This window comes from Colwellia hornerae, assembly GCF_007954355.1.
GTDB classification, from domain to species: Bacteria; Pseudomonadota; Gammaproteobacteria; order Enterobacterales; family Alteromonadaceae; genus Colwellia_A; species Colwellia_A hornerae.
This window is the reverse complement of sequence record NZ_VOLR01000011.1, coordinates 1-115343: the sequence shown is the minus strand read 5'-3', so window position 1 is coordinate 115343 and position 115343 is coordinate 1. Positions and strand designations below refer to the sequence as shown.

Genomic DNA, 115343 nt, shown 5'->3' with positions numbered 1-115343 from the left:
CGTTCGGGTGAAATACCTTGCTTTAAGACTTGATTTAATTCGCCACTGCTCGCCACATCAAAATTAAACCCCGCATCATCTAAGGTTGTAATAATTTTGGATAACGGGTTCGCTTTTACCGCAAACCATAACTTGATAACGTCTTGGCGTTGTAGTTCGGCTAAATGTGCTTTTAGGGCATCAAGATGATAAACAAAGTAACCTTCTTGTTGGCTACTTTCAGGTTGTTGTTTTGTTAACTCAGCGATTAATTCAAGCGCTAAAGGAGAATCAAAACAAGTAGTAGTATTTGCTAACTCAGACATGATATTCCTGCTTTACCTACGAGGGTTTAACGTAAAATAGACTCAAGTTCTAACGAGGCATTACTTTTTTCATCGCGATATTTAACGATTAATGCACAAGCCATATTTAAACCATGTGTTTTAGCCCAGCCCCCTGAAACAGGACGTGTTCCCGGCACCACTACAGCACGTTCAGGAATATCAGCCCCTTTTTCAAGCATCACTTCGTTCACACAATCGTAAACAGGCACTGATGCTGAAAGCGAGACACCCGGTGCTAAAACAGCCCCTTTTTTAACAACAATACCTTCGACAATGACCACACCAGCACTTAGAAAGGCACCATCTTCGATAATAACTGGACTTGCACCAACAGGCTCTAAAACACCACCAATTTGAACAGCAGCAGACACATGAACATTTTTACCTATTTGCGCGCACGAGCCAATTAATGCATGGCTATCAATCATAGTACCTGTATCAACAAAAGCGCCAACATTAATGTAAGCAGGTGGCATAATAATGACACCAGCAGCAACATGCGCACCACGGCGAACTGAAGAACCACCCGGTACTAATCGTACGTTATCGTCAGCGGTAAACTCACGCGCAGGTAAATTATGTTTATCAACAAAACCCTGATAAATACCGTCAAAAGCAATGTTTTTGCCCGCTTTAAATGCTGATAATATGGCTTCCTTCACGGCTACATTTGCCTGCCAATTTCCTGCTTCATCTTGGTTTGCCGCACGAACGGTACCTGCTTCTAATTGTGTTAATGTTTCTTGCCAATTCATTTTAAATTCTCTTGTTAATACTTAAAGGGATCACTTAGCTTGATTTTCAAGCCATTGATTGATTTGCTTATCTGAGGCTAACAGCGAATTGCAATCGCTAAGTTCTAAATGGGTTAACGGCGCACGTAAAAAAGGAGTGGTGATCATTTTATTTTGGTGCATTAATATTTTTACTGGGATGGGACTTGCTACCTGAAAAAGCTCATCGACCGCATTTTGCCAAAGTGGAAATAGACCTTGAGTCTCGCCAGCTAGCGATAGCTCAACGTATTGATGGGTCGCCGCCGGCCAAGCATTACTACAAACCGAAACTAGCCCTTTTACACCCGCTTGTGCTAAGTAAGGCATCATCGCGTCTTCTCCGCTATATAGGGCGATGTCAGGACAGTACTGGCGATAGGCGAGTACCTGGTTTAAATCGCCACTGGCTTCTTTTAACGCCCAGCAATGTTGATGATTTTGTACCGCCTGTAACGTTTCAATAGCAATGGAAACACCACTACGAGAAGGGACGTTATATAACATGCAAGGAAAGTTAGCGGCATCAAGTAAGGCACTAAACCATTGCGTTTGACCTACCGCACCGGGCTTTGCATAAATGGGACTGCCAAGTAAATAAGCTGAAATAGGCAATTTATTACAAGCGGTTATCCAATTAACTTGCTCAGTTAACTGACAACCGCCAACAGCAACCATTAAAGGTGCACTGAGTGATAGCTGGCAAACGAAATCAACAATCTTAACCTGCTCTTGCGATGTTAAGGCGAGCCCCTCTCCTGTGCTACCTAGCAGTACAATGCCGTTACCGGCATCAGACTGGCTAATGGCTAACTGTTTAAGGCTTGGGAAATCGATTGCACCATCATCAAGTAATGGCGTGATTAATGCTGTCCATAAGATAGTGTTATGAAGCGTTGCGGTAGCTGTAGAGCTAATTTTTTTTGATGGTTTTATTTGATTCATTTCTCTCGAACTCTGTTCGTTCGGAGAACTTTTAGGCGCTTGTAATAACCTAGATAATAATCACTTCTGTGAAGAGCATTAGGCTTTACAAAGGCCAGAAGCTCCCCACCAAGTTGGTGACAATTGCTAGGATTCAACCCAAACAACCGATAAGTAAATTATCAAAAAATTACTTATCTCGGCATTAATCCCCCTCGTTATCAATCATTAGAGTTTGATCTCTTTATGATAACTACCTGGTTAATGCTCCTCTTCTGGCCCTTTATCATAGAGTTTCGTTTATTTTAAAAACAAAACTTTATTGAATTCAGGACAACAACATTAGAACATTTATTCTAATGTTGAGTCAATAGACCTATAAATAGATATAATACGGATATATTATATCTTATGAAACAATGATCGCTTGTTCAATTTGTGCCAAACGGTCTTGTCCCCAACAAATAACATCTTGAAAACGAAAACAAGGTGCACCCCATAATCCCATGCCATCTAAAGTACTTTGGTTAGTGTCAGACCACTGTTGCCAATCATGTTCATTATTATATTCTAACGCTTGCAGATAATTTATTTCATGCTGCTGACATAAAGATTCGATCACCGATTTATGCGACAAATTTAGGCCATCAACGTAGATGGCCTTGAACGCAGACTTAATAAAAGCCAGTTCTTTATTTTGTTGCTCTGCATACGAAAAAATCTGAAAAGCATTAAAAATACCTTGCCCTAAAGGATCTGCAATGCCGGTAAAAGGAATATTAAGTTTTTTAGCTTCTCGACTGGCATCAAAAACAGCATAACGTTGTTTGTTTTCTGTAATCGTTAACCCTCGCATAACCAAAGGCAATAACGGCTTTATCTTTAATGGAATATGATAATGCTGACTCAATTTTTCTGCTTGCAATAAGCCAATATAAGAATAAGGGCTTCGTAATGAAATAAAGGCTTCTAGTATCGGTCTATCTGCGATGTCTGCGATGTCTGCGATGTCTGCGGCACTATCTTTCGCTGGTCGCTCGGCAAATACTAATTTATTTTTTTGATAAACAGCAATACTGTCATCTTTAGCTAAGCCAAAATCTGCCAAACGTTTTTCTAGATGTTCAAGTCTATCAATACCGACAAACCATTGCCCTGCAATAAAAATAGACGAAGGTAAGTAATGTCCTTGTTTAACCAAACGCATTAAATTTTTAATTTGATAATTTATTACCGGTGTAGATGCATGATAGTAATAATCAAACTCATTCAACCAAGTTTGCTGAAAGAGTTGCCAAGCATTATCTAATGTTTTTGGTCGCAACTGCCACATTTGCTGACCGGTAAAAAGTGATTCTTGAGTCGGTTGTTGTGTTATTTTTTTTAATTGGTATTGTTCAGCAATAAAGTTGGCATCTTTTATGGCCCAAGTGCGCATTAATTTTGGGTCAATAGTCACCCCTGGTACACTTTCATAAACTAAAAATAATTTAAATTGAATATTAAAACGTTGCTCTAGCTCTGGTAGCACCTGAATAAGCATAAAACTATAAGGGTCGTTAAGTGCTAAATAAACTTCTGCGACAGGCGTTTTTCTAAACCAATTAGGGACAGTAAAATAGCGAAGTTTTAGTAACCATGCACGCTTATCACTGCGTATTAGTTTCACTTTAAACCAAGTAAAAATTTTAGTAAAAATAACCCACTCCCTGAATTTTATATGGTGATTTATAGATTTATTATTCGCGTTTCTGACATGGTAAGAATATTCACGTAGAATACTCGCCATTATAAACATATCTTATCGTTAAGCGTATAACATACCGTTAATTAATTTATGACATAAGCTTTATTTTTATTCACGCCATAACCCCATTATTTGAGAGTGACTTTGTTAGATAACATTAATCAATTATTGCTGCGTAATCCCGATTTACTAAAAGCAAAATCTCCATTATTTATCAACTTACCTGTTGACGATTTTTTTAAAGAGTACCATGAAATTCAGCCTCAAGCAGTGATGACATGCTACAACACTAATTACCAATTTCACTTACAAGCTGAGCGATTAGAACTCACTCAAATGACATCGGTATTTAATGCTCATTATCAAAGTAATGCTGTCCACGATTTAGTTATTATTCAGTTTCCTAAAAGTAAGGCCGAATTAACTTTTATGCTAGCGATGATTAAAGAGTCTGTCGCAAAAGAGTGTTTAGTTTTAGTCGTTGGTGAGAATAAAAGTGGTATTAAATCATTAGCAAAGTTAACCGAACAGCAACTCGGGGATTGTGCAAAAATTGATGCTGCTCGTCATTGCTTATTATTTGCAAGCAACATGCTTGCCACGCAAGAGTCATTTATTTTAGCAAACTGGTTAAAACCATATTCTTTTGTGCTTAAAGACACGACTATAGATGTGGTTGCCTTGCCCGGAGTATTCAGTCAAAACGGCCTCGATATTGGCACACAGGTATTGTTAGAAAATTTACCTAAGAAAATTAACGGCGAACTGCTTGATTTTGGTTGTGGTGCCGGCGTTATAGCCAGTTATATTGGTAAGGTTTTTCCAGAGGTTAATTTACATTTACTGGATGTCAACGCGTTAGCCTTATATTCTGCGCAAGCAACATTAACGTTAAACAACTTAACCGGTAATGTTTTTCCATCAAATAGCCTGTCTGATGTAAAAGGAAAGTTCAATCACGTTATTTCAAACCCGCCATTTCATCAAGGTTTAAAAACCAATTATCAAGCAACAGAAACATTCCTTTCAAAAATAAAACCTCATTTAAAACCTAAAGGTCAAGTCACGGTTGTTGCTAATAGTTTTTTACGTTATCAACCCATAATGGAAGAAGAGATTGGTCGAACACAGATTTTAGCTAAGCAAAAGGGCTTTTCCCTTTATCATTGTTCAATTTAATTGCTCAATATAAAATTTAAGTTACTATAAATATATGGAAAAAATGAAAAGCATTCACTCATTAAAATTAAAACTGATGATTATGATCATCGGTTTCCTTGTATTGACTGTTATTCTCTCTTCTTTTGTCATCACTAATTTAATCATTGAAGATACTAAGGAGGACGCGGCAATTAATACCAAATATTGGGCTGAGCTTATCGCAAATACTCATAGTACCAACTTGGTGAATGATGAAACAACATTGATTAATGATTATTTATCAATGTTAAAACATGTCCCCTATATTAGGCATGTTCATATTTATAAAACATACCCTCAACCCAAAGGTATTACTTTCTTTACTAGCTACAACAAAAATTCAATTGGCAGTGCTATTCCTGAAAAAAGTGACAAGATAGCAGAGTTATCTACAGCAAAATTTAGCGCTCATATAATAGAACTTATAGTACCGATTATCGATAATGATAAAAAAATTGGCTACGTTTACTTACAAGTCAATAGTGACCATATTCAGCAAATAACAAATGATCTATTCTTGCGTTATAGCCTGGTAATTTTTATCTTTATTTTAATTGCCGCTTTAGTTTCAATAACACTGAATCGCTTTATTACGACTCCTATGTCCGAGATGGCGAGTAAAATACAAGAGATATCTAAACATAAAAAATTCAATTTACGCATTGAACAAATGCCTTTTAAAGAGCTCGATATTCTAGCGCGCAACATAAACATTGTACTCAATAGAGCTGAAACACAAATTGCTAAACTGTCAGATGCCAAGCAACTCACTTATCAACAAAACCAAGATCTTGAAGGTAAAGTAAATAAGCGTACTCAAGCCCTAAAGGATTCAAATAATGAGTTACTTTCGACATTAGAAAAGTTGCATCAGTTTCAAGGGCAACTTGTTGAAAGTGAAAAAATGGCTTCATTAGGGGATATGGTTGCCGGTGTCGCTCATGAAGTAAATACCCCGATAGGTTTGGGCGTTACCGCTTCAACATTATTATCAGATCGCTTAATAGAAATAAAAAAAGCTTTTGATGATAAAACTTTAAAATCAAGTCAGTTGAAAAAGTTTCTTGTTGAAGGGGAAGAAAATACCGCTATTATTTACCGTAATTTGAAGCGTGCTGCAGAATTAATTGCCAGCTTCAAAAAAGTGGCTGTTGACCAATCAAGTGAAGAAGCACGGACATTCAATATCAAAAACTTGTTCGACGACATATTATTAACCTTAGCGCCACAAGTTAAAAAATTACCTTTTATTATCAATGTAAACTGCCCAAGCGAACTTGTTATAAAGAGCAAACCAGGCCCGATTAATCAAATTATTATCAATTTAATACAAAATTCTATTAATCATGGCTTTGATGATAGAGATCATGGCGAAATTACCATAAAGATAAGCATTACCAGCGATATGCTTACGATTGACTATCAAGACGATGGTCGGGGTATTGAGCCTTCTATTATAAATAAAGTTTTTGAGCCCTTCACCACAACTAAGAGGGGTTCTGGTGGCAGTGGTTTGGGTTTACACCTTGTTTATAATTTAGTAACACAAGCACTAGGTGGCAAAATATCTTTTAGTAGTGAAATCGAAAAAGGGGTTAATTTCAAGATTATTATCCCCACACAAGTCATTAAAGAAGATTAAAGCTGTACTGATAAATATTTGTCAAATAAGAAGAAACTAATAAACATGATTGTTTTTTAGTTAGTGGTTCTATACCATACCAATAATTGTATAAATAATTAACAGAATAAGCTCTAGTAACATAGCGTTAATATAATTTTCAGCTATAACTAACATACCGTAAACATTATTGCTAAATACATAAAGAATGGAAAAAAAAACATGCAAAAACCTCACATACTTATCGTAGAAGACGAAGATGTTACACGCTTTAACCTACGTAACTTGTTTGAAGCAGAAGGCTATCAAGTATCAGAGGCTACAGACGGTGAGAGCATGGATACTCAATTACAAAATAACACCATTAATTTAGTCATTATGGATATCAACCTTCCAGGTAAAAATGGCTTGTTATTAGCAAGAGAATTAACCAGCAACAATGAGTTAGGGTTAATATTTCTTACCGGTCGTGATAGCGATATAGATAAGATACTTGGTTTAGAAATTGGTGCTGATGACTATTTAACAAAGCCGTTTAATCCACGTGAATTAACAATTAGAGCGCGAAACATTCTTAACCGAATTGGTCAGACAAAGAATGAAATTGAAAAAGCAGTGATCACTTTCAATAAATGGTCACTCGATGGTAATTCAAGAAAGATGACTGCACCTGACGGACAGGTTTTATCTATACCACGTGGTGAATATCGCGCTTTACGCTTGTTAATTGAAAACACTGGCCAAATTGTTACTCGCCAGCAATTGATTAAAGAGATGACCGGCCGCGACCTTCGCTCAAATGATCGTACCGTCGATGTAACGATCAGGCGTTTACGCAAACATTTTGAGTCAGTACCCGATGCTGCTGAATTAATTAATACTATTCACGGTGAAGGATATCGTTTTATCGGCTCCGTTGATTAAGCACTTTAACAATAAATAATTAAAAAAGGGGAAGCAATAATTGCTTCCCCTTTTTAATTATCTTAATTCAATGGCTATTTTGATGCTAACCATGTTTCAAAAGCAGTAACGGCATGGTTATTTATCTCATTCAATTCAGAGATATATACTGATTTTTCTGGCCATTGCCCTGGTAGCTTTTCTATTGCCACCAACTTCGCATGAGCGGCTAACAAGCCAACACTGCCAGTAGCACCTTTCATTTTATGACAGCGTTCTTGCCATAATGCTTGTGACTCTTGTGCAATTGAATCGATAATTTCTTCGATATAGGTCTTTGATTGATCAACATATAAATCCAACATCTGTTGGACAATATCTTGCCCTAAACTGTCCAAATATCCATCTAATAAATTAACATCTAACTGTTCGGTATTATTCACAAAACCTACCTTTAATTATATTTATTGCGGCGTAATTTTCTTCATTGTAACAATATCAACGCCGATGTCATTAAACAAATGCCTTTCATTTACATTGCTTCAAAGTCATTTAAAAAGCATAAAACTTGATGAATATAGAGCCTTTCAATAACTTATCTTGTTAAGCGACTTAAAAAAGAACTGCTGCTATATCTGCAAAGAAATATGCGTTAGAATACGCGCCCTTAATAAGTTTGTTATGTACTGAAGTTTCAAAAAGCCCTTTGCATAACGTGTTAGAAATACTGGAGTAGAAATGTCCACATTAATGCCTGATATCGCCAATCACACCACAGCTCAAACCGAAGGTACCCTAGATTGGGTTGGAATGAGTAATATAGAAATGCCGATGATGGTTGCTTCGCAAGGTGAAAATGAGCGAATGGTTTCTGCTTTTATTGACGCGTTTGTAAACTTAAAAGAACCACAAGCAAAAGGCATTCATATGTCTCGCTTGTATTTATTGCTTGATGAACTTTCAACCAGTAATACTTTAGACTTTCAAAGCTTGGTCACTTTACTCGATGGTTTTATCAGTAGCCACCACGACCTTAGCGATAATGCTAAAGTTCAGTTCCGCTTTGATTATCACCTAAGAAGAAAATCATTAATCAGTGGTAAACAAGGCTGGAAAGCCTACCCAGTAACATTAACAGGTCGCTTAAATAAGGGAAAAGTCGATATTGAGCTAGCTGTTGATGTGAGATATTCATCGACTTGTCCTTGTTCTGCAGCCCTTGCTCGACAGTTAATTCAAAAAGCTTTTAAAGCAAAATTTCACGATCAAGATGCCGATTTAGATTCGATTCACGAATGGCTTGGCACAACGGAAGGTATTGTTGCTACGCCTCATAGCCAACGTTCTGTTGCTGAATTAAAAGTAAAATTAAATGCTAACACTAGTGAATTCCCTATTACTGCATTGGTCGATATTATTGAAGGTTGTTTAAAGACACCCGTTCAAGCTGCTGTGAAGAGAGAAGACGAACAAGAGTTTGCGTTACTTAATGGCCAAAACTTAATGTTTTGCGAAGACGCCGCTCGTCGTTTACAACACGCAATGAATAACACCGCTGAATATGATGACTTTTGGCTGCGCATCAACCACCTTGAATCTTTACATGCCCACGATGCAGTAAGTATTACCACTAAAGGTATTGAAGGTGGTTACCAACCATAAACTATTGATATTAATCTAGATAAAAATCAATAGCGAGCAAAGCCAGTAATATTTACTGGCTTTTTTATTGATGAATTTTCAGTACCTAGCGGCCATCTTGTATATACACCAATGAATAAAAGATGAATAATTGTGAAAATCAACATGACTCAACATCTCTCATCAGAAAAAATAAAAATGTAATTAAATTACAACAAAGTAAACAAAAATCATTCTCAACTCGCCAAAAGCAATTGATAACACCTCAAAAAATCTTCAATTAAATCAGAAAAACCAACAGTCGCAACAAATAACGAATAAAAACAACAAGTTGGATTAATGTATAAAAACTACGAGCAAATACTCTATTTTGATTGACCTTTTATCTATAAGTGTTTAATGTGAAGGGTTCCACCTGAGTGAAAACAGAGTATTTATGCATTATTTGTATAACTTTATTCCTTTAACATATTCTCTGTGCTCAAGTGGTTATTTCTTGAGGAGAAAATAACATCATGCTTTACGATCACAGCGTTCAAAAAGACAACTGCGGATTTGGCTTAATTGCTCACCAACAAGGTGAAGCAAGTCATAAACTGGTAAAAACGGCAATTCATGCCCTTGACCGCATGCAACATCGTGGCGGCATTGCTGCTGATGGTAAAACGGGCGACGGTTGTGGCTTGTTGATGCAAAAACCTGATACTTTCTTTCGAGCTATTGCCGAAGAAAACAACTGGAAGCTGGGCCGAAAATACGCTGTAGGCATGATTTTCCTCAATCCTGATCCTATTCAAGCCGAGTTAAGTAAAAAAATTCTTGAAGAAGAGTTAGCGCGTGAAACCCTAACCCTTATTGGCTGGCGCATAGTGCCTACTGATACTTCTATGTTAGGTGAGACGGCAGTCAATAACATGCCGCAATTAGAGCAAATTTTTGTTAATGCTCCTCCTGGCTGGAGAAACCGAGATTTAGAACGCCGCTTATTTATGGCACGTCGTCGTGCAGAAAAACGCATTGATGATAGCGTTTTTTATGTGGCGAGTTTATCGTGTTTGGTCACTATCTATAAAGGCTTAATGATGCCGGTAGATTTACCAAACTTTTATTTAGATCTTGCTGATATTCGCATGCAAACGGCCATTTGTGTTTTTCATCAACGCTTTTCAACCAATACTTCTCCGCAATGGCACTTAGCACAGCCTTTTCGTTACTTAGCTCATAATGGTGAAATTAATACAATTAAAGGCAATCGACAGTGGAGTCGTGCACGTACCCACATATTCAAATCACCTTTATTACCCGATCTTCAAGATGCAGCGCCCTTTGTTAATGAAAGTGGTTCTGACTCATCTTCACTCGATAACATGCTTGAATTATTCCTTGCTGGCGGTATGGATTTATACCGAGGTATGCGTTTGTTAATGCCTCCTGCTTGGCAAAATAGCCCGTTAATGGATGAAGACCTAAAAGCGTTTTACGAATTTAACTCTATGCACATGGAACCATGGGACGGTCCAGCCGGTGTTGTGGTTACCAATGGTCGTCATGTTGCCTGTAATTTAGATAGAAACGGCTTGCGTCCTGCTCGTTATGTTATTACTCGTGATGGTTTTATCACCCTTGCCTCTGAAGTAGGTATTTGGGATTATGGTGAAGATGAAGTGGTTGAAAAGGGTCGCGTTGGTCCAGGTGAAATGCTTGCCATTGATACTTACACCGGCAAAATATTCACTTCTACCGATATTGATGAAGAACTAAAAGTTCGCCACCCTTACCGTGAATGGTTGGACAAAAACATCCGCCGTTTAGTGCCCTTTCATCAACTCGATGCCGAACTAATTGGTAAGCGTATATTTGATGATAAAGGCATATCGCAATACCATAAAATGTTTAATTACAGTTACGAAGAAATTCATCAAATTGTGAAAACGTTGGCTGAAAATGGCATGGAAGCGACTGGATCTATGGGTGACGACACCCCAATGGCAGTACTTTCAAGTCAACCTCGTACAATTTATGATTATTTCCGCCAGCAATTTGCCCAGGTAACAAATCCGCCGATTGATCCATTACGTGAACGCTATGTTATGTCACTGGGTACCTGTATTGGTCGTGAACATAATGTCTTTAACGAAACAACGGGGCATGCTGACAGAATTTTATTCGCCACACCTATCTTAATGTACACCGGATTAAAGCAGCTACGTGAACTTGACCCTGAGCATTACCGCAGCGACACACTCAACTTAAACTACCCCACAGAAGAAGGTTTAGAAGCGGCTATTATCCGTTTATGTGATGAAGCCGAGACCTTAGTTCGTGATAAAAACACCGTTATCTTAGTACTTTCAGATCGCAAAATTGATAAAGGCTTGTTACCTATACCCGCAGCGATGGCCGTTGGTGCAGTACAACAACGCTTAGTTGAAACACAATTACGTTGTGACTCAAATATTATTGTTGAAACGGCATCAGCAAGAGATTCACATCACTTTGCTGTGTTATTGGGTTTAGGCGCCACCGCTGTTTATCCTTACCTTGCTTTTGAAACCATTGAACAATTAGTTGAGCAAGGGCAAATTGAATTAACCGCTCGCCAAGCCGTAATGAACTATCGTGATGGCATCAATAAAGGCTTGTTGAAAATATTATCTAAAATGGGTATTTCAACAATCGCCAGCTATCGTTGTGCAGGTTTGTTTGAAATTATTGGTTTGCATCAAAATATCATGCAAATATGTTTCCCTGATTTACCGAGTCGTATTCAAGGCGCTGATTTTTCAGATATAGAACAAGACAACATTAACCTTGCTCGCAAAGCCTTTTTAGCACATCAAAAAGTTAATCACGGTGGCTTACTTAAGTATGTACATGGCGGTGAATACCACGCTTATAACCCTGATGTTGTGACTTACCTACAAAAAGCAGTTCAATCTGGCGATTATGCCGATTATCGCCTGTTTGCTGATCAAGTAAATAATCGACCAGTAGCAACGTTACGTGACTTATTGGGCTTTAAAGAAGATACCCAAGCGATTGATATCAGCAAAGTAGAACCTGATACTGAAATGTTTAAACGCTTTGATAGTGCCGCTATGTCTATTGGTGCATTAAGTCCTGAAGCGCATGAAGCATTGGCAATTGCCATGAACCGTTTGGGCGGTTATTCAAATTCAGGTGAAGGGGGTGAAGACGAACGCCGCTTTGGTACTGTAAAAAATTCACGTATCAAACAAATTGCTTCGGGCCGATTTGGAGTGACACCGCATTACTTAGTTAATGCCGATGTACTACAAATAAAAGTCGCTCAAGGCGCAAAGCCCGGTGAAGGTGGTCAATTACCCGGTGATAAAGTTTCACCGTTAATTGCTAAGTTGCGCTTTTCAGTACCCGGTGTGACCTTGATTTCTCCACCACCACATCATGATATTTATTCAATTGAAGATTTAGCTCAGCTTATTTTCGATTTAAAACAAGTTAACCCTAAAGCGGTGATTTCAGTAAAACTGGTTTCAGGACCTGGTGTTGGCACTATCGCTTCTGGCGTTGCTAAAGCTTACGCCGATTTTATTACCATTTCAGGTTACGACGGTGGTACTGCAGCTAGTCCATTGAGTTCGGTTAAGTATGCCGGTTGTCCATGGGAGTTAGGTTTAGCCGAAGCACACCAGTCATTAGTGACTAACGGTTTACGTCATAAGGTACGTTTACAAGTTGATGGCGGATTAAAAACCGGTATCGATATTGTTAAAGCAGCAATTTTAGGTGCAGAAAGCTTTGGTTTTGGTACCGCGCCTATGGTCACTCTGGGCTGTAAATTCTTACGTATCTGTCATTTAAATAATTGTGCTACAGGTGTTGCAACACAAGACGATGTTTTACGTGAAAAATTCTTTAAAGGTTTACCTGAGCAAGTAATGAACTACTTTAAGTTTATTGCCCAAGAGGTGCGTGAAATTTTAGCCCGTTTAGGCGTTGAAAGCTTAACCGCGATAATTGGTCGAACCGACCTACTAGTTCAACTAACAGGTTTAACAGCTAAACAGCAAAAATTAGATTTATCGCCAATTATTGCACCCGTTGTAGCGGGTGCTGATACGGCTCTTTATCAAACAGAAGGAAATAATCCTTTTGACAAAGGCGTGTTGAATAAAGAAATATTGGCGGCTTGTACTGATGCTGTTTCGCATAGCGCAGGCGGTGAGTTCCGTTTTTCTATACAAAACACTGATCGCTCTGTCGGTGCATCATTATCGGGTGAAATTGCTCGTCATCATGGTGACCAAGGTATGGCGTCATCTCCTATTAAAATTTATCTTAATGGCACCGCTGGCCAAAGTTTTGGTGTTTGGAATGCTGGTGGCTTAGAAATGACCCTGACCGGTGATGCCAATGATTACGTTGGTAAAGGAATGACTGGCGGTAAGCTAACTATCAAACCACCTAAAGGTGTTGAGTATTTAAGTCATAAAACCATGATCATGGGTAATACTTGTTTATACGGCGCAACCGGTGGCAGACTTTATGGCTGTGGCCGTGCGGGTGAGCGCTTTGCTGTGCGTAACTCGGGTGCTCATGCCGTTATTGAAGGCACAGGTGATCACGCTTGTGAATACATGACGGGTGGCATAGTGACCATTTTGGGCCAAGTCGGTGTAAACTTTGGTGCAGGTATGACCGGTGGTTTTGCTTATGTGTTTGATGAGTCTGATGATTTAGATATTCGCTTAAATAGCGAATCAATCGAGTTATTACCAATAAGTGACCTGACTATTCATCAAGAACATTTACGCGGAATTATTAATCAACATTTTGATGAAACAGGCAGTGCGCGCGCTCAAGAAATATTAGCTGACTTTGATGCCTACGCACCGCGATTTAAATTAGTTAAACCTACGGCAACCGATGTTAAAACCTTATTAGGTCATCGTAGTCGTTCATCTGCTGAACTTCGCGTTCAAGCACAGTAGTCGTGTCGAGAATGCGAGTTAAGGAAACACAGTATGAGTAAAAATGTTTATCAATTTATCGATGTTAAGCGCATCGATCCGCCTAAAAAAGCGATTGAACAACGTAAAATAAATTTTGTTGAGATCTATCAGCCATTGGGTACCGACCAAAGTGCTGGCCAAGCAGACCGTTGTTTAGATTGTGGTAATCCCTATTGTGAGTGGCAGTGTCCCGTGCACAATTATATTCCACAATGGCTAGAGTTAGTTACCGAAGGTAAGATTTTTGAAGCTGCTGACTTATGTCATCAAACCAATAGCTTACCAGAAATGTGTGGCCGTGTTTGCCCACAAGACAGACTCTGTGAGTCTGCCTGTACGTTAAACGAAGATTTTGGTGCTGTTACTATTGGTAATATTGAGAAATACATTACCGATACTGCGTTTGCACAAGGGTGGAAACCTGACTTATCGGACGTAGTAAAAGTGAACAAACGTGTTGCTGTGATTGGTGCTGGCCCTGCCGGTTTATCTTGTGCTGACGTTCTAACACGTAATGGTATCGACGCTGTTGTTTACGACAAACATGCTCAAATAGGGGGTTTGCTAACTTTTGGTATTCCATCGTTCAAACTTGAAAAAGATGTTATTCAAACGCGTCGTGAAATCTTTGAAGGCATGGGCATTGAATTTCGATTAAATGTTAATGTCGGTGTTGATATAACCATTGATTCATTAAGTGAAGAATACGACGCAGTATTTTTAGCACTCGGTACCTACACGGATATGACCGGTGGCTTTGAACACGAAGGCGCTGCTGGTGTTTATACCGCACTTGATTTCTTAATTGGTAATACGCAGAACCTAATGAAAATTACTGAAAATGCTAAACCCTTTGTCAGTTTTGAAAATAAGAAAGTCATTGTACTCGGTGGTGGTGATACGGCAATGGATTGTGTACGTACCTCAATTCGTCAAAGTGCTACCGAAGTGACCTGTGCTTATCGTCGTGACGAAGCCAACATGCCAGGTTCACCACGTGAAGTTCAAAATGCTAAGGAAGAAGGTGTTAACTTTCAATTTAACATACAACCTCTTGATATTGCTATTGATAAAGATGGTAAAGCCTGTGGTGTTAAATTTGTAAAAACTCAACTAGGTGTTGCGGATGCGAAAGGCAGAAGAAGTCCAGAACCGATAGCAGGTAGTGAGTTTATTATGGAAGCTGACGCGGTCGTCATTGCTTTTGGTTTCTTACCTAGCCCACCACAATGGATGAAAGATGCCGGCGTTGAAATAGATAAACGTGGACTAGTTTTAGCCGCTGATAATAGCGAGTTTGCCTTACAAACCACTAAGCAAAATATTTTTGCTGGCGGTGATATGGTACTAGGTTCAGACCTTGTTGTTACGGCCGTTGATCAGGGTCGAAAAGCGGCGATTGGCATTTTAGACTTCGTACTGAGTTAACTATATTTGATGTTTATTTTAAAAAGCAGCCTAGGCTGCTTTTTTTATGCCTAAATTTAATAATATAACCACCCGTTCAAATAAAGTGAGCTATATTGATAAAGATAAAATAAAAATCTTAGTTAAGGTTTATAAATAGTATTATGACCAAGTACGGTGCGGATACTAAAAATGTATATATGATTAAATTTTATAAAAACTATATCGCTATTTTAACAATAAATTTTTTCTTTTCATTGATACCCTTTGAAGGTAAGACTGATGAAATAGAGGTTGTTACCGAGTATTTAGAGCCTTATCAAATTAAAAATTCCGATGGTAGCTTGGGTGGTTTTTCTCCCGATGTAGTCGCAGCATTATTTAAAATAACTAAAGACCATCCTAAGATTCAAATAATGCCTTGGGCAAGGGCATACGAGGTTGCACTTAATAACCCTAATATTTTAATTTACTCTATTGCTCGAACAAAACTTAGAAATAAAAAATTTCATTGGATTGGTGCACTTAAAGAAGAACGCTTATACTTTTGGGGATTAAAAAAACATTACACGAAAGCTAACTATAAAGTAGCGGCATTAAAAAACCTTAAGATTGCTGTTTCTAGAAACTCTAACTCAGCACAGTATTTAATCGCTCAAGGCTTCTCCAATATTTATCAACTCGCTAACGAGCGACAAAATATGGATATGTTATTTATCGATAGAGTTGATCTAATACTAGCGACACAAATCACCATAGAAACAAGGGCTAAAAACCTCGGCTATGACTTTAATAAACTACAAAGATTACACGAAGTAGCCGCTTTAAATAATAAACTCAGTATTGCCTTTAGTCTTGAGACTGCACCAACATTAATAAAAAAATATCAAGCGGCATTTCAACAGTTAGTAACCAATGGTCAACTTGCAAAAATTAAAGAAAAATGGAAATTATATTAATAATTGTTAGCTTAGTATAAATAAAAGTTCATTCTTTAAGCGCTTAAAAATATACTAGCTACCTGATTGCACGTTTGGCATAATTACCTTAATTTTACATTCAGTTAACGGACAACAATATGATCCACAGTATGACGGCTTTCTCTCGCTTTGAAGTAAAAGGAGATTGGGGCAATGCAGTTTGGGAAATTCGCTCTGTAAATCAACGATTTTTGGAAACTCATTTCCGCTTACCAGAACAGTTTCGTAGCATTGAACCCGCCTTACGAGAACGTTTTCGCAAACAGTTAAACCGTGGCAAAGTCGAGTGTAGCCTTCGTTTCAATGCTAACCCATCAGCAAAAAACAATTTGTCACTTAATAAAGGTTTAGCTGAACAACTGCTGCAGCATGCAAGTTGGATCAACGAGCAAACACTTAATAGCCAATTAAATCCTTTAGAAATAATGCGCTGGCCTGGTGTCATGGAAGCTGAAGAAGCAGATATGACCAGTATTCAAAAAGAAATATTGGAAGGCTTTGAACAAGCGTTAAAAGACTTTATCGATGCTCGGACAAGTGAAGGAGAAAACTTAAAAGTATTACTTGAACAACGTCTTGAAGGTATTGTTGAACAGTCAGACAAAGTAAAAGCATTTATGCCAGAAATTATCGCCTGGCAACGTAAGCGGATCACCGATAAATTCACCGACGCGAAAATTGAGCTTGATTCAAGCCGTGTTGAACAAGAGCTAGTCTTACTTGCGCAAAAAATGGATGTTGATGAAGAAATTGATCGCCTCTTTAGCCATGTTAAAGAGACAAGAAGCATTCTTAAAAAAGGTGGTGCACAAGGTCGTCGTTTAGATTTTATGATGCAAGAATTTAATCGTGAAGCGAATACCTTAGGTTCTAAATCAATTAATGTTGATATCACCAATGCTGCCGTTGAACTAAAAGTACTTATCGAGCAAATGCGTGAGCAGATCGCGAATATAGAATAATAGTTAAGTAGATTTATTCTTTCAAAAGCCATAGCAAACTATGGCTTTTTTTATAGCTGATAAAGCAACTTAACATAGTAAATATAGACATAGCTTGCTATAACATCAGCAAAGATTTTTGTCAGGGAACTTTAAATATGATCACACTATCCGCTGAGCAATGCCGCATTATTGGCGTAATGCTTGAAAAAGAAACCACAACACCTGAACAATATCCACTGTCATTAAATGGTATTACCCTAGGCTGTAATCAAAAAAGTAACCGTGAGCCGGTAACGAGTTTTTCTGAAAGTGATGTGCAAAACTTAGTTGATGAATTGGTAGAAATGAATCAATTAATGGTAGATCGAAAAGCGTCCGTAAGAGTTAATAAATATTTTCATCGTTTCTGTGATACTGAGTTTGGTCATTTAAAATTTACCCGCCAGCAAAAAGCCATTATTTGTGTGTTATTGCTAAGAGGCCCGCAAACTCCGGGAGAGTTGAGAACTCGGACCAATCGTTTGGCTGACTTTACCGATGTCAGTGAAGTTGAAACGACTTTGCATCAGTTGCAAAATTTAAACGGTAAGATATTGGTCAAAAAACTAGCGCGAGAGCCTGGCAAGCGAGATTCTCGCTACGTGCATTTACTTTCAGGTACCGATGAAGCTCAATTAGCTGAGATTAGCACCGTCAAACTGGACGATATATCATCTGAAAATCAGCCTATTCTAGAGCAAAGAGTAGCAGATCTAGAAAAGCAAGTTACCGTATTAAGCGAACAAGTATCATGCCTTACAAGATTACTTGAAAATAAGTAATTAACAATTTAATGCGCATGCAGACCTATGGTAAAGCATATACACTGCAGATGACTCCATTATCCATGTTCAACAAGAGAGACTTGCTTAATTGTCTCGCTTAATTCATTGAGGTCATGAACGACAACATCTGCCAACTTTTCATAGCTTGCTGTTATACCATAATTGATAAGGCAAGACATGGTGTTGGCATTTTGCGCCGCTTGCAAATCATATAAATAGTCACCAACATATAATAAGTTTTCCGGGGCTATCTGCCACAGCTCGGCTAAATGTAATAACGCATCAGGAGCCGGTTTAGCTTTGTGGTCTTCTCTGGTTAATAATATCGCTATATCGATATCATTATTTTTGATTTTTATCGTCGCTGCTTGTCGACAATTTCTGGTAACAATCGCGCAAGGTAAAGATAACTCAGCTAACAAAGTTAAAATTTGGTCGGTGCCCGCCAACTTCTTTGCCGTCAGAGCATCATTAATTTCATACTCTATTACTAGCTCATTAGCTTCGACTTGATGATTTGCGGGTAAAGCATCAATAAAGTCTAATAAATCTATGCCTTTCGGACAACCTAAAGAAGCTCTTATACTGTCAAAATCTAAAGATGAAGAGACCAAGGTGTTGTCGAGATCAAATATAATGCCCAACGGTTTATGTGCTAACAATACTGTATTACTCCTCAATTTCGAACAAAATCATTGAGTGTAATAATGATATTGGCTGTGATTAGCAATTTATTACACTGGGTTGTTCTTACAACCATTAATAATACGTGGCAATAGCGAATTCAGATCAGACTTATCAATTAGCCATTGAAAAGTTTATCTCCTCGTTAGCATCTAATCATCACACAGCTAAAAGGGAATACCTTTATCCCCTTTCAGCGCTCTCCTAATAAAAAAATGACTAAATAATAGACTCCTGCCAACGGTGTTTAATATGCTCTGCAACTCGAAAGGCATTGGCATAAATGGTAAATGTGTAAGGCACACTGCCCCCTGTGGGCATAAATGAGCCATCGGTAACATATAAATTATTGACTTCATGGGCTTGGCAGTATTTATTCAATACTGAGGTTTTGGGGTCATTACCGAACCGGCAACCTCCAGCCATTAAGTTTGTTGGTGGGTAGCTACTTACAGAGCTAGTAATATTTTTTGCGCCCATACTTTCAAGCAACTTCTCGCCTTTCTTAGCGAGATACTCTCCAACCACCATATCGTGCTGGTGTGCGCCAATTCTTACCTTGGCAACGGCTTGCCCCCATTTGTCGGTGACTTCCGTGTCTAAACTAACAAAACAATCGTCGGTGGGTAACCAGTCATTAAAGACTTCAAAACGTAAGGTTTTATAGGAGGTAAATTCTTCTTTTAAGTTTTTCTGTAATTGCTCGCCCCACACCAATTCATTTTCATCATTGAATTGTTGCCCTTGTGCACGAGCAATAGGATTTTGATAAAAGAGAAAGTCTATGGTGCCGCCTTTCGCTTGACCTTGTTGATTAGCACCAGAGAAACTTTTATCGTCAATTTGATACCAGTCTTGCAAAGCACGATTTATAAAAGGGCCAACTTGCTTTAATTGGGCTTGCTTTTCAGTGGTTAAATCAGCAAACAAAAAGTCACCCTTGCCGGTACCACCGCCGCTAAACACTAAGTTTTTACCGACCTGCCCGCTATTGTTCGCCAGCCCTTGTGGAAACTTTTTCCCTTTTGAAGCGAGTAATAAACGTGATGTCTCCACCGCTTGGCAAGCCACCACATAAATTTTTGCTGTTGCTGTTTGCTCTCGACCTTGTGAGTCGTAATAATGAATGGCAGATATTTTACCTTCATCATCACTCGCTATATGATAAACCTTAGCATTTGCTTTTATGGTTAAATTTCCCGTTGCCACGGCATGGTTTAACAAAGCAGCTCGACCACTACCTTTTGCGCCCGTTGAACAACCATAACTACTACAATACCCTGAGTATTCGCAGCTTTTTCGTCCCATGGCTGGAGTCGATAAGATGGCACGAGGAACGGGCATTGAATGATAGCCAATATTTTTTGCTGCTTTGTCAATCCAGTCTGAGACTTGATGATCAACTAATGGCGGGTAAGGAAAATCCGTTGAACGTGGCTCTTGGTGTGGATGTGAAACAACTTTCCCCGAGACACCAACATCTCGTTCTACTTGGGCATAAAAAGGTTCAAGCTCGTCGTAGCTGATTGGCCAATCGACAATATTAGCGCCTTCAATATCACCAAAGGTTGACTTTAATTTAAAATCTACGGGTTTTAAACGATGAAAATAACCGCTCATAAAGTTAGATGAGCCACCGACAACATTACCGTTCCAAAAGCTCCAACCCGATTCACTTGTTGGCTCGCCTTGCCAATAGTTTTCTCCGTCAGCGGTTTGATATTCCTCTTCAATAACATGCTGTTCATCAGCCAGTTTTGGGTTATAGGAATCACGTAAACTAATGGCTAATTCATCTTTGAAAAATTCTTTCTCGGTTAACCACGGACCTTTTTCCAGTATTAATACTTTAGCACCCGCTTTCGCTAACGTATAAGCGACAGGTGAGGCCCCAGCACCACTGCCGACTATGCAAATATCAAAACTCATGCTTTGTTACTTCCCTTAACTGTCGACAACTTTTTATTTGCTAACAGGTCTTTTGATTGAATGATGTTATTGGCGCTTTTATCACCGGCCACTGACCGTTTAGGTAACTCGAAATAACGTTGGCCCACTTCAGGTAATGGGAAGCCCGCTTGGTGTTCTAACCATTGCCACCCCATACCTTTTGGATTGCCCCCATAAGCAGGTGGCGATAGCATGGCTTCAAAAATATAACCCAATAGATTATTCAGCCAGTTTTCTCCCGCTCTCGAGCCGCTAATACCTCGTAACATGGTTTCTTTTTCGACTGTACTTAATTCAGTGAAAGTTTTTTGTAATTGGTTTTGTGTGTAGCCATTTAACCAACCAACACCTTTAAAGATAAAGTCAATTTCACTTTTTTCTGTCGGTTGTTGATAGACAACATTATATAAATAAATAACAACGTTTAATTGTTTCGCACTTGGGCCACTGCTCGATTCTGGTAGCAAATGGTCAAGCACTGCATTCAGCGTTAACCAAGGATCAGCCTGCAAAGTTTCCAGTAATTTATCTTTCTCATTTTGACTGAATGCCAAAGCAGGAAGTGTAGCGATTGCCGTTGCTCCCGCTGCTGATTTCAATAATCTACGACGAGAAAATTTATGTGATAACCACGTAGGTGTTTGATAGTTTTTATCAAAAAAGCTGTTGATTTTATTTAATGCTGACACTGACATTTATTTACCCTTTTGTCGCACTGCTTTGCCATTTATTAAGAAAGGCTAACCACTGTTTTTTAGAATATTGTTCACCAACGAGCAATTCGGCGGTATCTTTTGATAAAATCATTTTACCGCTGCTTGTTGAGACATACATATGAGGATAGCCTAAAACGGGTGGTAACGATTTCATAAATGCTTCGTTTTCATTACTGTCACTAACGCTTACTTTTAACAAAACAAACTCGTTATGAAGCTTTTGATAAACCTCTGGATTTTCAACCAAAAACGCATCCATTTTTTTACACCAAGTGCACCAGTTGCCGCCAATTTCAATTAGCACATTGCGCTGAGTTTGTTGGGCGAGCTTAATTGCCGCATTCGCATCTTTAAAGGGATCACTTTTGTCATCATAGACTTTACTGTATTTCGGTAAATCATCAGCGTTAATCGCTGCGGCGGGTGTTGTTAGCAAAAAAGAGGTGAAGATAACAAGCATTAAAACAGCAAAGCTTTTCATAAATAGACTCAATAAAAAATAGGATATTGTAAAGTACGGCTAAATAGACCTTAGTTAGATTAACTATATTTCAAATTGTTTTCACGTCATTATGTCAAATTTGTTGCTGAACGATTATAATGCGCAACAATTATTTCACCATAGGTATAGCAACATGCGTCCAAGCGGCAGAACTCCAGGTCAAATACGTCCTGTAACCATTACTCGTCAATTTACTACTCATGCTGAAGGTTCAGTATTAATTGAATTTGGCGACACCAAAGTTATTTGTACTGCCTCGGTAGAAGTCGGTGTACCGCGCTTTTTAAAAGGGCAAGGTAAAGGTTGGATCACTGCAGAATATGGCATGTTACCTCGCTCTACCCACACTCGTATGCGCAGAGAGGCCGCTAATGGTAAACAAAGTGGTCGTACCTTAGAAATATCTCGTTTAATCGCTCGTGCATTGCGTGCGGCTGTCGATTTAAAAGCCCTAGGTGAAAATACCATTAGTGTTGATTGTGATGTTATACAAGCTGATGGTGGAACACGTACTGCTTCAATTACCGGTGCTTGTGTCGCATTAGTCGATGCTTTAAATTATATGCGCGCTAAAGATATTATTAAAACTAACCCGTTAAAACACATGATAGCAGCAGTTTCTGTTGGTATTTATAAAGGTGAAGCTGTTTCAGATCTTGATTACCCAGAAGATTCTGCTGCCGATACCGATATGAATGTCGTTATGACAGACACAGGTAAATTGATTGAAATTCAAGGAACAGCCGAAGAAGCGCCGTTTAGTTTTGATGAAATGCACAACATGCTAGCTTTAGCAAAAGACAGTATTAATGAGCTATTTGACATACAAAAGTTAGCGCTTAACTAAACACTCTTATTAAAATGGGAATAATGATGAAAGATTATCAACGTGAATTTATTGAATTTGCTCTAGCGAAAGAAGTATTACGCTTTGGTGAATTCACTTTGAAGTCAGGCCGTACCAGTCCATATTTTTTTAATGCCGGCTTATTCAATACTGGTGGCGATTTAGCACGTTTGGGTCGTTTTTACGCACAGGCACTCGTTGATTCTACTATCGAGTTTGATTTACTTTTCGGTCCAGCTTATAAGGGCATTCCGATTGCAACTACCACAGCAGTAGCATTAGCTGATCATCACGGTATGGATATGCCTTATTGCTTTAACCGTAAAGAAGCAAAAACTCACGGTGAAGGTGGCAGCTTAGTTGGCTCACCTTTACAAGGTAAAATAATGTTGGTTGACGACGTTATTACTGCGGGTACCGCTATTCGTGAATCAATGGAAATTATTAAAGCCCATGGCGCTGAATTATCAGGTGTATTAATCGCTCTTGACCGCCAAGAAAAAGGTCAAGGTGAGTTATCTGCTATTCAAGAAGTTGAACGTGACTTTGGTACGCAAGTTATCGCGATTGTAACCTTAGCAGATGTTGTCACTTACCTTGAAGAGAACCTTGCTTTGCAACCTGCATTAGCGAAAAGTTTAGCCGGCATTAATACATACCGTGAAAATTACGGTATCTAGCTAATAACCATTAAAATTTCTTTAGCTTAACTAAACAAGCACAGTAAAACGCCTCATTATTTATTAATAATGAGGCGTTTTTATTTATAGGGTAATAATTAAGAGGCTTTAGGCGGTTAATTGGAAATGAAAACTAGGTTCTTTTTCATAAGCTGTCGTTATGCCAGAATAAAGGCTTTCAATTCTTAATGCTCGCTCATCAACAGCGCTATCACGGTTAGGTACAATTTCGTCCTGAGACGCTAACGTGCGATTAACTAGTGTATCAAAATCTTCTGTTTCTTGATTTTCTTCTGCTGAAAAAACATCGCTAGACTTACCTTGAATCGTGGTATTTTTTGCTTCACTGCTGTCTGCTAAGCTAATCGCGACCAGTTCTGTTTGCGCTTGTAAAATAGCTTTTGATGCTGAAGCCGCAACACGGGTGTCTTGGATTGAAGGATCAGCAGGTGCTAATGCAGCGGCATAGACCTTTTGCATTTTGCTAATGGTCGCTCTTGGATCACCATTAACCGTAGAAAGGTCTACTGAAACCTCACCACCAACAGCATACTTTTTTCCGTCAGGACCCGTTTCAAAAGTATAAGAAGGCGAACCTGTCGATGCGCCCCCGACAGAAGCATGCGCTAGTTCATGAGCACGTACTTCTTGATCTCTTAGTTGCAGCTCATTAATAATTCTTTGTTCGGTAAAAGCTTCTCGACTGCTAGCAGCAGTGCCATCAGGAGACCCTGTTGAACTTTGACCGTTCTCACTGTCATCTTCAATAGCATCTTCGTTTGCATAAAAACCGTCAGTTGTCGACTGTTGGTCCGATGAACCACTTTCGCGGTTGCTATCACCGTTAATGGTCTTGGTTGCTGATTCAGCTTGTTTACGAATGCTTTCAAAATCAACATTTTCGTTATTCTGTGCGGGTGTTCTGCCTCTTTCTTTATCAGACGCTACCCCTTTTTCTGCTGGGGACTGGCTTGAGGCCGTTGGTTTTGTAATAACTTCACGGATATTATTTTCACGACGCAAGCTATCCGTTTGCGGATTAACCGCGGTAGGGATAGACAGGGTAGGCGTTTGCGGCGTGATATTCATTAATTATGCTCGAACGTCTAATAACGTACCTAAGGTTTCATCAGCCGTTTGAATAACATCGGCTGAAGCTTTAGCTTGAAACTCTGCGACTTTTAAATCAACGACGGCTTTGCTAAGGTCAGTGGACTCTGCTGAACTGGCATTCTTATTTGCTGTATCTGGGGTGGCTGCATTATCAGTGTTATTTTCTTGGCCAATACCAAAATCTTCAGGGCTAACCGCTAAGTTAGCTGTAATATCTGCTGCCGCTTCTGTTACATCGCCTTGCGCTTTTTGAAAGCCTTGTAGACCACTTGCTAATGCTGATTGTATTTCCATAACAAACTCCTCTGTACCCATTAACAGCATATTAATGAACAAATAATGTAAATACTTAACTTAAATACCCAGCTTAAGTACTCAATTTTTGCTATTAAATCCTGAAACACCTTTGTTCAATTATCATACAATATGATCAAAAAGTAAAGCAGCGATTTATCCATCGATACGCCTATCTAAAGGTGCTAGCCAAGTAGTGACTGTTTCTATAAACGCCTCAGGGTGAGAAATAAAAGGCGCATGTGATGCTTGTTCAAAAATAACAACATTACTGTTAGGTGATAATGCCGTAATAGCTGCAATGGCCTTACGCGGCACTAGGCCATCAAGTTTTCCGTATAAACGTAAAAATGGTATCGATATTTGAGCAAGACTTTCGCGCTGATCGACTGTTGTCAGTAATTTTAGCGACTCATCTAAAGTTGTTTTTGTTGGCTGCGGAAACCCCATAACGAGTTCTCGTAACAACTTAATATCATGACGCAAATGAGGACTGCCCATCGCTTGAATTTTTAAAAAGTTGTTAATCGTCTTGGTGGTGTCTTCTGCTAGTTGTCGATGAAATAAAGTTAAAACATTAGGCTTAATACCTAACCAATTTTCTTGCTCAACGAAACAAGGCGAACTAGCGACAGTGATTAATGCTTTTACTTGCTTTGGAAAATTCAATGCTATTTCACTAGCAACTAAGCCCCCTAACGACCAACCTATATATACCGCGGGTTTGGCTACAGATCCCTGTATCAAGGTTGCAATTTCAGCTAAGGTATAAGGAAATAATGAGTGTTCTAAATTGGCACCAAAACCAGGCAAATCAACGGTGATCACTTCAAAGTACTCTTTTAATACCTCAACACTAGGTTGCCAAACGCCTGAGTTTAACCCCCAGCCATGAATAAATACGAGCGGAAGTCCACGCCCTTGACTCGATATTTTTAAAGTTTCTGCCATGCTCATAATAGAGAGTGTTACCGTTAATTTTGATTAAACGAAAGTTAGCGACAGTTTACTTAAAGAAGGTATTAAATGGAATTTAACCAGCTAAAATTTACCCGATATTTAAAACAAAAGTCATTTTGCTTTATCGATCGTTTACAATCTTTTAAAGCACAACTGAGTTGTTGTGACTTATGTGGTGGTCGCTGTCAAAGCCAAGCCATAATTTGTGATTTTTGCTTGGCTGATTTACCACTTTTTGATTTAAGGCAGTTACATGGAAATTTATTGACCTGGCCGGCAATAAACACCTTGTTACCCAAAAGAATCTTTGATCAGTTAATTTCAGTATCTCCTTATCAATGGCCCATTGACTTATGGGTTAGACAACTGAAGTATCATGGCCGTTTTGAATTAGTGGCTTTACTGAGTACTTTGTTATTTAAACAATGGAAAAGTTCGTTGTCCGATGAAAATAAATCCTATAAAAACCGACTTCATCAACCTTTACTATTATCAGTACCAATACACTTAAAAAAGTGGCAAACACGGGGCTTTAACCAAGCTCACTTATTGGCAAAAAGTTTTGCCCACCTTGCACAAATGGCGTATTACCCAGATGCATTACAGCGTATAAGTAACAATAAAAGCCAAGCGGGTCAAACAGGTGTTACCCGCCGTAAAAATTTACGTCATGCTTTTAAACTTTCAAGCGAGTTTCTAGACAATAAAAGTAATCAACAATCTCGATTACCTGAACACATATTGCTCCTCGATGATGTGGTAACAACAGGTTCTACATGTAATGAAATTTGCCGTTTACTGAAAGCTAATGGTGTTAAAAAAGTTACCGTATTAAGTCTTTGTTTATCGTTACCTAATCATTAATGAGTCGCTGAAGCGCTAAAGGCTTTGGCAAAAAATAAGCTGTTTGCTATTAACTTTGCACTGCCTAACCAATAGCCTCGAAAAGCTAAATTGTCAGTACTGGCAATCACTCGCCCATTGCCATAATCATGCGCGACTATAGCTGCAGAATTTGCTACTCGGTTGACCATGTTTTTATCAGCATAGCCGCTCAATAACGGCCGGGCATTATAGTTTGCCACTGAGATAAAAGGCTTTGAACTATGCTGCAAGATTAATGTACTGTTGCGAAATAGCGGTAAACGATTATCCGTATAACCATAAGCTAATGGATGCGAGGTATCGAGTGTTGACTCAAAGATGGCGCCAGCAATACGTTTACGTCCAGCCAGTTTATCTTTGTCTTGATAGCGTAAATCATCAGTATCAAATAACTGGTTAATTTCATTAGTAGTCACAAAATTCATCGCCAGTAATTGATATTCCGACAAAAATTTAGCGCCACGCTTTTGCCCAAAAATAACACCACCACTCTTTATCCATGCCGCTATTTTATCAGCATCATCTTGACCAAGAGAGTCGTATTTTCCATCGACCATAATGATATGACTATAAACACTTAACTCAATTTTTGCTAAACGCTGCTGCTCTACAACTGTTACAGGGATTGACAGAGTATCATCGAGATAAAATAACATCTCGGCACTTTCGTATTGAGAAACGCCTTTACCACCCAGCATTAAAACCTTCACCGGTGCTAATAACTGCAAAGAGCCACTGCCTATATCTATACCTTTAACGGTTAATCCGGTAGACAAACTGTTAATAGGAATATCAATTTCTTGACTACTTTGCGTGACAATATCTCGCCAATTTAATTGCGTTTGTATGCCGGCAGGAATAATAATACTGCCGCGAGCAAAGTACTTATTAGACATCTTGCCATCAATTTTTAATCGTGACGAAAAAGGTTTTGTGGCAACTTTTGCCTTAATGCCTTTATTAAGCAGGTCATTGAGTAATTTTGGCGCTAAAAAATGATGCCACTCAAATGCATAGGCATACGCTTGTGGCTCAATACTGCTGTTATCGGCAATTTTTGTTGGCTTTTCCCAGGCATTGTCTGCCAATTTTAGTCCCCAGGTACGACCCACCCGATAAAAGTCTATATCCATTGCCAGTGGCATTGTCCAACCCGAAACATCATAGAAGGTATTGTCTTCGAACTGAGTTTGCTGAGAAAACAACGCTTGAACAACTCGATACTGACGCTGGTCTAATGGCACATAAACGCTGTGCTCTTTCGCATAAACAACGCCGGCTAAACGAAAATCTTCAGTGAGTGGATAGGCCTTAATCTGATGTTGTTTTAATTTATCGAGTAAGACATTTAAGCGATAAAGATCATGGGTTTCATGTAATAAGTAGCCGCTAAAACTTTCTTTATTAGCCAACTTTTCTGACTCTTTATAAAAGTTTTTCTGATAACTGAGTAGCTTGGCCTTATGTTGCCATGCCCCCTCAATGGTAGAGAGTGAAGTTAACACGTGATTTTGAATACCAAATTCAAAAGTTAATAAACCATTATCACTATTTTGTTGCATACCTCGACTACTTGCTTGTTCAAATAAAATACCGACTCCACCGTTAATATCTGGATAAGTAGAGCCTTTGCCATAATAAAAATCATCGAAATTTTCTTCGCTAAAGTAAAGGCGATTAGATTTATCTAATGCCGCGGCATGAAAAGTCGCCAAAAGCTTTGTCAATGCACTATTAGCACTGGGGGTTAATGGATGGGTACGTGTTGGAATGCCCGGCTGAAAAAAGTAACTATTATTTGCCCCCATCTCATGAAAGTCACCTAATACGTGGGGCTGGTATTGGTGAAAATACGCTAATCTATTTTGGCTTTCTTTTTGTGCGAGTAATAGCCAATCACGATTAAGATCAAAACCAAAATGATTAGTACGACCGGTGAGCCAACCTTGGTGATGTTCGATATGATTGGGATCCGCATTAGGTGTACTGCCACGATGCATATTTGCCCATTGCACAAATCTATCCATGCCATCAGGATTTATACTTGGCTCAATAACAATCAAGGTGTTTTCTAGCATTTTTTTTATATCAGCATTTTCACTTGCTGCTAAGTGATATGCCACGACCATCGCTGCATTAGCGCCACTAATTTCATCACCATGCACGCTGTAGCCAAGCCAAATGACTAGCGGTAATGTTGAGTCTCCAGCTGCAGCCGTTGTCGATTTTTTCGCTAATATCTCATTCAAATTAGCTAGATTAGCTTTAGAAGAAACAGTTAATAACACTTGCTGGCGTAGCTCTTGCGTTTGTCCAATATCGGTCAATGTTATCCGTTCTGAACTACTTGCTAATACTTTTATGTAGTTAAGGAGTTGATCATGACGGATATGTCGTTCGCCAATACCAAAGCCTAATGAGCTTTCGGGGGTAGGAATAGCTTGATTGTAAGTGTGATCGGTTGGCAAATAGTTGGTAACTTTTGCCGCATGGCTCATGGGTAACAAAGTAAAAAAACCGACCAGCACGGCTAAAAACAATCGTGGTAACATAAAAAATATCCTTGAATTCAATAGCAATAAAATACCAAAATCTATCGAAACACACCAGAATAACTGTCTCTTTTTATCATATGGTTAGTTCAATTAACTATAATTTCACTAGCGTATAGGTAGATAACAGCGTAAAATATTAATACCTGACTAAATTAGTCAGGTATTAATATTTTCAATCTTTAAGGTCCGTGAGAAACTTTAGAGAAATTTTGGCTACAAGTGTAAGAGAGTAATAACCGTGATGATCAATATTTCCGAAACAGCACAATCGCATTTCGCTAAATTATTAGAACAACAAGCTGAAGGCACAAGTATCCGTGTATTTGTTGTTAACCCAGGTACTGCTAGTGCAGAGTGTGGCGTGTCTTACTGCCCAGCTGACGCGATAGAACCTGAAGATATTGAAATGAAATTCGAACACTTCTCTGCTTATATCGACGGAGACAGTAAGCTGTACTTAGAAGATGCTGAAATTGATTTCACTACAGATCAAATGGGTTCACAGTTAACCTTAAAAGCGCCAAATGCTAAATTAAGAAAAGTAAATGACGATGCGCCATTATTTGAACGTGTTGATTATTTTTTGAAAGCAGAAGTTAATCCGCAGTTAGCTGGCCACGGTGGTGAGTGTACGTTAATGGAAATTACTGACGACGGTTTCGCTATTCTACAATTTGGTGGTGGCTGTAATGGTTGTAGTCAAATTGATGTCACCGTAAAAGATGGTATCGAAAAACAACTGCTTGAAACAATGGCTGGCGAAATAAAAGGTGTTCGTGACATGACCGAACACGAACGTGGTGATCATTCTTACTATTAAGTTATTTATTTGCTTAAAGTGAAGAGAATACTTGAAAAATTAGGCCAAGACCCGCAAAGAAGCTTAGTGCTTTTTACTCGCGGACTTGGTCTTTTTGCTATTGGTGCTTGCTTAATTTTTATCGGTTACTACTTTCACTATTTTTGGCAAATTGCCGGTATCGCTTTTTTAGCCGTAGGCCTGTTAATTTCAGCTTGGGGTTATAGTGGGATTTTTGCTAATCGCTTACTCAATATTTTTGATCGTCAGGAAAATAAAGACAATTAAACGCTAATGGGCTGTTTTTCTATAACGCGATAATAATGCCAAGCCAAGCTCACCCCACGTACCAGCAAAAACACACTGAACGCAGCCCATAAACCATGATTACCAAAATCTTGTAATAGCCACCACATCGGAAAAAAACAACCAAAGGTCGCAATTATCATACTATTGCGCATCACTTTAGCTTTCATTAAACCAACAAATACACCATCAAACAAATAACACCAGCAGCCTAATATAGGTAAAATAATCATCCAATGAACATATTGTTCGGTAGACAAAACAACCTCTGGAATATTCGTCAATAAACCAATCAAAAAATCGCCTGCTACGGCAAAGAGTGCACTATAAATTAACGCAAAGAGCCCGGTCCAAAATAAAGCGATTTTCACCACAAAATTCCGCTTTTTAAGATTTCTTTGCCCTTGTGCTTTACCCACTAACACTTCTGCCGCATTGGCAATGCCGTCTAAACCAAATGAAATTAACAAAACAAAATTCATTAAAATGGCATTGGTTGCTATAACATCATCCCCTAACCTAGCACCTTGAAAAGTAATAAAAACAAAACAAATCTCCAAGCATAGGGTTCGAATAAGAATATCTCGGTTAAGTTGAAAGTAATTGATCAGCGCCGACTGCTCAAATAACTGTGCTTTGATATCAATAAGTTTTCCAGCCATTGTTATTAATATACTTTTTAGTGATTTCTGGCTATCAGTCTGTTGCGCGAAGATGATATAAAATAACCCTATAATAACACCCGAATATTCAGCGATTAACGTTGCTGACGCTACCCCTTGAACTTGCCAATCAAACACTAAAACAAACAACAGATCTAGCGACAAGTTAATTAAGTTAGTCGCGATCAATATCCACATTACTGCCTTAGCTTTATGATTACCCAACAACCATCCTAAAATAACGAGGTTTGATAATGCGGCAGGTAAACCCCAAATGCGTATGTCACAATATTGTTTAGCATAAAATTGTATTTGTTCAGAGCCTCCTGCTAACCCCAAACTCAGATCAAGATAAAAAGACTGTAATAGAATCAGTGTGCCACCAATAAGGCAAGCGACTAACAAACCACGCAGCAGAACCAATAAACTTTTTTGCCCGTTTTGTTCGCCTAATGCTTGAGCGGTAAGACCTGTGGTCGACATACGTAAGAAACCACACAACCAAGTAACAAAGGTAATAATCATTGCACCGACTGTACTACCACCTAAATAATAGGCTTGGTCTAAATGCCCTAAAACTGCGGTATCAACTAAGCCCAGTAAAGGAATAGTGATATTTGAAAAGATCATCGGCAAGGCGATGAGAAATAGTTGTTTATGTTGACTGAGGGTATTAACGTTCAAAAAAGTATTCCATATAAAAAATTACCAGAAAATTTACTATAAAAAGAAAGTAAAACGCGCTATTTTTAGGAATCACTAAACAAGGGCTTCACTCATGAAATTTTTATTACCCGCATTACTGCTATCTTGCTTTCACTTCTCTAGCTTTGCCGCTGTAATTTTACAATATCATCATGTTAGTGACAAAACACCGGCAAGTACCAGTATTTCACCCGAACAGTTTCAAATTCATATGCAGTATTTGGCCGATAATAATTTCAATGTTATCGCGCTTTCGGATTTAATGAATTCTATCAAAAAACAGCAACCCATTGCTGACAAAACGGTCGCAATAACCTTTGATGATGCTTACCTTGATATTTTACTCAATGGTAAGCCAATTCTCGATAAATTTAATTATCCTTTTACTATTTTTATCAATCCCGCCATTGTTGAGCGTGGTTCAAGTAACTACCTGACTTGGCAACAACTTAAAACGATGGCTGATCAGGGCGTTATTATTGCCAACCACGGTATGGAACATGACTCTATGGCGCGTATTAGTGATGGTTTAACTGAGCAACAGTGGCTAGTAAAACATACTGAACTGTTATTAAATGCCGAAAGTATTATTAAGGAAAAAACCGGACAAAGTTGGCGCTATTTTGCTTACCCTTACGGTGAATACACACCAGCAGTGCAAGAATGGATAACACAGCACGATTTTATTGCTTTTTCACAACAATCTGGGGCAGTTGGCTTAGCGACAGACTTAACCAGTGTGCCACGTTTTCCTGCTTCAAAGCCCTATGATCAAATATCTAGTCTGCGTGATAAATTAAAATCTTTGCCTTTCACTATGACTTTAAGGAATGAAAATGCGAGTACTATTGTCGAGTACAACCAATCAAAATCAGTAACTTTTGATGTGGTTGTTGACGATTTTCACCCCGCACAATTGAACTGTTATATTTCAGGTTTAGGTCGACAAAAGATAGAATGGCAAGAAGAAAATAGCTTTACCATTAATTATAGCGCCCCCTTGCCCATTGGCCGTGTTCGCTGTAACTGCACCGCGCCAAGTATTAGTGAGCCAGGACGTTATTACTGGTATTCAAAGCCTTGGTTTGTCTTAAAAGAAGGTATGCAGTGGTATCCACTTTAACAAATATAGCGATTTGATAAACTTGTCAGCCAGTAAAGTTAAGGATGACAAGTTTCCTTTATTCAGCTAATTTTACAATTTTTGCAAAATCACTGACCAGCTTCTCGCCATCAATGGTAGGTAATACACCCAAGGCTTGTCTCGGCTTAAAAATAGCCGCGATATCTCCCTGTGGATTAATTAACACTAAAGAAGCACTGTGATCGACCAAGTAACCATTATTGTCGGCTTCATCACCTTCAGGCTCGTTAATCGCGTACATCATGCCAAGGTTACGAGCAAACGGAAATAACACACCATGGTCAGCCGTAAGCGCAATAAACTCTTCATTAAAGTAAGCTATATACTGAGCTAATTTTTCTGGCGTATCTCGACTAGGATCAACAGAGACCAGTAAAATTTGCGTATCTTTACTGATCGCTTTTAAGTCGTCATAAACAAAGTTTAGTTCTTGTAATGTCGTCGGGCAAACATCAGGGCAAGAAGTATACCCCAGAAATACCCACGACCATTTATTGGCTAACTGTTCTTTGGTAAACACCTGGTTATGATGATCAGTTAATTGAAACGGTTTAACTTCCCGAACCTGCTGATAATATAAAGCATGTTCGGGCTGTGGTAATACTGTCGATTTTTGAAAAACAAAAAAACCTATTGCACCGGCAACGAGGGCGACAATGACATACAACAACTTGTTCATATTTAATTATTTCCGTTTCTCTTATGCAAGACCAATTCGACTCATGTAGTGAGCTACTTTTTCATCGTAAAAATGTGCCGGTCATTGATCAACCTGGCACCATAGGTAATAAATAATGGTCAAGCAATAGGATAATAAACAAGCCCATTAAATGTACGATTGAAAATTTAAAGGTATCCATTGCCGTATTCTCATTGGCATTAAACTTAAGTTTCCATGCGTAAGCAAAAAACATCAGATTCAATGTTACCGCGCCAATTAAATATAACCAGTTACTCATACCCACTAAATAAGGTAACAAGCCAACAACAAAAAGTAACACGGTATAAAGTAAAATTTGCGTTTTTGTAAAATTTACCCCATGGGTAACGGGTAACATGGGAATATTTACTTTTGCATATTCATCTTTGCGGTGTATTGCTAATGCCCAAAAATGAGGAGGTGTCCAAGTAAAAATCAATAACACTAATAACAGAGCATTAGGATGTATTTCATTGGTCATTGCTGTCCAACCTAAAAGTGGAGGAATTGCTCCAGCTAGGCCGCCTATCGTGATATTTTGAGGCGTAGCACGTTTTAAATACATAGTATAAACGAAGCTGTAACCCACCAAACCGGCAAAAGTAAGCCATGCTGTTAAGGGATTAACTAAGCTATATAAAATGGCAAAACCACTGACTGCTAGGAACATAGCAAACAAGGTCGCATTTCTTGGCGTTAACCGTCCGGTAGCAACCGGACGGTTATAAGTGCGCCCCATAATACTGTCAATTCGTTCATCAACAATGTGATTAATCGCGGCGGCGGCTGATGATAAAAATCCAATACCCACCATTGAAGGAATAAGCACTTGCCATGGAATGGTACCCGGCACAGAAAGACACATCCCCACCAAAGCGGTTAACACTAATAGTGCCACTACACGAGGCTTAGTGATTTCATAATAATCTCGCCAAATAGCGGTTTTAGCCTCTATCACTTCAGGTGTAGTTCCTAGCCCGTCAGGGCTTTGTGTTGATACTGTTTCACTCATAAGTATTCCTTATAATTTCCGTCGTAAACTGTAGGTTAAGGTGATCAAAGACAACATGAGACATGCTGCTACCACGTTATGACTCACCGCAACTGCTAACGGTAATGAGAACCAAATATTGCTAATGCCCAATAATATTTGGCAACTAAGAATAAACGCTAAGCTAATAGCTGCATTCTTAAAAAATGCAGATTGAGATTTTCGAAATACCATTAGCGCTAACCAAAAAAGGTAAAGCCCAGTTACAATAGCTCCTAATCGGTGAACAACATGAATCGTTACACGCGAAGCATGAGATAAGTGGCCAAATTCGTAACTGTCTTTTTCTGGTGGGATCAAATCAAATGAATCTTCAAAAGTCAGTTGTTCTTGCCAGCCTGATTGACAAATCGGTAATTCAGTACAAACCAAGGCGGCATAGTTTGATGACGTCCAGCCACCTAAACCTATTTGCGCGGTTAACAGTACAATGCCAATCAAGCCATATCTGCCATATTTTTTAATGGCAAAATCACCACCTGGCACCCTAAAATCAGCCAAGCGTAGGTATAGTAAAAACAATAAACTCAAGGTAGTGAAGCCACCGAGTAAATGCCCCATCACAACGATCGGCATCAATTTCATGGTCACGGTCCACATACCTAATGCCGCTTGGAAAATAACCACCGCGAGTATTAACATCGGCAGCCTTAAAGGAGTACCTTGATCGCGACGCCGGTAAGACATGACAGCGATGGCTAGAATTAATAAACCTAACGCACCAGCAAAGTAGCGATGGATCATTTCATTCCATGCTTTATGCGTTTCAACTTTTCTTTCTGGAAATGCTTGCTCTGCTTTAACAATTTGTTCTGCGGTTGCAGGCACATCAATTAAGCCGTAACAGCCGGGCCAATCAGGACAACCTAAACCCGCATGCGTTAAGCGTGTGTAGGCACCTAAGCTGACCACGATTAACGCTAATAAAATACTAATTAAAACTAAGGTACGAACGCGATGATTGACACGACTTTTCATATTAACCAACCCTTGAATACTTAAGTAATTTCTTCATGTCTGCCAAAATCTCTTTCCCAAACATCGCTTGAGCATCATCATTAGATGGTGGTTTGTGTGATAAGACGACATTACCTAAAGGGTCGACAACAAAGACTTGTGGCTGCGATAAAAAGTCGTTAACTAGGCTTGGAGTAGAAATAATCACCCAGCTATTTTCTGATAATTTTTCAGTTTGTTGTGGTGAAAGCGGATTAGGAGAAAGTGCGACACGCTTTACTCTCGGCATTTCTCTGCCCAAGGCTATGTAAGAGTTATTAACACTGAGTAAGGTTTGTTCACAGTGAGCGTCACAATGCTGTGGCAGACTATAAATAATTGACCAGGTTTTTTGTAACGCGGGTTGACTAAGGCCTAACTTTTCTAAGGTCAGCTCATTTTCAATTAACGTGCCTTTATTGGTGACACCATAATCAAGCCAATTTTGAGTTAATGCTAGTTTTGCTAACACGATAGGGAGGATAAAAGCGCCCAAGACCATGATCATACTACGACGAGATTTCTTCTGTGATACATCACTCATACACTTACACCTTATTATTTTTTTTATTTGTGGTTTAACGCTTGTTCACTATTTTTACCCAACTTGATCGACGCCCATATCATTAACATCAACCATGCAATCGCTAAACTAAACCACTGAAAGGCGTAAGCACGATGTTTCTCGGGTGGCATAACAATTGGCTGCCAATTTTTTTCATAACCGACACTCTCTGTTTTATCTAAGTAAACGACAAAGGGCAAGAGTTGACGTGAAATTAATGTAGAAAATTTATCTAATTCTATTTGCTGCACACGTAATGGCCACTCACCTTTGACTAAGACTTGTTCCATTAACATTATGCCTTGCTCAATTTTACGTACGTGACCCGAAAGTTGATACTGGCCAGTGATCGCTTGCACATCGGGGATTTCTTGGCGGTTAATTGAGCCTAACACCCAGCCTAAATTTACTAAAACCGCGTGCTCGCCGCTATTAAACACTTGATAGACACGATAACCTAATTGGCCTTTATTGGTTTGGTTATCTAATAAAAAAATGATGTCATTATCAAACTCACCCAACATAGTGATCGGTAAATCATTAATTTCATTTTTTTCTAAGAGTACTTGTGAAAGTGACAAGGCTTGCGTTTGACTTAGTTGGGCTATGGTTGCAATGCGTTGCTCTTTTTGTAAGGCGCGATCATTTTGCCATAATCCGAGTTTTACTAATCCGCAAAAAACGAGTAGGGTAAATATCAACCAAGGTAGGCGAATGTTTGATATAAAATTTTTCAAACAATTAATTCCTTAAATACATTCATCATGAATATTACAACATAGGAAATTTTTAAGTGGCATTTGCGATAAAAATAATTATTATTGGCTGCTTACTCTTTATGGTATTCAGTCTGTTTCAAGCGCTATTTATTTTAAACAGAAACGACCCAAGTAAACCGTCAATGTCAAAATTTATTGGCCGACGCGTGATGATTTCGGCTTTCATTATTATACTTATGTTAGTCGCCATTTTAACTGGCATTATTACTCCACACCCACGACCGTTCTAATCTACTCACTTAAAAATAAAAATTGTAGGTGAAGCAAGCCTCACCTACAATTATTTTTAATTTTTTAAATAAATTTTTATTTATACAATATAAACAAAAACAAACAGTATTACCCAAACCACATCGACAAAATGCCAATACCAACTTGCAGCTTCAAAAGCAAAAGCATTTGTTGGAGTAAAGTGGCCTTTTAACACTCTTAAAAACACCACAATAAGCATGATGGTACCTAAGGTAACGTGCATACCATGAAAGCCAGTGAGTAAGTAAAAAGTTGAACCATAGATACCGCTGGTTAAGTACAATTTCATTTCTTCAGAATAGCCGTGCATATACTCGACCACTTGCAAGAACAAAAAGACTACACCGAGTAATATGGTAAAACCTAACCATATTTTCAGCATTTTACGATTATCTTTTTCTAAAGCTGAATGCGCTAAATGTGCAGTGATCGAAGACGTTAATAACAAAATAGTATTAATTAACGGTAAGCCATACCAGCCCATTTGAGTCGTTTCTGTCCCATCTGGTGTTACTAATAACGGCCAACTTGCCACAAACTCAGGCCATAAAACAGCGCCGGTCATAGCATTATTATCTGCACCACCTAACCAAGGTACAGATAAAGTGCGGGCATAAAATAATGCACCAAAGAATGCCGCAAAGAACATCACTTCAGAAAAGATAAACCAACTCATACCTTGACGAAATGAGTTATCCATTTGATGGCTATACTTACCCGCCATCGACTCATTAATCACATTACTAAACCAACCGTAAAGCATGTAGATAACTAAACATACCCCAGCAAGCAATATATAACCGCCAATGCCACCTTCACCACTATTTAGCGTAGAAACATAGTTCCCTGCGCCAACAGCAATTAAAAATAGCGCCACTGCACCGACAATCGGCCAATGACTTTGCGATGGTACGTAATAACTTTCATATTCTTTTGTTGTCATTATTATTCCCCTAAACAAATACCGTTACACATTAAGTGCTCGGTATAAATTGTTACGATTCCACTTTTCCGGTCACGTCATACAAAGTGTATGACAAAGTTAGCGTTGAAATATCTTCAGGTAATTCTGGGTCAACATAAAACTGTAACGCCATTTCTACCTCTTCATTCGCTTTTAACGGTTGCTGCGTAAAACAAAAACATTCAATTTTTTGAAAATACGCGGCCGCTAAACCGGGCGATACTGACGGAACTGCTTGGCCAATAATATCGCGGGTCGATTCATTTTTTGCATAAAATTTAACAAGTTTCATTTCACCGGGGTGAACTTTTATTTCACGGACCATAGGTTCAAACTGCCAAGGTATACCTTGGGCGGTTCGACTAATAAACTGCACCGTAACAATTCTTTTTGTGTCAATCTGCTCAACATTATAGACAGCGGCGGCAGTGGTTGACGTTTTTCCATTCAAACCAGTAATATCACAAAACACATCATATAAAGGGACAAGTGCAAAACCAAAACCAAACATACCAAAAACAATCAACACCAGCTTTTTTATAACTTGATTGTTTTTCGTTATAGCAGCGCTATCTTTGTTATTTAAATTTTGCACTTCGTCACCTTTATTCATATTTTATTAACTTAATCAATTTTTGGTGGTGTTGAAAATGTATGGTACGGAGCAGGACTTGCAACAGTCCACTCTAAACCTTCAGCACCATCCCAAGGTTTAGCCGGTGCTTTTTCTCCGCCTCTAATACACTTAATAACTACTGCTAAGAATATTAATTGCGAAAGACCAAAGGCAAAACCACCAATACTCACCCATTTGTTGAAGTCAGCAAACTGCAACGCATAATCCGGGATACGACGAGGCATGCCCGCTAATCCTAAAAAGTGCATCGGGAAGAAAAGTAAATTAACCGAAACCAGTGAACACCAAAAATGCCATTTAGCTAACGACTCGTTATACATATGGCCTGTCCATTTTGGTAACCAAAAGTATGCGCCAGCATAAATCGAGAATAATGAACCGGTGACTAACACATAATGAAAGTGAGCAACAACAAAGTAGGTATCATGGTATTGGAAATCAACAGGCGTTAATGCCAACATCAAGCCAGAGAATCCACCTATAGTAAATAAGATGACAAACGCGATAGAAAAAAGCATCGGCGTTTCAAAACTCATTGAACCACGCCACATAGTTGCGACCCAGTTGAATACTTTAACACCGGTAGGCACAGCAATTAACATCGTACAATACATGAAAAACAATTCACCAAATAACGGCATACCTGTTGTGAACATGTGATGCGCCCAAACAATAAATGACAACAAAGCAATAGATGCCGTTGCATAAACCATTGAGCTGTAGCCAAATAATTTTTTACGAGCAAACGCTGGGATAATCGTCGATACAATACCAAAAGCAGGTAAGATCATGATGTAAACTTCAGGATGCCCAAAGAACCAGAAAAGATGCTGGAACAATACCGGGTCACCGCCGCCAGCGGCATCAAAGAAACTCGTGCCAAAATAAGTGTCGGTTAACAACATAGTCACCACACCTGCGAGCACGGGCATCACCGCAATCAATAAATAGGCGGTAATAAAAAATGTCCAAACAAATAATGGCATTTTCATGTAAGTCATACCCGGCGCACGCATATTCATAATAGTAACAACAATATTAATTGCGCCCATTATTGATGAGATACCCATAATATGAACCGCAAAAACAAAAAATGCCGTACTACCATTTGAATAGGTTGTAGAAAGTGGTGCGTAGAATGTCCAACCAAAGTTAGGCGCACCTGACTCCATAAAGAATGTAGACAAAAGAATCGCAAAAGCAAAAGGTAGAATCCAAAAGCTCCAGTTATTCATGCGTGGTAGGGCCATATCTGGAGCACCAACCATCATAGGTATCATCCAGTTTGCAAAGCCAGTAAAGGCCGGCATTATGGCACCAAACACCATGATCAAACCATGTACGGTAGTTAATTGGTTAAAAAAGTCAGGTTCTACTATTTGCAAACCGGGTTGAAATAACTCGGCTCGAATAACCATGGCTAAAGCGCCACCAGTTAACAGCATAATAAAAGCAAACCATAAATATAACGTACCTATATCTTTATGGTTTGTTGTGTACAACCAACGTTTGATGCCTTTCATTTTATGGTCATCATGATGATCGTCGTGCGATTCTTGTTCTATAACGTCTGTAGTCATTTTATATCCCCCTACTTCGCACTAGCAGCATCAACAGCTGCAGGTTGTACTAAATCACCGGTGTTATTACCCCAAGCATTACGCTCATAAGTAACAACAGCCGCTATTTCGGTTTTAGTTAACTGGCTACCAAAAGCAGCCATGGCAGGATTTTTCTTGCTGCCATTAACAACCATATCTATATGCACAGCAATGTCACCCAGTGCAATTGCACTACCTTTCAGTGCAGGAAATGCCGGAGGTAAACCAGCACCAGAAACTTGATGACATGCAGCACAAGCTTTCATATAAACTTGCTCACCCATTACCATCAACTCATCTTCGCTATACACTTTAGTTAAATCTTCTACTGGAGCTTCTTCGGCAACTATGGCGACGACTTCTGCCACTTTTGCAGGTGCCGCCGTATCACTTTCTGAACCCTTAGCAACATCTTTAACATCGGCAGCTTGTACTGCATCGCCGGTATTGTTACCCCAAGCATTACGCTCGTATGTCACAACAGCAGCAATTTGTTTCATACTTAACTGCTTGCCATAAGCTTGCATACCTGTGCCTGCTTTACCATTGAGTACAATATCAATATGCGCGGCGATGTCGCCCGTTGCGACTGTACTACCTTTGAGTGCAGGAAATGCAGGAGGTAAGCCAGCACCAGAAACTTGATGACATGCAGCACAATAGGCAACATAGGTGGTTTCACCCAAGGTCATTAATTCTTCCATCGACACTGAAGCGTTAAGAGATGCTTTTTCAGCGGCAGCGGCTTGCGCATTAATTTGATGTTGCTCTTCTAGCCATATTGCATAGTCAGCTTCAGATTTTACTTCGACAACAATCGGCATAAAACCATGATCTTTACCACAAAGTTCAGCACACTGGCCTCGGTAAATACCCGGTTTATCGACCTTAGTCCAAGCTTCATTAATGAACCCTGGATTAGCATCTTGCTTAACAGCAAAAGCAGGTACCCACCAAGCATGAATAACATCATCCGAGGTGATTAAAAAACGCACTTTTTTATTAGTTGGAATGACAAGATGTTTATCAACTTCAAGTAAATAATTCTCACCTTTAGTCGCGGTCGTACCATCTTGATTTTCATATTGTTCACGAGGCGTTGACAGTACTGAATAAAACTCAATATCTTGATCAAAATATTTATAATGCCATTTCCACTGAGAGCCAGTAACTTGAATGGTAACGTCAGAGTCGTCGTTATTTTCCATTTCGATCAGTGTTTTTGTTGCTGGTACAGCCATAGCGATAAGAATGACAATAGGAATTGCTGTCCAGAGAATTTCTACTTTTGTACTTTCATGAAAATCTGCTGATTTAGCCCCTTTGGATTTTCGATGGAAAACCATTGACCAAAACATAGCGCCAAATACGACCACACCTATTGCTACACATATATACATTGCGAGCATATGTAAATCGTAAACATCTCTACTTACTTCTGTTACACCCTTGGTCAGATTTAATTGCATATCTGCCCAAGCTGAACTGGAAAGAACACTCCCCAACGACAGCCAACCTAGGTTACGTCTTTTCACACGACATCTCCTTCACCCTATAAAAGTTTAAAACTTGATACCAAGGACAAAATGCATCCTTTAGTACGGATTTTTATTATTTTCTTAGCAATTTGGTTATCGACCAGTAAGCATCGACAACATCGCCTTATATTTATATTTGTACATTTTCCAAACTAGAATTACTTAAAAGTTGATCTGGGTCAATTTAAAAATAGAGCTATTTCAAAATAAAAACCAACAAAAACAATAGAGTATCAACTCTAATACAGACAAAGGTCTAATAACAAAGGGCTGTAGCCCTAGTGTTAAAAATAAACAACTGTGTATAAATGCGACGATAACAACAAAAGGCACTGGTTGTTTTTTAAACAAAAAAAGATAAAGTCGTCTTAATGGGGTTTAGAATGAGAATTATTCTTAGTAAAGAGAAAGGTTTGCACGAAAAGTATACGAAAGCAGAGAAAAGCAAACTTTAGTCAGCTTTGTGCACTAAAGTTTGCGGAGTAGGTCAACTTAATTATTAACAAGTTTTCGGGGTAGGAGAGCTTAGTTCACAGTAATTTTGTCGAGAAGATTCACTTAATTACATCCAGTCTGCCGAGCGAATAACGCCAACAGCTAGCCCTTCAATATTAAATTCTTGAGCGGATAAATCGACTTTAATAGGAGAGAAATCATCATTTTCAGCATGTAAATAAACGATATTACCTTCACGTTTATAACGTTTAACCGTAACATTTTCTTCGACACGAGCCACAATTACCTGGCCATTTTGTACATCTGTAGTTTGATGAACGGCTAACAAGTCACCATCAAGTATACCGATGTTTTTCATGCTTTCGCCATTAACCCTCAGTAAGTAATCAGCAGCTGGGTGAAACAAATTACCATCAACTTTATAATGGTCTTCAACATGCTCTGCAGCTAAAATAGGCTCACCGGCAGCAACTCTACCGATTAGAGGTAAACCGGCTTCTTCCATTAACTTTTCAGTTAAACGAATGCCACGAGAAGTGCCCGGTAACATTTCTATATAGCCTTTTTTAGCCAAAGCTTTTAAATGTTCCTCTGCGGCATTTGCTGATTTAAAGCCAAAAAACTTTGCTATTTCAGCACGCGTTGGTGGCATACCCGTATCGCTTATTTTGTCTTTGATCAGATCAAAAACTTGTTGTTGTCGGTTCGTTAGTGGGCGTAATTCGCTGATTTCATTTAGCATAGGGTAGCCTGTAAATTTACACAGTGGTTACTGTCAGTATATACAGGTCGTTAGTAAAGGCAAGCTTTCTAGCAGAATTATTTTTGAAAACTACCTGATTTTAAGTAATGAATAACTTGTTCAATAACTTTGTCATTTCTCATCATAAAAGGATGAGTTGTTTCCATTTCAATGTGATCATTCATACCGTCAAGTTTGGTACTGGCGACAGAAACTTTACCATCATCTTTATCTGGAATAAGTGTTGATAATATCCAATTAATACTTTGATTACCGGCAATAACACCCAAATCAAAATTCGCATTACCGAGATTACTTGGCACGCTTAATTCACCGGTACCTAGCTGCATACCTGCATCGCCATTGATAAAACTAAAGCCAGGCGCATTGCGCAGCTTGTCGACCACTTCACTACCCTTATTGGGTGGGCCAAGCATAACCACTTTATTTAAATGAGGTATTTTATGCACACTTAAATACTGACGCACTAAAATGCCACCCATTGAATGGGTAACAAAATTAACAGGACGGTCTTCACAGGTTAACAAGGCGCTCGAAATAACTTTTTCGGCTAACTCTTCTATCGAATACTCCCTCGATGGATAGTTAATGTTAATAACAAAGTAGCCTTCTTCGCTAAGACGCTTTTCAATAACCTTCATTGAGCTAGCAGAGCGCGCTAGTCCATGAAGTAAAATAACACACTCGCCATTAGACAAAGTTTGTGTATGTTCGGGTGAAGCCGCTTGTTTTTTATTTTTAACTGAATTCTCTAAAATTTCTTGTTCAATCATATTTTTTAAACGAATTTCGACATCGGTAATTTTTTTAGTAAATTGCGCTTTAAGGAGCGCTAAGTCTGATTTAAGTGCTGCAATTTTTTCATTCATAACTTCGCTCCATCATTTTATTTTACAGGTTAATTATTGACGTTTTACTCACTTTTTAAAAGAGACGTCACCATATTTTTTAAAGCACGGCTTTGGTTCTATAGTCATGTTACTTCTACCGAGCAGTATAAGCCGATGCGCTCTTGATAAGGGGGAAATATTTTTGACCCCAATAGCCGATGTTAGTCAGCAGACGGCACATCAATATTACGTTGTTTTCCTGATGCTAATTCTCGACTAATTTTTTGAATATGGCTTTCAGAACTTTTTACTGATTTCTCAGTCGTCAGGTTCAATGTTTTTAAGGTATCAATCATCGCCAAATCGACGTTCTTATTACTTTGTAACGTGTTAACCAGTGGAGTTAAAAAAGACGCCATATTTTCGCTGAATAGCGCTAAAGTTTCTGCTAACGCCGAATCATCTGGCTTTTCAATATTCACTTGTAGTTTAAGACTTGCAAGCGTTTCATTTAAGGTAGCTAACGCTGCAGATTTAGGCTGTAACAAGGCCTCTCCTATTTGATTGAGGCCTTTTTGCAATAACGATATTTGGCTCGCAACCGCGGCAATGGGGTTATCACTGTCGCCCAAGTTTTGATGACGAACAAAATCCGCCTTAATTTGTTGCCAACGCACTTTTTCTTCACTGGTTTGATTGTTGCGCAGTTCCGCTAATTTAAGTAAGTTTTCTTCAGCGCCTATGGTCAGTGTTTGCGCTTCGCCGCGATAATGATCGGCAATAAGCTGTTCAACTTCCTCTTCGGTCATAACCGGCACTACTTTTTCCGCCATCTTATTCATATTGCGATAGCTTCCTTGTAACTTGAACGAAGGTTCAGTGCGATATTTATCGTCTTGTGCGGCAGAGGCGATGTACTGTTGATTAGCCTTTAATACCGTCGCTTGAATTTTACGAATACGTTGAATAACCGCAACTATTTCATTGATTTCGGCTTGCGAATAATTATGTTTTAGCTCAGTTGTGGCAACTTGTTGACCATCGGCAATTTTAACCAGATTATAGAGATCGTCCATATTTCGGGTCGCTAGTGGCGCGATGTAGCGGTTACTGGTTAAGCTATTTTCAATAAAGCTTAACGAGAACTCTTCTTCTCGACCACTTAAGGTATCACCTAAATTATAAATATCGGCTCGGTTAGCCAACATATCTGGAATACTGAATGCTTCTCCTGATTCGGTATAAGGGTTACCAGCCATGACAACTGCAAATTTTTTGCCGCGCATATCATAGGTTTTACTTTCGCCATTCCAGACACCATCCACTTTTCTTGAGCCATCACATAAGGAAATAAACTTTTGTAAGAACTCAGGATTGGTATGCTGAATATCATCAAGGTACAACATGACATTGTTACCCATTTCAAAGGCTAAGTTAATCTTTTCAACTTCATTTTTTGCTGTTGAGTTATTTGCCTGAGCGGGATCTAGCGACAACTGATCGTGTCCTATTGAAGGACAGTTTATTTTAACAAAGGTCATACCTAGCTTGCTGGCAACATATTCAATAAGCGTTGTTTTACCATAACCTGGTGGAGAAATAAGCAGTAATAATCCCATTAAATCAGAACGTTTATTATTACCAGCTGCACCAATTTGTTTAGCTAAATTAATACCGATAATCGGGAAGTAAACATCATTAATTAATTTATTACGCACAAACGAAGACAGCGCTCTTGGTTTAAACTCTTCTAAGCGTAAGCGTTTGCGTTGTGCCGCTAATACCTTTTGCTTTTGAATATGAAAGCCTTTGAATGCCGGTTCATGCTCATTTTTAAATTGGCGTAGTCGAGTGATAAATTCTTGATAATTTATCGCAATTTTTCTCTCCGATATTTGTCCGTGCTGCCCCAATAAACCATCAACAACACCTTCGGTGTCAGCCAATGAAGTATAGAATTCACATTGCTCTTGCATCAGCATAAAGATTGCGGCTTCAGCAATAATATCTTGATGGATGTTCATGCTCTGATGCGAAGAAAAAGCCTGCAACCACGCCCAGTAAAGTTGATATTTTTGCTCTAGTGTCAAACAACCCGATAATGCGCCACTGAGTTGTTTTTCTAAGCTCTTATGCTTTAGCTGACTCTTCAGTTGGTTGGCTAACTCAACGCTACTTTCTTTAATAACAAATTTCTGCTCGGCTAAAGCTAACTCTTGCAATAGGTAGGTTGCTGACAGTAACGTGTCACATTTCAGCCAAGGCTGACTTTCAAGATAACTATCTAATAATGTAGCCAGTTCTTTAATAAGCTGATGACGTAATTGATTATCGCCAAAGGTTTCTTCCATGATATGGAGATTATGACTGCGTTGTAATAAATCTTTTCGGCCGTTATCTGCTAATTCTGTGGTGAAAAAAAGTACTGCTAGTCTTCTTTCGGCGACGGGATAAGCTAACAAGCCAATAGATTCTCTTAAAGCAAGTAATTGCGTTAGAATTAATGCCGCATCGGCATCATGTACGCCCTTATCATAACCTTCTTGATAACGTGGCTCAGCAGCTTTTCTGACCACCTTGCCTAATTCATTGTTTTTTACCGCCGCTTTTAAATGTTCAAGTTGCGCTTGGCCAGCAAATTCAGCCTCAAATAATAATGTCGCCGCTAAATACTCACCTCGGTAGACCTTGTCAGATTCTGAGACCAGCGCTTGTTGCCAAAGGTATTCAGTACCAACAAATAATTCAGTGGGTAGCGTTTCAAAGTATTCACTACCACTGATATGCAAGACCATGGCACCATCACGAGGTAATAAGGTCAGTTCTAATTTTTGACGATTCACCGAAAATTGGTGGTCGCCTATTTTAACTAAACTACCGTCAGCAGAGTAAATATCGGTTTTATCTCTCAGTGCTCTTATGCCTTGCTCTTTAGCATTTTTTAATTGCGCATCAATGTCATCGGCTCTAACATTGTCATCAAGCTCTCTAAGCTGTTCAATTAGTTGCCTAAGCTTGGCAACCATAGGATCGCCAGCAAAATAGCTGTTTAATTTGTCTTGCAGACTAAACGATTGACTCCGTCTGATCACACCTTCGATAATACGCTCGGCTGCCGTCATCAAATTCAAACAACGACGCTGCTGTGCATCCATCAGCTGCTGCTTATGTTGTTCGAAGTTATCGTATATTTCATCCCTTTTAGTGATAATTTCATTATAAAATTCATCATAATCACTAAACTGGCTTTCTAAATCTTCTAACTGAATTAAAATTTGAGAAAGTTGCTCATCACATGCTGGCGGTGAATCACTGGCATTTAAAGCACTGGTGACACTTTGGCTTAACAGTTTAAATCGAGCACCAAATTCTGCTCGCGCCTCTTCACTACCGACACTTTTAGCCGCCAAATCAGCATTAGCTTTAACGCGGTTTATTTGACTAAAGACAGTGGAAATATCTTCTAGAATACGTGTTCTTTGTCGGCTATCTTCAATTTTTAGTGACAACATAGTGCGATTAAGCAATTCTAATCCTTGCACAAGTTCTTCAATTTCCGTACGAATCGGCTTTAATGAGCTAACCGATTCACTTTTTTCTATCGCTTTTTCTAATGCAACTATGGTCTTTTGATAAGGCGTTAAAGCATCGTCTTGTTGGAGAAAATCAGCGGTTGCTTGGCTAAGTGCTTTCGTTAACGTATCTAACTGAGTTTCCATGGCATTAATTGCGTCAACATCGATATAACGTAAATCTTTATGGGAGATCAATTCACCTTTAAATTGGGCTAAAACCGATAAGCAGTCAACGAATTGTGAGGCATGCTCGAAACCCGAAATTTGAACTTGTGTTACTAGCTTGGCTAGCTTTTCTTTTGCTTGAATTAAGGCCCGATCAGAGTTTTCTTTAATGCTGGTGACTTTTTCAAATTCATCTATAACCAATTCAGAGGTGATCGCGATTTGCTTGATAAGATCATGCAGCAAACTCAGCTCTTTATCATTAAGCCAATGATATTTGTCAAAAATTTGCTTAGACTCTTTCACTAAATCATTAAAATGCTGCGCGCTTGGTGTTTGCACCGAGATCAATTTAGCGACACTGAATAAGTCAGAAATACCACGAACCAGTTCAGGGTTACCTATTTTACCAAAGAAGCTATTATCAACTGGTTGATTACTGGCAAATTCTTCACTACAAAAAGGCGTTTGCCATATTTGCATAGCATGAACACGTGATGGCTCAGACTCGGCATTAAAAACCACCGCTCTACCATTGTTGTATAAACTTTGACCATGACCATAAATGGGATTTTGTAATGTTCTCGTGATCAAATTATAACCGAACAAAGCGTACTGCCCTTCGTTTGGTTCATAAAATATATAGAGAAAGTCTTCACCGTTTGGTGATTTCATCACGCGGTGTAACTGTAAATCTTCGGCATTATCTTCAAAACTTTTGTGTTCGCCATTTTGTAAATAGTAACCACCGGGGAAAATAATACCGTGGTCTTCAGGTAATTGAATACAGGCATGGGCAATGGCATCTTGCCTGATCACTTGCTGAGTTTTAGCATTAAAAATTAAATGGCGGGTCTCAGTTTCACGATACGGCTTTATTTTCAATAAAATAAGCTCGCCAACTCTGGCGTAATGAATTTCGGCGTCATCTATAGACTGATGTTCATCTTCGACTGGCTCGGAATATATGCCTTGACCTGCGGTGGTATTATTCTCAACTTTTAAGGTAATTGAGCCACCAATAGCTTCAACAAACAAGATGTCATATAAATTATAATGTGGGTGTTTACCTTGCTCTTGTTGCTCTCGAGATACTTTATGCCATTCAAAGTCAAAATTTTCTGGCTGCTTTATATCTCTTTCACCACGATTATCGATATAGCTAACTTGCTGATCAGCGTCGATACCCCAACGAAATACTCTAATATCGTCAAGACGTTCACCAATACGAAAGATGGCAAATACTTTACTGCCTTGTCGATAAACATGAGCTAGAAATGTTTTTTTGTAATAGGTGTATAACTCATCAAAATCACGGACAAATTCAGCATCGTCAAGAAAACTATCCTTTACCGGAAGATCAATAATCTCAATATCATCTTTATCACCTTTAATTTGGTGTAAACTGAAAACGTCTGAGACGGTAATATTGCGCTTTAAACCGAGAAAGACGTTATAGCCAAAAAGTAAGGTATCTCCGATGGCGGCAATATCTCTAGCAACACAGTTATGCTCAGTTCTAACCCGCACACGAGCATCAACTTTCATATCGGTGGAGCCAAACGTGGCAATACGCTCGTCGTTTAGCTGCTTAATTTGGCTATTAAGATCACTGCCTAAGGCTGACAACCTGCGCTGAATAAGTTCATATGAACCTCCTTCTGCAACAGCCTGATTAGTGACGCTATCCTTATCTGACATATGAGACTCCATGAGCTAATGCACAGATACCCTTGAACGGATCACTGTGCATGGCCTGATTGATACTTGATGACTATTTTTCGTCTGACGAGTTTTTGTTCGCTAAGTTTAACAAACTAGCCAATGCGCCTTTTTGGGTGTCATCGGCATTATTTAATGTTGACAATAACTTAGACATGTTGAAATTTTTCATGGTTTCACTCGTTTGAGCAGCACCTGCTAGCACTCCACCCAAATCGTCCATAATATTGCGGTCGCCATTTAAGTGATCTTTAAACAAGGTTTTTACTGTTTCACTTTCATTGACTAAGCCGTCGATAGACTTACCAACCGTGATAGAGCTCATAAACTGACGCAAGAATTCGCCATCACCGCCCATAATATTAATATTGGCTTCACTTAATGCCGTTGCTAATACACCCGCTTGCTTCTCAGCTAACGCAACACTATTTTCTAGTTTCGCTAGGGTTAATTCACGCTCTTGATTTAAACGTAAACCAAAGGTTTCAAACTCTCTGGCTTGTTCAGACATTGCGTTAAGTACCTCTTGTTTTTCACGTAAACCAGTCGCTTCTGCTAAGGCTTTTTCTTGTATACCTTTAGCCTCAGCGGTCAACTTAAGTTCGAGTGTTTTAGCTTCAGCCTCACCTTGTCTTTCGTGTGCATCAGCTTGCGCTAAGGTAATTTGAGCTTCAGCAAGCCCTTGTGATGCCGCTTCTGCTTGGTTACCCTCAGCCAATATTTTCTTCGACTCTGCCTGTTTACTCGCGGCTTTTAATTCAGCGTCGGCAATGGTTTGCATTTTTCTTGCGATATGCTCAGCCGCTTGTTCTTGCGCTTTAGCTGATTCAATATCTTTAACCAATGCTTGCTCAGCTTCACCTTTAGCTTTAATAACCAATTCATCTTTTTGGCGGTTAGCTTCTGAAACCACACGTAAATCTTTGATAAGCTCTTCTTCTTCAGCGACGCCTTTTTCAACCATGATGCGTTCACGCTGCACTTCAGCAATATTTTTACGTTCTATTTCTAGGGCTTTTTCTTTGTCGATTCGTAGTGTTTCAACTTCTTTTTCACGATCTATTTCTTCAACTTGACGGGCACGTTTCACTTTTTCTTCTTCGATAGCCACAGCTCTAAAACGATTTTGTTGTGCGATATCAGCTTCACGTTGTTTATTTTCTTCGGCTACAGCGACGGTCTGTTCAGTCGCTATTCTTGCCTGTTCAGACTTACAGAATTCTTCTTGCACTATTTTAGCCGTTTCGGCTTCTTCTCGAGCTTCTACGGTAGAAATTTCTCGCGTCTGTTTAGCTTGGGCATCGGCTAATTGGCGATCAAGTTCTAAGCCTTTTTCTTTAGCATCAATATCTTGTCGTTTAATGCGTATTTCTTCTTGGCGTTTTAAGTCATTGGTTTCAACACTTTGTTGAGCGGTTAACTCGGTGATGCGCCTAATACCTTCAGCATCCATAATGTTATTAGGATCTAAATCGTTTATCGACGTTTGTTCAAGAAAATCAATGGCGACATCTTCGAGTACATAACCTGATAAATCTTGGCCAATTACCGCTTTAATTTTGTCACGAAAAATATCACGCTGGGTAAAAAGATCAGTGAAATTTAATTGTTTGCCTACGGTTTTAAGGGCTTCAGAGAATTTAGCTTCAAAAAGTTCTTGCAAGGTTTCAGGAAAAGAAGAGCGCTCACAGCCAACTTGTTTTGCCACACGTAGAATGTCTTCTTTGGTTTCATTAACCCGAATATAAAAGGTAATAGTAATGTCAGCACGAATGTTATCCTGACAAATAAGCCCAGATCGCCCTTTTCGTTCTAGCATCATGCGCTTGGTAGAAATATCCATAATTTCTTTTTTATGGATAACCGGAATAACCATGCCGCCATTGGTACTTATTTCTGGTTCAGCGCCTAATTTGTTGATGATTAATGCTTGGCCCTGCTCTACTTTGTGATAAAACTTAGCCATCATGATTAACAGTGAAAAGACTAAAAGTACGCCAATGCCAATCGCGAGATAAAGTGGTTCCATTACCATGTTTTTTTTCCTTTTATGTAAATTCGATGGTCACTACTGTGTGACCAAGTATATTATAATTTATTTGTTATTCAGTCAGCATACGGCGCAACAATGTAAGCATGCTTTTCTTTTAAATATTCTATCAGTAGCACATTATCACCCTTTTTTAAGCAGTGTTCTGGGTCACAGCGCACATCAAGCAAGATTTCTGCGCCGTTGTTATATATGCGAGCTTGACCAAAAATTTCACTAACCGTTCCTGTAGCAATCGTGGCACTTTTTCCTACCAACTCGCTACTTTTAGAGGTTTCGACACTTTTAAACATCCCTTTTAAGGGGCGAATAACAATAGCGGTTAACGGTAGAGAAATTAAAAATACGATAAAGCTACTAACCGCGCCAAGCAGATAATATAACCAACCATCGGGTAACCAAGCTAAAATATAGAATTGCAGGTAAAAACTGATTAACCAGCAAATAAGGATAATAATGCTAAAAACTAAGGTAAACGGCACACCAGTTATTCCAAAGGTCAGCATAAAACCGGTCAAGCCACCGACAGAAATATCAACATCACTATCGACTTCTACATCAAGGTCTACATCTCCAGCTAAACCTAAATCGACCAGCCCTAACATGCCAATAAGCCAATAAACAACCACGACACCTAGCAGTGTCGAATATAGAACGGTGGGAAATTTTGAAGCGACTTCTAGCAGCTGTTCCATTGTTTATCCTTAAAGCGCATAGCGAACACCCGCTATTATTATGGTGTTTATTCTTTATATTTACCATACACCTGTGACATAATATGTCAATACAATACAGTTTTTATAAAATTTCAAAAAACCAAATTAGCATATTGTTTACATTAAATCATAAAAATAAAAGCCTACAGTATTCTGATTTAATTGATTTTACTCGTGACTTATATCAAGCAATGATTATATGATGGTTTACGTAAAATTTACAAAGATAACATTTAATAGGGAGATAATAATGAAATGTACTAGTTGTAAGCAGGGTGAGTTAACACCCAGTTTTATCGAAGGGTTGTTTAGAGCACATACTTGCTCAAATTGTAGTGGTCATTGGATCTTAATTGAAGATTATGTCGCTTGGAAGGAACGTAATCCGCAGTTTTCTTTTGATAACGACCTTCAATGTCAAGTTGTTGAAACTAAACAAGCAATGTTATGCCCGGTAACAGGTACAATCATGCGTAAATTTCGACTATCTGCCTCAACAGATCATCGTATCGACTACAGCGCAAATGTCGGTGGTGTTTGGTTAGACAAAGGTGAATGGGAATTACTCAAAAAAGAAAATTTAGCTGGCTCCTTAAATACGGTACTAACCGCACATTGGCAACGTAACATTCGTATTAATAGTACGAAAGAAAACTTTGCAGAAATATACCAAGATAAATTTGGTGAAGAAAATTATGCGAAAGTTAAAGCCCTTAGAGAGTGGCTATATCAGCAGCCAAACAAAGCCGATTTAAGAGCTTATCTTCTTGCTGAAGATCCCTACTCAGCCGAAAAATAACAAAGATCATAAGGAATACCCATGAAAGGAGCAGGTGGAACTTCAGGTGGCTTAAGTCACTTTTTTATTGGCATCATTATGATGTGTGGTGGTTTTTATATGCTACTAAATTCAATCACAGTGACTTCTAGTTTTGGCATGGGCATACGCCTGTATGGTTTTTCCGCCATGGGCGGCAACTATAATGTAACCAGTGGCATGATAATGATCCCTTTCATGTTTGGTGTCGGCCTTATTTTTTATAACAGTAAAAATATTTTAGGCTGGGTGTTAGCTATTGGCTCAATATCAGGATTAATCTTTGGGGTAATATCTTCAATAAGGTTTACTTTTAAGACCATGAGTTCTTTTGATTTAATTGTAATACTTGTTTTAGCCATCGGTGGCTTAGGTTTATTTTTACGTTCTTTAAAAACCTTAGATAATGCCTTACCTAATGAATAGACAGTTGTTCAGTAATATCACGTGAAAAATATTGGTGTAGGTTGCTCAAAATTTACCATTGCCGTTTATATTGGTAATAAACCAAGTATGCTTGAATATCAGCAATTATCTTCTCTATCGCCGCTAACCTTGGGCGAAATAGAGATGGTTAATCAAGCTTGCGGCAATGGTTGGCGAAAAGTTTTCAATGTTTATGCAAAGTTGCTTTACGCACTCGATAAAGCACAATTCGCCTATTCAACCCTTGCACCAACTTGGCAAAAATATCGAGAGCGCTTTTTACTGCAACAAGATTCTCAAACGGCTTTATTGTTTTCTCCTCCTCTGTTATCAACCGCTAAGCAAACTCTGCATATTATTTGTGGAAAAACCTACGCCAAGCATTTGCTAGCAACAGGCCAGCTAACGGCTAATTTTATCTGGTTAGATGACGAGTTTGCTATTGATAAGGCTCAAAATTTAGTGGTCTGTCCCTATTTTGATTATCGCCAATTGTCGAATATAAAAATTGAAAAGTTAGCTTCTTTACTTAGCCTTATAGATAGCCAGTGAATATTTTTCATTCATTTATATGGTGTTAAATTAATGTATACTATAGTAATTAAAGGAGAAAATAATAAGCCTCATGATTAGGCAACATAATAAACGTCACTTTAATATTGGAAGACATCATTGCTATATTTTAATAAATTAACCCTTTTATTTATCTCCATAATATTATCCCTATTACCCTATACCACGATAGCTAGCGCTTTGAATATTACATCTTCTTTTTTGTTATCGCTGCCCGCTATTTTGTTGCAGGCTATTGCAGTATTCTTTGTTATTTTTAGCTATCTACAGACCAAGTCACGTTCATTAAAGTTATTCTGGCAGTTTTTCTCTCTCGCTATAATTGTTGATCTTATTTCGGGTATTATTTTTGCCGGTGACTACATTAATACCACGCCGGTACTGCAAGATTTTTTCTCATTATTTAGTTACTTCTTTATCTTATTAGCCATAGAAACCAACCCACACCTCAGCGAAACCCCTCTCAATAAATATATTGCTGGTCGGATGCCGGCACTATTTTTTACCGTAACCTGTTTTTGTTATTTCGTTTTATTGCCAGAAGAATTTTCAAAAGCATTAGACCACAGATTATTACCGTCATTATTATTTCACATCACCATTTCTGGTCTTATTTTTATCAGACTAATGAGCTGTGTTATTTTTTGTCGAGAAAAGTTTTGGCGCGCTATTTATTGGCCACTATTTATTGGCTCACTTGCCTTATTAATGGCTAACGTTAATTATTATTTTCTCATTCAAGGTCAAGCACTATACAGCGATGATTATATAAAAAGTTTAGTGGCGCTAATTCCTTATTGCGCGCTTATCTTTGCAGCTAGTGCCTCTTTAAATACACAAAACCCAGCTAAACCTATCGCCAAAGACACCTATCCCGAACTTTACATTTTATTACTGGTGAGTATTATTTTTAGTATTCATGTTGCTGGTTTAGAACTTGGTACGTTCTACATAACCAATTCTTTCTGGCAGTCTTTTGTTATTGGTATTTGGGGTGTTATTGCTTTTATTTTGGTTGTGCTAATTGCTTACAATAAAAGAAAGCACACCTTGGACTTTAAGCAACAAGTTTTTACTCAGCAAAAAGAAAATAAAGCGTTAACACAAAAGAATCATAAATTAATCAGTTCTATCCTCAATAGTGAAGATAAGGCCATTGTTCGCGCATCAAGTAATGCCATTTTAACCACTTCAATTGACGGTGAAATATTATCGTCAAATCCTGCAGCCGTGCAAATGTTCCAGAGCTTAGAACATGAGTTAACCGACAAAAATGTTAGTACCTTATTTTCATCTGAAGATACCATGCATTACTTTTTTGGTTTTAAAAGTAATGTTTATGCACTACAACGCAAAGATATTGGTATTTCAGTAGAGTGTATGGCGCGCAGAACAGATGGCACCGAATTTCCAGTACAGGCGGAATTACAGTGGGCAGACCGCGAAGAAAAGCCGCTTATTGTTATTACCTTTATTAATTTGACCGCACGAAAATTAGCTGAAAAACAAACTTTAGATTTAAAAGATAAATTTATCGCTAATATTTCTCATGAATTTAGAACGCCGTTAACGATTATTAATGGCATTTTAGATCAGTACTTACTAAAAGCTCAAAGTAAAGAAGAAGGATTAGAGCTCACCACCGCTAAGCGCAATGGTTTAAGGTTAGTGCGAATGGTTGAACAGCTTTTAGAGCTTTCGCGCCTGACCGATAACCCTAAGCTTTCGCTGTCTACTTATCGGTTAAGCCAACTAATGGCTATGCCAATTGATTCATTTTCACGCTTAGCTAAGCAAAATGATTTAAGCTTTGACGCTGATATTTCTGATGATCTTTGGCTAGAGTGTGACGCTCAAGGTTTTGAAAAAATAATTTTCAACTTACTGGCTAACGCGATTAAATATACACCTGCAGGTGGCAGTATCAAGGTTTGCGCTTATGCCGAGCAAGATAATATTATTCTAGATATTACCGATACTGGCATTGGTATTAATCAAGCATCACAAGTTAAGATTTTCGAACGATTTCAAAGAGCCGATGATGAAAAAAATCATGCTGTCTTTGGTGTTGGTATTGGTTTATCACTAGTTAATGAATTGGTAAAAGCGCATAACTGGCGTATCAATTTAGTCAGTGAGTATAATAAAGGCAGTAAATTTTCTTTATCTATTCCTGCAAAAGAATCGGTTGCGATTGAAGCCCAAGTACCGATGAGTGTCTCAGAAAGCGAAGTTTCTTCACTCTTGCTAGAACAAAATAATAATAAAACTAAAGCTAAAAATCACCTACAAAATGTCGTTTTGGTTATTGAAGATAACCTTGATATGCAAAACCATATTAAACGTGTAGTTGAACAACAACATCATTGTTTATTGGCGACTAGTGGTGAACAGGGGCTAATTCTAGCTGAAGAATATATTCCTGACCTTATCGTCTGCGATATTATGCTGACCGGTATTGACGGTTTTGAAGTGCTCAAACAATTAAAAGGAAATGAACTCACCTCACATATTCCTGTTATTTTACTGACCGCGCGCTCAGACCTAGACAGCCGCCTGCATGGCCTGAATTTGCAAGCGGATGAGTATTTAAGTAAGCCATTCAATCAACAAGAATTACTGATCCGTATTGAAAATTTAATTGAAAATCGTAAGCAGTTGCAGCAAAACTATTTACATAAATTTAGGGATCATCAAAAAGAACAACAAAAAGAAAGTAGCGTAAAGAAAGTGTCGCAGTTAACCCCAAGCGAAAGTGCAATATTATCCGTTGATGAAAAGTTTATAGAAAAGTTAGAAACTATTGTCGCCAAAATGTACTTGGAAACTGATTTAGGTATTCAAGAGCTAGCCAGTAATATGGCAATGAGTGAGCGTCAACTGCAACGAAAAATGAAAGTAACCTTGGGAACAACACCTAATAATTTCATTAAAGAGTTCCGCCTAGCGAAAGCACAAATACTGCTGCAAAACGGTTCTAAAATTGGCAGAATCGCCCTAGATGTTGGTTTTTCATCACAAACGTACTTTGGTCGATGTTTTAAAGAGTCATTTAATTGCACCCCAAAACAATATCAACAACAGTTCATTAAAAGCTAACCAGAAAGCTACTCCGGCTAACCTTGTTTAATTTGGATGTTGTGCTTAAGTGTAGCTAAATGCTTATGCCTTAGGTTCACATAAAACCAGCTACGCAATAGTAGCCTGGTCTTCGTTTGTTAAGCTAAAACTCCAGCTAGCCTTGTTTAATTTGGATGTTGTGCTTAAGTGTAGCCAGATCAGCGCCTTGAACCACTGCTAAGTAGCTAAATGGCTGTATCTTAGGCTCACATAAGCCAAGCCAAGCAATCGCCGGCTCTTCGCTGGTTAACGTCAAACCAAGCTCAATCATCACACTGACTTGATCCCACGATATTTCCATAGGTTGCTCTCGATTAAACGGATAAAAAGAATAAGCAATATTCATCGATATTTTATTGTCGAATTGTTTTTCAAATTTACTGGCAAGCCGTGCCGCTAATTCGCTGGCATTGTTATCTTTTTCATAACCGATGACAGCAAAGGTATCATCTGACCAGCGTACCACTAGATCATCGCTATTACGGCTAAACAGTAATAAGTCAGTAATGTTAATCAACTGGCTATTACTGACATTGCTTAACTCATTAACCTGAACCATTAATACGTAAAGACGAGGTAAGGTGCCTCGCTGTACCGGTAAAATATTTTGATGAATTTGATTCATTAACTGACTAGTTTGCTCAATATAAATATCAAGATAACGGCGACTTCGCACCCCAGTTACTTTGTCTACCGTTGCCGATTTTTCTAGTAATACATTGGCATGTTCAAGCTCGCTATTTTGCGATTGTAGCTTTTGCGTTTTCTCTTTTACTTGTTTTTCAAGGTAAGACTTTTGTTGTTGTTCAAATAACAATTTCCGATTTAAAAAGCGAGAATAGACGAGTAAAATTGTCGCAACGGCCATCGCATACAACAAATAGGCCCACCAAGTATTCCACGGCGCAGGATGAACAGTAATATTAAGGGACAGGCTAGGTTCACTCCAGATATTGTCGCTATTACCGGCAATAACCTGTAACTGATAACTACCCGCCGGTAAATTGGTATAAGTGGCTCTTCGAGACTTACCGGCAGCTATCCACTCTTCATCAAAGCCTAATAAACGATATTTATAACGTGTTGATTCTGGATTTGCATAGTTTAAACCGACATATTCAAAGGAGATCAGTTGATCACTGTAATCAAATTCCAACTGACTTAAATTAGATAATTTACTGCCAAGTGGCATGGGCTCATTTAACTTTAAAATACTGGTTAAACGTACTTCTGGAGCCAAAAGGCTGGTATTAATTTTTTCTGGATTAATACTATTCATTCCTTTACCCGCACCAAAATATAAAGTGCTACCCTTTGAACTAAATACCGCAGAATGGGTGTATTCTAAGTCAACTAAGCCATGAGTCAGGTTAAAGTGCTTAAAACTTTTATCACTGGTTGAATAACGAGAAATGCCTTTATTGGTACTAAACCAAATATCATCATAAACATCTTGAGTAATACCGTAAACGGTTAAACTTTTCATACCATCTTTGGTATTAAGGTGAGTAAATGAAAAATTATTATTGTAACGATTTTCTTGACTTAACATACTCAAACCAGAAGACTGGGTTCCGAACCAAAGGTTTTGCTCATGGTCAAGCAACATTATCCAAGTGAAGTCATCAGAAAGGCTATTAGGGTTATTTGCCTCATGACTAAAATGTCGAAACGTTTCAAGGCTAGGATCAAAACGACTAAGACCACCACCAAAGGTAGCCAACCAAATAAAACCTTGATCATCCTCTAGTAATTGTACAACATGGTTACTTCCCGGTCCTTTCTCTAGGTTTGACTTATTACTTATAAAGCGTTTAAAAGTACCATTTTTGTTAAGTAAATTGAGTCCTTGATGAAAAGTAGAGACCCAAATATTACCATGTCTATCTTTAATAATATCGGTAATACTATTGGCTGAAATAGAAGATTCATCTTCGTCATGCCTATATTCAGTCACTTTATTAGTCGTTAAATTGACTGAATACAATCCAGAGCCTCGCGTCCCAATCCATAATATATTGCCATCGGCAAACAAATCCATGATTCTATATTCTAAAAATTCATTATTAAAAGCGACAGGTGATATTGAATTATCCACTTCTGACAACTGATAAATTCCACCACTGTAGGTACTAAAATATACATTTCCTTGATTAAACTGCGTAAAACTAGTGACATTGTGATTTTTTAAAATAGGATTTGTTTGCGTACTATATTGTCGAAAGGTCGCCATATTAGGATCCCATCGATTAACGCCTGAAAAAGTTCCTACCCACATCATCTTATGGTTGTCTTCATAAAAAGTAAGCACAAAATCATTACTTATACTGTAAGGGTTATTAGGAGAGTTATTATAGCGACTAAAATGGTTAGTTTTATAATCATAAATAGATAGACCATTGTCAGTAGCAATCCAAATATTTTGTGCTGAGTCTTGATAAATACTGCTTATTGCATTGCTACTAATCGTTAACTGATTATCTATATTATTTTGATAGTGAATAAACTGCTCTGTACTCGGGGTATATTTTAATAAGCCACTATCAACTGTGCCTATCCAAATATCTCCATTAATATCTAAATACAAACTACTGACAAATTTATTAATATAAGTCGCACTGTTTTGATCGCCATATTTAATCGATTTAATAAAATTTCCCTGTAGATCAAATACCGAAATCCCACCACCATTAGTACCTACCCAAATTTCTTGCTCACGGGTTTCAATAATTGACAGCGCAACATTATGGGTCAGGCTATTCGGGTTGCCTAATTCTTGAAAAATGTGTTGAGTTGACCATTTCCCTTCATCAGTACTGAGAATATTTACCCCATTTTCGGTAGCGATCCAAATTTTACCTTCACTGTCTTCAAATAAGGCATTTACGGTATCATTAGTCAGCGTAGTATTTGTTGTCTTACTGGTGAAATGGAGGAAATCTTGGCTTTTCTCCCGATATAAATTTAAGCCGCCACCGAAGGTACCAACCCAAAGTCTTTGTTGCTTATCAATAAGGATACGGCTAATAACATTAGAGCTTAATGAGTGTGGTTGAGCACTATCATGATGGAAACTTAACGTTTGGTGACCATCAAAACGGTCTAAGCCTTCCGAAGAGCCAAACCACATAAAGCCATCTTCATCTTGAGCGATGGTTCTCACAAAGTTGTATGACATCGGGTTATCAATACCAAAGTTTTTAAACAGTTTTACTTCTTGTGCCGAAATATTACAGCTAAAGATAATTAATAATAAAAGGAGTGTTTTTTTCACAAGAGGGCTCTTATAGAGTAATGAGATATTGAAATTTAATGTAAGAAATATAGGTAATAAAAAAGCCACTGTGGACACAGTGGCTAGTGTTAATAAGTTATTGCTGTTCAACCCAATTATTAACATCGATACCTGTAGAGCTATCCGCTACACTCATTCTCCAAATTATGGTATCCGTTTCGAAATTCATCCGCCAAATTATGGTATCTGTTTCTACATTCATTCGCCAAATTATCGTATCGGTAGAGGCTGTGTTTTTCCAATCTAAAGCATTTACAGCATAATTCATCCGCCAGATAATCGTATCACCATCAAGGTTGCTTTCATTTAATTTCCAGACATATTCATCGCCTAAACCTTCAACATAAAAATTACCATCGCTATTAATGTTAGCTGGTCCAAAGAAATGATCACTGCCTGCTAAATCTTGGGCAATATCTAAAGCTTGATTCGCACAGCCTGAAGCGGTACTGAGTAAAGCATCCGCAACATTAACCATGCCGGAACCTTGCTGAAAAACACTATAGGCTAACTCACCACTATTATTGAATGCCGCATGAGCACTGTCCATTAAGCGACATTTAACTTCATCCGGTGTTAGCGTTGGATCTTGCGTTAACATCAGTGCGACAACACCTGATATTACGCCAGCCGCTTGTGAGGTGCCTGACATTTCAAAATAACGACCACCATCGTGAAATTCAGGATGGTCTTGAACTATTTGCGTATCAAAAGCCATCAAACCTGATAGATGACCACCGGGCGCAACAATTTCTGGCTTAACAAAGCCTTCCACTGTCGGGCCTGCGGCACTAAAAGTTGCTACTTTGTCGTCGTTTACATAAGAGGCAGTGTAATTATCTGTCATCGCACCTACCGTAATTATATAAGGAACATTACCAGGTACGCCAATCGTCATCGGATCAGGACCGCTGTTGCCTGCAGAAGCAACTACAACGATACCTGCTTGCCATGCTTTCATTACCGCTTGGTTTAGTGGATCTTCCCAGTAGTAAGAACGAGCAGGCCCGCTAAACGACATATTCAATACTTTTAAATTGATTTGATCTTTAACTTGTAACGCCCAATCAATACCACGAATTACATCTGCATAGGTTGCCTTGCCTTCGGCATCAAAAGCTTTAATGCCGACTAACGAAGCATTGGGAGCAACACCATAAACTTTACCGTAAACATCATAATCGGCGTTACCGGCAATACTGGCGACATGAGTACCGTGGCCACTTTCTTCATTACTATAGTTACTAATACTATTATTTATCGCGTCATAAGTTCCCCAGAACTTATCTTTTCCGTATAAATCAGTCGATAAACCAAGACCTGAAGAGGTTCCTTCTAGTTGATCTAGCCCAGTATCCAAAAAGCCAATGGTTACCCCATCGCCAAAATTGTAGGCCGAATGCGCCGCAGAGGCTTCAATCAAGTCATTCACGACAGACTTTGGCTGCCATTTACGTTTACCCCAGGCATTACCACCTGACATTTCTACTTTATAATTTTCAGTAACCTGAATGTCTAACTGTGCATGTAACTGAGCTAACTGTTCAATATTAAGGGAAACGGCAACAGCATTGATGATAGCTAATTGATGCGTTGGTTGAACGTTAAGTGAGGCTAACTCTGTTTGTAATAATTGATAGCTGCTTGCCGAAATAATATACGACTTTTCTTGTCCGCCAGCATTTTTATCTATACTGGTATTGATAAACCAAGCGGTAAGACTAATAAGCCCTAGCAGTGAGAGTGGTTTTATAATGTTTTTTACAGAAATATTCAAAATATTTATCCCCTTTTCCCGTTACATCTTTTAAAAACGTCAGGGTGGTTTAACTTAATGTTTGTCATTCAAATTTTAAAAATTGTACATTAAAACAGTTTTTAATCATTAGTGACAAAATACACATTGATTGTGAACATAAACCAAACGACACCTAACATGCAATACTTATGGATATATATATATAGCTATAAGTTATTACATGTTGCAAAAATAAAAATATCCAGCTCAAATAATGAACTGGATATCAACTAGTTAATTGAGACTACTTCCTTGTACTAAAACGTTTAAATCTAGAAATTAACGGTAATGTCCGCAGAACAATTACTTGTTCCTTGATCACATACTTTATAAGTAAATGAACCTGACGTTCTAAAACTGTCGGTATAAGCGCCATCGTTTGCCGTTGTTGTTCTTAAAGAACCGTTACGAATAATGTCAACACTTGAAGTAGCTGCACCTGACCAAGTTACGTCAACTTTATTTTTACCTTTAGCCTTGTATCCTGATGCGTCAGCAGTAATATCACCACCTTCTACTGGAGGAGGTGTAACACCACCACCACAACCATTAGCAGTTAAGTAATCATTAGCCGCTTTTGCTTTAACAATACCGTGACCAAAGTAGTCATCGTGGCCTGCAGCGCCATTATCTTCAGCCGTTGCTTTTAATGCATCACGAATTTCTGTACCTGTACAGCCATTATGGTTAGACCATACTAATGCAGCCATACCTGATACTGCAGGTGTCGCCATTGAAGTACCACTCATGAAACCATAATCGCTAGCGCCAATCGCTATATCTACTGTATTTGACGCTAATAATGCTGCACGGTCTTCTAGTGCTACGCCTACTGCAGGAATAGTTGTCGCGTTCGTATCACCTAATGTCGCTGATAACATACCTGCTTCATTATTAATGATAACCGCACCAACACCACCAGAGTTTTGACAATTTTGTACTTTGTCATGGAAAGAAATTACGCCACGGTCAATCAGACAAACGTTACCATTTGCGCCTGAATTAGTTGACTCAGCAGTGCCCATGTAGAAAGTGTTCGCTGTAACCGAACCTGAATTTTCCATAGCAGATGAAGCATAAGCTACGCCATCGGCACTCATTGAAGCACTTGTTGCCATTCCTGCAGGGTAAGTTGACAACGTGTCAACACCGCCAGCTGTTACTTCAACACAAACAGTTTCGTCTGTCGTTGTCGTTGTCGTGCGATTTTTACCTTTGCCTGTTGTCGTTGTTGACGTACAGCTTGGAAATTGTGAGAAGTCTGCAATAGCATTGTTATTGTCGTTCGCACCAACCATCATTACCGATGAATAGCCTGCTGGGAATGAACGGACATTATTACCATCGTTACCTGCTGCCGCTACCACTAAACCACCTGAATCGGTAAAAGCTTTAAAGGCGTTTTCTTCAGTGCTGTTAGCACCGCCGCCGCCCAAACTCATGCTAATGATGTTAGCGCCTGCGCCTGAACAGATGTTTGCTGCGTAAGCTAAGTCAGAAGAATATCCCCAACCTGCCTCGTTAAATACTTTTACAATGTGCATATCAACGCCTGGTGCCATACCAACCACACCAAAACCGTTATCTGCCGCACCAATAGTACCAGCTACGTGAGTTCCGTGTGGACCACCGTTTTCGTCCCAGTTCCCTGTGCCTGAATCGTTAGTACCTGTAATGTTGTTCCAGATAAAATCTTGGTTAGAGCGATCTAAACCTGAATCGATGATACATACTTTCATGCCTGCGCCAGCGTTAAAGTTAACTTGGTCCGCTTGAGATTGAACAACAGCATAAGGAGTAAGTTGTGTTGTTGCAGGGTTGCCTGCGGTATCACTATAAACAGAAAGTGGTAGACGGCGTTGATCTTCTTCAATCATTTGAATATGTGGGTTGTTTAATAAACCTTTAACTTGGCTTAAATCTTTTCCAGCGAATGAAGCCGCGATAAAACCTTTGCCATCGACTTTTAATTCGCCGCCTAATTTTTTAGCAAGTGCTTTAACAAGGCCTTTCTTACTTTCGTCTACTTTAATAATGTATCGATCATCGGCAGCGTGTGCTGAAAATGCTGCGGTAACGGCTAAGGCAATAATTGATGTCGTAAATTTAGAAGCTTTCATATGTTCCACTCTCTCTTATATAGGGGCGTTGTTTATATTGTTTTAATTATCAACGTTATGTTGTATTGAGTAGTCCTTACTATCTTGATGATGACTTATTTATCTTTGCTTAAATCAGTATCGTGCATCTTGCATAATTCGATAATATCAACTCAGCAAATAATCCCTAGTAATATAGCGACAGCTTTTCGCACAAAGGCGACAAAAAACAGACAAAACTATATTTATCAGTAAGATAAAATATTAAAAAAAATAAAAACGTCGTTTAATTAGCAAAAACAGTCTGTCAATTGCTAGTTAAAACATCGTAAACAAGCCATTATTTTTGGCATGGGTTTTCACTCATTAAAGCAATACATAATAAAATACGTTGAAGGTAGCCTCGGCAAACGTTCAAATTAAACGTAAAAATAAACGATGGAGTTTATATCAGATGAGAAATAACAAACGCCTTGCACTTAGTGCAATAGCCTTATCTATTCTAACCGTAACTAGCGCGGCAAGTTATGCGAGCCAAGCTAAAATTAATAAAGTAAATCAAAGCGGAATGGAATCTGCCCAATCAACAACATTAAGTTTTGCTGATTGGCGTGCACAACAAATGCTCGAAAAGCAGGATTTTACTGATCGTTTAATTGTTAAATATAAAAACAAGAAGAACGGCAAAGCAATCCCTCCAGGATTAGCGAAGAAAGCAGGCTTGTCGTTAAAACACGAAAAGATTTTGAAAAATGGTCATCACATTATTTCTTTTGGTAAAGAAAAGAACATTAAAGATGTGAAAAACATGATCAAACGCATGAAAAAAGACTCGTCAATTGAGTTCATCGAGCCAGATTACAAACGCTTTTTAATGGCGCAAAATCAACCTTGGGGTATCGCACAAACACAATCAGACCAATTAACTGATAACGACGGCGCAAACATGACCGTGTGTATTATCGACTCTGGTTATGAACAAGCAAACCCTGATTTAAATGCTAACAATGCATCAGGTACTAATAATTCAGGTACAGGCAATTGGTATCAAAACGGGGGTTCTCACGGTACTCACGTAGCCGGAACTATTGCGGGTGTTAATAACAGTGAAGGTGTTGTTGGTATTATGCCAAACACCAATGTAAATCTTCATATTGTTAAAGTATTTAATGAAGCTGGCTGGGGTTATGTTGGCGAGTTAAGTGATGCCGTTGATACTTGTGTTAATAATGGCGCAAAAGTTATTAACATGAGTTTAGGTGGTGCTGGTTCAAGTGTTACTGAGAAAAACGCATTACAAGCCGCTGCAGATTCTGGCGTATTATTAGTTGCCGCTTCAGGTAACGATGGCAACACCACATTATCTTACCCAGCATCTTATGACGCTGTTATGGCTGTTGGCGCACTTGATAGCAACAATCAACATGCTGAGTTCTCTCAATACACTCCACAAGTTGAAATTTCTGCGCCCGGTGAAGCTGTTTTATCAACTGTTGCTGGTGATGGTCGCTTAGGTTTTATTAACTTAGGTTCAACAACTTATGCTAACGATATCGTGCCTCAAACGCATTACATTGAAAGCGGTGGTAGCTTCGTAGTAAGTAATGTAGATAGTAGCGCCAACGGAGTCCTAGCAAGTTGTACACTTTCAGGAAGTAGCTACAGCTGTAGTAATGTTGCTGGTAACATTTGTTTGGCAGAGCGTAATGGCAATCAAAAAGGCAGTGATTATCCAGAAATAAACCCAGCTAAAGCTTGTGCTGACGCTGGTGCCTCTGGTGTTATTGTTTATAGTGACAGTACTCGTCCTGGCTTACAAAACCCATTCTTAGTTGATTCTACTAACGCTGTTTCAGTGCCAAGTGTTTCGGTGAGTCGTGCTTTAGGCCAACAATTATTAACGCAGTTAGGCAGTTCAGCAACGTTAACGGTTAACGGTTCGCAAAACTATGCATATTACAATGGCACTTCAATGGCAACGCCTCATGTAACCGGTGTCGCAGCAATTGTCTGGAGTAATAACATTGATTGTAGCGCTGACCAAGTGAGAAGTGCTTTAAAATCAACAGCTATCGATCTTGATGTTGCTGGTCGCGACGACAAAACTGGTTTTGGTTTAGTACAAGCCAAAGCAGCGTCTGATGCATTAGCTGCAACTTGTGGTGGCAGCGTAACACCGCCACCGCCAACAGGAAATACACTGGATAATGGCGTGGCAAAAACAGGCCTAACATCTAGTACTGAACTTAGCTTCACCATGGAAGTACCTGCAGGAGCAACAGATTTAAACTTCGCTATGGCTGGTGGAACGGGTGATGCTGATTTATACGTTAAATTTGGCTCAGCGCCAACAAGTTCTAGCTATGACTGTCGTCCTTATGCTGGCGGTAATAGTGAAAGCTGTCCAATTAGTACTGCACAAGCAGGTACTTACTATGTGAAAATTGTTGCCTATTCTGCATTCTCCGGTGTTAACTTAACCGGTAGTTTTACTGAACCTGCAACGGGTGGCGGAGCAACCGGTGGCAGTGCATCTGTAACGGATATTAGTGTTGCTCGTCAAGCATGGACTTATTACACCATTGACGTACCAGCCGGCATGGCAACATTAGACTTCACTATGAGTGGTGGCACTGGTGATGCTGACTTGTATATTCGACGTGGCGCACAGCCAACATCATCTACTTATGATTGTCGTCCGTACAAAGGTGGCAATAATGAAGCATGTGCATTTACTAACCCTGCAGCAGACACTTGGCATATCGGTATTTACGGTTATTCAGCTGCTAGTGGCGTAAGCTTGGATGTTGTTTATAATCCTTAGAACATCATAAATTATGCGATTATATTTATCGTAAAGACCAAGGGGAGCATTAATAATGCTCCCCTTTTTTATTGATAGCAACGACACAGTATCAAGCGGATAGTTAACCTATTAAAGTAACCAATAATACTTAAGATATAATGAAGCGTTGGACTTGATTGGTTTAACCGGACAACAATATATTCGTTAAATTAGCCTTTATTATACTTACAGATAATGTTGTTGTATAAATTCAATGTACTCTTGTTCATCGGTGATTTTAAAGCCACTTCTTTCAAAGTCTAGACATTCATTTTCGCTTGGAAAGGTAAAATAGCTATCACTCTTTTCTTGTGGCTGAGAACAAAGTAACTCATCATTTTCAAGCGTTTCAATAGCCGCTAATATATCGATTGCACCTTGCTTATAAAGCTCAAGCACATGCCATAAATAAGATTTCTCTCTATTAACCAGTACGGTAGAAGTCTTGATTATTTGTCCTGTATCTATCGAACCATCGTCAATGGTGTGCAGTGTAGTACCTATTTTATCGTCGTTATTTTTCATTGCCCAAAACGTCGCCATCACGCCTTTATACTTAGGTAATATGCCAGAGTGCAGATTAATAATGCCTTTGGTAGGAATATTAATGACCGCTTCCTTTAGAATGCCACCAAAGCGTATCGAAACAATAAGTTCAGGCGCCAATGCTTTTAAATCATTAATCATCTCAGGCGAATTGATTTGATTGACGTCTAGAATCGCTGACTTTAAAAAGACACTAAAGCCATCAAAGTTTCTATAAGTATTGTTATTACTTTTATTCCTAGGAATTAGCGGACTTAGCAGTTGGTTAAACAAGTCTTGCTCGAAAAACTTTAGCGTCTTTAATGGCGTAGGTAACACACTGATCTTACCTACTTTAGCGGATAACCACAGATGAACCTCATGGTTTTTACAGACCTTTGGTAGTAATTTATTCAGCGCGAAATTACTCGCTAAATCTTTATTAGCCAAGAATAAAATTTTCATCATTCAGCTCTTTTGCCTATTTTTATGTTAACAATATATCATCACTTTGGGCTGACTAAATGTTGTTTCAAAAATTCGTCAATGGCTGTAAAAGCTTTGTGTCGATTTCGCTGAATAGACAAATAGTGGTCGCCGTCTGCCAATTCAATATATTCAACTGGCTTACTTAAGTCTATTAGCTGCTGGTAAAATCTTTGACTTTGACGAACATTAACCACGGTATCGTTAGCACCATGGAGTAATAACATAGGTATATTAATTTTCTTTGCCTGATAAAAGGGTGATCGGGCGATTAAGTTGTCAACATCTTTGCCCATTTGGTACTCTACAAATTTCTTGTTAGTGTAGTAACGACTTTTAAAAACAATATTTCGAAGGTCACTCACTCCGGCAAAACTGACTGCGCACCGAAATAAGTCAGGTGTTTTGACCGCCGCCATGGCCGCCGCATAGCCACCATAACTTGCGCCAACAATACAGATACGCTTTCGATCAGCAATTTTCTCTGTAACTAACCAGTTTGCGGCATCGGTTAAATCATCTTGCATAATCAAGCCCCAGTTTCTCATTTGGCTTTGAGAAAATTCATAGCCGTAACCAGATGACCCACGAAAGTTAGGTCGAAATACTGCATATCCCCGATTAACAAAAAATGAGCTCCAATAATCAAAGCCGTTACTATCACGAGCACCTGGACCGCCGTGTGGAAACAATATAGTTGCGGTTGGCCCTTCATTACCTATTGGTAAGCTAAGAAAACCCTCTATCTTTGTCCCATCCGATGCTGTGTATTTTACAAGTTTATGCGCGGTTAAATTAGCATCTTTAAGTGCTGGGTATTGAGTCATCAAACGATTTACTTTACCTGTTTTTCTATTAGCTAAATAATAAATACCTGGTGTGTAATCATTCTCAACATAAAAAATATAAACATATTCATCCTCACTAAAGTCAACAAGATAATTCGTTGTTTTAGGTCGCGCTGTATTTAACCTTTGTTGAAGGCTCTTACGACTTTCATCCCAATAAATATTCCCGCTGATATGGCGAATACCAATAACACTACGTGTTTTTTTTGAATAAATAAGTGTGCCATCAACATCATAATCTTTATCGGCAAAGACTAATTGATGGGTATCAGTACTTAGGTCAACCTTATAAAGCGCTTTCTTATCATTATTGTATTGAGTGTAATAAAGAATATTAGGGTTGTTATCAAAACCAAGCGCCGTTATGGGGGCATCTTCCAAACTGTTATATTGAAATAAAACTTGCCAATTTTGGTTACCACCTTTACGGACAAATATTTTGGCTGCCCCTGTTTTATAGTTTAAAGCACGACCTAACCTTACGAAGCTCTGCTGATCGGTCATCCATTGTCTAATTTTTAATTTATGGTTTTCTACTTTATTAGCCTTAGCAGTATTTATGTTGAGTTTAAATACGCTAGGTAAATTTGCATTTTCAGCATCGAGAGCAATAAGGATATGCGCGGGGTCATCGGGTAATAAATCAATCAAATTATCTTCATGTTGAGAATAGTGTCGCCGGCTATAAATCGTTGAAGCATTGATTAATCTTCGTTGTTTTGTTTTTTCAGCGCCGACATCAATAGCTAACAACTGAGTGTGATCAACTTTTTCTGTATTCATATGTCTAGAAAATTTTGCCGCCAGTAATACGGTTTCATTATTGGCCCACTTGAACCACCTTATTTGATTAGTCAGATTATCTGTCTGCAGTAACGTCTTAAACTCACCGCTCTTTAAATCAATATAAATAAGTAACGTTAAATCTGGATCTTCTACATTTTTCAGATAAGCGATTTTACTTCCATCGGGAGATAATATTGGCGATTTAATACTTGGCAATCGACTAAATGCTTCAACAGGTAACTCTACTGCAACAACATTATTGATAAATAATATAAAAACACAAAAGAAGAAAGTACTAGAACGACAAATGGCTTTATTATTCATTTATTATTGCCTAATAAACTGTTGTCAAAAGAAATGATTGGCAACATTAAAGAAGGTGTGACAATTTTATTTTTTGGGCAAAAGGTGAATGCCTGAAATTTTATATTTACCATTTTTTACCTACAATCCTTTGATTAAATTCCTGTCGATTACTGCACTAGAGCTCAAAAATACGAGACTTTATCTTACGAGCATGACTCAAATTAGCAGTGACACAAAAAATCACTCACTGTGATCAACTATTTTTCAATAAACTTGGCCATACCTTTATCAAAATCATTGCAAATTAAGCTTGTTATTAAAGACTCTGTGTACTCTATATTTAACGACTATCGATATCGTTTAATATAAATATTAAACCGTTATTAGTACTATTGATTATTGACCTGCCAATAACTACATTAGCACTTGCTAATTTAACAAAACCTAATATAATACTAATTTAACCATACCAATATAACGGAGTTACTATGAATAAGAACGATGCATTAAGACTAATAGCAGGCACAATGATACTTATTTCACTTATTTTAACCGTAACATTATCAATAAACTGGCTATGGTTTACTGCTTTTATTGCGGCCAATTTAATACAGTCTTCATTCACCAAATGGTGCCCAATGATGGTCTTATTAAAAAAAGTAGGTCTGAAAGATTAATCATTAGGGCTTATTTTAGCAGTAAGCTCACCGAATATTCTGAGCTGTCAGCACGTAAAAGAGTTAAATTTAATAGCAGCCCCTTTGGGTTTGCTCATTAGTGCTTTGCCTTCATGTGCCGGACCGCCAGGAATTTTACATCCTTCTATGGCTATTAACTAATCGCCTATTTTTATTGGCTGGTCAGCCTTTCTTAACTTCTACAACATCAATATTTTATACTATTAATGTATTAAACAAAATTAATAGGATTAGTGCTTATAATCGAGTTATTTTTTCGTTCAAGTCGTATTGTTTATCGGTAACGATGGCTTCCAATACCTCTATTCGACTGAGTTGATCACCGAGTATCTTATTAACCGCTGTGGCGACTTCTGTCTCTAAATTAGCTTTTTCTAATTTCAACGCTTCTACTTCTAATTCTTTTATTTTCTTTTTATTGGTACTTAATACCAAAATAATTAAAAAACTCACTAAAAAAATCACAGCGATACTTAAAAATACCCAAAGGTTTATATTCATGGTTAGGTTGACTCATTATTTATTAAATAAAAATGTTGTACTGCAAAATCTATTCCTTATATATTTTAACATTATTTCAATCACTTATAAAACAACAACTTAAGGGTCTGGTTATATTAGCTAAGCTTTAGCGAAGATTGCTATTATTTCGCAGTATCACCTTGGCGATATATTTAAGTCAGTTAGCCTTATAGATATTAGCTTGTCTACCATAACACCACTTACTTAGCAGGGTTAAACACCCACTCAACATTTATAATTGCACAATGATCTTTATAAGCTTCACTACGTATATTCTGCTATATTTACGATAAGATCAGTGATTGTAAAAAGGAGAATGACTATCAATAGGAAAATAAATTTATGCTTTTTCAATATCCTCCTAATCACTTCATGGTCAGTCATTGCTAATACCTACAAGGTTGTTTCTTACGACCCTGCAAATCCCCCACACAATATCTCTACAATAGATCAACAAGGCAATACTAAAATATCAGGCATATTTGCAGACATGTTTCTTCAAATTGGAGAGATTACCGGCGATACCTTTATAATGGTTAAAATGCCTGCCGCTAGAGCTATGCTTGAATTTGATCTTGGCCGAGTGGACATTGAACCCGGAATTAACCCTGTTTGGCGCAGTAATTCAAAAGAAATAGGCTTGTATTCAATTGCCTATGAAAGGGTTGAGGAAGTCATTGTTTTTCGCGCTGGTGATCAATTTGATGTAAAAACACCAAAAGATTTATTTGGACACAAAGTAGGCATAGTTAGAGGCTTCATTTATCCTAGATTTGAGTCATCCTTTGCCAAGGATGAAATTAACAGGATATTAAATAAATCAGAAAGTTTGCTGATTAAGCAATTGTTGGCTGAGCGCATTGACCAAATTTTTATCAGTAAATCCTCGATAGAATATATGAAAAGACATCTTCCGGCTTTGAATGATATTGTCGTTGGAGATGTGGTTAGCTCTGTAGAAGTTATGATGCGTGTACACCCAACAAAACTCGAACTTATACCGAGATTAAATAAAGCATTACAACAAATGATTAACGATAAAAGCATTGAAAAAATCATTGCTAAATACCAATAAATCAATCAATTAATGTATAGCGGTATTTTGAATAACAGCCAATATTCCTTATCTTGTACTAGTTATAAATCCATAGGGTAATATCTGAATAACAAGGATTATTGACATGATTTGGCTAACCTGTTGTAGTTAACATTCTACTTAAAATGAATCACCTTAATCAGAATTAAAAAGGAATAGATATGCTTAGCTATGCCACCATCGGTGTAACCGATTTAGAAAAATCAGAAGCCTTTTATAATGAACTCTTGGCACCTATAGGCGCAAAAACGTTAATAAAAATGGAACGCATTATATTTATTGGTAAAAGTATGAAAGAACCCATGCTCGCTATTTGTGTGCCATATAACGAAGAACCTCAAAACTGTGGTAACGGCAATATGCTTGCTATTTCTCCTGGCTCAAAAGAGCAGTGCGATGAAATGTATCATAAAGCCATTGCCTTAGGTGCGACCTGCGATGGCGAACCAGGGCAGCGGATACCCGACGTATTTTATGGTGCTTACTTCCGTGATTTAGATGGTAACAAAATCGTTTTTAATCATTTCGGTTAATCACAACTATTCAAGCATAGCCTAACGCTGTGCTTGAATATGACTTTATCAGTGCCCCACTTTTATCTAGACATTATTTGAAATAAGCCTCAATAATAAATGATTATATTGCCCACAAATATAGGAAACCGTAACAATTGAATCAATTGACTAAAAAGCGCATAGGATGTCCTTACTGTGGCGAAACAATTAAAGTACTCATCGATTCAGCCGACGTAGACCAGCAATATATCGAAGATTGCCAAGTGTGCTGTAAACCAATAATTTTTTTAGTTTCTGAAAGTATCGACGGTGACCTTGATGTTAATGTTTACAGCGAAGATGATGCGTTTTAACCTATGATTAGAAAATAAAAATCGACTGTTAACCTTTAACTAAACTCAGTCTCAATCAACATTATAAACAAGTGTACTCATGTTATTTACTGGATTTGGCAACTACAGCTATTAATAGCCCACTGTTTTTGTGAGCTGTCTTCGTATAGAATCCGCCTTATAATTTCTACATCTTGACGTTATCCCAAATGGGCCAGTCAAAATAGTGAAGTAAACTAGCAACACCTTCTTATTCCCTTCTAAAATGATATAAAAAATGAATGATATAACTATAGCAACTCACAACGGTAATTTTCATGCAGATGACGTATTTAGTATCGCTGCTCTTAAAAACATTTTTCCTAACTTTAACCTCATACGCACGCGTAATTTAGAGCTTATCAGTAAAGCAGATCTTGTTATTGATGTTGGTGGTGAATATAACGCAGATGCCGGTCGATTCGATCATCATCAACGTGGTGGTGCCGGTGAGCGCGAAAATGGTATTCCTTATTCTTCATTTGGCTTGGTTTGGCAGAAATATGGCGTAGAAATATGTCAGGGTAACCAAGACGTAGCAAACGCTGTTGATGCAGGTTTAGTTTCAACCATTGACGCTATTGACTGTGGCTATACCGAAGGCGCTTCTAAAGGCATAAACCAAGGCATTAGCCTTAGCCAAACCATTTCAATGTTCAACCCAACGTGGCAAGAAGATAGTCACTTTGATAGCTGTTTTGATGAAGCGGTTGAGTTTGCAACACGTATTTTGACACGATTTATTGCCTCTGCAAATGGCGGAATTAGTGCCAAAGAAATTGTTGCTAAAGCGATTGAGAATGCAGAAGATCCAAGAGTGATTGTATTAGAGAAATACACGCCATGGAAAAGAACCGTTCATGCTTTGTCGACACAGGCTTTATATATGGTTTATCCTTCTGGTTCTGGTCCATGGAGGATCCAAACAGTGCCTGTTGAGCCAGGTTCATTCGAAGATAGAAAATCGCTGCCTAAAGCATGGGCTGGCTTATCTGATGATGCGCTTAAAGCCGTAACCGGCATTGATGATGCAATGTTCTGTCATAACGGACTATTTATAGCCGGTGCAGAATCCTTTGAAAGTACCATGAAAATGGCTGCTATTGCTTTGCAAGAAGAATAAAAACCCTATAAAACCGAAAGTTTTGTCGCTTAAATAGATTTATTTATAGCCGGTGCAGAATCCTTTGAAAGTACCATGAAAATGGCTACTATTGCTTTGCAAGAAGAATAAAAACATGATAAAACCGAAAGTTTTGTCGCTTAAATAGTTTTATTTATAACCGGTGCAGAGTCTTTTGAAAGTACCATGAAAATGGCTGCTATTGCTTTGCAAGAAGAATAAAAACACCATAAAAACTGCATCATTCGCACTATCAAAATCACAGTGCGATTAGATGCCGTTGTCACCTCGATAATATCAGTAATAAACCGAACGTTCTGCCGCTTTAACTATTGCTTAAGTAGCGCTATTTGTTTTAGCATTTCGGTTTCTAGTCTGCCAATTAATGCCATAAAATCTGGCCGTTGCGCTAGATCGATAAAATAGGGTGATTGTAATAAGTGAGCACGCCAATTATATAAATAACCATTATCGATGGCAGCTTCGAGATATTTAATAGTCTGCTCATCATTATTTTCTAGTGAGCTGCTTATAGCAAGATTCATGTATTCAATACCTAATAAGCGTGATTGACCTGTTAGATAAAAAGATTCGTCTCGTTGCTTTACTCTCTTGACAAGCTTTTCAGCCTTAGCTAATTGACCTTGTGCCTGATAAACACAGGCAAGTAACAAAAGACCATTTATATTTTCTATATCATTCAATGTTGCAGGGTATGGTTGATTAATCCGTTCAATTATTTTGGGGATATGTTGATTAATTAGTGTTTCTGCCTCAGCAAGTTTATTCTGCTTAATTAATACGTATATTGCGCCAGTAATAAAGCGCTCTTTCAGTTGTTTACTGGGATATACCGTATTAGCATCGGCTACGGTATCGTTAATAAGTTTCAACGCCTTAGCTGTTTGGCCAAGATAAATAAGGCTATTCACTTTTTGATTGATAATTTCCGCGTTATTGGCATTAATCGACATTGCCTTGTCTGCATACTCAAGAGATTTAAGGCCAGAACCCAAAGACAAGTAGTAGACCGACAGTGCTTGAGGAAAATAAGGGTCGTTAGGGTCTAATCTTGCACCATTTTCAGCCAGCTTAATAGCATCAACAATTTTACCCATGTGCTGCGCATAGATTTGCCCTAAATAAAAAGGGTAAAAGGTATTCTTCGGGTTAACCTTAATAGCTTGCTTAAGGGTTTGTTCCGCTTCTGAATATTTTTGTAATGTTTGTACTAAATATACCGCAAAAAAATACGGTAGATCAGCATTAAGAGGGTCAACTTTTTGTGCCCTTTTAAATAAGGCTCTGGCATTATCTTCCCCCATGCCAGCACCATTAGATTGTGCATGCCTGATGATGATGTCGACATTATTAGGATTTAGTCGATAAGCTTCTTTGGCATACTGGTTACGTAGCTTACGATCTGTTTTTATAATTAATGATCGAACAAAATAAGCTTCTGCGGAGTTTGGATTAATACTAAGAACATCCTTAATTAGCGCTTCAGCCTTATCAAGTATCTGCCAATCAAAGCGACTGCCAGTAATAATTTGACGTGCATATGTTTCAGCCAACTTAATGCGCGCCATCAAAAAACCAGGTGCTATATCTGTTGCTGACTCAAGGGCAGCCGCGGCATTATCTAAACTTTCAAAGGTATAGGTATGCAGTCCCCTCAGCCCTTGCAGATATAAATCATAAGCTTTAGGGTTGATGGTTTGCACAGACGATACGGTCTTAACTAAGACTATGCCTAACGTTTCCTTTAGTGCATCGACAATTTCTGCTGATATTTCATCTTGTACTTGAAAAATGTCGTCGAGCTCGCGATCATATGACTCAGACCACAAGTGTTTATCTGTTTCCGCATTAATAAGCTGTGCGGTTATGCGCACTCTCGCACCTGATTTTCTCACACTGCCTTCGAGTACATTTTTTACACCTAAGACTTTGGCAACCTCCGAAATATTAATCTTGGTATCTTTGTAGGCAAACGCAGAAGAACGAGAGGTCACTTGTAACTTAGGTATCTTTGCTAAAACATTTAATATTTCTTCTGAAATACCGTCTGAAAAGTATTCTTGTTCTTTGTCAGAAGACATATTTACAAAAGGAAGGACTGCAATAGAAGTGCCCTTTGACTCTGATATTGATGGATTATTTGTATTAACCTTGATGGAAACTTGGGCAATAACTTCAGCTTGATCCGTTGGTAAGACTAGAGCAGTGGCTGATTGAAAACGGCTCTCATAAATAAAGTAGAGCAAGGCAATTGACATAAGACCTATAATGATAAAATCTAACCTACGCCCCGTAAGAGCAGCGGTGGAATCTCCAGATGATATGCCTGATTCAAGTTTAATACCGTCGGGTGTTATTTCAAACGCCCAAGCAAAAAAAAGAGCAAAGGGAAAACCAATAAGACCAAAGAAAAATACTGCGGTATTAATCCAATTAGGCAAATGTAATGCCGGAACAGCAATAGACGTAATTTGAACAACGACCCAAGCAAGTACAAGGTAGGCAACCCCAACCTTGAAAACATTTCGCCTTTTCAGTTCTGATATCAAAGATTCAGCCACATTTAATCCGTAAATATGTTTATTATTTAACCATGTCTAATAAATGTAATGCTAATACAGCTTTAAATCAAACTTGAGCGCTTCAGTAAGCCAATTTATTAATATAAATCCCCCAACAATAAAAACAACCATAAAAAATCAGTAAATTACGCAAGAAGAAATGATTGTAAATACAGCAATTTATTGATCTGTAATAAATTTTTTTTTAGATGCTTAAGTTATCTTACTTAGTCTTGTTCATATATTTACCAATACGCTCTTATAGGAATCTTGATTCTATGCAAGAATCTGAAAAATCAAAGTTAGAACATCTTGAATTAGTTATACAAGCTACAGAAGTAGGTCTTTGGGACTGGCAAATTCAAACGGGTGAGATTTTTTTTAATGGCGACTGCGCTGATATTATTGGCTATAGTTTAACAGAATTACAACCCATTCAATTTGAAAAATGGACTGAGTATATTCATCCTGAAGATTTTATCATAGCAAATAAGCTTTTAGAAAAGCACTTTCAAGGACAAAATAAGCGCTTTGAAGTAGAAGTACGAATGAAGCACAAACAAGGGCAATATGTTTGGGTATTAGCGACCGGTAAAACGATTGAATGGCATGAAAATGGTTTACCTAAACGCATGATAGGTATTCATCAAAATATTGCTCAACGAAAGCTAAATGATCAAAAAATAATAACAACGAGCCATCTTTTAGATGAATCTCAAAAAATCGCAAAAGTAGGTGGCTGGCAGTTAGATTTACTATCAGGTGATTTATTTTGGACAGCAGAAACTTATCGTATATATGAAACATCTCCGGAAGAATTTAATCCTACGGTAGATGCCGGTGTAAATTACTTTTCGCCGAAATCAAAACACATGATTACAAAAGCTTTAGATGCCGCGATTAACCAAGGGATAGGCTATGATTTAGAATTAGAAACATACACCACAAAGGGAAAATTAATTGATGTAAGAACGACCTGCATAGTAAAAAAAGAGGCAGGAAAAATAGCTAAACTAGTCGGTATTTTTCAGGATATAAGCGCAGAAAAATCGATACAGCGAATACTAAAAAACTCTTATAGAGAATTAGAATCAAGCCAAGCACTGATAAATAAATTGATCAATACTGTGCCAGATATGATTTGGCTAAAAGATAAAAAAGGTGTTTATCTTTTCTGCAACTCTAAATTTGCAAGAATGTTTGGTGAGCAAGAAGGTAACATTATAGGTAAGACTGATAATGATTTTGTAGATAAAAAACTTGCCAATTTTTTTCAGGAAGATGATAAGAATGCCATGCTTGCAGATGGATCGATTATCAATGAAGAGTCACTTACTTTTGCAGATGATGGCCGCAGTGAAATTGTCGAAACAATAAAAACACCGATAAAAGATAGTGATGGTAACTTAATCGGCATATTAGGTGTCGCCAGAGATATTACTAACTATAAAAATTCTTTGGTACAACTTAAAAAAAGTGAGTCTAAGTTAAAAGAGGCCCAAGCTTATGCAAAAATAGGTTCTTGGGAGTTATATTCTGATCAGGAAAATGCCTCTTGGTCTGATCAAATGTATACTTTATTTGGACTCGTTCGAGAGTCTAACGCTGGCGTAGAAACATTAAGAGATGTTATTAATGAAAGTGATTTCCCAACCTTTATTGCATCCGTTAAGGCATGTTTCTCTAGTGGTCATGAGCATCATGTCGAATATCGAATTACTAGACCCAATGATGGAGAAGAGCGCTGGATAGAGTCTCGAGGTAAAGTTGTCACTAACAGTGATGGAATACCCCAAATAATGACTGGTTTTATCCAGGATATTACTGAGCGTAAAAATGCAGAAGATACTTTACGCCAAAGCGAAGCCACTATTCGAAAAAAGCTAAAAGCAATATTAGAGCCCGATGCTAACATTGATGCATTAGAATTATCCGACATCATTGATGCTGAGGTACTTCAATCTTTGATGGATGATTTTTATCACCTCACTGGCATGTTAGGCGCGATACTTGATATTAAAGGGAATGTTTTAGTTGCTGTTGGTTGGCAGGATATCTGTAATCAATTTCATCGTTGTAACCATGAAACGAGAAAAAATTGCATTGAAAGTGATACGATTCTCACACTAGGAATACAACACGGTAAATTTAAGGCATACCATTGTAAGAATAATATGTGGGACATGGCCACTCCCATTATTATAGGAGGCAAGCACCTCGGTAATGTTTTTATTGGCCAATTCTTTTATAAGGATGAAGTTCCCGATGTTGCGTTATTTAAAACGCAAGCAAAGCGTTATGGTTTTGACGAAAAAACTTACCTTGCCGCATTAGATAAAGTCCCTCGTTTTACCCATGAAGAAGTGTCTAAAGGAATGCATTTTTATGCCAAACTTGCCGACATTATTTCAACGTCGAGTTTTAGTGCCATTAAACAATCAAGGCTACTTGCTGAACGTAAACTATCAGAAGAAAAACTTAAACTTGCCGCCAGCGTATTTACGCACGCACGTGAAAGCATCGCTATCACCGATGCTTCAGGCGTAATACTTGATGTTAATCATACCTTCTCAAAGACCACAGGATATAGCCTTGAAGAATCTATGGGCAACAACCCACGTATTTTCCAATCTGGACTACAATCATCTGAGTTTTACGTGGAGATGTGGCAAGCCTTACTCAAAGAAGGCTATTGGTCTGGCGAAATATGGAATAGGCGAAAAAATGATGAAATATATGCCGAATTTAAAACGATCAGTGCAGTAAGTGATGAAAATGGTGTTACTACTCATTATGTTGCTCTAGGTTACGACATCACTCCAATGAAAGCGCATCAAGACCAATTGGAGCATATTGCCCATTACGACATACTCACCAATTTACCCAATCGCGTATTACTGTCAGACCGATTATCTCAAGCCAAGTTGCACTGCAAACGACACGGGAAGTCACTCGCTGTTGTGTTTTTAGATTTAGATGGGTTTAAACATGTCAACGATACTCATGGACATGATGTGGGTGATGAGTTGTTGATTACACTGTCTGCTCGCATGAAAGCGGCGTTACGTGAAGGCGATAGCTTAGCTCGTATTGGTGGTGACGAATTTGTTGCTGTGTTGACTGATTTAACGACCGTTGATGATTGTGAGCCGATATTAGAACGCTTTTTATTGGCCGCATCAGAGCCTGCCACAATAGGTGATGTGGTTTTAAATGTATCAGCTAGTATTGGTGTAACCCTTTATCCTCAAGATAATGTCGATGCTGATTTACTCATGCGCCATGCAGACCAAGCCATGTATGTGGCTAAAGAGTCAGGGAAGAATCGTTATCACTTATTTGATACGGTTCAAGATGACGCGATTAAAATAAGAAGGGAAAGCTTAGAAGCTATTCGCAGCGCATTAGATAATCAGCAATTTGTACTCCATTATCAGCCCAAGGTGAATATGCGCACAGGCAAGGTGATCGGTACTGAGGCACTTATTCGCTGGCAGCATCCAGAACGAGGACTATTAAATCCAATAGAATTTTTACCTATCATTGAAAGTAATCCTATGATGATTGAAGTAGGTGAGTGGGTTATTGACGCCACCCTGACACAAATCAGCCAATGGTTAGCAATGGGTGTTGATATCCCTGTCAACACTAGCGTAAATATTGCAGCCGTACAGCTACAGCAACCTGAATTTACTCAGCGATTAACCGCGCTTTTAGCAGCACACCCTCATGTAGAGCCCCGCTATTTAGAGTTAGAGGTCTTGGAAACAAGTGCCTTGGATGATGTAGCACATATTTCAGATATAATGACTGATTGTCTGGCGCTAGGTGTAAATTTTGCCTTAGATGATTTTGGTACTGGCTATTCTTCCCTGACATACCTGAGACGATTACCTGCCAACCTGATTAAGATAGACCAGAGTTTTGTCCGTGATATGTTGGATAACGCTGATGATCTGGCCATTGTTGAGAGTGTGATAGCCTTAGCTAAATCATTCAAACGTGAGGTAATTGCTGAAGGTGTAGAAACGGTAGAACATGGCACAGCTCTAATAAAAATGGGTTGTGATTTAGCCCAAGGTTACGGCATTGCCAAACCTATGCCTGCCAGCGACTTTCCTGCTTGGCTTAGTCACTGGAGGCCTGATGTGAGTTGGCAGACTTAAATAAATACAGAACGACTTTACGTCCACAAATTAAGTCTCAAGATTTAACTCCGGTTGGTCAGATTGCGCACATTATCACTATGCAATAGCGTGCAAAATCAACCTAGGATGCAGGTTTACTTAAACCGCATTCATTAAAATGAGCTTTACGGCTATTATCATCAATATCAGTCCTGCCACTTTATCTATCTTCTTTTTTTGACGATTGAAGCTAGGCATTATACTAGGATGTGATAACAATAAAGCCACACCACTGTACCAAATAAAATGAGCCAACATAATAATCATCCCATAACTGACTTGCATTATCACTGGGGTATCTACTGAAACCACTTGCGTAAAAATACTTAAGAAGAAGATAGATGTTTTAGGATTTAATATGTTGCAAGTAAAGCCTCGACGCATCGCGTTTAAGGGCGACATTGCTAAGGTTTGATTGTTTTGATCATTATTTAACAGATCGCGTGTTGTTAATAACTGCCAAGCAATATAGATAAGGTAAGCCGCGCCTAAATATTTGATTGTCGAAAATAACCACGCTGAATTTGCAATCACAACAGCTAATCCTGCAATCGAATAGCTAGCATGTATACAAACCGATAAACACATACCTAAGCTCATATATAAACCTGATAAACGGCCATTATAGATACTCGTGCGAGTCACCATGACAAAATCAGCACCAGGTAGCATAGCCATAAAAATAGCGATGGTGCTTACTGCAATAATTTCTGTCATATAAGTACTTATTAACAACTCCATATTTCTCTCTCATCATTTAAAATAGTTTCGTAGCAACTCACTTGTTACTGTGCGGCTATGTTAATCTATGAGAAATTTAAAACAATACACCTATTTGTAAAAGGACTTGTGCTTAATGGACACAAATAAACTAATCCCCTTATTGTCTGACATGGCTATTTTGGTAACTGTCGTTGAGCAGGGCAACTTTAGTAAAGCGGCAATAAAACTGGGGGTAACCCCCTCAGCGGTTAGTCGTCAAATTAGCCGATTAGAAGATGCTCTAGGCATAAAACTATTACAACGCACTACACGGCAACTAGCGTTAACAGAGTCAGGAACATTAACCTTTAATTATTGTAAACAGATGATAGAGTCTGCAGAGCAAGCCGTTAATGCCAGTAGCTCGACAACATCGACGGTTAGTGGCTTGTTGAGAGTGGCGGCACCGAAATCGCTCGCCAATCGGGTATTGCGACCACTCTTTGTTGAGTTTTTAAAGTGCTACCCTGATATTCAATTGCATTTAAAAGTAACCGACCGGATTTTAGACCCTATTCATGACGGTGTTGATTTCTTAATTCATATCAATGACAATCCGATTGAAGCTTTGGTCAACGTTAAAATTGGTCGCAGTGAACAAGTGCTATGTGCCAGTCCTGATTTTCTAGCTAACCATGTGCTGCCAACACATCCCGACGACTTAAAAGATTTACCCTGTCTTTGCTTAGGTGAAAACATGTCAGATAGCCGTTGGCGGTTTAGTCAAAAAAATCAAAAAACAACCGTACAAGTCACTGGTTCCTATTTACTTAACCACAGTGAAATGCGTCGAGATGCTATTGAACAGGGCTTTGGTATTGGTTCTCTACCTGATTATATCGCGCAACAGGGTATTAGCAGTGGCAAGCTCATTCCGCTTTTGAAAGATTGGCGGTTACAAGGTAATTACCAAGGTGATATTTGTTTACAATATGTACAAAGTAAATATTTACCAAATAAAAACCGCATCTTTATCGATTTTATGAAGCAAAAGTTACGGGGAATTCAGCCCAACTCGTAAGGTCTTAAGCGGCTATATTGGTTTTACCTATAGGTAAATAGATTAATAATTTTGGTTAATGTCTGCCTGTTAAATAAAAAGATAAGTGTAAAGAGCTCGTATTGGGCACATTGCAATAATAAGCCAGGGCAGATTATGATATGCCCGAGTTTGTAACTATCGTTTAATATAAGTCCTTCAAGTGGCAACTACTACTTCTTTTATTGATTGTGCACTATTATAAGTCATCATAAATAGTGACACTCATCTGAATTTATCGAAAAATAGAGTAAAAATGAAACATAGTAAAAAGCTAATAATGAGAGTAATAGCAGCGATTGTCACGGTTAGCAGCATTTACATATTCGCCCCTTGGCAGGCTGCAATTTATTACTTTGCTCCTCTGCCATTGACCGTTGAACAGCAGGTTAATGATACGGTTAATCATGGCTTAGATGGCATTATTGTTTATGTTCAAAAGGGAGAACAAAAAGCCAATTTTTATGCCAGTGGTTGGCATAATCGAGATAAAAAAATCCCTGCAGACCCAAAGGCGCTCTTCAAAATAGGCAGCATCGGAAAATTATATAATGCAGCCGCAGTAGCAAAACTTGTCGCTAAGGGCAGTCTGTCTCTGGATAATACGCTAGCAGATTATCTACCATCACTCTTAGGACGCATAGAATATGCTGATCAAATAACATTACTTATGATGCTACAGCATCGAAGCGGCATACCTAATTACACGGATCATAATGATTTTTCTTGGTCAGAGCGCTCGATTGGCGGGGATAACAACTTGAATCTAGTTTTAGATAGCTCTGCCGATTTTAAACCAGACAGTGATTATAGCTACTCCAATACTAATTATCTGCTGCTTGGCAAGATAATGACTAAAGTACTTGGTTATGATAACAGACAATTTATTAGCAATGAGATATTAGCACCACTTAGCCTTAAGCGAACTTTCTTTTCCATCAAAGATATTGATTTACAAGACCTGATGAGTGGTTATTACGTTGGCTACAACAACGATTTTAAAGAGCTTAATCAGGGTTATATTGCAACAGCTGAAGATGTAGGCATCTTTCTTAGAGCCTTAAATGATGGCAGATTATTCACTGACGCCGAGCAAGAGATATATGCATCAATTTATAAATATGAGCATACAGGCTGGGTATTAGGCTATTACAGCATAGCGCGCTATCACAAAAACATTGATACGGTGGTGATTCAATTTGTCAATACGGTTGGCGATAACACATTAACACTTACAGACGTCGTTTATGACCGAATCATACAAATATTAAACAAGCTTGATGAAACAAAATGAGAATATTAGTGCTTTGCGCAAATTAGATTTACCGTTGAGCTGTAATCAAATATCTCTCATTTACACTGATAAATCGAGAGCCTGTACATACTCTTTCTTTAGAGCTAGGTAAAACCATATAAGCCTTATCCAGCGCCAAAATCCTACCATCTTCAATATTTGTATACGATACTTGTGCCATACATTTGAAACGTTTATACGAAAGCACTTCTACGGTAAATGGCGAACCAGTAATGTTTTCAATTTATTAATCAAACTCTCCAAATCATTCAGAAATGTAAAGCTTTTCAAGTTTATATGTGAAAATTTCACTCCCTGCCTCATATGCTTCAGAATCAAAGAAATTTATACCAAAAAGTTTAAAAATTAATTTTAAAACCTAAAAATTCAACCCAAGTATCTTCTTTATATGCAAAACTATTATGTTCAGTTTTAAATATCTCAACAAACTCATCTCGCAATTCATGACAGATTACTAACACATAGCTGACGTTATAGGTCTAAAAAACCAAGTCAGTTAAATGACATTAGTGAATATTAAGATAATGTTTAAATCTCATTCGATTTCAATGATATCACTAGTGATATCTATCCAAATAGGATCAACAATTTGAGCTGTAATATGTTTTCAAATATTGCATTTTAGCCAATGTTATATAAAATCAGTTATTATTTTATTAACCAAAAAAATATTAATGGAGCTATTTATGTATAAAACTATTATTTGCGCAATAGAAGCTAGTGATGAAGGACTGGAAGTACTCTCAAAAGCCCATGAGTTGTCTCAAATTTACAATGCTAAATTGTTTGTTACTCATATCATCCCATACACATTACTTCCTAAAGATTATCAAAAAGAATTAAAAGAAAGTGCATTACCTTCAATTGAAGCAAAAGCTTCATCCTTAGGTATATCAAAGAAAGATGTCACGGTTACGTTTGGAAAACCATACGAGCAAATTTGCATACTCGCAGAGAGAAAAAATGCAGATTTAATTATTCTTGGTACCCATTCTAAAAAAGGTCTTCATGCTTTGATTGGTTCAACAGCAAATGGTGTTGCAAATTATGCTAAATGTGATGTTTCACTGATTAAAATTTAAACTGATATTTTAGATAAAATTTCTGCTAAATGTTTCATTTCGAATAAATCGCTAATGTCTTCAGTGTGGCATTAGTGAATATTGTGTCAGGCACATCAATCTCATTTCATGACCAAGGATCTCACTAGTGATACCTATTCAAATTGTAAACTAGTTATTATATTTTCTCATCTCGTGACGCATTTCTCATCATTTGTGAAGACCCATACATAGTCTGAAATGGCCAAAACTCTAAAAAACAAAAAAACTGAGTAATTACTTCACTTTTTACTTTACACTTATAGAGTTGTTACTCTATAATGTTTTTGTTCTCTTTTAGTGAACACCTGTTGTAATAATTTTATATTTTAGCTTCCCCAAAGCTATCCAGCCGATGAACTTGTTTTCATCGGTTTTTTTTATGTCTAAAATTCAGTAAAATCTAAAAAATCACATGCCACAATTATAATGGTAATCACTTAACGTCGTATTTAATTGACTCTATCTACCTTATATATAAAAGTTTTCTACATAATCTCATTTTATTCGCTGACTCATTTTTGGCTATAACAAGATGCTTAACAACTGTATCTCCACTACTTTGGGTCTACTGGCCTTATTAAACTTGCTTATCATGCCAATCGTTTTAATCACACTTGTTAGTGATAAATTAAAAATAAGATAATTAATTTGTAACCTTTCGCAAAGTGGTGCGTAATTATAACTATGAAAGGAAATAAATTTAATAAAATACTCGAACAACATCAGCAACGGATCTATTCGTTAGCCTTGTATATTTTACGTGATAAACATGAAGCGGAAGATATTACACAAGATGTTTTTACGCGTTTATGGCATAACATTGAACAAGTAGATATTGAAAAAGTATCGGCTTGGCTCTCTGCGGTAACCCGCAATGCTTGTATTGATAAATTACGTAAGCGTAAGGAATTCAGTCAAGTAGAAGAAGAGCATCAAGTGACAAAAAAACATGAAGAACCAGCAGGGAATTTACAGCACCAACAATTAAGTAGTTGGTTAAGCGAGGCGATTTCTTGTTTAAAAGAACCTTATAGCTCGTTGATTATGCTATGTGATGTGCAACAAAACAGCCAAAGTATTGTGGCTCAATCACTTAACCTAACCACCAGCCAAGTAAAAGTCTATTTACATCGTGCACGACGTGAATTGCGAAATCATTTAAAGGAGTATACCCATGAATAATAAAGAATCATGGCAGAAACCATTAGATAATTTTTTAGCGAACAATGATATTTCAGCTGACACCCGCGTGCTAGCAAGAGCATTGTCCGAGAACAGTGAATTAAATAATGACCAACTCAGTAATCAACAAATGGCTGAGTTGGAACAAGCGTTACATATTGAACAACACCTAAATGATATAGGTTTGCAGCCTTTATCAATAGATCTTAAAAACAAGTTACTGGGCATTGGTAAAACTAAAACAAACAGTCATGTGGTTTTTGGTTACTTTACACCTCACTGGAAAAAACTCAGTGCGCTAGCAGCAACCGTTACCGCTGTCGCTTTACTTAACACCAATATACTAAGTGATCCTAAAAATGAACAACCATCACTCGCAGAAATACAAGATGCTCAACAAGAGTTAGCCGTCGCTTTGCAATATATATCATTCGCTAAAAAGATATCTACAGAGCACATAAAACAAACATTTGACGAAAATATACAACAACCATTGAACCAAGGTTTATTTAAACCGCTTAATCATTTTAAGGAAACATCATGAAAAAATTATTATTAGCACTTATTTTCTTTAGTTCATCATTATTAATGAGCAGCTCAGCTTTTGCCGACGACATTACTAAAGAACGAGGTTATGTAGACTTTGCCAGCCTTAATTCTGTTTATGGCGAGCCTAAAGTGATGGTTAATTTAAATAAAACCATGTTAGGTTTTATTAGCAAAATTAATCTGTCTGACCCAGAAGCGTCAGAATTAATCAGCAAATTAAAAGCCGTTCGTGTACAAATTTATAATATGAAAGGTAGCGACCAACCGGCAATAGATTTAATTGCAAAAGTCAGCAAAGATATTCAATCTAAAAACTGGTTACCTATTGTATCGGTCAATGAAGAAGATGAGAAGGTACGGGTTTTCACCAAAATCACCGATGATCTTATGGACGGTTTAGTGGTTATGGTTATTAACAATAAAAGTGATGAGGACGGTCGAGAAGCGGTATTCATTAACATTGTTGGCGAAATAGACCCTGCACAAATTAATAAAGTAACCAAATCACTTAATATCGATATTGACTTAAAGTAACGAGTAAACCATGAAACTATCACATCATTTTTTAAAGAAAGCGACCTTGCTATTTGCAATTGCAGCGAGCTTTTTCTTAACCGGGTGCGGCATTACCGCAGGGGGACTTCACCGTCATGCTGGCTATGCTGACATTGAATCACCTTATTGGTGGCAAGCTGACAGCGAAATAAACTTGTCTTTAGGCCCATTAGCTATTGGCACAGCACGTTGGGTTATTGATGCCGATGAAGACCCTGAAATTGATGCTTTATTGGATGATGTAGACGGGGTTCGTATAAGTGTTTATAACGTTGAAAAAAACAGTGAGTTATTCAAAGACAATTTCGCTGAAACTCAAGCTAATTTACGTGCTGATGGTTGGCAACATGTAGTAAGAGTGAATGATGATGAATCAACTGATTACTCACTGATGTTTATCAAGTCAAACGGTGAAATAATTGATGGTTTAGTTGTACTGTCACTTTCAGACAATGAGGCGGTATTTGTCAATATTATTGGTAATATCCACCCTAACTCTTTTGAACCTATTATGGAGCAGGTTTATAAGAAAAATGATGCAGGAAAAGGGGCTAAGGAAGTAGAGGAAGAGGAATAACATATCAGCCAATTAAGTTATAAATAATAACTTAATTGGCTTACTTTCACATACTAAGGCAACTTATTGTGACGAAGCGGCTTGATATTTAGCAGCTTGTTTATTATCAGGTAAAGACGCTTTAATAAACTGACGAATATCATCATTTGCCGCTTTTAAGTCTTCATAGCGAAGGTACATCATATGACCACTACGGTAACCTTTAAAAGACAAACGGTCTTGCATTTTACCACTTTGATCTAACTGCCACATAGTGTACTTGGCATCAAAATAGTTAGTCGCACCATCGTAGTAACCGGATTGGAACATGACATTTAAATAAGGGTTTTGTGCCATCGCTAAACGCAAATTTTTACCGGTATTATTGTTACTGCGATCCCACGGATGTACATCACCGAACATATTATATTTAATGTCTGTTTTATAGTTTAGCTCTTCGCGTAAATAATAATTAATAGCGGGCGTGAAACTGTGCAACCATGACGTTAATTCCGCATTGTAATCAGGACGTGAACCGGTTGTTTTCTCGTCAATACCTAAGTAACGTGAATCTAAACGACCGATTGTTTGCTCACGGTCACGTAATAGTTCTTTCCAAAAATAGGAAGCGCTAATATCTAAATTACTGCGTAATACTTCAGTGACCGAAAGTCCTGAATAATAAGAGACCTTTTCAGCTATCGCCTGTTTTTCTGCTGTGCTAATAAAGCCACCTTTAGCGAGTGCGGGTATGTATTGCTCAATAGTAAACTTTTCAACTTCAGGTAAAATATCCAATAAGTCTTTTTGCTGTAAATCGCTCTTTAGTGCTTGGTGATACCAGGCAGCAGCTGCAAAATAAGGTAGGCGATTTGCGGCCTTTACCGGCCCGTCACGTTTAATACCAATATCGGTTGGCGACACAAGAATCACGCCATTTAGATACATCCACTGACGTGATTGTAGTTCTAACGCTAAGCCTGAAACACGGGTAGTACCATAACTTTCACCAATTAAATATTTTGGTGAACGCCAGCGCTCATTCCGGGTCACAAAAGTATTTACCCAGTCTGCTAGATATTTGATGTCGGCATTGACACCAAAAAACATCGATTTTTGTTGTTCTTTCGAAGGCATCTTGCCCTCTTTGTCGGGTAAAACTCGTGAATAACCAGTATTAACTGGGTTAACAAAAACAATATCAGCAACATCTAGAATTGAGTAATCGTTACTCTTAACACCATAAGGTTGTAATGGATAACCTTCGTTATCAACATTTAAAACCCGCGGTCCCGTATAAGCAACATGCATCCAAACAGATGCAGAACCCGGTCCTCCGTTAAAAGAAATCAATAATGGCCGAGAACTTTTATGCTTAACATTACTGCGCTGATAATAAGTGTAAAATAAACTGGCGGTTGGGTTACCCTCACTGTCCCATACGGGTTGGGTACCTGTAGTGGCAGTGTAATCAAATTTTTTCCCATTGACCTTAGTACTATGCTTAGTGGTTGAGCTTTCATCGATAGGTAGCTTTCGGCTATTGTCAGCAGTATTCTCAGCATGAACAAACGGTGAGAATATCAGCAGCAAGGCGAATACTTTGACTAAATGGTGTGCTTTCATTTTAACATCCTGGGCATTGGATTTTTATTAATATCTCCATACTCTAAAACAGAAAAAATGTTATCGCTGAAATAAAAGTTTAAATGACTCTTTTCAGCGATAAACACCTGCTGTCACTAAATTTTGCCTAAGTGTTTAACGTTAAATAAACCACAATCAGCTTTTGACCGGTAATAGTGACATCACCCGCTTTTGCCGCGCTCAATTTTAATAAATGTTTGGCTTTTATTATTTGTTGATTTTGATAAGACGTCAGCTGAAACGCGCCCGATAAACTATAAATGAAACATAAATCTGCGGGGTTAACCTCAAGTGTTTGCTGTTCTTTAAAGGTTTCAACAACCACTGAGCACTTTTCTTTATCGGTAATGACATTAAAATCTGTGATTTCACCGTCGAGTAAGTTTCCAATGGTGCGACAGCCACCGTCAAAATTAGCCACATCAAGTAGATGATGCAACGTGTCTATTTTATTGTCATCGTGTTGTAAATTAATACCTTTACCGGCAATAAGAACAAGATTACGTTGATAACCTGAAAAATCAGAAAAAAAACCATCCTCAACAACATTCGCCATACTCAAGCGCCAAATAAAGTCAGCTAAAGTACCACCGTCATTAATCGCCAATTCAATGGTTTCACCTTGGCCATTTTTCCATGGGATAGTTTTAAAGTGCTCAGGTGAAATAACCGTGAACATTAAGATTGTCCCAAGTGTTTCGCATGAAAACATAAGTGACTTTCAATAAAACTGGCGATAAAAAAGTAACTGTGGTCATATCCCTGATGTTGGTTAAGTATCAGTGGGTAGTTATTACTCAGCGCCGCTGAAATCAATGATTCTGGCTGAAGTTGCTCTTGCAAAAAATCATCGGCTAAACCTTGGTCAACTAATGCTGGTACATGCTGTGTACTTGCTTTCATCAACACGCTAGCATCATGTTGCTGCCATAGTGTTTTATCACTGCCTAAATAAGCACTAAACGCTTTTTGCCCCCAAGGGCTATTAATTGGATTAGCGATCGGACTAAAGGCCGACACCGAACAATATTTATCAGGATTTTTAAGCGCTATTGTTAATGCGCCATGCCCACCCATTGAGTGGCCGCTGATCGATTTTTTGTTTGATACCGGAAAGTTTGCTGCAATTAACACTGGTAATTCGTTAACAATATAATCATACATTTTATAATGAGTTGACCAAGGTTTCTCGGTGGCATTTATATAAAAACCTGCACCTAATCCTAGATCGTAAGACTGGTTTTCATCGTCGGCGATACCCACTCCGCGCGGGCTAGTATCTGGACAAACGATAGCTATACCGAGTGCCGATGCCATACGCTGTCCCCCTGATTTTTGTACAAAATTTTCATCGGTACAGGTCAGTCCTGAAAGCCAATATAAAACAGGTACCGGTGCATGCTTACTGGCACCTTCAGGTAAATAAATAGCGAAACGCATCTGACATTTTAGACTTTCAGCATGATGTTGAAAATGTTCTTGTACGCCACCAAACATTTTATTACTGCTAATTTTCTCTAACATTATTGTTCAACTTTTAGATATTTATACATGTTTAAAAATGAATAACGCTACGAATACTCTTACCTTCGTGCATCAATTCAAACGCTTCATTAATTTTTTCTAACGACATGGTATGCGTAATAAAATCGTTTAAAGCAAATTCACCGGCAAGATAGCGTTCTACGTATTCAGGTAATTCGCTGCGACCTTTTACGCCACCAAAGGCAGTGCCACGCCATACTCGGCCGGTAACTAACTGAAATGGACGGGTTGAAATCTCTTGCCCTGCGCCAGCAACACCAATAATAATAGACTCACCCCAGCCTTTATGACAACACTCTAAGGCTGAACGCATTACATTGACATTACCGATACATTCAAAAGAATAGTCGACACCGCCATCGGTTAATTCAACAATAACGTCTTGAATAGGTTTGTCGTAATCTTTGGGGTTAATACAGTCAGTTGCGCCAAGTTTTTTGGCTAACTCAAATTTGCTTTCGTTGATATCAATCGCAATAATCCGGCTTGCTTTCGCCATAGCAGCGCCAATAACAGCCGATAAACCAATGCCACCTAAACCAAAAATAGCCACGGTATCGCCTACTTCAACTTTTGCCGTATTCATGACTGCACCCATGCCCGTCGTTACCCCACAACCCAATAAACACACTTCTTCAAGCGGTGCTTTGGGGTTAACTTTTGCTAAAGATATTTCAGGTAAAACCGTATATTCAGAGAAAGTTGAACAACCCATATAATGGAATATAGCTTTACCGTTTAATGAAAATCTCGAGGTACCATCAGGCATTAAGCCTTTACCTTGAGTTTCGCGAATTTTTTGACACAGGTTTGTTTTACCTGATTGACAGAATTTACACTCACCACATTCAGGCGTGTACAAAGGAATAACATGATCGCCCACCGCAACACTGGTTACCCCTTCTCCTATTTGTTCAACAATTCCGCCACCTTCATGCCCTAAAATCACTGGAAATATCCCTTCGGGGTCTTCACCTGAAAGTGTGAAAGCATCGGTATGACAAACGCCTGAGGCGATTATTTTAACCAGTACTTCGCCTTTTTTGGGAAGCTCTACATCAATTTCTTCAATCGTTAAGGGTTGATTTGGCCCCCAAGCAATGGCGGCTTTAGATTTGATGGTATTTAGTTTTTGCGTAGCTGCTGACATATGAATTGACCTGATTACATGCTTTAGAGACAATGATAGTGGATAAAGTTCAGGAATAACAGCCTATTGAAATGGATATAATTATTTTTTAAAGGATTAAGAACTAACGCTATCACTATGATGGCGAGATATTAGCCATAAGGATTTATCAAATCTTTTTACAGCATGCTTTTATCTAGTGCGCCTTAAAAAAATTTATAGTTCACTTTTAAGATCATGGAGTTTTAAGAGCAGATTTGGCGCTAAGCGCTCTTCATCAATGGCCAGTAATAACGCCTCGGCTTGCTCTTTATCACCGCCCAGCAACTTTATTTCAGCTAAGTACAATTTTGCATGAGAGGCTTTAACAACATCTAAAGCAATTTCTGCATGTTCAATCGCGGCTAAGTAACTTTTTTCGGCTAATAAATATTGTTCAGCGTGTTGTTGTGCTTGCCCTAAATTAAAATGTACTGTCGCTATTTGTTGTTCGTTACCATATTTATAGCTCCAAGGAACCGTTGCCTGCCAATGAACAAGTGCTTCATCATAATACTCAAGTTTGTTAGCTACATGGCCTAAATGACCATACAGCTCCATCATAAACTGTGGGTTATGGCTATTTCTATACTTTTCCTTTAAGGCATTTAGTGATGCATACGCTTCTGAATATTCACCGATATAAAGTTGTAAATTAGCGATTTCTATTAATTTAATTGGTGAGGGATAGGCATCATTCATTATCGATAATTGTGTTTTTGCTTTATAGATATAACGCTTACCTTCAGCTAACTCGCCATCACCAAGCAGGGACTTAGCATAGTACATGTAAAGAGTGACTTGAAAAGGGATCGGTAGGTCTTCATCGTCTATCCAACGCTTGGTTTCCTGATAAAGCTCATCACTGTGTTGCAAAATAAATAGCGATGATAACTTGAATTGCATTAAGCTAAACCAGATGCGGCTTTTTGGTTGTACTCGAGTTAATTCAATATTAACTTTTTCTAGGCATGCTGATGGCGAGCGCTGACATAACTTCGTTGTGCTCTCGCTTTTCATTGCATAACTTTTTGCAAACGGTAAGCAAAACACCCACAACAATAATGCTGTAAGTCCAAGTAAATAAGGTTTTGAAGACATAAAAAAATGTTTATTCATCGTTAAATATTGCCACTAATATTATTAATTGCCAAGTGCCCGACTAATTTATTAAAGATTATTGAACAAAAAATATCTTGGTGTTAAGCTCTGCCGCGAAATTTTCACCTTAATTTAACCTAAAGTTAACCCAAATAAAATAAAGGATTTATTATGTTTAAGAAAACCGCTATCGCACTCACTCTTTTCAGTCTTTCTCTAACAGCCGTAGCTTCTGATTGGCAAGCGGGTGGTGGATTCGGTCAGTTATCTGATAGCTCAGATGGCGACGATATCTCATTAAATTTTATCTATGGCTCAGTGGCCTATAAAATTGAAAATTCAGTGAAAAATTTTTACTTGATGCCTGAACTTCGTATCGGTACCGGTGCTGGTGATGACTCACTTTACGGTGCAAAACTTGAAATAGAAAGCTTGCTTGCTTTATCTTTGCGTGGTCAATACGACTTCAACAATGGCGCATATCTTTATGTAATGCCGTCTTATGCAAACTTAGACATCAAAGCAAGTTACCGCGGTGAATCAATGTCTGATGATTCATGGGAACTTGGTATTGGCGCTGGTGTTGGTTATAGCCTCAATAAAAAAGTCAGCGTTGAAGCTTCTTATGAAACGTATGACGGTACTAAGCTACTTTCTGTTGGTTTTAAATATGCTTTTTAAGCGCAATAGTTAACTGACCGTTGACGTGTAAGGAGAGCAATAAGCTCTCCTTTTTAATATTACATCGTTAACTTTAAAAGCTAATTTCCCAGCACACTGAGTGTCGAAATATAAAAGTTAGCATCAACCGAAATACGTGGATTTTCTTGCTCAAGCTCAACTACTGTCCAAGCAGTTGTTGGTGCCAGCCACTGTGTTTTACCGGCAATAGTGACACGTAACGGCATATCAAAACCCTCAACCACATTACCCCAACGAATTTTCATCACGTTATTTTTGATAAAATATTCAAAAGTGGGAATACGTATATCACGTAAATATTGATCAAAGACCTTACTCAAGTCGATGCCTGACTGTGAACTGATGTAGTTTTCAATATCTTGGCTAGTCACCGTTTGATGATAAAAAACCTTACCTAGTCCGCGCAGTATTTCTCGCCATTTTTTATCATCATTAATCACTTGGCGAATGGTATGCAACATGTTGCCACCTTTATCGTACATATCACCAGAGCCACCGCGATTAGCATTATATTCACCAATAATAGGCGATTGATTACCAATATTCATCCGTTGACCACGAACGTATTCAAAAGCTTGCTCTTGAGTAAAATGATATTCTAAAAATAGGCTTTCTGAATAGTTGGTAAAGCTCTCATGGATCCACATATCGGCAACATCTTTATTGGTGATGTTATTAGCAAACCACTCGTGACCTGATTCATGAACAATAATAAAATCAAATAATAATCCTGGACCGGTACTACTTCTATCACGCCCTAAATAACCATTTTGATAACCATTACCATAAGTCACTGAACTTTGATGTTCCATGCCCAAATAAGGCGCTTCTACTAGTTTATAACTGTCTTCATAAAACGGATAAGGACCAAACCAATGCTCGAACGCTTCAATGGTGCGTTTCGCGTCTTTAAACTGTTTTTTTGCTTTCGCTAAGTTTTCTCGTAACACATAGTAGTCCATATCAAGCTGACCTTTTTCACCTTGATACTTTTCGCCAAAATGAACGTAGTCACCAATATTAATATTGACCCCATAATTATTAATCGGATTAACAACTTGCCAATGATAGGTCTTAGTTTTAGCTAATTTATTGTGTTCGATTTTAATTAATCGGCCATTAGAAATATCCATTAAATGCTCAGGCACTTCAACACTGATTAACACGCCGTTGTTAGGCTCGTCGGCAGGATGATCTTTATTAGGCCACCAAATACTAGAACCAATGCCTTGATTTGAAGTAGCAATAAAGTCGAAACCATTACTGTCTTTCTTCCAAGTAATACCGCCATCCCAAGGGGCGTTTTTTGCCGTCATTGGCTGCCCCGAAAAATACATCACAACCTGTTGCTCCGAGCCTATTTTTTGCTCACTTATTGGCGTAATAAAATAAGAATAACCGTCTTGTTCAACCTTTAGCACCTGACCATTTTGTAATACTTTTTCAAGCTTCATCGGTGCTTGTAATTCTATTTGTAAACGTTGGCCTTTGGCTACTACCTGATAGGTCATAGTATTAGACCCTGAGAATATTTTTGTCTGTGGGTCAACTTTAACATCAAGATGATAATGGCTTAAATCCCACCACTTTCTTTCTGGCGTAATAGTGCCTCGTAATTTTTCTTGATGCGTTATTTTACCACTTTCTTGCTGCCAATTACTTGCCGCCGCTTGTCCAACAAATACCAGAGTGCAAGCTAAGCCAAGCAAAGTGGCCTGTATGGTTTTTTTTATCATTATTATTATCCTAATATTCCTTGTGTATACAATATATTAGCATTGTACAATACCCATTGTGAAGCCTAAAAAGGCTGGCTTTTATTGGTGACAAAACAACTTAACTAATAAGTTATTATAAAGAAATAGTAATTATCATTTGCCTATTTTGAAACTTATACGCTAGAATCGCCTCACTTACTTGTCGGAGTGCTGAGATTATTTCTAAACGAAATACTCAAAGCTGAGATCGCGAAAGCGGGATCCGTAGAACCTGATCAGATTAATATCTGCGTATGGGAACAAGGTAAAATAATGCCGTTTAAGGATTCTGTCCGTCGCTGCTTTATTTTTTCCTCACTCTACACTTCGTCTTTTTTATTAGTGCATTCATAACAAAATGCATATTATTAAAAGGCAAAAAAATGACCAAAGCAATACATCAATTCACGCGCAGAGAACGTCGCGAGCAAGCAGAAGCATTCTTAAAAAACGTTTCTGATCAATCCTTCCCCAATTCTAAAAAAGTCTATGTGCAAGGTAAAATTCATGATATCAAGGTAGGTATGCGCGAAATCACCTTGTCTGATACTTTATTATCAGGTAATAAAGATAACCCTACTTACGAAAAAAATGAACCACTTTGTGTCTATGATACCTCAGGTTTTTATACCGATGAAAACGTCGATATAGACGTACACAAAGGCATTCCTCGCCTGCGTGAAAGTTGGATTGATCGTCGTGGCGATGTTGAGCTTTTAACATCAAATAGCTCTACTTATGCTCAACAACGTTTAGCTGACGATGGTGTTGACGCGATACGGTTCGAACACTTGCCTAAAATGCGTGTTGCTAAAAAAGGCAAAAACGTTACCCAAATGCACTATGCTCGCCAAGGGATCATTACCCCTGAGATGGAATATATTGCCATTCGTGAAAATTTAAAACGTGAGGAAGTTAAAGATAAAACCTTACTACTACAACATAAAGGCCAGTCATTTGGCGCCAGTATTCCAGCGCAAATTACCGCAGAGTTTGTCCGTGATGAAGTTGCACGCGGCCGGGCAATTATTCCAGTAAACATTAACCACCCAGAATGTGAGCCGATGATTATTGGTCGTAACTTTTTAATTAAAGTGAATGCCAATATTGGTAATTCGGCGGTGACCTCTTCCATTGAAGAAGAAGTAGAAAAACTGGTTTGGTCAACCAAGTGGGGTGCAGACACGGTAATGGATTTATCAACCGGCCGTAATATTCATGAAACCCGTGAATGGATCATGCGTAACTCGCCAGTGCCCATTGGTACAGTACCTATCTATCAAGCGCTAGAAAAAGTAAATGGCGTCGCTGAAGATTTAACCTGGGAAATTTTCCGCGATACCCTTATCGAACAAGCCGAGCAAGGTGTTGATTATTTTACTATTCATGCCGGCGTATTATTACGCTATGTTCCGATGACCGCTAAGCGTGTCACCGGTATTGTCTCGCGTGGTGGTTCAATTATGGCGAAGTGGTGCTTAGCGCATCATAAAGAAAATTTTTTATACAGCCACTTTGAAGATATTTGTGAAATTTTAAAGCAATACGATGTCTCGTTTTCACTCGGCGACGGTTTACGCCCGGGCTCGGTCGCTGATGCCAACGATGAAGCACAATTTGCAGAATTACATACCTTAGGCGAATTAACTAAAATTGCTTGGCAGCATGATGTTCAAACGATTATTGAAGGTCCCGGTCATGTGCCATTGCATATGATCAAAGCAAATATGGACGAGCAACTTAAACATTGTGGCGAAGCACCTTTCTACACTTTAGGTCCATTAACCACTGATATTGCACCGGGTTATGACCATATTACTTCGGGTATTGGCGCCGCTAATATTGGTTGGTACGGTTGTGCGATGCTCTGTTATGTCACGCCTAAAGAGCATTTAGGCTTACCCAATAAAGAAGATGTTAAAGAAGGTTTAATGACCTATAAAATTGCAGCCCATGCCGGCGACTTAGCAAAAGGTCATCCGGGGGCGCAAATTCGTGATAATGCCATGAGTAAAGCACGCTTTGAATTTCGTTGGTACGATCAATTTAATATTGGTTTAGACCCTGAAAGAGCCAAGGCTTATCACGACGAAACTTTGCCACAAGAGTCGGGTAAAGTTGCCCACTTTTGCTCTATGTGTGGGCCAAAATTCTGTTCGATGAAAATATCTCAGGAAGTACGTGATTATGCCGCGGGTCTTGAAGCCAGTAATAAAATAGAGATACAGTTACTTGACGAAGTGATTATTTTAGACGCAACGCCAACCGATATAGCACAAGGCATGGCTGAAAAGTCGGCGGAATTTAAAGCAACCGGTAGTGAAATTTACCATCAGGTGAAGTAGCCAGCCGATGACTATTTATCAGCAGTCCACTAAGCCACCTCAAATTTGTGCCAACATCGTTGTTATTGGCGCAGGGTTAGTGGGTCGTTTAATAGCATTATCTTTGGTCAACCAAGGTTATCAAGTGACCTTGATCGATAAAGATAATAAACAGGGCCACCAAAGTGCCGCTTATGCTGCTGCGGGTTTATTAACGCCGCTAGGTGAAGCTATGCACAGCGATGGTAATATTGTTGAAATGGGCTTTGAATCATTAAAGCTTTGGCCTGAAATGCTTGCTAAATTAGACGGTTATACCTATTTTCAACAAGCAGGTACCTTAATGGTTAGCCATGAGCAAGACCAAGGTGATTATCAGCGTTTTGTCGGTTATATCAAAAATCATTATCCGCACCATCAGCTGCAACAACTTAATCGCCAACAAATACTTACCCTTGAACCCGAATTAGCACATCGCTTTAATCATGGATTGTTTTTACCTGAAGAAGGGCAAATAGGTAATCGTAAATTACTAAAAGCCCTGCAAAAGCAGCTAGAAAAAAGTAGCGTTACTTGGTTAGAAAATGCACCTGTTGTTAACATTGAACAACAAAAATCTACCTGTTTGGTGACTTATCATGAGGATAGCCAAGTAGATAACAAAGGCACAAAACAAGCTGACAGTAAAAAGCATATTGTCGCTGCTGATTTAGCGATTGACTGTCGCGGCGCAGGCGCACGCAGCAGTGCAAGCAAAGCCGCCGCGGCTCCTTTAACAGATTTGCGGGGTGTACGAGGTGAATTGTTTCAGTTATTTGCGCCAGAGGTCAATATCACCCGGCCAATTCGTTTAATGCATCCACGTTATCAATTATATATTGCCCCTAAAACTAACGGTTTTTATGTAGTGGGAGCAACTGAAATCGAAAGTGAAGATTGCGCGCCAATGACGGTACGTTCTTCAATGGAATTACTCAGCGCGGCTTATAGTGTCCATGCTGGATTTGCTGAAGCCAATATTCGCCAACATATTAGCCAGTTAAGACCTGCTTTTAGTGATAACCAAGCTAAAATATCACTGCAAAATCGGCTTATCCAGGTCAATGGACTGTTTCGCCACGGCTACCTTATTGCGCCGGTTGTGTTAAAGCAGTTAGAGTTTAGCGTTGCGCATTTTTTCGAGCGGCGCTCATTAACAGAATCTCCTTATCATAAGTGGTTAGCCATCAATGAATACTAAAGCAACTAACGTAACCTATTTTATCAATGGGCAAGGCATCACCAGTATAAACCCCGATATATCAATGGCATTACAGTATTATTTAACGTCAGAGCAGCAACAGCAAAGTTTTGCCGTGGCCCTTAATGGTGACTTTGTTGGTAAAGCGTATTACCAAAAAACTATAATTAATCCAGGAGATAGTATTGATGTGCTGTTTCCTATTCAGGGAGGTTAATAATGACACTTTCTACCAAGCTAATGATATACGGACAAGCTGTTGATAGCAGACTACTCATAGGTAGCGCACTTTACCCTTCACCTGAGATCATGAAACAAGCTATCTTAGCCAGTGGTGCAAAAGTGGTTACCCTCTCGTTAAAACGGCAGAATCCTGCGCAACAGTCAGGTGCAAAAATTTGGCAATATATTCAAGACCTTGTTAAAGAGACTCAGGGGTTTCTATTACCAAATACTGCGGGCTGTAAAACAGCTAAAGAAGCGGTAACCCTAGCAAAAATGAGCCGCGAGATTTTTCAAACGGATTGGATAAAATTGGAAGTTATCGGTGATGACTATAATTTACAACCAGACCCTATTGAGCTATTAAAAGCCAGCGAACAGTTGTTAAACGAGGGTTTTAAAGTGCTGCCTTATTGCACCGACGATCTAGTGGTGTGTCAGCGTCTATATGACTTAGGTTGTCAGGTGATCATGCCTTGGGCATCGCCAATAGGCACAGGTAAGGGTTTAATGAACCCTTATAATTTAGCAACGATTCGTTCGCGGCTTCCCGATGTAACTCTCATTTTAGATGCCGGTATTGGTAAACCCTCAGATGCTTGTCTAGCCATGGAAATGGGTTACGACGCCGTATTATTAAATTCAGCAATTGCCTTGGCAGATAATCCGATGCTAATGGCAAAAGCCTTCGCACAAGCCATTGTCGCTGGCGAGCAAGGATACATGGCGGGTGTAATGCAGCAACGACAAACCGCTCATCCGTCAACGCCAACCTTAGAGACACCATTTTGGCATCAATAAGGATAAGGATAAGGCTATGACAGAAAGTGTTAAAGAAAAACCGATTGTCTCGACGATCAACGCCAACCTTAGAGACACCTTTTGGGCATCAATAAGGATAAAGCTATGACAAAAAGTGTTAAAGAAAAACCGATTGTCTGGACGATCAACGCCAACCTTAGAGACACCTTTTTGGCATCAATAAGGATTAAACTATGACAAAAAGTGTTAAAGAAAAACCGATTGTCTGGACGATTTCTGGTAGCGATTGCTCTGGTGGTGCCGGCATTGCCGCCGATATAAAAACAGGTCATGCCTTGGGTGTTGAAGTTTGTCATTTGATCACCGCAAATACCGTACAAAACGCTAACCGCCTTGTCTCGATAAATCCGGTAGCTAGCGAGATATTACAACAACAAGCCAAGGTATTAATTGATGATAAACCACCGAGTGTCATTAAGATTGGCTTAATAGCCAATCTTGAACAAGTAAAATGGTTAAGCGAATTATTAGCGGGTTTTAAAGCTAAATATTCAAAAATAATAGTTGTTTTTGACCCCGTTGGCCAAGCCAGTGTTGGTGGTAGTTTTTCAGCACTACAGCGAGAAGATTTAACCCTATTGTTCCACTACGTTGATGTTATCACCCCCAACCTGATGGAAGCGCAACAATTATCAAACTTATCGACCCTTAACCCCGTAGAGCTGGCAACAAAAATTGCTGAATTAGGCATCGCCAGCGTCATCGTAAAAGGTGGACACAGTAACGTATTAGACCATGATGGCTTACCCGTCAGCGGTGACTATTGTTTACATCGCGTTGAACAATCATCGATAAGTTATCAACTCTCTTCACCGAGAATAAATACGTCTTACAGTCATGGTGGTGGATGCTCCTTTGCTAGCGCATTAGCGGCTTTTTTAGCACAAGGCTATTTATTACGTGACGCCTTTACCTTAACAAAAGCATTTATTAATCAAGGTCTTGCTAAATCAGTAACCACTAGCATGAACAAACCCGATTATTATGGTGCATTTGAGCAAACCTATTGGCCTGATAAAGCTGATTTTTTCCCCAGAATATCATCCAATCTAGCGGAAAAACATCAGGGGTTACCACCTTTTCCGTCGTTAGCATTAACGGATAAAAAGCTTGGGCTTTACCCTGTGGTTGACTCACTTTATTGGTTAAAACGTATACTGCCATTAGGCTTAGACATTATTCAACTGCGACTAAAAAATAAGACTGACAGCGAACTTGAACAACTCATCATTGCAGCCATAGCCATAAGTCAGCCGTATAAAACGCGCTTGTTTATTAATGATTATTGGCAATTAGCAATAAAGCATCGCGCTTACGGTGTGCATATTGGTCAAGAAGATTTACAAGACGCTGATTTAACTAAGATTCAACAGTCAGGTTTACGTTTAGGCATCAGCACTCACGGTTGTTATGAGTTTTTATTAGCACAACAATTACAACCCTCTTACTTAGCGATTGGCGCTATATTTTCAACTAAAACTAAAAATATGAGCGGACAAATTCAAGGGGTAGAAAACTTACAACACCTATTGAAATTAGCGAGCAATATTCCGGTTGTAGCCATTGGCGGCATTAATCATCAACGAGCTGAACGTGTTTGGCAGACGGGTGTTGACAGCATAGCGGTTGTTACTGCGGTCACTGAAAGTGAAAATGCTGAAATTGCAGTTAAACAATTCCAGCATTTAATGCAGTAACTTTTCCCATTTAAACCTAAGAAGCGATACTTGTATCACGTTTTTTTTCTAAGAGTAATGGTTGCCATTTCAGGTACGTAATTGAGCGCCATAACCATTCTAACGGGCCAAACCTAAAGAACTTCAACCATAGTGTACAAAAAACAACTTGGGCAACAATTACCGCGACAACAATAAGCATTTGTTGTCCGCGGGCTATTTGGCCAAACATACCACCGGCATAGCCATAGAATATTGTCGTTAAGATAATAGAATGACCAATGTAATTAGTAAGCGCCATTTTTCCTAACGGTGCCAACCATGAAAAGCCTTTGATAAACCAAGCTTTGCTAGCTAATTTTACAAACAACCCGATATAACCGGCACAGAGCACAAACTGCCCGTAGTAAAAAATAGTTTGTCCGCCCGCTCTCACTTCGAGAGCGCTTTTTGTAACCGGGTGTAGACTAATAAAAGTCCCAGCAATACTTAACAGTAAGCCAATGCTCAATCCGCCCCAGCACATAACACTGAAGAAACTTTGGTGTTGTTGTGGGTTTTTCATTCTGCCACTAGCGACTAACCAATAGCCCACCATAAAAAGAGGTAAGCAAACAAAGAAAGCAAAAGTAGGCGTACTGCCTAAAGCTTCAATAGCGCTTTTTGCTCGATACTTAGTCGCTTCAATATAACTAGTTTGCGTAAAAGCTGCTGTTTCTTTTGCTTCGTCTTGCGCACGCTTTTGTTTTCGTTCAAAACGTTGTTGAGCTTTATAAGTGATAAGCTCTTCGTTAGTCATACTGTCTTCATCGACTTCTTCTACCACTTCTTCTAGTTCATCTAATGCTTTAATATCACTATCTGTTGCTATTAAGGTACTTTCTGCTTCAACCTCTATATTTTTATTAAGCAATATTTCTTTGGGATTATCTTTTTCTTGTTTGAGTAAAACATCAAGCTGCTGATTAATGCTGATCTCTTGCTGCCAATCGTTGGTTATTACTGTGTTATCACGAGTAACACCAAAATAAAGGGCGGCAAACATTGAAACCAATAGCGGCATCAGTAATAGCGAGAAACCCACCTTTGCAAATGTGGCGGGGGTGTTAAATCGTGCTAATTTTTTAGTACGTAAAAGTAAAACAAACCCCAGTAAAAGCAAACCTCCTACCGCATAGTCGTGAATAATATCTCCACCCCAAATAAAAATTAAATGCGCCATACCAAAGACAAATAATGCCAACATACGTCGGGTAAACCATGCACCGAATTTACGATCTGCCTCTTGTGCTCTCACTAGCATGATGGCAAAGCCCATACCAAAAAGTATTGAAAATAACTTATAAAATTTGCCTTCAACAAACACTTTAACTAACCAACTTGACGCCCAATCAAAGCCAGTAAGACTATAATCGAAGCTCATTAATGCGCTAACAGGGCGATTAAACCATTCGATATTCATCATAATAATGCCAATTAAGGCAAAACCACGAAGTAAGTCCATCACTTGAATACGATTAGAGTTTGTTAAAGGGGTTAGCGCTTTATTCGTGGGGATCAGGTCATTTTCCATAAATGTTTCACTTTATTATAATTATAATCAGTTAATATATTAAATTATTAATAGCATGAGTCATGCCAATTCGTTACCTGTTGGTTTGTAACGAATTGTGTGATCTTGATTATTATAGTTATTCATAAATATCGAAAAATTGTCTTTTTAGACCAAATTTATCGTTTTTTCTTAACTTTATCGCCTACGGTATATTGAAGAAAGGTCAGGGTGATGTCTCTTTTATTATTGCGACAATTCAATTTTAGGTTGCCATTTATGCCAATCATCATCAACATCCCGCGCTAACATAAATAGTTGTCCTTGCTCTGCTGGCTGAAAAGTTGCAGTAACATCAACCTCAGGTGTCGCAAATGCAATGCCACCAGCAAGCAGTGTTTCTATAGATTCGGAGTCTATGTTTATCCCTGAAAAAAGCCCCGCATCAATACGAATACCACTGGTATTCCAAAACTGACTGCTTTGGCTGACTAAAGGCGCATAACGCGGATAAATATTAATATAGATATTAACGGTGTCGGCGGTAGGTGATAAGTCGACGCCAATTACCCTACCCACTTTTACTTGTCGATAGAGCACAGGATTACCGGTTCTCACTGAACCTAATTTTTTTGCACTTAATGAAAGATTTAAGCCCGAAGGGAGAGTAGTCGTCACCGGCATAATAGCTTTGGCTTCAAAGCGATGACGTGTTTCCCCTTTACCTGGCATTAAACCAATAAAGCCGCCCTCTAGCATAGCACCAACATTAACCGATCCCACCAGAGCAAGCTCAGGTTTAGCAAACCAAAATTTTGAGTCTGCCACGGCAAATTTTCGACCATTGTCATTTAGGAAAGCATAAACAGTTGCGCCAAGACCTTGCTGGTCAAACTTAATCCGAGAAACCAAGCCTACTTGTTGGTCTTGATATTTTATTTTTAAATTATTTTTCAAGCCCTCAACATCATTAAAATGAATTTCTATGGCGACTCCAGCTAACTTTGCATGCTCAATATTGTCAAATAAGGTAAATTTCTCTCCCTCTTCAACCCTGTCTTGCTCAGGCTTTATTTCTGGATTGATAAAACTGATCCCGCCCTTTAATATCGCATCAGCTGATTCTGTTTTAACGATAAAATTCCCTACACCACCACTTATTGTCATACCACTGGCATTATAAAAACGAGTAAAGTTTGAAATTAAATGTCGATACTCTTCCTCTACGGTAATGTTTATTTCAACATTATTGCCGGTGGTATCGAGAGAAACATTATCCACTTGTCCAACAGCTATACCTCTAAAACTAATCGGGCTACCTGGATTAACAACGTTGCCTTGCTCTGATTTGAGCGACAGTTGTAGCCCTTTCGATGATAAATGTTTTGCTGGTGGTAAGTCGGTGACAATAAAGTCATGGGCTTTTTCACCCTCTCCAACGTTAACACTGATATACGCACCACCAAATAAAGCATCGGTATTAGTCATTCCTGACAAGGATAAGTCGGCATTAACCAGCCAAAACTGACTGTTTTCTCGAAGAATATATTCGTAATCAGCTAAGACCCCAACCTGTAAAGTAACTTGGTCTTGCTGGCGAATAACTTGATGTACAGAGCCAATTTCTTCGCCCCTTAGCATGATACGTGTTTTGGTACTTAAACCATGGGCACTGTTTGTATACAGGTTAAATGTTGAGCGCTGCTTAGCGACGTTTTTATCAATAAATAGCTGAAAGTTATCGCCGTTTTTAGGTGCTGCTTTTTCATTATTATCACCTAAGTCAAAAGCAATGCCGCCCGCTAACATCGATTGAATAGATTGCGCTTGTATATCAAAGTTTTGTAAGCCACCTGAAATATGCAAACCACTGGCATTCCAGAAGTGACTATCACTAGAAACAAAGCTTTTGTATTTAGGTTCGATGAAGATGTGTACTAAAAATTCATTAGGGCCAATATTTTCAATCGCCTGAATAGTGCCTACTTTCTGTTGCTTATAATAAATATTAGAGCTTGTGGTTAACGAGCCAACATCTTGCGCTTTTAACACTAAATGTAACCCGGGTTCACTGTATTGATAAGCGGGTTCTTGATTATAAACATTAAATTTATTTAGCGGTTTACCATCAACTGAGGGACGAATACCAATGTGAGCCCCTAACATTAAAGTATGTAAATTTGTAACACCGCCGAGATCGAGATTAGGCGCAATAACAAAGAATTGCGAGTCGCTGGTCAGGTAAGGAATGATGCGCGGATTAATAATAGCGCTGGCTTCGATAACTCTTTCTTGGGGATCAATACGAGTAAAGTCGGTGATTTTCCCTAAGGTTAATCCTTGATACATAATTGAGGCACCACGGTCTAGACCCGAATTCCAATTTAACATTAACTGAATTTCATGGCCCATATTAGCGGTTTCATAATCAGAATATAAAGTAAAGTTTTGGCCATTTTTAGCCTCTGCCATCACAGCTTCATAATCTGAATTACCAAAAGCAACCCCTCCAGCAATAACGGAAGCAAGCGAATCAGTATGAACGGTTACCCCACTGGTTAATGAACCGGAGACAGTGACACCGCTGGTATTCCAAAAGCGGGAATTTTCTTTTACTAAGTTAGCGTACTCAGGTTCAATAAAAAGGTTAATATTAATCAAATCTGAAGTTGCTTCATAGTTAAATCCAGCAACATAACCAACGGTAATTTGTTTAAATAAAACTGGCGATTTCTTCCCCAATGAACCTAAGGTTTTCGTTTTTAACGAAACATGTAAACCTGGCGTTGCTTGGTCTAAGACCGGCTCTTCACTTAAGGCAATAAAATGACTCTTTACTTTACCTTCTTCTTCAATATCAGGCATTACATTTATATAACTCCCAGATAATAAAGTATCTAGTCCAGTGATCCCTTGAAATGAAACATCTGCAGTAACGTACCAAAAGCGCGTTTTATCGGTCAACATTTTTTTCGAGCTTGAAATCATTTCAATTTCAACAATAACACTCTGCAAATCTTCAGACACTTCAACGTGACGAACAATACCTGTGGTAAGTCCTTTATAGCGAACTTGAGTTTTACCGACCACAATACCACTAGCACTTTCAAACTGAACGGTAATAAAAGTGCCTCTATCAGAAACAGCTTTTACAATTAACCAAGCACCAAACAACAACGCAATAATAGGCACTAACCAGACCGCAGAAATACCTTCTCTACTTTTAATAATGGCTTTTGACTCGGCAAGAATAGTTTTATTTGTCATGATGAAGAACGTCCGTATTTTTATATGTTTTTTCAGAAAGTGACTGATGATTATGCTTCTGATGGTTATCCCATAATAGTCGCGGATCAAAGCTTTCCGCAGCAAAAATGGTAAATACCACCATTAAGGTAAAATAGGTAATGCCGACGGCTGGTTCAATACTAGATAAAAAGCCTAAGTTAACGACCGCAGCCATAACCGTGACCACAAATACATCAAGCATTGACCATGGTCCTAAAAATTCAACAATATGATATAACTGACCTTGTTGTTTTAACGTCAATTGTGTTTTTCTTTTGGTGTTATACATTAAGGTAAATAGCCCAATAATTTTTCCTAAGGGTACGACAAAGCTAGCAATAAAAATAATGACCGCGACTGGCAACATACCCATTTGAATAAAAATGGCGATCCCTTCCAAAATGGTTGATGCTTCGGGTTTGCCAAAAGTATAAAACACCATCATAGGATAGATATTCGCCGGAATAAACATCACTAACGCGGCAATGGTCCACGCAAGTGTGTATTCAATACTTTTAGGCTTTCGTGCAGAGAATAGCGTTAAACAACGTGAACAGACTTGTCGGCTGGCATGCATCACATTGAGTTTATGACACTTGGGGCAACTGCCCAAACCTGCAGCAAGCGCTTTATTGCTCAAGAGATTTCTCCAGCTCATGCCATATACTATGCTGATCGATAGTGACCGACATCAATGTTGAGCATAACAACAGGAGTATCAAGCTGAATAACCCGCCATCAATCGTCATATCAGCCAGTGAAGAGAGTTTATACATAGAGACAATAACACCAAGAAAAAACACGTGGAGCATCGTCCATGTATCCAAAACATGGTAAGAGCGAAAAAACACTAACAGCGAAGGTTTAATTTGCTGGAACTTTATGCACCATGTGATATATAAAGCAGTGATCAACCTCACCACAGGAATAGCGATGGTAAACATAAAAACAGCAAAGGCGAGTACGTAATTTCGACTATCGATTAAAAGCGTAATACAGTCAACTAAAGAGGCATCATTATAAAGACCTGCAGCGCCAATGCCAATAATGGGTAATAAAGTCGCAGGGAAAAAAAGCAATAATCCGGCGATGGCGACAGCAATAGTCCGATTAATCGCATCTTTCTTTTTTGAAAATAACATCGCGCCACAACAGCCACATAACGCATTTTGGCCTTCTAATAAGTATGGCATGGGTAATAATGAATCGCATTGATGACAAGCAATCATATTATTAACGACTGAATGGTTTTTCACAAAAGTCCCCGTTCCATCAAGATAGTTATCCTTACCTTTAAAATCAATAAATTACCAATTAATAACATCTATTTTAGTGTACGACATCAACGTATCTTAGCCAATAAAAAAGCAGCTTATTAAGCTGCTTTATGTTCAGGATGAACGGTATGTCTTGGTGCCATGGATGGCAAAAAAAGAAAATGTTCAGGATGGCCTTTCTCAGACATCCTGTCTTTCAAGGCATTAGTGCATCCCTGTACGTCAAGGTATGTCTTGGTAAAATTGATGGCAAAAAAAGACAATGTTCAGATGCGCTATAAGTGACTATTTAATCGTCGCCATGTACTTCACTAAAGCAGCAATATCATCATCTTCTAGTTTCATAGCAATGTTTCGCATCATGCTATTTTTATCGTTGTAGCGAGCTCCAGAACGAAAACTTTCCAATTGAGCAGTCAAGTACATTGCATTTTGTCCCGCCAAAGCAGGAAAACCAGCTTGTGACATGCCTTTTCCATCAGCGCCATGACAAGCGATACAAGCAGTAATTCCGCGCTCTACATCGCCGCCAAAGTATAATTTTTTGCCAACTGCACTGGTTTCTCCACCCGCATATTTTGCGGGCTGTGCACTATAATAAGCGCCTAAATCAAGCATGTCTTGTTCGTTTAATGCCATGGCCATACCGCCCATAATTGCATTAACACGACCTTCTTTTCCACCCGACGTTAGCCCCGTTTTAAAGTTAGCTAATTGTTTTGCGATATAACTACTACCTTGTCCGGCGAGGCTAGGATACATAGGTACTAAGCTATTACCATCAACACCGTGACATGCGCCACACATTGCCGATTTTGTTTTACCGGCATCAACATTGCCTTGAGCAGCATGGCTGATATTTAGTGCACTTGTTCCTAATAAAACCAAGCTTAGTAGTATTCTTTTCATCGTTGAGCTCTCTATATATGTAGATAATTAAATGTGGCTAGCAATGGTTGGTAAGGTTATTACCTTAGGCATTGCAGTCTTCAATATCAAACAGTTTACACAAGTTATACCCATCGGACTAATTTATTGATCACTTAGCGGGCATAAAAAAGCAGCTTATTAAGCTGCTTTTTTGAAAAAATTATTTTAACCGTTCTTTATTTCATTGAAGACATGTACTGCGCTAATGCGTCAATATCTTTTTTCTTCAGGCGTTTAGCTATATTGCGCATCATGCTATTACGATCATTATAGCGTTCACCGGCTTTAAAGCTCATTAACTGTGCGGTTAAATATTCAACACTTTGATTAGCAACAACAGGGAAACCCGCTTTTGCAACACCTTTACCGGATGCGCCATGACAAGCGATACAAGCGGTAATACCACGAGTTGTGTCTCCACCAAAGTATAGTTTCCGCCCTAGTTCAGAGCCCTTGCCATTACCTGGTGTCGGTTTTTGACTAGCAAAGTATGCACCCAATTCTGCCATGTCTTGTTCAGACAAGGCTGCAGCCATACCTGCCATTACCGCATTTTCACGTGCGCCAGATTTAAATTCTAGTAATTGCTTAGCCGTATACTCGGCATGTTGGCCAGCCAACTTAGGATACATAGGGACTAAACTGTTACCGTCTACACCGTGACAAGCGGAACAAACTGCTGATTTAGCTTTACCGGCAATCGCTGCTTCCGTAATAACCGCAACGGTAGCAACACGCTTGGCTTTTACATGAGCAACGGCCTTAGTGTCAGAAAAATAGGCACCCATATCAGCAATGTCTTCATCGGTCATCGCTCCAGCAAATTGATTCATTGCATAGTTAACGCGCGTTTTATCTTTAAAGGCATGTAATTGCTTTTCGATATACTGGGCATGTTGGTTGGCTAAATTCGGGTTGATTAATACCTTACTATTACCTTCTTTACCATGACAGCCGATACAGCTAGCAATATTACGTGACGGATCACCTAATTCGTAAAGACTCTTACCTGCACTAGCATTGGCAACATAAGCAACACTTGCTACTACAGCCGTGGGGGCTGAATGCATGCTGGCAAGTTCAGCTGAAACGGTTGCGCCACTTCTATCTAAACTTGAGAAGTAAGCACCGATATCTGCCATATCTTGATCAGATAAGCCCGCCGCCATTGGCGCCATCATAGCGTTGACACGTGTACCACTTTTAAAGGCTTGTAATTGTTTAACAATATAAGCAGCATGCTGACCCGCTAAATTAGGAAATGCATCACTTGCACCAATGCCATTAGCACCATGACAAGCACTACACATAGCTGCTTTACTTTTACCTGCATCAGCATTTCCGGCTGCTGCGAACGCGACATTAATACTCGTTACGGCAAGAATTAACGAAAAAATAATTTTATTCATTGAATGGCTCTCTGCTCTGCTACTATTGATTAAGTATTCACTAAAAAATAAAAAGGTGAATATAAAAACTGGTAACATTTTACACTAATATCAGCGCGGTGTAATAAGCATAGTAAAAATTAAGCTTAAAAAATGACACTTTTTACTGTTTAACGAGAAAAAAAAGATATAATGCTTTTTTTATTTGTTATTGGACACCATTTTGTCATCACCTGTTATTCATTTAAGTAAAGCCACTTTCACATTAAGTGCGCCGGATATTCGTCGCTTGCCTGAAGACAGCGGTATAGAAGTGGCCTTTGCGGGACGTTCAAATGCGGGTAAATCAAGCGCACTAAATACCCTAACCAACCAACGTGGTTTAGCTCGAGTCAGTAAAACACCAGGTCGAACACAGCTTATTAACATTTTTGAAGTCGCACCTAACAGACGTTTAGTTGACTTACCCGGCTACGGCTTTGCCAAAGTTCCGATTGAAATGAAGAAGAAATGGCAAAAAGCGCTTGGCGAATACTTAGAAAAACGTGATTGTTTAAAAGGCTTAGTTATTTTAATGGATATTCGTCATCCGTTAAAAGATCTTGATATGGACTTGATCCAATGGGCCGCGGACAGTGATTTACCGATATTGGCGTTATTAACAAAATGCGACAAGCTTTCACAAGGTAAAAGAAGTGCTGAAGTGCTTCAAGTTAAAAAAGCCTTAGCATCGTTAAATGCTGATATTACCGTACAAGCTTTTTCATCATTAAAATATACTGGTTTAGAAACAGCAAACGATCTGATTTGCCAGTGGTTATCTGCTGATTTACCAACAGATCTACCCGAAAGTGAAGAATTTTAGTATCGCCATTTAATGCCAAGTTATCTCACTGAAAACTAACTTGGCTGGTATTTTTCATACCAACAACGCGATAAAAAAACATTCGTTTTTCAGTCGTTAATCTTCACTAATAAAACCAAACAAGCAAATTGATGCTGCTATCAAACCATGGCAACATAGTGCTTTAAAACTTATTCTTTCAAAAAGGCTCGTCAATTAATGGCTACTATTGCTGAACTCATCGCAACAGAACTTAACGTTAAAACCACTCAGATAACTTCAGCAATAAACTTGCTTGATGATGGCGCTACCGTACCTTTTATTGCGCGTTACCGTAAAGAAGTCACCCAAGGGTTAGACGATAACCATCTGCGCCACATTGACCAACGTTTAAGTTATTTACGTGAGCTTGAAGACCGTCGAAAAGTCATTATCACCAGCATCACCCAACAAGATAAATTAACGCCGTCATTAGAAAAAGAATTACAAGCCGCTGACAACAAGACCCGTTTAGAAGATTTATATTTACCGTTTAAACCTAAACGCCGCACTAAAGGTCAAATAGCCATAGAGTCGGGTTTAGAGCCTCTTGCCAATAACCTTTACAATAATTGGACGTTAACGCCAGAAATTGAAGCAACAGCCTTTATTAATAATGATGCTGGTTTTAGCGATGAAAAAGCAGTACTTGAGGGCGCTATTTATATCCTCATTGAACGTTTTGCTCAAGACGCTAACTTATTACAGAAATTGCGTAAGCATTTATTAAAACAGGCGCATTTATCCAGTGTTGTTGCTAAAGGTAAACAACAAGAAGGTGCTAAGTATCGTGACTATTTCGAGCATTCAGAATTATTAAAAAATGTCCCTTCACATCGTGCTTTAGCGATGCTGCGTGGTCGTAATGAAAAAATATTACAACTGAGTATTAATGTAGATCCAAGCCAAGAAGATAATCATTACTCAAGTGCCGAACAGATTATTTGTGAGCACTACAACCTTCGTTTAACCGGACAGGCTGGCGCAGAATTTATTACTAAAGTAGTACGCTGGGCATGGAAAATAAAATTAAGCTTGAGTTTAGAAACTGAATTATTGGGTAATTTACGTGAACAAGCAGAAAATGGGGCGATAAAAGTTTTTGCTACCAATTTAAGTGATTTGTTAATGGCCGCGCCTGCTGGTGCAAAAACGACGCTAGGTTTAGACCCAGGTATGCGCACCGGTTGTAAATTAGCGATTGTTGATGCTACCGGTAAATTATTACAAACCGCGACGATTTTCCCACACGCACCACAGAATCATTGGGAAAAATCAGTACGAACCTTAGTGAGTTTATGTCAACAACACAAGGTTGAATTACTGGCCATTGGCAATGGTACTGGTTCACGTGAAAGTGACAAACTCGCGGCTGAAGTGATTCAGGCGTTAGAAGCAAACAAACCACAAAAAGTGATGGTCAGTGAAGCAGGTGCTTCGGTGTATTCTGCGTCAGAATTTGCAGCAAAAGAATTTCCAGATTTAGATGTTTCAATACGTGGCGCTGTTTCTATCGCACGACGCTTACAAGACCCATTAGCTGAACTGGTAAAAATTGACCCTAAAGCGATTGGTGTTGGTCAATATCAACATGACGTAAGTCAGAGCCAGCTAAGTAAAACCCTCGACAATGTTATCGAAGATTGTGTAAACAATGTCGGTGTTGATTTAAACAGTGCTTCAGCTGCGCTGTTAACACGGGTTTCAGGTTTGAATAAAACGATGGCCGATAACGTTGTTGCTTACCGTGACGCACATGGCCGTTTTGATGACAGAAAAGCACTGAAAAAAGTAGCACGCTTAGGGCCTAAAGCCTTTGAACAAGCAGCGGGATTTTTACGTATTTCCGGTGGTAAAAACCCTCTAGATAATTCTGGGGTTCACCCGGAAAGCTACCCAGTGATTGAAAAAATAATTGCCCACCTCAATAGCAATATTAGTGATTTAATCGGCAATAGTGAGCAACTAAGCAAAATTAATATCGCTGATCTCAAGGATATTAATATTGGTGAGTTAACCCTTAAAGATATCGTTAGTGAATTAGAAAAGCCGGGGCGCGATCCTCGCCCTGTCTTTAAAGCGGCACAGTTTAAAGAAGGCGTAAATACCATTAATGACTTAACTGTCGGCATGGTACTCGAAGGTGTTATTTCAAACGTTGCCAACTTTGGTGCTTTTGTTGATTTAGGTGTTCATCAAGATGGTTTAGTGCATATTTCATCACTCACTGACAAGTTTGTTAGCGACCCACGTGAAATTGTTAAAGCGGGTGATATCGTTAAAGTAAAAGTGATGGAAGTCGATGCGGCTAGAAAACGTATTAGCTTATCCATGCGATTAGATGAAACAGTGACCACCAAGCCAGAACAAAAAACTTCGACCAATAAGCCTCATGACCGTTCACAGAATACCGTAGCGAAAAATACCAAATCCAATCAGCAACGCAGTGCAAAACCACAACCAAAAACGAATGACAATGCGGCAATGGGTAATGCCTTTGCCGATGCTTTTGCTAAGTTAAAAAAATAGTAGAGGGTTATGATGGTACTGAAGTTATCAGTACCAACGACAAAGCAGATCCTAAAGAACAGATACTGAACTTGTTTCAGTATCTGGATGACGGTTATTTATGCTGAATTTATTCTAGTATCAGGTCTTTCTTACTGAGTCCTCAACAAACAGATCCTAAAGAACTTCCGTCATGCTGAACTTGTTTCAGTATCTGTTCTTCTTCCCACATTCACAAAACCAGATGCTAAAGAACTTCGTCATGCTGAACTTGTTTCAGTATCAGGATGACGGTTATTTACGCTGAACTTGTTTCAGTATCTGTTCTTCTTCCCACATTCACAAAACCAGATGCTAAAGAACTTCGTCATGCTGAACTTGTTTCAGTATCAGGATGACGGTTATTTACGCTGAACTTGTTTCAGTATCTGTTCTTCTTCCCACATTCACAAAACCAGATGCTAAAGAACTTCGTCATGCTGAACTTGTTTCAGTATCAGGATGACGGTTATTTACGCTGAACTTGTTTCAGTATCTGTTCTTCTTCCCACATTCACAAAACCAGATGCTAAAGAACTTCGTCATGCTGAACTTGTTTCAGTATCAGGATGACGGTTATTTACGCTGAACTTGTTTCAGTATCTGTTCTTCTTGCCGCATTCAAAACCAGATGCTAAAGAACTTCGTCATGCTGAACTTGTTTCAGTATCAGGATGACGGTTATTTACGCTGAACTTGTTTCAGTATCTGTTCTTCTTGCCGCATTCAAAACCAGATCCTAAAGAACT

90 protein-coding genes and 2 riboswitches (1 of these 92 running past the window's edge) are annotated in these 115343 nt (G+C 38.6%); of the genes, 42 read left to right on the top strand and 48 right to left on the bottom strand.

Going from position 1 to position 115343, the window contains the following annotated elements; translation table 11 throughout:
- From ESZ26_RS09555 to ESZ26_RS09540, 4 genes are all read right to left on the bottom strand, one after another.
- Window positions 1-305: the 5' portion of a PLP-dependent decarboxylase gene (locus ESZ26_RS09555; RefSeq protein ID WP_146796906.1), read on the bottom strand. Its footprint begins 940 nt before the window's first position; the window shows 305 of its 1245 coding nt (coding positions 1-305); its start codon is at window positions 303-305; its stop codon lies beyond the left edge, outside the window.
- A 26-nt stretch (window positions 306-331) separates the two neighbouring features.
- The gene (locus ESZ26_RS09550; protein ID WP_146796904.1) at window positions 332-1081 is read right to left on the bottom strand and encodes a 2,3,4,5-tetrahydropyridine-2,6-dicarboxylate N-succinyltransferase; all 750 of its coding nucleotides are present in this window, start codon (window positions 1079-1081) and stop codon (window positions 332-334) included.
- Window positions 1082-1111: 30 nt separating this feature from the next.
- Complete coding sequence (gene dapA / locus ESZ26_RS09545; RefSeq protein WP_146796901.1) at window positions 1112-2044, bottom strand: 4-hydroxy-tetrahydrodipicolinate synthase; 933 nt, start codon at window positions 2042-2044, stop codon at window positions 1112-1114.
- Window positions 2045-2134: 90 nt separating this feature from the next.
- Window positions 2135-2306: riboswitch (Lysine riboswitch) on the bottom strand.
- A 126-nt stretch (window positions 2307-2432) separates the two neighbouring features.
- The gene (locus ESZ26_RS09540; protein WP_170246346.1) at window positions 2433-3692 is read right to left on the bottom strand and encodes a DsbA family protein; all 1260 of its coding nucleotides are present in this window, start codon (window positions 3690-3692) and stop codon (window positions 2433-2435) included.
- Window positions 3693-3914: 222 nt separating this feature from the next.
- Here ESZ26_RS09540 and ESZ26_RS09535 point away from each other — a divergent pair, with 222 nt between their 5' ends.
- From ESZ26_RS09535 to arcA, 3 genes are all read left to right on the top strand, one after another.
- Window positions 3915-4949 carry a methyltransferase gene (locus tag ESZ26_RS09535; RefSeq protein WP_395880451.1) on the top strand — a complete coding sequence of 345 codons (1035 nt, stop codon included), beginning with the start codon at window positions 3915-3917 and terminating at the stop codon, window positions 4947-4949.
- Between the two features lie 43 nt (window positions 4950-4992).
- Window positions 4993-6612, top strand: coding sequence for a sensor histidine kinase (locus tag ESZ26_RS09530; protein WP_170246345.1), 1620 nt, complete (start codon window positions 4993-4995; stop codon window positions 6610-6612).
- Between the two features lie 201 nt (window positions 6613-6813).
- On the top strand, window positions 6814-7515 hold the full coding sequence (gene arcA / locus ESZ26_RS09525) for a two-component system response regulator ArcA (protein ID WP_146796889.1): 702 nt from the start codon (window positions 6814-6816) through the stop codon (window positions 7513-7515).
- Window positions 7516-7589: 74 nt separating this feature from the next.
- Here arcA and ESZ26_RS09520 read toward each other — a convergent pair whose 3' ends face one another.
- Window positions 7590-7937 (bottom strand): Hpt domain-containing protein, encoded by a 348-nt coding sequence (locus ESZ26_RS09520; RefSeq protein WP_146796886.1) that lies wholly within the window; start codon window positions 7935-7937, stop codon window positions 7590-7592.
- Window positions 7938-8232: 295 nt separating this feature from the next.
- Here ESZ26_RS09520 and folE2 point away from each other — a divergent pair, with 295 nt between their 5' ends.
- From folE2 to ESZ26_RS09490, 6 genes are all read left to right on the top strand, one after another.
- Window positions 8233-9156 carry a GTP cyclohydrolase FolE2 gene (folE2, locus tag ESZ26_RS09515; protein ID WP_146796883.1) on the top strand — a complete coding sequence of 308 codons (924 nt, stop codon included), beginning with the start codon at window positions 8233-8235 and terminating at the stop codon, window positions 9154-9156.
- 491 nt (window positions 9157-9647) lie between these two features.
- Window positions 9648-14108, top strand: a complete 4461-nt coding sequence (gltB, locus tag ESZ26_RS09510; protein ID WP_146796880.1) for a glutamate synthase large subunit — start codon at window positions 9648-9650, stop codon at window positions 14106-14108.
- 33 nt (window positions 14109-14141) lie between these two features.
- Complete coding sequence (locus tag ESZ26_RS09505) at window positions 14142-15557, top strand: FAD-dependent oxidoreductase (RefSeq protein WP_146796877.1); 1416 nt, start codon at window positions 14142-14144, stop codon at window positions 15555-15557.
- Between the two features lie 179 nt (window positions 15558-15736).
- On the top strand, window positions 15737-16495 hold the full coding sequence (locus ESZ26_RS09500; protein ID WP_170246344.1) for a substrate-binding periplasmic protein: 759 nt from the start codon (window positions 15737-15739) through the stop codon (window positions 16493-16495).
- A 119-nt stretch (window positions 16496-16614) separates the two neighbouring features.
- Window positions 16615-17478 carry a YicC/YloC family endoribonuclease gene (locus tag ESZ26_RS09495; protein ID WP_146796871.1) on the top strand — a complete coding sequence of 288 codons (864 nt, stop codon included), beginning with the start codon at window positions 16615-16617 and terminating at the stop codon, window positions 17476-17478.
- A 137-nt stretch (window positions 17479-17615) separates the two neighbouring features.
- Window positions 17616-18281 carry a YceH family protein gene (locus tag ESZ26_RS09490; protein WP_146796869.1) on the top strand — a complete coding sequence of 222 codons (666 nt, stop codon included), beginning with the start codon at window positions 17616-17618 and terminating at the stop codon, window positions 18279-18281.
- A gap of 59 nt (window positions 18282-18340) precedes the next feature.
- On the opposite strand, the gene ESZ26_RS09485 is transcribed toward ESZ26_RS09490, so the two are convergent.
- From ESZ26_RS09485 to ESZ26_RS09470, 4 genes are all read right to left on the bottom strand, one after another.
- Window positions 18341-18946 carry an HAD family hydrolase gene (locus tag ESZ26_RS09485; RefSeq protein ID WP_146796866.1) on the bottom strand — a complete coding sequence of 202 codons (606 nt, stop codon included), beginning with the start codon at window positions 18944-18946 and terminating at the stop codon, window positions 18341-18343.
- Between the two features lie 241 nt (window positions 18947-19187).
- Window positions 19188-20897, bottom strand: a complete 1710-nt coding sequence (locus tag ESZ26_RS09480) for a GMC family oxidoreductase (RefSeq protein WP_146796864.1) — start codon at window positions 20895-20897, stop codon at window positions 19188-19190.
- Window positions 20894-21613: a gluconate 2-dehydrogenase subunit 3 family protein gene (locus ESZ26_RS09475; RefSeq protein ID WP_223271592.1), complete on the bottom strand. Its 720-nt coding sequence runs from the start codon at window positions 21611-21613 to the stop codon at window positions 20894-20896. The genes ESZ26_RS09480 and ESZ26_RS09475 overlap by 4 nt, the downstream gene beginning before the upstream one ends.
- A gap of 4 nt (window positions 21614-21617) precedes the next feature.
- Complete coding sequence (locus tag ESZ26_RS09470) at window positions 21618-22115, bottom strand: thioredoxin family protein (RefSeq protein ID WP_146796861.1); 498 nt, start codon at window positions 22113-22115, stop codon at window positions 21618-21620.
- A 154-nt stretch (window positions 22116-22269) separates the two neighbouring features.
- On the opposite strand from ESZ26_RS09470, the gene rph reads away from it, so the two are divergent.
- Together rph and pyrE are read left to right on the top strand one after the other, a co-directional pair.
- Window positions 22270-22983: a ribonuclease PH gene (gene rph / locus ESZ26_RS09465; protein ID WP_146796859.1), complete on the top strand. Its 714-nt coding sequence runs from the start codon at window positions 22270-22272 to the stop codon at window positions 22981-22983.
- A 26-nt stretch (window positions 22984-23009) separates the two neighbouring features.
- On the top strand, window positions 23010-23663 hold the full coding sequence (pyrE, locus tag ESZ26_RS09460; RefSeq protein ID WP_146796857.1) for an orotate phosphoribosyltransferase: 654 nt from the start codon (window positions 23010-23012) through the stop codon (window positions 23661-23663).
- A gap of 108 nt (window positions 23664-23771) precedes the next feature.
- On the opposite strand, the gene ESZ26_RS09455 is transcribed toward pyrE, so the two are convergent.
- The 3 genes from ESZ26_RS09455 to bioH form a co-directional block, all read right to left on the bottom strand.
- Window positions 23772-24752, bottom strand: a complete 981-nt coding sequence (locus ESZ26_RS09455) for a putative metalloprotease CJM1_0395 family protein (RefSeq protein WP_146796854.1) — start codon at window positions 24750-24752, stop codon at window positions 23772-23774.
- Window positions 24753-24755: 3 nt separating this feature from the next.
- Window positions 24756-25070, bottom strand: a complete 315-nt coding sequence (locus ESZ26_RS09450) for a hypothetical protein (protein WP_146796852.1) — start codon at window positions 25068-25070, stop codon at window positions 24756-24758.
- A gap of 156 nt (window positions 25071-25226) precedes the next feature.
- A complete protein-coding gene (gene bioH / locus ESZ26_RS09445; RefSeq protein WP_211361214.1) occupies window positions 25227-26027 on the bottom strand; it encodes a pimeloyl-ACP methyl ester esterase BioH in 801 nt (266 codons plus the stop codon).
- 69 nt (window positions 26028-26096) lie between these two features.
- Between bioH and ESZ26_RS09440 the strand changes: the two genes are divergently transcribed.
- Entirely contained in the window at window positions 26097-26894 is a 798-nt protein-coding gene (locus tag ESZ26_RS09440; RefSeq protein ID WP_146796849.1) for a ComF family protein, read from the top strand.
- Here the strand turns inward: ESZ26_RS09440 and ESZ26_RS09435 are convergent.
- Complete coding sequence (locus tag ESZ26_RS09435; protein ID WP_223271591.1) at window positions 26891-29467, bottom strand: M14 family zinc carboxypeptidase; 2577 nt, start codon at window positions 29465-29467, stop codon at window positions 26891-26893. The two genes, ESZ26_RS09440 and ESZ26_RS09435, sit on opposite strands and share 4 nt — an antisense overlap.
- A gap of 244 nt (window positions 29468-29711) precedes the next feature.
- Between ESZ26_RS09435 and nfuA the strand changes: the two genes are divergently transcribed.
- On the top strand, window positions 29712-30290 hold the full coding sequence (gene nfuA / locus ESZ26_RS09430) for a Fe-S biogenesis protein NfuA (RefSeq protein ID WP_070375496.1): 579 nt from the start codon (window positions 29712-29714) through the stop codon (window positions 30288-30290).
- An 18-nt stretch (window positions 30291-30308) separates the two neighbouring features.
- Window positions 30309-30557 carry a hypothetical protein gene (locus tag ESZ26_RS09425; RefSeq protein ID WP_146796847.1) on the top strand — a complete coding sequence of 83 codons (249 nt, stop codon included), beginning with the start codon at window positions 30309-30311 and terminating at the stop codon, window positions 30555-30557.
- On the opposite strand, the gene ESZ26_RS09420 is transcribed toward ESZ26_RS09425, so the two are convergent.
- The gene (locus ESZ26_RS09420; protein WP_223271590.1) at window positions 30554-31921 is read right to left on the bottom strand and encodes an MATE family efflux transporter; all 1368 of its coding nucleotides are present in this window, start codon (window positions 31919-31921) and stop codon (window positions 30554-30556) included. The genes ESZ26_RS09425 and ESZ26_RS09420 overlap by 4 nt on opposite strands.
- 94 nt (window positions 31922-32015) lie before the next feature.
- Here ESZ26_RS09420 and ESZ26_RS09415 point away from each other — a divergent pair, with 94 nt between their 5' ends.
- Window positions 32016-33065: a polysaccharide deacetylase family protein gene (locus tag ESZ26_RS09415; protein ID WP_146796844.1), complete on the top strand. Its 1050-nt coding sequence runs from the start codon at window positions 32016-32018 to the stop codon at window positions 33063-33065.
- A gap of 58 nt (window positions 33066-33123) precedes the next feature.
- Here ESZ26_RS09415 and ESZ26_RS09410 read toward each other — a convergent pair whose 3' ends face one another.
- The 5 genes from ESZ26_RS09410 to ESZ26_RS09390 form a co-directional block, all read right to left on the bottom strand.
- Window positions 33124-33765 (bottom strand): SCO family protein, encoded by a 642-nt coding sequence (locus ESZ26_RS09410; RefSeq protein ID WP_146796842.1) that lies wholly within the window; start codon window positions 33763-33765, stop codon window positions 33124-33126.
- An 88-nt stretch (window positions 33766-33853) separates the two neighbouring features.
- Window positions 33854-34798: a heme o synthase gene (cyoE, locus tag ESZ26_RS09405; RefSeq protein WP_146796839.1), complete on the bottom strand. Its 945-nt coding sequence runs from the start codon at window positions 34796-34798 to the stop codon at window positions 33854-33856.
- 9 nt (window positions 34799-34807) lie between these two features.
- Window positions 34808-35815, bottom strand: a complete 1008-nt coding sequence (locus ESZ26_RS09400; RefSeq protein WP_146796836.1) for a COX15/CtaA family protein — start codon at window positions 35813-35815, stop codon at window positions 34808-34810.
- A 1-nt stretch (window position 35816) separates the two neighbouring features.
- A complete protein-coding gene (locus tag ESZ26_RS09395; protein ID WP_146796834.1) occupies window positions 35817-36377 on the bottom strand; it encodes a hypothetical protein in 561 nt (186 codons plus the stop codon).
- A 23-nt stretch (window positions 36378-36400) separates the two neighbouring features.
- A complete protein-coding gene (locus ESZ26_RS09390; protein ID WP_170246343.1) occupies window positions 36401-37135 on the bottom strand; it encodes an SURF1 family protein in 735 nt (244 codons plus the stop codon).
- A gap of 56 nt (window positions 37136-37191) precedes the next feature.
- On the opposite strand from ESZ26_RS09390, the gene ESZ26_RS09385 reads away from it, so the two are divergent.
- Window positions 37192-37407, top strand: a complete 216-nt coding sequence (locus ESZ26_RS09385) for a DUF2909 domain-containing protein (RefSeq protein ID WP_223271589.1) — start codon at window positions 37192-37194, stop codon at window positions 37405-37407.
- A gap of 80 nt (window positions 37408-37487) precedes the next feature.
- Here ESZ26_RS09385 and ESZ26_RS09380 read toward each other — a convergent pair whose 3' ends face one another.
- The 9 genes from ESZ26_RS09380 to ESZ26_RS09340 all read right to left on the bottom strand — a co-directional run bounded on the left by ESZ26_RS09380 (window position 37488) and on the right by ESZ26_RS09340 (window position 52425).
- Window positions 37488-38372: a cytochrome c oxidase subunit 3 gene (locus ESZ26_RS09380; protein ID WP_146796829.1), complete on the bottom strand. Its 885-nt coding sequence runs from the start codon at window positions 38370-38372 to the stop codon at window positions 37488-37490.
- A gap of 52 nt (window positions 38373-38424) precedes the next feature.
- On the bottom strand, window positions 38425-39006 hold the full coding sequence (locus ESZ26_RS09375) for a cytochrome c oxidase assembly protein (protein WP_146796827.1): 582 nt from the start codon (window positions 39004-39006) through the stop codon (window positions 38425-38427).
- A gap of 11 nt (window positions 39007-39017) precedes the next feature.
- Window positions 39018-40610 carry a cytochrome c oxidase subunit I gene (gene ctaD, locus ESZ26_RS09370; protein ID WP_146796824.1) on the bottom strand — a complete coding sequence of 531 codons (1593 nt, stop codon included), beginning with the start codon at window positions 40608-40610 and terminating at the stop codon, window positions 39018-39020.
- 11 nt (window positions 40611-40621) lie between these two features.
- Window positions 40622-42166 carry a cytochrome c oxidase subunit II gene (gene coxB / locus ESZ26_RS09365; protein WP_395880439.1) on the bottom strand — a complete coding sequence of 515 codons (1545 nt, stop codon included), beginning with the start codon at window positions 42164-42166 and terminating at the stop codon, window positions 40622-40624.
- Between the two features lie 565 nt (window positions 42167-42731).
- Entirely contained in the window at window positions 42732-43367 is a 636-nt protein-coding gene (gene lexA, locus ESZ26_RS09360) for a transcriptional repressor LexA (protein ID WP_146796822.1), read from the bottom strand.
- Between the two features lie 77 nt (window positions 43368-43444).
- Window positions 43445-44257: an esterase/lipase family protein gene (locus ESZ26_RS09355; RefSeq protein ID WP_317615684.1), complete on the bottom strand. Its 813-nt coding sequence runs from the start codon at window positions 44255-44257 to the stop codon at window positions 43445-43447.
- A 182-nt stretch (window positions 44258-44439) separates the two neighbouring features.
- Window positions 44440-49659: a DNA repair ATPase gene (locus tag ESZ26_RS09350; protein WP_170246342.1), complete on the bottom strand. Its 5220-nt coding sequence runs from the start codon at window positions 49657-49659 to the stop codon at window positions 44440-44442.
- Window positions 49660-49732: 73 nt separating this feature from the next.
- Window positions 49733-51715 carry a flotillin family protein gene (locus ESZ26_RS09345; RefSeq protein WP_211361213.1) on the bottom strand — a complete coding sequence of 661 codons (1983 nt, stop codon included), beginning with the start codon at window positions 51713-51715 and terminating at the stop codon, window positions 49733-49735.
- Window positions 51716-51786: 71 nt separating this feature from the next.
- A complete protein-coding gene (locus tag ESZ26_RS09340) occupies window positions 51787-52425 on the bottom strand; it encodes an OB-fold-containig protein (RefSeq protein WP_146796817.1) in 639 nt (212 codons plus the stop codon).
- A gap of 271 nt (window positions 52426-52696) precedes the next feature.
- On the opposite strand from ESZ26_RS09340, the gene ESZ26_RS09335 reads away from it, so the two are divergent.
- The 4 genes from ESZ26_RS09335 to ESZ26_RS09320 all read left to right on the top strand — a co-directional run bounded on the left by ESZ26_RS09335 (window position 52697) and on the right by ESZ26_RS09320 (window position 57361).
- A complete protein-coding gene (locus tag ESZ26_RS09335) occupies window positions 52697-53245 on the top strand; it encodes a zf-TFIIB domain-containing protein (protein ID WP_146796814.1) in 549 nt (182 codons plus the stop codon).
- Between the two features lie 21 nt (window positions 53246-53266).
- Complete coding sequence (locus tag ESZ26_RS09330) at window positions 53267-53689, top strand: hypothetical protein (protein WP_146796811.1); 423 nt, start codon at window positions 53267-53269, stop codon at window positions 53687-53689.
- A gap of 21 nt (window positions 53690-53710) precedes the next feature.
- The gene (locus tag ESZ26_RS09325) at window positions 53711-54241 is read left to right on the top strand and encodes a DUF6942 family protein (RefSeq protein WP_146796808.1); all 531 of its coding nucleotides are present in this window, start codon (window positions 53711-53713) and stop codon (window positions 54239-54241) included.
- Window positions 54242-54442: 201 nt separating this feature from the next.
- Window positions 54443-57361 (top strand): ATP-binding protein, encoded by a 2919-nt coding sequence (locus ESZ26_RS09320; RefSeq protein WP_223271588.1) that lies wholly within the window; start codon window positions 54443-54445, stop codon window positions 57359-57361.
- Window positions 57362-57497: 136 nt separating this feature from the next.
- Here the strand turns inward: ESZ26_RS09320 and ESZ26_RS09315 are convergent, their stop codons facing one another.
- The 3 genes from ESZ26_RS09315 to ESZ26_RS09305 all read right to left on the bottom strand — a co-directional run bounded on the left by ESZ26_RS09315 (window position 57498) and on the right by ESZ26_RS09305 (window position 64595).
- Window positions 57498-60656 (bottom strand): two-component regulator propeller domain-containing protein, encoded by a 3159-nt coding sequence (locus tag ESZ26_RS09315; protein WP_223271587.1) that lies wholly within the window; start codon window positions 60654-60656, stop codon window positions 57498-57500.
- A 97-nt stretch (window positions 60657-60753) separates the two neighbouring features.
- Window positions 60754-62454 carry a S8 family peptidase gene (locus ESZ26_RS09310; RefSeq protein ID WP_223271586.1) on the bottom strand — a complete coding sequence of 567 codons (1701 nt, stop codon included), beginning with the start codon at window positions 62452-62454 and terminating at the stop codon, window positions 60754-60756.
- Between the two features lie 293 nt (window positions 62455-62747).
- The gene (locus ESZ26_RS09305; protein WP_146796800.1) at window positions 62748-64595 is read right to left on the bottom strand and encodes a S8 family serine peptidase; all 1848 of its coding nucleotides are present in this window, start codon (window positions 64593-64595) and stop codon (window positions 62748-62750) included.
- Window positions 64596-65028: 433 nt separating this feature from the next.
- On the opposite strand from ESZ26_RS09305, the gene ESZ26_RS09300 reads away from it, so the two are divergent.
- Complete coding sequence (locus ESZ26_RS09300; RefSeq protein WP_146796797.1) at window positions 65029-67398, top strand: S8 family serine peptidase; 2370 nt, start codon at window positions 65029-65031, stop codon at window positions 67396-67398.
- Between the two features lie 207 nt (window positions 67399-67605).
- Here the strand turns inward: ESZ26_RS09300 and ESZ26_RS09295 are convergent, their stop codons facing one another.
- Entirely contained in the window at window positions 67606-68412 is an 807-nt protein-coding gene (locus tag ESZ26_RS09295; protein WP_211361212.1) for a formyl transferase, read from the bottom strand.
- A 38-nt stretch (window positions 68413-68450) separates the two neighbouring features.
- A complete protein-coding gene (locus ESZ26_RS09290; RefSeq protein ID WP_146796794.1) occupies window positions 68451-70388 on the bottom strand; it encodes an alpha/beta hydrolase family protein in 1938 nt (645 codons plus the stop codon).
- Between the two features lie 470 nt (window positions 70389-70858).
- Here ESZ26_RS09290 and ESZ26_RS09285 point away from each other — a divergent pair, with 470 nt between their 5' ends.
- On the top strand, window positions 70859-71047 hold the full coding sequence (locus ESZ26_RS09285) for a YgaP family membrane protein (protein WP_146796792.1): 189 nt from the start codon (window positions 70859-70861) through the stop codon (window positions 71045-71047).
- A gap of 258 nt (window positions 71048-71305) precedes the next feature.
- On the opposite strand, the gene ESZ26_RS09280 is transcribed toward ESZ26_RS09285, so the two are convergent.
- On the bottom strand, window positions 71306-71569 hold the full coding sequence (locus ESZ26_RS09280; RefSeq protein ID WP_146796789.1) for a hypothetical protein: 264 nt from the start codon (window positions 71567-71569) through the stop codon (window positions 71306-71308).
- 337 nt (window positions 71570-71906) lie between these two features.
- On the opposite strand from ESZ26_RS09280, the gene ESZ26_RS09275 reads away from it, so the two are divergent.
- The 4 genes from ESZ26_RS09275 to ESZ26_RS09260 all read left to right on the top strand — a co-directional run bounded on the left by ESZ26_RS09275 (window position 71907) and on the right by ESZ26_RS09260 (window position 74695).
- Window positions 71907-72665 carry a substrate-binding periplasmic protein gene (locus ESZ26_RS09275; RefSeq protein ID WP_146796786.1) on the top strand — a complete coding sequence of 253 codons (759 nt, stop codon included), beginning with the start codon at window positions 71907-71909 and terminating at the stop codon, window positions 72663-72665.
- A gap of 182 nt (window positions 72666-72847) precedes the next feature.
- A complete protein-coding gene (locus ESZ26_RS09270) occupies window positions 72848-73219 on the top strand; it encodes a VOC family protein (RefSeq protein ID WP_146796784.1) in 372 nt (123 codons plus the stop codon).
- A 137-nt stretch (window positions 73220-73356) separates the two neighbouring features.
- On the top strand, window positions 73357-73554 hold the full coding sequence (locus ESZ26_RS09265) for a CPXCG motif-containing cysteine-rich protein (protein ID WP_146796781.1): 198 nt from the start codon (window positions 73357-73359) through the stop codon (window positions 73552-73554).
- 256 nt (window positions 73555-73810) lie between these two features.
- A complete protein-coding gene (locus ESZ26_RS09260; RefSeq protein ID WP_146796778.1) occupies window positions 73811-74695 on the top strand; it encodes an MYG1 family protein in 885 nt (294 codons plus the stop codon).
- A 329-nt stretch (window positions 74696-75024) separates the two neighbouring features.
- Here the strand turns inward: ESZ26_RS09260 and ESZ26_RS09255 are convergent, their stop codons facing one another.
- Entirely contained in the window at window positions 75025-77277 is a 2253-nt protein-coding gene (locus ESZ26_RS09255) for a tetratricopeptide repeat protein (RefSeq protein WP_146796775.1), read from the bottom strand.
- A gap of 278 nt (window positions 77278-77555) precedes the next feature.
- Here ESZ26_RS09255 and ESZ26_RS19335 point away from each other — a divergent pair, with 278 nt between their 5' ends.
- Window positions 77556-81443 carry an EAL domain-containing protein gene (locus tag ESZ26_RS19335; protein WP_190278362.1) on the top strand — a complete coding sequence of 1296 codons (3888 nt, stop codon included), beginning with the start codon at window positions 77556-77558 and terminating at the stop codon, window positions 81441-81443.
- Between the two features lie 120 nt (window positions 81444-81563).
- Here the strand turns inward: ESZ26_RS19335 and ESZ26_RS09235 are convergent, their stop codons facing one another.
- On the bottom strand, window positions 81564-82205 hold the full coding sequence (locus tag ESZ26_RS09235) for a LysE family translocator (RefSeq protein WP_146796772.1): 642 nt from the start codon (window positions 82203-82205) through the stop codon (window positions 81564-81566).
- 115 nt (window positions 82206-82320) lie between these two features.
- On the opposite strand from ESZ26_RS09235, the gene ESZ26_RS09230 reads away from it, so the two are divergent.
- The 7 genes from ESZ26_RS09230 (at window position 82321) to ESZ26_RS09200 (ending at window position 88546) form a co-directional block, all read left to right on the top strand.
- Window positions 82321-83247: a LysR family transcriptional regulator gene (locus tag ESZ26_RS09230; RefSeq protein WP_146796769.1), complete on the top strand. Its 927-nt coding sequence runs from the start codon at window positions 82321-82323 to the stop codon at window positions 83245-83247.
- Window positions 83248-83521: 274 nt separating this feature from the next.
- Window positions 83522-84559 carry a serine hydrolase domain-containing protein gene (locus ESZ26_RS09225; RefSeq protein ID WP_146796766.1) on the top strand — a complete coding sequence of 346 codons (1038 nt, stop codon included), beginning with the start codon at window positions 83522-83524 and terminating at the stop codon, window positions 84557-84559.
- 707 nt (window positions 84560-85266) lie between these two features.
- Complete coding sequence (locus ESZ26_RS09220; protein WP_146796762.1) at window positions 85267-85662, top strand: universal stress protein; 396 nt, start codon at window positions 85267-85269, stop codon at window positions 85660-85662.
- 705 nt (window positions 85663-86367) lie between these two features.
- Entirely contained in the window at window positions 86368-86865 is a 498-nt protein-coding gene (locus tag ESZ26_RS09215; protein ID WP_146796758.1) for an RNA polymerase sigma factor, read from the top strand.
- Window positions 86858-87409, top strand: a complete 552-nt coding sequence (locus ESZ26_RS09210) for a hypothetical protein (protein WP_146796755.1) — start codon at window positions 86858-86860, stop codon at window positions 87407-87409. Before ESZ26_RS09215 ends, ESZ26_RS09210 begins: the two co-directional genes overlap by 8 nt.
- Window positions 87406-87948: a DUF4252 domain-containing protein gene (locus tag ESZ26_RS09205; RefSeq protein WP_146796752.1), complete on the top strand. Its 543-nt coding sequence runs from the start codon at window positions 87406-87408 to the stop codon at window positions 87946-87948. The genes ESZ26_RS09210 and ESZ26_RS09205 overlap by 4 nt, the downstream gene beginning before the upstream one ends.
- Window positions 87949-87958: 10 nt before the next feature.
- The gene (locus tag ESZ26_RS09200) at window positions 87959-88546 is read left to right on the top strand and encodes a DUF4252 domain-containing protein (RefSeq protein ID WP_146796749.1); all 588 of its coding nucleotides are present in this window, start codon (window positions 87959-87961) and stop codon (window positions 88544-88546) included.
- A 63-nt stretch (window positions 88547-88609) separates the two neighbouring features.
- Here ESZ26_RS09200 and ESZ26_RS09195 read toward each other — a convergent pair whose 3' ends face one another.
- The 5 genes from ESZ26_RS09195 to ESZ26_RS09175 all read right to left on the bottom strand — a co-directional run bounded on the left by ESZ26_RS09195 (window position 88610) and on the right by ESZ26_RS09175 (window position 94004).
- Window positions 88610-90151, bottom strand: a complete 1542-nt coding sequence (locus tag ESZ26_RS09195) for a S10 family peptidase (RefSeq protein ID WP_146796747.1) — start codon at window positions 90149-90151, stop codon at window positions 88610-88612.
- Between the two features lie 127 nt (window positions 90152-90278).
- Window positions 90279-90851: a HutD/Ves family protein gene (locus tag ESZ26_RS09190; protein WP_146796744.1), complete on the bottom strand. Its 573-nt coding sequence runs from the start codon at window positions 90849-90851 to the stop codon at window positions 90279-90281.
- Window positions 90851-91696, bottom strand: a complete 846-nt coding sequence (gene fghA, locus ESZ26_RS09185; protein ID WP_190278361.1) for an S-formylglutathione hydrolase — start codon at window positions 91694-91696, stop codon at window positions 90851-90853. The genes ESZ26_RS09190 and fghA overlap by 1 nt, the downstream gene beginning before the upstream one ends.
- 31 nt (window positions 91697-91727) lie before the next feature.
- Window positions 91728-92867 carry an S-(hydroxymethyl)glutathione dehydrogenase/class III alcohol dehydrogenase gene (locus ESZ26_RS09180; RefSeq protein ID WP_146796740.1) on the bottom strand — a complete coding sequence of 380 codons (1140 nt, stop codon included), beginning with the start codon at window positions 92865-92867 and terminating at the stop codon, window positions 91728-91730.
- A 195-nt stretch (window positions 92868-93062) separates the two neighbouring features.
- Window positions 93063-94004 carry a tetratricopeptide repeat protein gene (locus ESZ26_RS09175; protein WP_146796737.1) on the bottom strand — a complete coding sequence of 314 codons (942 nt, stop codon included), beginning with the start codon at window positions 94002-94004 and terminating at the stop codon, window positions 93063-93065.
- A gap of 153 nt (window positions 94005-94157) precedes the next feature.
- Here ESZ26_RS09175 and ESZ26_RS09170 point away from each other — a divergent pair, with 153 nt between their 5' ends.
- A complete protein-coding gene (locus ESZ26_RS09170) occupies window positions 94158-94667 on the top strand; it encodes an outer membrane beta-barrel protein (RefSeq protein ID WP_146796734.1) in 510 nt (169 codons plus the stop codon).
- 80 nt (window positions 94668-94747) lie between these two features.
- On the opposite strand, the gene ESZ26_RS09165 is transcribed toward ESZ26_RS09170, so the two are convergent.
- The gene (locus ESZ26_RS09165) at window positions 94748-96424 is read right to left on the bottom strand and encodes a M1 family metallopeptidase (protein ID WP_146796731.1); all 1677 of its coding nucleotides are present in this window, start codon (window positions 96422-96424) and stop codon (window positions 94748-94750) included.
- A gap of 175 nt (window positions 96425-96599) precedes the next feature.
- A riboswitch (TPP riboswitch) is annotated at window positions 96600-96722 on the top strand.
- Between the two features lie 106 nt (window positions 96723-96828).
- Between ESZ26_RS09165 and thiC the strand changes: the two genes are divergently transcribed.
- From thiC to thiE, 5 genes are all read left to right on the top strand, one after another.
- Complete coding sequence (gene thiC, locus ESZ26_RS09160; RefSeq protein WP_146796728.1) at window positions 96829-98790, top strand: phosphomethylpyrimidine synthase ThiC; 1962 nt, start codon at window positions 96829-96831, stop codon at window positions 98788-98790.
- Window positions 98791-98797: 7 nt separating this feature from the next.
- Window positions 98798-100009 (top strand): FAD-dependent oxidoreductase, encoded by a 1212-nt coding sequence (locus ESZ26_RS09155; RefSeq protein WP_146796725.1) that lies wholly within the window; start codon window positions 98798-98800, stop codon window positions 100007-100009.
- The gene (gene thiS / locus ESZ26_RS09150; protein ID WP_146796722.1) at window positions 99999-100226 is read left to right on the top strand and encodes a sulfur carrier protein ThiS; all 228 of its coding nucleotides are present in this window, start codon (window positions 99999-100001) and stop codon (window positions 100224-100226) included. Before ESZ26_RS09155 ends, thiS begins: the two co-directional genes overlap by 11 nt.
- Window positions 100227-100228: 2 nt before the next feature.
- A complete protein-coding gene (locus tag ESZ26_RS09145) occupies window positions 100229-101032 on the top strand; it encodes a thiazole synthase (RefSeq protein ID WP_146796719.1) in 804 nt (267 codons plus the stop codon).
- A gap of 194 nt (window positions 101033-101226) precedes the next feature.
- Window positions 101227-102750, top strand: coding sequence for a thiamine phosphate synthase (gene thiE, locus ESZ26_RS09140; RefSeq protein WP_146796716.1), 1524 nt, complete (start codon window positions 101227-101229; stop codon window positions 102748-102750).
- A gap of 16 nt (window positions 102751-102766) precedes the next feature.
- Here the strand turns inward: thiE and ESZ26_RS09135 are convergent, their stop codons facing one another.
- The 6 genes from ESZ26_RS09135 to ESZ26_RS09110 all read right to left on the bottom strand — a co-directional run bounded on the left by ESZ26_RS09135 (window position 102767) and on the right by ESZ26_RS09110 (window position 111185).
- Window positions 102767-104302, bottom strand: coding sequence for a DUF418 domain-containing protein (locus ESZ26_RS09135; RefSeq protein WP_146796713.1), 1536 nt, complete (start codon window positions 104300-104302; stop codon window positions 102767-102769).
- Window positions 104303-104527: 225 nt separating this feature from the next.
- Complete coding sequence (locus tag ESZ26_RS09130; RefSeq protein WP_146796710.1) at window positions 104528-107548, bottom strand: PqiB family protein; 3021 nt, start codon at window positions 107546-107548, stop codon at window positions 104528-104530.
- Window positions 107538-108209, bottom strand: a complete 672-nt coding sequence (locus ESZ26_RS09125) for a paraquat-inducible protein A (RefSeq protein ID WP_170246341.1) — start codon at window positions 108207-108209, stop codon at window positions 107538-107540. The genes ESZ26_RS09130 and ESZ26_RS09125 overlap by 11 nt, the downstream gene beginning before the upstream one ends.
- Window positions 108199-108825, bottom strand: coding sequence for a paraquat-inducible protein A (locus tag ESZ26_RS09120; protein ID WP_146796705.1), 627 nt, complete (start codon window positions 108823-108825; stop codon window positions 108199-108201). The genes ESZ26_RS09125 and ESZ26_RS09120 overlap by 11 nt, the downstream gene beginning before the upstream one ends.
- A gap of 306 nt (window positions 108826-109131) precedes the next feature.
- On the bottom strand, window positions 109132-109755 hold the full coding sequence (locus ESZ26_RS09115; protein WP_146796702.1) for a c-type cytochrome: 624 nt from the start codon (window positions 109753-109755) through the stop codon (window positions 109132-109134).
- Between the two features lie 197 nt (window positions 109756-109952).
- The gene (locus ESZ26_RS09110) at window positions 109953-111185 is read right to left on the bottom strand and encodes a c-type cytochrome (RefSeq protein WP_170246340.1); all 1233 of its coding nucleotides are present in this window, start codon (window positions 111183-111185) and stop codon (window positions 109953-109955) included.
- A 202-nt stretch (window positions 111186-111387) separates the two neighbouring features.
- Here ESZ26_RS09110 and yihA point away from each other — a divergent pair, with 202 nt between their 5' ends.
- Window positions 111388-112029: a ribosome biogenesis GTP-binding protein YihA/YsxC gene (gene yihA / locus ESZ26_RS09105; protein ID WP_395880421.1), complete on the top strand. Its 642-nt coding sequence runs from the start codon at window positions 111388-111390 to the stop codon at window positions 112027-112029.
- Window positions 112030-112227: 198 nt separating this feature from the next.
- Entirely contained in the window at window positions 112228-114576 is a 2349-nt protein-coding gene (locus ESZ26_RS09100; protein WP_146796696.1) for a Tex family protein, read from the top strand.
- Window positions 114577-115343 lie beyond the last annotated feature (767 nt).

Bases quoted from the DNA above. Each gene is read 5' to 3' on its own strand.
- lexA (WP_146796822.1), bottom strand. From the start codon at position 43,367: ATGCTAAATGAAATCAGCGAATTACGCCCACTAACGAACCGACAACAA.
- ESZ26_RS09195 (WP_146796747.1), bottom strand. From the start codon at position 90,151: ATGAAAGCACACCATTTAGTCAAAGTATTCGCCTTGCTGCTGATATTC.
- ESZ26_RS09475 (WP_223271592.1), bottom strand. From the start codon at position 21,613: ATGTCAGTGTCAGCATTAAATAAAATCAACAGCTTTTTTGATAAAAAC.
- ESZ26_RS09375 (WP_146796827.1), bottom strand. From the start codon at position 39,006: ATGAATAAAGGTGACGAAGTGCAAAATTTAAATAACAAAGATAGCGCT.
- ESZ26_RS09440 (WP_146796849.1), top strand. From the start codon at position 26,097: ATGGAATTTAACCAGCTAAAATTTACCCGATATTTAAAACAAAAGTCA.
- ESZ26_RS09415 (WP_146796844.1), top strand. From the start codon at position 32,016: ATGAAATTTTTATTACCCGCATTACTGCTATCTTGCTTTCACTTCTCT.
- ESZ26_RS09400 (WP_146796836.1), bottom strand. From the start codon at position 35,815: ATGAAAAGTCGTGTCAATCATCGCGTTCGTACCTTAGTTTTAATTAGT.
- ESZ26_RS09115 (WP_146796702.1), bottom strand. From the start codon at position 109,755: ATGAAAAGAATACTACTAAGCTTGGTTTTATTAGGAACAAGTGCACTA.
- ESZ26_RS09130 (WP_146796710.1), bottom strand. From the start codon at position 107,548: ATGACAAATAAAACTATTCTTGCCGAGTCAAAAGCCATTATTAAAAGT.
- ESZ26_RS09175 (WP_146796737.1), bottom strand. From the start codon at position 94,004: ATGAATAAACATTTTTTTATGTCTTCAAAACCTTATTTACTTGGACTT.
- ESZ26_RS09295 (WP_211361212.1), bottom strand. From the start codon at position 68,412: ATGATGAAAATTTTATTCTTGGCTAATAAAGATTTAGCGAGTAATTTC.
- ESZ26_RS09170 (WP_146796734.1), top strand. From the start codon at position 94,158: ATGTTTAAGAAAACCGCTATCGCACTCACTCTTTTCAGTCTTTCTCTA.
- ESZ26_RS09300 (WP_146796797.1), top strand. From the start codon at position 65,029: ATGAGAAATAACAAACGCCTTGCACTTAGTGCAATAGCCTTATCTATT.
- arcA (WP_146796889.1), top strand. From the start codon at position 6,814: ATGCAAAAACCTCACATACTTATCGTAGAAGACGAAGATGTTACACGC.
- ESZ26_RS09330 (WP_146796811.1), top strand. From the start codon at position 53,267: ATGAAAGGAGCAGGTGGAACTTCAGGTGGCTTAAGTCACTTTTTTATT.
- ESZ26_RS09305 (WP_146796800.1), bottom strand. From the start codon at position 64,595: ATGAAAGCTTCTAAATTTACGACATCAATTATTGCCTTAGCCGTTACC.
- thiC (WP_146796728.1), top strand. From the start codon at position 96,829: ATGACCAAAGCAATACATCAATTCACGCGCAGAGAACGTCGCGAGCAA.
- ESZ26_RS09435 (WP_223271591.1), bottom strand. From the start codon at position 29,467: ATGTTACCACGATTGTTTTTAGCCGTGCTGGTCGGTTTTTTTACTTTG.
- pyrE (WP_146796857.1), top strand. From the start codon at position 23,010: ATGAAAGATTATCAACGTGAATTTATTGAATTTGCTCTAGCGAAAGAA.
- ESZ26_RS09290 (WP_146796794.1), bottom strand. From the start codon at position 70,388: ATGAATAATAAAGCCATTTGTCGTTCTAGTACTTTCTTCTTTTGTGTT.
- ESZ26_RS09165 (WP_146796731.1), bottom strand. From the start codon at position 96,424: ATGATAAAAAAAACCATACAGGCCACTTTGCTTGGCTTAGCTTGCACT.
- ESZ26_RS09215 (WP_146796758.1), top strand. From the start codon at position 86,368: ATGAAAGGAAATAAATTTAATAAAATACTCGAACAACATCAGCAACGG.
- ESZ26_RS09550 (WP_146796904.1), bottom strand. From the start codon at position 1,081: ATGAATTGGCAAGAAACATTAACACAATTAGAAGCAGGTACCGTTCGT.
- ESZ26_RS09200 (WP_146796749.1), top strand. From the start codon at position 87,959: ATGAAACTATCACATCATTTTTTAAAGAAAGCGACCTTGCTATTTGCA.
- nfuA (WP_070375496.1), top strand. From the start codon at position 29,712: ATGATCAATATTTCCGAAACAGCACAATCGCATTTCGCTAAATTATTA.
- ESZ26_RS09100 (WP_146796696.1), top strand. From the start codon at position 112,228: ATGGCTACTATTGCTGAACTCATCGCAACAGAACTTAACGTTAAAACC.
- ESZ26_RS09220 (WP_146796762.1), top strand. From the start codon at position 85,267: ATGTATAAAACTATTATTTGCGCAATAGAAGCTAGTGATGAAGGACTG.
- ESZ26_RS09530 (WP_170246345.1), top strand. From the start codon at position 4,993: ATGAAAAGCATTCACTCATTAAAATTAAAACTGATGATTATGATCATC.
- dapA (WP_146796901.1), bottom strand. From the start codon at position 2,044: ATGAATCAAATAAAACCATCAAAAAAAATTAGCTCTACAGCTACCGCA.
- ESZ26_RS09495 (WP_146796871.1), top strand. From the start codon at position 16,615: ATGATCCACAGTATGACGGCTTTCTCTCGCTTTGAAGTAAAAGGAGAT.
- ESZ26_RS09235 (WP_146796772.1), bottom strand. From the start codon at position 82,205: ATGGAGTTGTTAATAAGTACTTATATGACAGAAATTATTGCAGTAAGC.
- ESZ26_RS09270 (WP_146796784.1), top strand. From the start codon at position 72,848: ATGCTTAGCTATGCCACCATCGGTGTAACCGATTTAGAAAAATCAGAA.
- fghA (WP_190278361.1), bottom strand. From the start codon at position 91,696: ATGTTAGAGAAAATTAGCAGTAATAAAATGTTTGGTGGCGTACAAGAA.
- ESZ26_RS09155 (WP_146796725.1), top strand. From the start codon at position 98,798: ATGACTATTTATCAGCAGTCCACTAAGCCACCTCAAATTTGTGCCAAC.
- ESZ26_RS09350 (WP_170246342.1), bottom strand. From the start codon at position 49,659: ATGTCAGATAAGGATAGCGTCACTAATCAGGCTGTTGCAGAAGGAGGT.
- ESZ26_RS09395 (WP_146796834.1), bottom strand. From the start codon at position 36,377: ATGAGTGATGTATCACAGAAGAAATCTCGTCGTAGTATGATCATGGTC.
- ESZ26_RS09345 (WP_211361213.1), bottom strand. From the start codon at position 51,715: ATGGTAATGGAACCACTTTATCTCGCGATTGGCATTGGCGTACTTTTA.
- ctaD (WP_146796824.1), bottom strand. From the start codon at position 40,610: ATGACTACAGACGTTATAGAACAAGAATCGCACGACGATCATCATGAT.
- ESZ26_RS19335 (WP_190278362.1), top strand. From the start codon at position 77,556: ATGCAAGAATCTGAAAAATCAAAGTTAGAACATCTTGAATTAGTTATA.
- ESZ26_RS09455 (WP_146796854.1), bottom strand. From the start codon at position 24,752: ATGAATATCACGCCGCAAACGCCTACCCTGTCTATCCCTACCGCGGTT.
- ESZ26_RS09260 (WP_146796778.1), top strand. From the start codon at position 73,811: ATGAATGATATAACTATAGCAACTCACAACGGTAATTTTCATGCAGAT.
- thiS (WP_146796722.1), top strand. From the start codon at position 99,999: ATGAATACTAAAGCAACTAACGTAACCTATTTTATCAATGGGCAAGGC.
- bioH (WP_211361214.1), bottom strand. From the start codon at position 26,027: ATGAGCATGGCAGAAACTTTAAAAATATCGAGTCAAGGGCGTGGACTT.
- rph (WP_146796859.1), top strand. From the start codon at position 22,270: ATGCGTCCAAGCGGCAGAACTCCAGGTCAAATACGTCCTGTAACCATT.
- cyoE (WP_146796839.1), bottom strand. From the start codon at position 34,798: ATGAGTGAAACAGTATCAACACAAAGCCCTGACGGGCTAGGAACTACA.
- ESZ26_RS09145 (WP_146796719.1), top strand. From the start codon at position 100,229: ATGACACTTTCTACCAAGCTAATGATATACGGACAAGCTGTTGATAGC.
- ESZ26_RS09340 (WP_146796817.1), bottom strand. From the start codon at position 52,425: ATGGAACAGCTGCTAGAAGTCGCTTCAAAATTTCCCACCGTTCTATAT.
- ESZ26_RS09355 (WP_317615684.1), bottom strand. From the start codon at position 44,257: ATGAATGAAAAAATTGCAGCACTTAAATCAGACTTAGCGCTCCTTAAA.
- thiE (WP_146796716.1), top strand. From the start codon at position 101,227: ATGACAAAAAGTGTTAAAGAAAAACCGATTGTCTGGACGATTTCTGGT.
- ESZ26_RS09275 (WP_146796786.1), top strand. From the start codon at position 71,907: ATGACTATCAATAGGAAAATAAATTTATGCTTTTTCAATATCCTCCTA.
- ESZ26_RS09285 (WP_146796792.1), top strand. From the start codon at position 70,859: ATGAATAAGAACGATGCATTAAGACTAATAGCAGGCACAATGATACTT.
- folE2 (WP_146796883.1), top strand. From the start codon at position 8,233: ATGTCCACATTAATGCCTGATATCGCCAATCACACCACAGCTCAAACC.
- ESZ26_RS09470 (WP_146796861.1), bottom strand. From the start codon at position 22,115: ATGAAAAGCTTTGCTGTTTTAATGCTTGTTATCTTCACCTCTTTTTTG.
- ESZ26_RS09110 (WP_170246340.1), bottom strand. From the start codon at position 111,185: ATGAATAAAATTATTTTTTCGTTAATTCTTGCCGTAACGAGTATTAAT.
- ESZ26_RS09500 (WP_170246344.1), top strand. From the start codon at position 15,737: ATGATTAAATTTTATAAAAACTATATCGCTATTTTAACAATAAATTTT.
- ESZ26_RS09490 (WP_146796869.1), top strand. From the start codon at position 17,616: ATGATCACACTATCCGCTGAGCAATGCCGCATTATTGGCGTAATGCTT.
- ESZ26_RS09380 (WP_146796829.1), bottom strand. From the start codon at position 38,372: ATGACAACAAAAGAATATGAAAGTTATTACGTACCATCGCAAAGTCAT.
- ESZ26_RS09335 (WP_146796814.1), top strand. From the start codon at position 52,697: ATGAAATGTACTAGTTGTAAGCAGGGTGAGTTAACACCCAGTTTTATC.
- ESZ26_RS09480 (WP_146796864.1), bottom strand. From the start codon at position 20,897: ATGAGTTTTGATATTTGCATAGTCGGCAGTGGTGCTGGGGCCTCACCT.
- ESZ26_RS09280 (WP_146796789.1), bottom strand. From the start codon at position 71,569: ATGAATATAAACCTTTGGGTATTTTTAAGTATCGCTGTGATTTTTTTA.
- ESZ26_RS09225 (WP_146796766.1), top strand. From the start codon at position 83,522: ATGAAACATAGTAAAAAGCTAATAATGAGAGTAATAGCAGCGATTGTC.
- ESZ26_RS09190 (WP_146796744.1), bottom strand. From the start codon at position 90,851: ATGTTCACGGTTATTTCACCTGAGCACTTTAAAACTATCCCATGGAAA.
- ESZ26_RS09205 (WP_146796752.1), top strand. From the start codon at position 87,406: ATGAAAAAATTATTATTAGCACTTATTTTCTTTAGTTCATCATTATTA.
- ESZ26_RS09135 (WP_146796713.1), bottom strand. From the start codon at position 104,302: ATGGAAAATGACCTGATCCCCACGAATAAAGCGCTAACCCCTTTAACA.
- ESZ26_RS09180 (WP_146796740.1), bottom strand. From the start codon at position 92,867: ATGTCAGCAGCTACGCAAAAACTAAATACCATCAAATCTAAAGCCGCC.
- ESZ26_RS09210 (WP_146796755.1), top strand. From the start codon at position 86,858: ATGAATAATAAAGAATCATGGCAGAAACCATTAGATAATTTTTTAGCG.
- ESZ26_RS09450 (WP_146796852.1), bottom strand. From the start codon at position 25,070: ATGGAAATACAATCAGCATTAGCAAGTGGTCTACAAGGCTTTCAAAAA.
- ESZ26_RS09410 (WP_146796842.1), bottom strand. From the start codon at position 33,765: ATGAACAAGTTGTTGTATGTCATTGTCGCCCTCGTTGCCGGTGCAATA.
- ESZ26_RS09505 (WP_146796877.1), top strand. From the start codon at position 14,142: ATGAGTAAAAATGTTTATCAATTTATCGATGTTAAGCGCATCGATCCG.
- ESZ26_RS09230 (WP_146796769.1), top strand. From the start codon at position 82,321: ATGGACACAAATAAACTAATCCCCTTATTGTCTGACATGGCTATTTTG.